Origin of the sequence: Enterococcus sp. AZ149 (assembly GCF_051714285.1) — a bacterium.
GTDB classification, from domain to species: Bacteria; Bacillota; Bacilli; order Lactobacillales; family Enterococcaceae; genus Enterococcus_D; species Enterococcus_D entomosocium.
Map to the genome: position 1 here is coordinate 3190001 of NZ_JBIORO010000001.1, position 115343 is coordinate 3305343.

Annotated in this window: 104 protein-coding genes, 1 tRNA gene, 1 rRNA gene, 1 pseudogene and 1 riboswitch (1 of these 108 cut by a window edge); of the genes and pseudogenes, 31 read left to right on the top strand and 76 right to left on the bottom strand. The window is 43.1% G+C overall.

Annotated elements, in window-relative coordinates:
* The 14 genes and pseudogenes from IGI94_RS14830 to pth form a co-directional block, all read right to left on the bottom strand.
* Positions 1–37: transfer RNA gene (locus IGI94_RS14830), tRNA-Ala, on the bottom strand; it reaches 36 nt to the left of the window's first position.
* 76 nt (positions 38–113) lie between these two features.
* Positions 114–1673: ribosomal RNA gene (locus IGI94_RS14835) — 16S ribosomal RNA — on the bottom strand.
* 662 nt (positions 1674–2335) lie between these two features.
* Positions 2336–3829 (bottom strand): lysine--tRNA ligase, encoded by a 1494-nt coding sequence (gene lysS / locus IGI94_RS14840; RefSeq protein ID WP_005230758.1) that lies wholly within the window; start codon positions 3827–3829, stop codon positions 2336–2338.
* Positions 3830–3925: 96 nt separating this feature from the next.
* A complete protein-coding gene (gene dusB / locus IGI94_RS14845; protein WP_005233357.1) occupies positions 3926–4939 on the bottom strand; it encodes a tRNA dihydrouridine synthase DusB in 1014 nt (337 codons plus the stop codon).
* Positions 4940–5821 (bottom strand): Hsp33 family molecular chaperone HslO, encoded by an 882-nt coding sequence (hslO, locus tag IGI94_RS14850; RefSeq protein WP_438899925.1) that lies wholly within the window; start codon positions 5819–5821, stop codon positions 4940–4942. It lies immediately after the preceding gene.
* A 249-nt stretch (positions 5822–6070) separates the two neighbouring features.
* Positions 6071–8072: pseudogene (gene ftsH, locus IGI94_RS14855) on the bottom strand (ATP-dependent zinc metalloprotease FtsH); the annotation flags it as partial.
* 73 nt (positions 8073–8145) lie between these two features.
* Positions 8146–8691, bottom strand: a complete 546-nt coding sequence (gene hpt, locus IGI94_RS14860; RefSeq protein WP_005230750.1) for a hypoxanthine phosphoribosyltransferase — start codon at positions 8689–8691, stop codon at positions 8146–8148.
* 19 nt (positions 8692–8710) lie between these two features.
* Positions 8711–10111, bottom strand: coding sequence for a tRNA lysidine(34) synthetase TilS (gene tilS / locus IGI94_RS14865; protein WP_034878257.1), 1401 nt, complete (start codon positions 10109–10111; stop codon positions 8711–8713).
* Between the two features lie 100 nt (positions 10112–10211).
* Positions 10212–10655: a S1 domain-containing RNA-binding protein gene (locus tag IGI94_RS14870; protein WP_005233352.1), complete on the bottom strand. Its 444-nt coding sequence runs from the start codon at positions 10653–10655 to the stop codon at positions 10212–10214.
* A 74-nt stretch (positions 10656–10729) separates the two neighbouring features.
* The gene (locus IGI94_RS14875) at positions 10730–11176 is read right to left on the bottom strand and encodes an FtsB family cell division protein (RefSeq protein ID WP_430619168.1); all 447 of its coding nucleotides are present in this window, start codon (positions 11174–11176) and stop codon (positions 10730–10732) included.
* 83 nt (positions 11177–11259) lie between these two features.
* Complete coding sequence (locus tag IGI94_RS14880; protein ID WP_005230745.1) at positions 11260–11526, bottom strand: RNA-binding S4 domain-containing protein; 267 nt, start codon at positions 11524–11526, stop codon at positions 11260–11262.
* Entirely contained in the window at positions 11513–13144 is a 1632-nt protein-coding gene (locus IGI94_RS14885) for a putative polysaccharide biosynthesis protein (RefSeq protein WP_008380151.1), read from the bottom strand. Before IGI94_RS14885 ends, IGI94_RS14880 begins: the two co-directional genes overlap by 14 nt.
* Positions 13145–13159: 15 nt before the next feature.
* Positions 13160–16678, bottom strand: coding sequence for a transcription-repair coupling factor (mfd, locus tag IGI94_RS14890; RefSeq protein ID WP_438899926.1), 3519 nt, complete (start codon positions 16676–16678; stop codon positions 13160–13162).
* Between the two features lie 11 nt (positions 16679–16689).
* Entirely contained in the window at positions 16690–17250 is a 561-nt protein-coding gene (pth, locus tag IGI94_RS14895) for an aminoacyl-tRNA hydrolase (RefSeq protein WP_008380153.1), read from the bottom strand.
* Positions 17251–17605: 355 nt separating this feature from the next.
* Here pth and IGI94_RS14900 point away from each other — a divergent pair, with 355 nt between their 5' ends.
* From IGI94_RS14900 to IGI94_RS14910, 3 genes are all read left to right on the top strand, one after another.
* A complete protein-coding gene (locus IGI94_RS14900; RefSeq protein ID WP_005230720.1) occupies positions 17606–18589 on the top strand; it encodes an L-lactate dehydrogenase in 984 nt (327 codons plus the stop codon).
* 268 nt (positions 18590–18857) lie between these two features.
* The gene (locus IGI94_RS14905; protein WP_196044140.1) at positions 18858–20255 is read left to right on the top strand and encodes a L,D-transpeptidase family protein; all 1398 of its coding nucleotides are present in this window, start codon (positions 18858–18860) and stop codon (positions 20253–20255) included.
* 154 nt (positions 20256–20409) lie between these two features.
* Positions 20410–20709: a hypothetical protein gene (locus IGI94_RS14910; protein ID WP_005233340.1), complete on the top strand. Its 300-nt coding sequence runs from the start codon at positions 20410–20412 to the stop codon at positions 20707–20709.
* A gap of 64 nt (positions 20710–20773) precedes the next feature.
* On the opposite strand, the gene IGI94_RS14915 is transcribed toward IGI94_RS14910, so the two are convergent.
* A complete protein-coding gene (locus IGI94_RS14915; RefSeq protein ID WP_005233339.1) occupies positions 20774–21142 on the bottom strand; it encodes a winged helix-turn-helix transcriptional regulator in 369 nt (122 codons plus the stop codon).
* 97 nt (positions 21143–21239) lie between these two features.
* Here IGI94_RS14915 and IGI94_RS14920 point away from each other — a divergent pair, with 97 nt between their 5' ends.
* From IGI94_RS14920 to IGI94_RS14930, 3 genes are all read left to right on the top strand, one after another.
* Complete coding sequence (locus tag IGI94_RS14920; RefSeq protein ID WP_016611992.1) at positions 21240–22118, top strand: aldo/keto reductase; 879 nt, start codon at positions 21240–21242, stop codon at positions 22116–22118.
* Positions 22119–22157: 39 nt separating this feature from the next.
* Positions 22158–22640 (top strand): VOC family protein, encoded by a 483-nt coding sequence (locus tag IGI94_RS14925; RefSeq protein WP_438899927.1) that lies wholly within the window; start codon positions 22158–22160, stop codon positions 22638–22640.
* A 161-nt stretch (positions 22641–22801) separates the two neighbouring features.
* Complete coding sequence (locus tag IGI94_RS14930) at positions 22802–23131, top strand: SdpI family protein (RefSeq protein WP_144330814.1); 330 nt, start codon at positions 22802–22804, stop codon at positions 23129–23131.
* A 31-nt stretch (positions 23132–23162) separates the two neighbouring features.
* Here the strand turns inward: IGI94_RS14930 and IGI94_RS14935 are convergent, their stop codons facing one another.
* From IGI94_RS14935 to arcA, 8 genes are all read right to left on the bottom strand, one after another.
* Positions 23163–23858 carry a YoaK family protein gene (locus IGI94_RS14935; protein ID WP_005233335.1) on the bottom strand — a complete coding sequence of 232 codons (696 nt, stop codon included), beginning with the start codon at positions 23856–23858 and terminating at the stop codon, positions 23163–23165.
* Between the two features lie 63 nt (positions 23859–23921).
* Positions 23922–24437, bottom strand: coding sequence for a VanZ family protein (locus IGI94_RS14940; RefSeq protein ID WP_008380164.1), 516 nt, complete (start codon positions 24435–24437; stop codon positions 23922–23924).
* A gap of 214 nt (positions 24438–24651) precedes the next feature.
* Positions 24652–25158 carry an arginine repressor gene (locus IGI94_RS14945; protein ID WP_086372409.1) on the bottom strand — a complete coding sequence of 169 codons (507 nt, stop codon included), beginning with the start codon at positions 25156–25158 and terminating at the stop codon, positions 24652–24654.
* 77 nt (positions 25159–25235) lie between these two features.
* Positions 25236–26687: a YfcC family protein gene (locus IGI94_RS14950; protein ID WP_008380167.1), complete on the bottom strand. Its 1452-nt coding sequence runs from the start codon at positions 26685–26687 to the stop codon at positions 25236–25238.
* A 44-nt stretch (positions 26688–26731) separates the two neighbouring features.
* Positions 26732–27421, bottom strand: a complete 690-nt coding sequence (locus tag IGI94_RS14955) for a Crp/Fnr family transcriptional regulator (protein WP_005233329.1) — start codon at positions 27419–27421, stop codon at positions 26732–26734.
* 42 nt (positions 27422–27463) lie between these two features.
* Complete coding sequence (gene arcC / locus IGI94_RS14960) at positions 27464–28399, bottom strand: carbamate kinase (RefSeq protein ID WP_005233327.1); 936 nt, start codon at positions 28397–28399, stop codon at positions 27464–27466.
* A 17-nt stretch (positions 28400–28416) separates the two neighbouring features.
* A complete protein-coding gene (gene argF / locus IGI94_RS14965; protein ID WP_008380172.1) occupies positions 28417–29436 on the bottom strand; it encodes an ornithine carbamoyltransferase in 1020 nt (339 codons plus the stop codon).
* Positions 29437–29455: 19 nt separating this feature from the next.
* On the bottom strand, positions 29456–30679 hold the full coding sequence (arcA, locus tag IGI94_RS14970) for an arginine deiminase (RefSeq protein WP_061053384.1): 1224 nt from the start codon (positions 30677–30679) through the stop codon (positions 29456–29458).
* Between the two features lie 391 nt (positions 30680–31070).
* Between arcA and IGI94_RS14975 the strand changes: the two genes are divergently transcribed.
* On the top strand, positions 31071–32876 hold the full coding sequence (locus IGI94_RS14975) for a M3 family oligoendopeptidase (protein WP_034872886.1): 1806 nt from the start codon (positions 31071–31073) through the stop codon (positions 32874–32876).
* Positions 32877–32922: 46 nt separating this feature from the next.
* Here IGI94_RS14975 and IGI94_RS14980 read toward each other — a convergent pair whose 3' ends face one another.
* The 4 genes from IGI94_RS14980 to IGI94_RS14995 all read right to left on the bottom strand — a co-directional run bounded on the left by IGI94_RS14980 (position 32923) and on the right by IGI94_RS14995 (position 35748).
* Positions 32923–33390, bottom strand: a complete 468-nt coding sequence (locus IGI94_RS14980; RefSeq protein WP_010748985.1) for a TspO/MBR family protein — start codon at positions 33388–33390, stop codon at positions 32923–32925.
* 138 nt (positions 33391–33528) lie between these two features.
* A complete protein-coding gene (locus tag IGI94_RS14985; RefSeq protein ID WP_005233315.1) occupies positions 33529–34362 on the bottom strand; it encodes a glycosyltransferase family 8 protein in 834 nt (277 codons plus the stop codon).
* Between the two features lie 222 nt (positions 34363–34584).
* Entirely contained in the window at positions 34585–35106 is a 522-nt protein-coding gene (locus tag IGI94_RS14990) for an NADPH-dependent FMN reductase (RefSeq protein ID WP_005233313.1), read from the bottom strand.
* 36 nt (positions 35107–35142) lie between these two features.
* Positions 35143–35748 (bottom strand): NADPH-dependent FMN reductase, encoded by a 606-nt coding sequence (locus tag IGI94_RS14995; RefSeq protein ID WP_082741533.1) that lies wholly within the window; start codon positions 35746–35748, stop codon positions 35143–35145.
* A gap of 201 nt (positions 35749–35949) precedes the next feature.
* Here IGI94_RS14995 and IGI94_RS15000 point away from each other — a divergent pair, with 201 nt between their 5' ends.
* Both IGI94_RS15000 and IGI94_RS15005 read left to right on the top strand, forming a co-directional pair.
* On the top strand, positions 35950–36795 hold the full coding sequence (locus tag IGI94_RS15000) for a MarR family transcriptional regulator (protein WP_430607314.1): 846 nt from the start codon (positions 35950–35952) through the stop codon (positions 36793–36795).
* 59 nt (positions 36796–36854) lie between these two features.
* Complete coding sequence (locus IGI94_RS15005; protein ID WP_438899928.1) at positions 36855–38606, top strand: ABC transporter ATP-binding protein; 1752 nt, start codon at positions 36855–36857, stop codon at positions 38604–38606.
* Positions 38607–38647: 41 nt separating this feature from the next.
* Here the strand turns inward: IGI94_RS15005 and IGI94_RS15010 are convergent, their stop codons facing one another.
* Positions 38648–39013, bottom strand: coding sequence for a hypothetical protein (locus tag IGI94_RS15010; protein WP_271813943.1), 366 nt, complete (start codon positions 39011–39013; stop codon positions 38648–38650).
* Between the two features lie 163 nt (positions 39014–39176).
* On the opposite strand from IGI94_RS15010, the gene IGI94_RS15015 reads away from it, so the two are divergent.
* On the top strand, positions 39177–39509 hold the full coding sequence (locus IGI94_RS15015; RefSeq protein ID WP_005230670.1) for a helix-turn-helix domain-containing protein: 333 nt from the start codon (positions 39177–39179) through the stop codon (positions 39507–39509).
* A gap of 5 nt (positions 39510–39514) precedes the next feature.
* Positions 39515–39991, top strand: a complete 477-nt coding sequence (locus tag IGI94_RS15020) for an ImmA/IrrE family metallo-endopeptidase (protein ID WP_034858679.1) — start codon at positions 39515–39517, stop codon at positions 39989–39991.
* 69 nt (positions 39992–40060) lie between these two features.
* On the opposite strand, the gene IGI94_RS15025 is transcribed toward IGI94_RS15020, so the two are convergent.
* The 5 genes from IGI94_RS15025 to IGI94_RS15045 form a co-directional block, all read right to left on the bottom strand.
* Positions 40061–40873 carry a metallophosphoesterase family protein gene (locus IGI94_RS15025; protein WP_438899929.1) on the bottom strand — a complete coding sequence of 271 codons (813 nt, stop codon included), beginning with the start codon at positions 40871–40873 and terminating at the stop codon, positions 40061–40063.
* 4 nt (positions 40874–40877) lie between these two features.
* Positions 40878–41660 carry a phosphonate ABC transporter, permease protein PhnE gene (gene phnE / locus IGI94_RS15030; RefSeq protein ID WP_196044153.1) on the bottom strand — a complete coding sequence of 261 codons (783 nt, stop codon included), beginning with the start codon at positions 41658–41660 and terminating at the stop codon, positions 40878–40880.
* Complete coding sequence (gene phnE, locus IGI94_RS15035) at positions 41657–42436, bottom strand: phosphonate ABC transporter, permease protein PhnE (protein WP_438899930.1); 780 nt, start codon at positions 42434–42436, stop codon at positions 41657–41659. The genes phnE (IGI94_RS15030) and phnE (IGI94_RS15035) overlap by 4 nt, the downstream gene beginning before the upstream one ends.
* Positions 42408–43199, bottom strand: a complete 792-nt coding sequence (gene phnC, locus IGI94_RS15040) for a phosphonate ABC transporter ATP-binding protein (protein WP_005230661.1) — start codon at positions 43197–43199, stop codon at positions 42408–42410. The genes phnE (IGI94_RS15035) and phnC overlap by 29 nt, the downstream gene beginning before the upstream one ends.
* 160 nt (positions 43200–43359) lie before the next feature.
* Positions 43360–44292, bottom strand: coding sequence for a phosphate/phosphite/phosphonate ABC transporter substrate-binding protein (locus tag IGI94_RS15045; protein WP_008380209.1), 933 nt, complete (start codon positions 44290–44292; stop codon positions 43360–43362).
* A 196-nt stretch (positions 44293–44488) separates the two neighbouring features.
* Here IGI94_RS15045 and IGI94_RS15050 point away from each other — a divergent pair, with 196 nt between their 5' ends.
* The gene (locus IGI94_RS15050; RefSeq protein ID WP_008380210.1) at positions 44489–45160 is read left to right on the top strand and encodes a cyclic nucleotide-binding domain-containing protein; all 672 of its coding nucleotides are present in this window, start codon (positions 44489–44491) and stop codon (positions 45158–45160) included.
* Between the two features lie 186 nt (positions 45161–45346).
* Here the strand turns inward: IGI94_RS15050 and IGI94_RS15055 are convergent, their stop codons facing one another.
* The 7 genes from IGI94_RS15055 to IGI94_RS15085 form a co-directional block, all read right to left on the bottom strand.
* Entirely contained in the window at positions 45347–47218 is a 1872-nt protein-coding gene (locus tag IGI94_RS15055; RefSeq protein ID WP_016620311.1) for a beta-glucoside-specific PTS transporter subunit IIABC, read from the bottom strand.
* 137 nt (positions 47219–47355) lie between these two features.
* Positions 47356–48198: a BglG family transcription antiterminator LicT gene (gene licT, locus IGI94_RS15060; protein ID WP_005233287.1), complete on the bottom strand. Its 843-nt coding sequence runs from the start codon at positions 48196–48198 to the stop codon at positions 47356–47358.
* A 278-nt stretch (positions 48199–48476) separates the two neighbouring features.
* Positions 48477–49382: an EamA family transporter RarD gene (gene rarD, locus IGI94_RS15065; RefSeq protein WP_008380213.1), complete on the bottom strand. Its 906-nt coding sequence runs from the start codon at positions 49380–49382 to the stop codon at positions 48477–48479.
* A 156-nt stretch (positions 49383–49538) separates the two neighbouring features.
* Positions 49539–50975: an MDR family MFS transporter gene (locus IGI94_RS15070; protein WP_042890890.1), complete on the bottom strand. Its 1437-nt coding sequence runs from the start codon at positions 50973–50975 to the stop codon at positions 49539–49541.
* Complete coding sequence (locus tag IGI94_RS15075; RefSeq protein WP_086316644.1) at positions 50972–51412, bottom strand: MarR family winged helix-turn-helix transcriptional regulator; 441 nt, start codon at positions 51410–51412, stop codon at positions 50972–50974. The genes IGI94_RS15070 and IGI94_RS15075 overlap by 4 nt, the downstream gene beginning before the upstream one ends.
* Positions 51413–51562: 150 nt before the next feature.
* Positions 51563–52549 carry a tRNA dihydrouridine synthase gene (locus tag IGI94_RS15080; protein ID WP_005230648.1) on the bottom strand — a complete coding sequence of 329 codons (987 nt, stop codon included), beginning with the start codon at positions 52547–52549 and terminating at the stop codon, positions 51563–51565.
* Between the two features lie 146 nt (positions 52550–52695).
* A complete protein-coding gene (locus tag IGI94_RS15085; RefSeq protein ID WP_008380221.1) occupies positions 52696–53256 on the bottom strand; it encodes a TIGR00730 family Rossman fold protein in 561 nt (186 codons plus the stop codon).
* A gap of 86 nt (positions 53257–53342) precedes the next feature.
* On the opposite strand from IGI94_RS15085, the gene IGI94_RS15090 reads away from it, so the two are divergent.
* Positions 53343–53684 (top strand): MazG nucleotide pyrophosphohydrolase domain-containing protein, encoded by a 342-nt coding sequence (locus IGI94_RS15090; RefSeq protein WP_034872892.1) that lies wholly within the window; start codon positions 53343–53345, stop codon positions 53682–53684.
* Positions 53685–53834: 150 nt separating this feature from the next.
* Here IGI94_RS15090 and IGI94_RS15095 read toward each other — a convergent pair whose 3' ends face one another.
* The 9 genes from IGI94_RS15095 to IGI94_RS15135 all read right to left on the bottom strand — a co-directional run bounded on the left by IGI94_RS15095 (position 53835) and on the right by IGI94_RS15135 (position 64579).
* The gene (locus IGI94_RS15095; protein ID WP_005233274.1) at positions 53835–54848 is read right to left on the bottom strand and encodes an ABC transporter substrate-binding protein; all 1014 of its coding nucleotides are present in this window, start codon (positions 54846–54848) and stop codon (positions 53835–53837) included.
* Positions 54841–55623 carry an ABC transporter ATP-binding protein gene (locus IGI94_RS15100; protein ID WP_086298790.1) on the bottom strand — a complete coding sequence of 261 codons (783 nt, stop codon included), beginning with the start codon at positions 55621–55623 and terminating at the stop codon, positions 54841–54843. The genes IGI94_RS15095 and IGI94_RS15100 overlap by 8 nt, the downstream gene beginning before the upstream one ends.
* A gap of 4 nt (positions 55624–55627) precedes the next feature.
* Positions 55628–56701 carry a FecCD family ABC transporter permease gene (locus IGI94_RS15105; RefSeq protein ID WP_086316645.1) on the bottom strand — a complete coding sequence of 358 codons (1074 nt, stop codon included), beginning with the start codon at positions 56699–56701 and terminating at the stop codon, positions 55628–55630.
* Between the two features lie 470 nt (positions 56702–57171).
* On the bottom strand, positions 57172–57645 hold the full coding sequence (gene ribH / locus IGI94_RS15110) for a 6,7-dimethyl-8-ribityllumazine synthase (protein ID WP_005230622.1): 474 nt from the start codon (positions 57643–57645) through the stop codon (positions 57172–57174).
* 21 nt (positions 57646–57666) lie between these two features.
* Complete coding sequence (gene ribB, locus IGI94_RS15115) at positions 57667–58878, bottom strand: 3,4-dihydroxy-2-butanone-4-phosphate synthase (protein ID WP_086316646.1); 1212 nt, start codon at positions 58876–58878, stop codon at positions 57667–57669.
* Complete coding sequence (locus tag IGI94_RS15120) at positions 58856–59443, bottom strand: riboflavin synthase (RefSeq protein WP_005233260.1); 588 nt, start codon at positions 59441–59443, stop codon at positions 58856–58858. The genes ribB and IGI94_RS15120 overlap by 23 nt, the downstream gene beginning before the upstream one ends.
* Positions 59428–60504, bottom strand: a complete 1077-nt coding sequence (gene ribD / locus IGI94_RS15125) for a bifunctional diaminohydroxyphosphoribosylaminopyrimidine deaminase/5-amino-6-(5-phosphoribosylamino)uracil reductase RibD (protein WP_086316647.1) — start codon at positions 60502–60504, stop codon at positions 59428–59430. The genes IGI94_RS15120 and ribD overlap by 16 nt, the downstream gene beginning before the upstream one ends.
* A 112-nt stretch (positions 60505–60616) precedes the next feature.
* A riboswitch (FMN riboswitch) is annotated at positions 60617–60755 on the bottom strand.
* A 194-nt stretch (positions 60756–60949) separates the two neighbouring features.
* On the bottom strand, positions 60950–63598 hold the full coding sequence (locus IGI94_RS15130; RefSeq protein WP_086316648.1) for an HAD-IC family P-type ATPase: 2649 nt from the start codon (positions 63596–63598) through the stop codon (positions 60950–60952).
* A 345-nt stretch (positions 63599–63943) separates the two neighbouring features.
* The gene (locus tag IGI94_RS15135; protein WP_008380239.1) at positions 63944–64579 is read right to left on the bottom strand and encodes an NAD(P)H-binding protein; all 636 of its coding nucleotides are present in this window, start codon (positions 64577–64579) and stop codon (positions 63944–63946) included.
* Between the two features lie 599 nt (positions 64580–65178).
* Here IGI94_RS15135 and IGI94_RS15140 point away from each other — a divergent pair.
* From IGI94_RS15140 to IGI94_RS15150, 3 genes are all read left to right on the top strand, one after another.
* Complete coding sequence (locus IGI94_RS15140) at positions 65179–66180, top strand: bile acid:sodium symporter family protein (RefSeq protein ID WP_005233246.1); 1002 nt, start codon at positions 65179–65181, stop codon at positions 66178–66180.
* Positions 66116–67216, top strand: coding sequence for an iron-containing alcohol dehydrogenase family protein (locus tag IGI94_RS15145; RefSeq protein ID WP_005233244.1), 1101 nt, complete (start codon positions 66116–66118; stop codon positions 67214–67216). Before IGI94_RS15140 ends, IGI94_RS15145 begins: the two co-directional genes overlap by 65 nt.
* A gap of 288 nt (positions 67217–67504) precedes the next feature.
* Entirely contained in the window at positions 67505–68254 is a 750-nt protein-coding gene (locus IGI94_RS15150; protein WP_086298800.1) for a SagB/ThcOx family dehydrogenase, read from the top strand.
* A 141-nt stretch (positions 68255–68395) separates the two neighbouring features.
* On the opposite strand, the gene IGI94_RS15155 is transcribed toward IGI94_RS15150, so the two are convergent.
* On the bottom strand, positions 68396–68833 hold the full coding sequence (locus tag IGI94_RS15155; protein WP_086298802.1) for a MerR family transcriptional regulator: 438 nt from the start codon (positions 68831–68833) through the stop codon (positions 68396–68398).
* Positions 68834–68998: 165 nt separating this feature from the next.
* Between IGI94_RS15155 and IGI94_RS15160 the strand changes: the two genes are divergently transcribed.
* Together IGI94_RS15160 and IGI94_RS15165 are read left to right on the top strand one after the other, a co-directional pair.
* Positions 68999–69739: an SDR family oxidoreductase gene (locus tag IGI94_RS15160; RefSeq protein WP_008380252.1), complete on the top strand. Its 741-nt coding sequence runs from the start codon at positions 68999–69001 to the stop codon at positions 69737–69739.
* Positions 69740–70102: 363 nt separating this feature from the next.
* Positions 70103–70309, top strand: a complete 207-nt coding sequence (locus tag IGI94_RS15165; protein WP_008380254.1) for a hypothetical protein — start codon at positions 70103–70105, stop codon at positions 70307–70309.
* A gap of 70 nt (positions 70310–70379) precedes the next feature.
* Here the strand turns inward: IGI94_RS15165 and IGI94_RS15170 are convergent, their stop codons facing one another.
* From IGI94_RS15170 to IGI94_RS15190, 5 genes are all read right to left on the bottom strand, one after another.
* Positions 70380–71696 (bottom strand): MATE family efflux transporter, encoded by a 1317-nt coding sequence (locus IGI94_RS15170; protein WP_194199879.1) that lies wholly within the window; start codon positions 71694–71696, stop codon positions 70380–70382.
* A gap of 331 nt (positions 71697–72027) precedes the next feature.
* Complete coding sequence (locus IGI94_RS15175) at positions 72028–72288, bottom strand: metal-sensitive transcriptional regulator (protein ID WP_005230585.1); 261 nt, start codon at positions 72286–72288, stop codon at positions 72028–72030.
* Positions 72285–72584 carry a rhodanese-like domain-containing protein gene (locus tag IGI94_RS15180; protein WP_005233232.1) on the bottom strand — a complete coding sequence of 100 codons (300 nt, stop codon included), beginning with the start codon at positions 72582–72584 and terminating at the stop codon, positions 72285–72287. Before IGI94_RS15180 ends, IGI94_RS15175 begins: the two co-directional genes overlap by 4 nt.
* On the bottom strand, positions 72577–74235 hold the full coding sequence (locus IGI94_RS15185; protein ID WP_430599717.1) for an FAD-dependent oxidoreductase: 1659 nt from the start codon (positions 74233–74235) through the stop codon (positions 72577–72579). The genes IGI94_RS15180 and IGI94_RS15185 overlap by 8 nt, the downstream gene beginning before the upstream one ends.
* 2 nt (positions 74236–74237) lie before the next feature.
* On the bottom strand, positions 74238–74552 hold the full coding sequence (locus tag IGI94_RS15190) for a rhodanese-like domain-containing protein (protein ID WP_086316654.1): 315 nt from the start codon (positions 74550–74552) through the stop codon (positions 74238–74240).
* Between the two features lie 425 nt (positions 74553–74977).
* Between IGI94_RS15190 and IGI94_RS15195 the strand changes: the two genes are divergently transcribed.
* Positions 74978–75451 (top strand): DUF3955 domain-containing protein, encoded by a 474-nt coding sequence (locus tag IGI94_RS15195; protein WP_052533231.1) that lies wholly within the window; start codon positions 74978–74980, stop codon positions 75449–75451.
* A gap of 198 nt (positions 75452–75649) precedes the next feature.
* Here IGI94_RS15195 and IGI94_RS15200 read toward each other — a convergent pair whose 3' ends face one another.
* The 6 genes from IGI94_RS15200 to cls all read right to left on the bottom strand — a co-directional run bounded on the left by IGI94_RS15200 (position 75650) and on the right by cls (position 83680).
* Entirely contained in the window at positions 75650–76501 is an 852-nt protein-coding gene (locus tag IGI94_RS15200) for a MurR/RpiR family transcriptional regulator (RefSeq protein WP_042890882.1), read from the bottom strand.
* 72 nt (positions 76502–76573) lie between these two features.
* Positions 76574–77488 carry an ROK family protein gene (locus IGI94_RS15205; protein WP_016620279.1) on the bottom strand — a complete coding sequence of 305 codons (915 nt, stop codon included), beginning with the start codon at positions 77486–77488 and terminating at the stop codon, positions 76574–76576.
* 68 nt (positions 77489–77556) lie between these two features.
* The gene (locus IGI94_RS15210; protein ID WP_438771879.1) at positions 77557–78819 is read right to left on the bottom strand and encodes a prolyl oligopeptidase family serine peptidase; all 1263 of its coding nucleotides are present in this window, start codon (positions 78817–78819) and stop codon (positions 77557–77559) included.
* Between the two features lie 19 nt (positions 78820–78838).
* Complete coding sequence (locus IGI94_RS15215) at positions 78839–80311, bottom strand: glycoside hydrolase family 1 protein (protein WP_438899931.1); 1473 nt, start codon at positions 80309–80311, stop codon at positions 78839–78841.
* A 27-nt stretch (positions 80312–80338) separates the two neighbouring features.
* Positions 80339–81649 (bottom strand): PTS sugar transporter subunit IIC, encoded by a 1311-nt coding sequence (locus IGI94_RS15220; protein WP_086316659.1) that lies wholly within the window; start codon positions 81647–81649, stop codon positions 80339–80341.
* Positions 81650–82150: 501 nt separating this feature from the next.
* Positions 82151–83680, bottom strand: coding sequence for a cardiolipin synthase (cls, locus tag IGI94_RS15225; RefSeq protein ID WP_301389521.1), 1530 nt, complete (start codon positions 83678–83680; stop codon positions 82151–82153).
* 354 nt (positions 83681–84034) lie between these two features.
* Between cls and IGI94_RS15230 the strand changes: the two genes are divergently transcribed.
* Entirely contained in the window at positions 84035–85456 is a 1422-nt protein-coding gene (locus IGI94_RS15230; RefSeq protein WP_194188682.1) for a cryptochrome/photolyase family protein, read from the top strand.
* 421 nt (positions 85457–85877) lie between these two features.
* Positions 85878–86267 (top strand): YxeA family protein, encoded by a 390-nt coding sequence (locus tag IGI94_RS15235; RefSeq protein WP_035006924.1) that lies wholly within the window; start codon positions 85878–85880, stop codon positions 86265–86267.
* Positions 86268–86563: 296 nt separating this feature from the next.
* Here IGI94_RS15235 and IGI94_RS15240 read toward each other — a convergent pair whose 3' ends face one another.
* The 6 genes from IGI94_RS15240 to IGI94_RS15265 form a co-directional block, all read right to left on the bottom strand.
* Positions 86564–88012 carry a helix-turn-helix domain-containing protein gene (locus IGI94_RS15240; protein WP_008380272.1) on the bottom strand — a complete coding sequence of 483 codons (1449 nt, stop codon included), beginning with the start codon at positions 88010–88012 and terminating at the stop codon, positions 86564–86566.
* 536 nt (positions 88013–88548) lie between these two features.
* Positions 88549–89943 carry a glutamate decarboxylase gene (locus IGI94_RS15245; protein ID WP_005233215.1) on the bottom strand — a complete coding sequence of 465 codons (1395 nt, stop codon included), beginning with the start codon at positions 89941–89943 and terminating at the stop codon, positions 88549–88551.
* A 29-nt stretch (positions 89944–89972) separates the two neighbouring features.
* Positions 89973–91382 carry an amino acid permease gene (locus tag IGI94_RS15250; RefSeq protein ID WP_005230559.1) on the bottom strand — a complete coding sequence of 470 codons (1410 nt, stop codon included), beginning with the start codon at positions 91380–91382 and terminating at the stop codon, positions 89973–89975.
* Between the two features lie 25 nt (positions 91383–91407).
* Positions 91408–92049, bottom strand: a complete 642-nt coding sequence (locus IGI94_RS15255) for a hypothetical protein (RefSeq protein WP_005230557.1) — start codon at positions 92047–92049, stop codon at positions 91408–91410.
* Positions 92050–93181: 1132 nt separating this feature from the next.
* Entirely contained in the window at positions 93182–94444 is a 1263-nt protein-coding gene (locus IGI94_RS15260; RefSeq protein ID WP_005233213.1) for a radical SAM/SPASM domain-containing protein, read from the bottom strand.
* A 10-nt stretch (positions 94445–94454) separates the two neighbouring features.
* Positions 94455–95723: a radical SAM protein gene (locus tag IGI94_RS15265; protein ID WP_005230552.1), complete on the bottom strand. Its 1269-nt coding sequence runs from the start codon at positions 95721–95723 to the stop codon at positions 94455–94457.
* A gap of 95 nt (positions 95724–95818) precedes the next feature.
* Between IGI94_RS15265 and IGI94_RS15270 the strand changes: the two genes are divergently transcribed.
* Both IGI94_RS15270 and IGI94_RS15275 read left to right on the top strand, forming a co-directional pair.
* On the top strand, positions 95819–97426 hold the full coding sequence (locus IGI94_RS15270; protein WP_005233211.1) for an ATP-binding cassette domain-containing protein: 1608 nt from the start codon (positions 95819–95821) through the stop codon (positions 97424–97426).
* Positions 97427–97488: 62 nt separating this feature from the next.
* A complete protein-coding gene (locus IGI94_RS15275; RefSeq protein WP_008380281.1) occupies positions 97489–97647 on the top strand; it encodes a hypothetical protein in 159 nt (52 codons plus the stop codon).
* A gap of 130 nt (positions 97648–97777) precedes the next feature.
* Here the strand turns inward: IGI94_RS15275 and IGI94_RS15280 are convergent, their stop codons facing one another.
* Positions 97778–98230 carry a GNAT family N-acetyltransferase gene (locus IGI94_RS15280; RefSeq protein ID WP_005230546.1) on the bottom strand — a complete coding sequence of 151 codons (453 nt, stop codon included), beginning with the start codon at positions 98228–98230 and terminating at the stop codon, positions 97778–97780.
* Between the two features lie 389 nt (positions 98231–98619).
* Between IGI94_RS15280 and IGI94_RS15285 the strand changes: the two genes are divergently transcribed.
* Both IGI94_RS15285 and IGI94_RS15290 read left to right on the top strand, forming a co-directional pair.
* On the top strand, positions 98620–99039 hold the full coding sequence (locus IGI94_RS15285) for a MerR family transcriptional regulator (protein ID WP_005233209.1): 420 nt from the start codon (positions 98620–98622) through the stop codon (positions 99037–99039).
* Positions 99040–99114: 75 nt separating this feature from the next.
* Complete coding sequence (locus IGI94_RS15290) at positions 99115–99981, top strand: aldo/keto reductase (protein WP_008380285.1); 867 nt, start codon at positions 99115–99117, stop codon at positions 99979–99981.
* A 376-nt stretch (positions 99982–100357) separates the two neighbouring features.
* Here IGI94_RS15290 and IGI94_RS15295 read toward each other — a convergent pair whose 3' ends face one another.
* From IGI94_RS15295 to alsS, 3 genes are all read right to left on the bottom strand, one after another.
* The gene (locus IGI94_RS15295) at positions 100358–100972 is read right to left on the bottom strand and encodes a CPBP family intramembrane glutamic endopeptidase (protein WP_008380288.1); all 615 of its coding nucleotides are present in this window, start codon (positions 100970–100972) and stop codon (positions 100358–100360) included.
* A gap of 54 nt (positions 100973–101026) precedes the next feature.
* Positions 101027–101275: a hypothetical protein gene (locus IGI94_RS15300; RefSeq protein ID WP_008380289.1), complete on the bottom strand. Its 249-nt coding sequence runs from the start codon at positions 101273–101275 to the stop codon at positions 101027–101029.
* Positions 101276–101843: 568 nt separating this feature from the next.
* A complete protein-coding gene (alsS, locus tag IGI94_RS15305; protein WP_008380291.1) occupies positions 101844–103520 on the bottom strand; it encodes an acetolactate synthase AlsS in 1677 nt (558 codons plus the stop codon).
* A 240-nt stretch (positions 103521–103760) separates the two neighbouring features.
* Here alsS and IGI94_RS15310 point away from each other — a divergent pair, with 240 nt between their 5' ends.
* The 5 genes from IGI94_RS15310 (at position 103761) to IGI94_RS15330 (ending at position 107677) form a co-directional block, all read left to right on the top strand.
* Positions 103761–104129, top strand: a complete 369-nt coding sequence (locus IGI94_RS15310) for a winged helix-turn-helix transcriptional regulator (RefSeq protein ID WP_008380292.1) — start codon at positions 103761–103763, stop codon at positions 104127–104129.
* Positions 104111–104812 (top strand): endonuclease III domain-containing protein, encoded by a 702-nt coding sequence (locus IGI94_RS15315; protein WP_005233189.1) that lies wholly within the window; start codon positions 104111–104113, stop codon positions 104810–104812. The genes IGI94_RS15310 and IGI94_RS15315 overlap by 19 nt, the downstream gene beginning before the upstream one ends.
* Positions 104813–104903: 91 nt before the next feature.
* Positions 104904–105434 carry a YbhB/YbcL family Raf kinase inhibitor-like protein gene (locus IGI94_RS15320; protein WP_005233187.1) on the top strand — a complete coding sequence of 177 codons (531 nt, stop codon included), beginning with the start codon at positions 104904–104906 and terminating at the stop codon, positions 105432–105434.
* A gap of 26 nt (positions 105435–105460) precedes the next feature.
* Positions 105461–106549, top strand: coding sequence for an L-dopachrome tautomerase-related protein (locus IGI94_RS15325; RefSeq protein WP_005233176.1), 1089 nt, complete (start codon positions 105461–105463; stop codon positions 106547–106549).
* Positions 106550–106624: 75 nt separating this feature from the next.
* The gene (locus tag IGI94_RS15330; protein ID WP_008380297.1) at positions 106625–107677 is read left to right on the top strand and encodes a zinc-binding alcohol dehydrogenase family protein; all 1053 of its coding nucleotides are present in this window, start codon (positions 106625–106627) and stop codon (positions 107675–107677) included.
* Between the two features lie 481 nt (positions 107678–108158).
* On the opposite strand, the gene IGI94_RS15335 is transcribed toward IGI94_RS15330, so the two are convergent.
* The 5 genes from IGI94_RS15335 to IGI94_RS15355 form a co-directional block, all read right to left on the bottom strand.
* The gene (locus IGI94_RS15335; protein WP_077454083.1) at positions 108159–108365 is read right to left on the bottom strand and encodes a hypothetical protein; all 207 of its coding nucleotides are present in this window, start codon (positions 108363–108365) and stop codon (positions 108159–108161) included.
* A gap of 111 nt (positions 108366–108476) precedes the next feature.
* Positions 108477–108968: a helix-turn-helix domain-containing protein gene (locus tag IGI94_RS15340; protein ID WP_139960459.1), complete on the bottom strand. Its 492-nt coding sequence runs from the start codon at positions 108966–108968 to the stop codon at positions 108477–108479.
* Between the two features lie 309 nt (positions 108969–109277).
* A complete protein-coding gene (locus IGI94_RS15345) occupies positions 109278–111839 on the bottom strand; it encodes a cation-translocating P-type ATPase (protein WP_429947875.1) in 2562 nt (853 codons plus the stop codon).
* A gap of 256 nt (positions 111840–112095) precedes the next feature.
* Positions 112096–112794 carry a B3/B4 domain-containing protein gene (locus IGI94_RS15350; RefSeq protein WP_429947927.1) on the bottom strand — a complete coding sequence of 233 codons (699 nt, stop codon included), beginning with the start codon at positions 112792–112794 and terminating at the stop codon, positions 112096–112098.
* Positions 112795–112992: 198 nt separating this feature from the next.
* Positions 112993–113445 carry a MarR family winged helix-turn-helix transcriptional regulator gene (locus IGI94_RS15355; protein ID WP_086332754.1) on the bottom strand — a complete coding sequence of 151 codons (453 nt, stop codon included), beginning with the start codon at positions 113443–113445 and terminating at the stop codon, positions 112993–112995.
* 301 nt (positions 113446–113746) lie between these two features.
* Here IGI94_RS15355 and IGI94_RS15360 point away from each other — a divergent pair, with 301 nt between their 5' ends.
* Positions 113747–115042, top strand: coding sequence for an ISL3-like element ISEfa11 family transposase (locus IGI94_RS15360; RefSeq protein WP_086332755.1), 1296 nt, complete (start codon positions 113747–113749; stop codon positions 115040–115042).
* Positions 115043–115343 lie beyond the last annotated feature (301 nt).

Here is a 115343-nt window from a genome sequence, read left to right on the forward strand (position 1 = left end):
TGCAAAGCAGGCGCTCTCCCAGCTGAGCTAAGGCCCCGGGTTTTTACTTGAGAGTAGACCTCTCAAAACTGAACAAAGGCAAACGATGTGTAGTCTTCCGAAATATTCCTTAGAAAGGAGGTGATCCAGCCGCACCTTCCGATACGGCTACCTTGTTACGACTTCACCCCAATCATCTATCCCACCTTAGGCGGCTGGCTCCAAAAAGGTTACCTCACCGACTTCGGGTGTTACAAACTCTCGTGGTGTGACGGGCGGTGTGTACAAGGCCCGGGAACGTATTCACCGCGGCGTGCTGATCCGCGATTACTAGCGATTCCGGCTTCATGTAGGCGAGTTGCAGCCTACAATCCGAACTGAGAGAAGCTTTAAGAGATTAGCTTAGCCTCGCGACTTCGCAACTCGTTGTACTTCCCATTGTAGCACGTGTGTAGCCCAGGTCATAAGGGGCATGATGATTTGACGTCATCCCCACCTTCCTCCGGTTTGTCACCGGCAGTCTCGCTAGAGTGCCCAACTAAATGATGGCAACTAACAATAAGGGTTGCGCTCGTTGCGGGACTTAACCCAACATCTCACGACACGAGCTGACGACAACCATGCACCACCTGTCACTTTGCCCCCGAAGGGGAAGCTCTATCTCTAGAGTGGTCAAAGGATGTCAAGACCTGGTAAGGTTCTTCGCGTTGCTTCGAATTAAACCACATGCTCCACCGCTTGTGCGGGCCCCCGTCAATTCCTTTGAGTTTCAACCTTGCGGTCGTACTCCCCAGGCGGAGTGCTTAATGCGTTTGCTGCAGCACTGAAGGGCGGAAACCCTCCAACACTTAGCACTCATCGTTTACGGCGTGGACTACCAGGGTATCTAATCCTGTTCGCTCCCCACGCTTTCGAGCCTCAGCGTCAGTTACAGACCAGAGAGCCGCCTTCGCCACTGGTGTTCCTCCATATATCTACGCATTTCACCGCTACACATGGAATTCCACTCTCCTCTTCTGCACTCAAGTCTCCCAGTTTCCAATGACCCTCCCCGGTTGAGCCGGGGGCTTTCACATCAGACTTAAGAAACCGCCTGCGCTCGCTTTACGCCCAATAAATCCGGACAACGCTTGCCACCTACGTATTACCGCGGCTGCTGGCACGTAGTTAGCCGTGGCTTTCTGGTTAGATACCGTCAAGGGATGAACGTTTTACTCTCATCCTTGTTCTTCTCTAACAACAGAGTTTTACGATCCGAAAACCTTCTTCACTCACGCGGCGTTGCTCGGTCAGACTTTCGTCCATTGCCGAAGATTCCCTACTGCTGCCTCCCGTAGGAGTCTGGGCCGTGTCTCAGTCCCAGTGTGGCCGATCACCCTCTCAGGTCGGCTATGCATCGTTGCCTTGGTGAGCCGTTACCTCACCAACTAGCTAATGCACCGCGGGTCCATCCATCAGCGACGCAAAAGCGCCTTTCAACTTTCTTCCATGCGGAAAATAGTGTTATACGGTATTAGCACCTGTTTCCAAGTGTTATCCCCTTCTGATGGGCAGGTTACCCACGTGTTACTCACCCGTTCGCCACTCTTTTTCTTTCGGTGGAGCAAGCTCCGGTGAAAGAAAAAGCGTTCGACTTGCATGTATTAGGCACGCCGCCAGCGTTCGTCCTGAGCCAGGATCAAACTCTCATAATGATTTGTTTGAATGACCATACGGTCATTAAGCTCATAAAAATTAACTTTGCTAGCTATTGCTTGCATGTATTTGTTTCAATAAATTGAAACGTCCTACACATTGGTTCGTTTGCTTGCTTTGTTCAGTTTTCAAAGGTCTACAGTGCTGTGTTAGCAACTTTTATATCATATCAGAGCGACAATTGATTGTCAACTCTTTTTTAAAAGTTTTTTTCGCTCGTTGTTTTTCAACTTCGCAGCGGCTGTCTCAGCGACTTCATTAGAATAACAAATGATTTGTTATTTGTCAACAACTTTTTTCAATTAATTTTGTTGATGTATCAACGTCGATTAACTATTTTAAAATTGCGACTTCGTTATAATATCATCTGTCGAGCTGTGCGTCAACCACTTTTTTCAATTCTTTTTACGAATTCATTTCAGTCATTTGGCACATGTAATAATATACCAACTAAATCCCTTGCGGTCAATCATTTTCTATGGCTTTTTTTAATTTTTACAAACCCGTCTAATCACATTGAATCCAGCTTTTATCGTTCGCATTTAATCCGTTTTCTAGCAATTACCCTGGCTTTTTCCCCTCTAATTCCTCACTGTTTTTCTCCCTGATCCAGCAGACAAGAAAAAAAGCCGCCCATCTCTTGCGAGTGGACGGAGCTTTTTTATCTCATTGTCGGGAATAATAAAACGTCACGAATCGATTGTGCATCGGTCAACAGCATCACTAAGCGGTCGATCCCGATCCCTAATCCACCAGTTGGCGGCATACCGTATTCAAGTGCTTCTAAGAAATCTTCATCCACCCCATGGGCTTCATCATTTCCTGCTTCGCGCTCTTTTTCTTGTCCTTCAAAACGTTCTCTTTGATCGATTGGGTCATTCAATTCCGTGAAGGCATTCGCAAATTCACGACCAACGATAAATAATTCAAAGCGATCCGTAAAGCGTTCATCTTCTGGATTCTTTTTCGCTAATGGCGAAACTTCCACTGGATGACCAAAGACAAAGGTTGGCTGCTGTAACGTTTCTTCAACAAATGTCTCAAAGAATTCATTGATGATATGGCCAACAGTCATGGCATCAGTGATTTCAACATGATGTTCTTTCGCTAAACTACGCGCTTCTTCAACGGACATTGGTTGCCAGAAATCAACACCTGTTTGATTTTTGATTGCATCGACCATATGGATTCGTGCAAAGTCGCTAGCTAAATCGACTTCTTGTCCATCGTATTGGATCGTTGCTGTATGCAAGACTTTTTCAGCAGCATTACGGATAATGCCTTCTGTCAAATCCATCACATCTTTGAAATCTGTATATGCTGTATACGCTTCTAGCATCGTAAACTCGGGATTATGGGTCGTATCGATTCCTTCATTTCGGAAAACGCGGCCGATCTCATAGACTTTTTCCATGCCACCCACGATCAATCGTTTCAAGTGAAGCTCAAGTGCGATCCGTAAATACAGATCCATGTCTAAGGCATTGTGGTGTGTAATGAAGGGACGAGCCGCTGCACCACCTGCTTGATTATGCAATACTGGCGTTTCGACTTCGATATATCCATGTCCGTCAAGGTAACGACGAATTTCGCTAATGATTTGGCTTCGTTTCATGAAACGATCAAAGCTCTCTTTATTACTGATCAAATCCAAGTAACGTTGACGGTAGCGTTGTTCTACGTTCGTCAAGCCATGGTATTTGTCTGGCAATGGACGCAATGCTTTGGATAAGATCACGATTTCTTTGGCTTTGATGGTCACTTCGCCAGTGTCGGTCTTCATGATTTCACCAGATACACCAAAGAAATCACCTAGATCTGCATGCTTGAATACTTCGTAAGGTTCGTCCCCGACTTGGTCTTTACGTACATATATTTGAATACGGCCTTCGCGGTCTTGTAAATGCGCAAAACCAGCCTTCCCTTTTCCACGTTTTGTAACGATTCTTCCTGCAATGCTTGCTGAAAGATTCATTTCGGCTAATTCTTCTTTGGTTCTTTGATCAAATAACTCATGTAACTCGGCAGAATTATGGGTGCGTTCGAATCGCTTGCCAAAAGGATCAATGCCTTCTTCCCGTAGTTTTTCCATCTTTTCACGGCGAACCAACATTTGATCATTCAATTCTTCTTGTGTTTGTCGTTCCTCTGTCACGAGTTTTCCTCCATTCTTAACTTGGGTTTCCTTCTTATAATGCCAATGATGACGCAAAAAATCAAGCCGAACTTTCGAATCGACTTGATTTGTTTCTTATTCCTTAAAAGTTGCTACCGGCTGTTTTTCGGTCTTCTCTACAAATGCATCCAATAAATCAAAAATCGTTTGCTTATCTTCTGCTTGATTGATAGCTGCCTTCACTTTGGCTGCCCGTGAAATACCTTTTAAGTAGTACGCAGCATGTTGGCGGAATTCTCGCGAAGCGATTTTTTCCCCTTTTAGATCAGCCAACCGTTCTAAATGAAGTTTCGCTGTCGAAATTTTTTCTCGTGGTGTTGGTTCCGGCAATAACTCGCCTGTCTCCAAGTATTGCTTGGTGCGGTGGATCATCCACGGATTGCCTAAGGCTGCCCGTCCGATCATCACTGCATCAGCGCCGACTTCTTCCAACATTCGTTTCGCATCTTCAGGGGTTCTGACATCGCCGTTGCCCATAAAAGGAATGGTGATACTTTGCTTCACTTGTTTCAAAACGTCCCAATCAGCCGATCCTTCATACATCTGTACACGGGTTCTGCCATGCATACCGATTGCTGCGGCACCCGCTGCTTCCGCGGCTTGGGCATTCTCAACCGCAAAGACGTGTTGCTCATCCCAACCGATCCGCATTTTGACGGTAACGGGCTTGTCGATCGCACTGGAAACAGCATGGACCATTTCATAAACCTTGTCGGGATCTAAAAGCCACTTCGCACCAGCTTCTGCTTTGATGATTTTGTTTACAGGACACCCCATATTGATATCAATGATATCGGCAGTTGTGTTCTCTGCGACAAATTGCGCTGCTTCTACTAAGGATGCTTTATTCCCACCAAAAATCTGAATACTAAGAGGATGCTCGGTCTCGTCAATAAACAGCATCTCAAGGGTCTTCTTGTTACGCAGTTGAATCCCTCGATCACTGATCATCTCACAGACGACTAAACCCGCGCCAAATTCTTTGACTGTCACACGAAACGCAGAATTGGTGATCCCCGCCATTGGCGCAACGACGACGCGGTTAGGAATCTCAACCGAGCCGATCTGCCATGTCTGTCTATCTTTCACTTACGCTTCCGCCTCTTTCTTCAACGCCGCCAATTCCGTTTCATCAAAATGATACTTGTTGCCACAAAACGAGCAGACTGCCTCTGCCCCATGATCTTCATCGATCATTGCTTGGATCTCCTCAGCCCCTAAGGTGATGATCGCTGTCGCAAATTTTTCTTTCGTACAATCACAGTGGAACTGGACGGGCATTTTTTCTAGTACTTCGATCGTCGTGTCTGGTAACAATGTCGCTAAGACCTCTTCTGGTGATTGGCCTTCATCGATCAAGGTTGACACTCGAGGCAATTCTCCCAAACGTTTTTCGATGGCATCAATGATCTCTTCACTGGCACCAGGCATGATCTGTAGCATAAATCCACCGGCTGCCCGAATCGAATCATCGGTTTCTACTAATACACTCAGACCAACAGCAGAAGGAATCTGTTCTGACACTGCTAAATAATAAGTAAAGTCTTCCCCAAGTTCCCCAGAGACGATCGGTGTTTGTCCAGAGAAAGGTTCTTTTAGCCCTAAGTCTTTGATTACGGTAAAAATTCCTTGGTCTCCCACTGCGCCCCGAACATCCAATTTTCCTTGAGGATTCAATGGCAGACTGATCTGTGGATTTTTTATGTATCCTTTTACGTCCCCACGGCCATTGCTGTCTACGACGATTGCCCCAGCAGGACCATTTCCTTGAATTTTGACGGTCAATTTGTCTTCCCCTTTTAAGGTACTGCCTAATAACAAACTTCCCACCATCGCTCGCCCTAAAGCAGCAGATGCCGTATTCCATGTTTCATGGCGTCGTTGTGCTTCGGCGATCGTCTCTGTTGCCGATACGGCGTATGCTCGGACGAAGCCGTCATATGCGAGTGCTTTTAATAAATAATCCTTCATCTTGATTCTCCTTTTTATTCATTAATGAATCATACTAGGAAGCGCCGCTTTTTTCAACTGAATGTGTTTGAATTTAAGAAAAGTCTTCTTAAATAGAAACAAAAAGGCGCCGAGTTTCCTCGGCGCCTTGATACGTCTTGTTTTAGGCGTTATCATCTTTGTTTTCTTGATCAGTCGGTTGGCTTTCGCTATTGCGGCGAACGTCTTCCAATTGTTGATCAAAATCGTTTGATGATGCATCTTCGCTGTGTTTTTCTGCAGCTTGCTTCTCTGCATCTTTTTCTTCCAGCGCACGTTTCGCTTCTTCAAACGTTTGGGCTTTTTCACTAGGATACTCAGAGCTTTCAGTCCCTGCAGGCATTTTGCCTTCTTCAAACAAGGATTTGATTGCTTTAGCATCCAATGTTTCATGTTCAAGTAGTTTTTCAGCGATCAATTTGTGTTGGGCACGATGTTCTTCAATGATTTCATGGGCTTTTTGATGGGCATCCATTAAAATCTTGCGAACTTCTTGATCAATTTCAAAGGCAACTTGTTCAGAGTATGCTTTTGTTTGACCGTAATCGCGACCGACAAAGACTTGATGGTTTCCTTCATATTGAACTGGACCTAATTTATCGCTCATTCCATATTCTGTCACCATGCTTCTTGCAAGCGCAGTTGCTTGTTCAAAGTCATTGGAAGCCCCCGTTGATTGCACACCGAAGATGATTTCTTCAGCCGTACGTCCACCTAGCAAGCCAACGATTTGTTCAAACATATCTTCTTTAGTCATCAAGAATTGATCTTCTTTCGGCAAGGCGATCATGTACCCACCAGCTCGCCCCCGAGGAATGATGGTTACTTTGTGTACCACACGGGCACGACTCAAGACTAAACCAACAATGGTATGTCCTGCTTCATGGTAAGCAACCATTTCACGTTCGCGTTTGTTGATGACACGGTCTTTCTTCGCAGGACCAGCGATCACGCGGTCTTCTGCTTCATCGATATCTGAAGCATCGATTTTTTTCTTGTTACGACGAGCAGCAACTAAGGCGGCTTCGTTCAAGACGTTTTCCAGATCCGCACCGGCAAAGCCCGGTGTTTGTTGGGCAACGACTTTCAAATCAACATCATCTGATAAAGGTTTGTTCCGAGCATGAACACGGAGGATTGCTTCACGGCCTTTCACGTCTGGACGACCAACTAAAATCTGACGGTCAAAACGACCTGGACGCAGCAACGCTGGATCTAGAACATCCGAACGGTTCGTTGCGGCAATGACGATCACGCCTTCATTCCCATCAAAACCATCCATCTCAACCAATAATTGGTTCAATGTTTGTTCCCGCTCATCATGTCCGCCACCCATACCGGCACCACGTTGGCGACCGACAGCATCGATTTCATCGATAAAGATGATGGCTGGTGCATTTTTCTTCGCTGTTTCAAATAAGTCACGTACCCGGCTTGCACCGACACCGACAAACATTTCAACGAAATCTGAACCAGAGATCGAGTAAAACGGTACGCCAGCTTCACCGGCAACGGCTTTGGCTAGCAACGTTTTCCCGGTTCCCGGAGGTCCCTCAAGTAAGACACCTGCTGGGATACGGGCACCTAATTCAACGAAACGTCGAGGATCTTTCAAGAATTCCACGACTTCGACAAGTTCTTGTTTTTCTTCTTCTGCACCGGCTACGTCTGAAAAACGTACGCGGTTGGCTTTTTTGTCCGCTTCTTTGGCTTTTGATTTGCCAAAGTTCATCACACGGCCGCCACCGCCACCGCCGCCGCCTTGTTGGCTCATCATCATATAGAAGAAGAAAATGATGATCACAAGTGGTAAGAAGCTAACCAAAAGCGATAACCAAATACCACTGTTGGATTCTTCTTCGATGGTAGTTTTGACCCCTTGTGCTGAGGCCAGACTGGTGACTTCGCTCAACGTAGAATCATTTGGTAAAATGATCGTTGAAAAGCGGGTCGAACTCGCCTGTGTATTGCCTAAAACAGACAAGCTGTTGTCATTGCTGACAGTTTGTTCTTCATTGTATTCACCCACGATTCGATAAACACCGTTAGCGGGTTGGACAGTAAATTGTTTGACCTTCCCGTCTTTCAGTTGTTCTGTAAACGTGGAGTACTCGATCGTTGGGGTCTGCTGATTGCCATTTCCAAAAATGAAATAAACGACCATGACCATCGCCAACAAGACAAGTACATAATATAAGGTATTTTTTACCATACCGTTATTTTTCTTATTCATGCGTACCTCCCTGGCTATTTTGTTTTATCAATCCTGACCATTTAATTGTATCACAATTGATTTAGAACAGTCACTAATTTGACTGATAAACACTAGGTTTTAAGACGCCAACGTAAGGTAAGTTTCGATATTGCTCTGCATAGTCCAGTCCATATCCAACAACAAACTCATTTGGCACATCGAAGCCGACGTAATCAGCATCGATCTCAACAACACGGCCTTCCGGCTTATCTAATAACGTCACGATTTTCACTGATTTCGCTTTACGGTATTTGAATAGATCTACCAGATAAGCCAACGTGCGACCGCTGTCAATGATGTCTTCAACGATCAAAAGATCGCGGCCCTCAACATTTGTATCTAAATCTTTAATGATTTTGACTTCTCCAGATGAAATCATGGCATTGCCATAACTTGAGACATCCATGAAGTCTAACTCCAAGTAACAATCCATCTCACGAACGATGTCTGCCATGAAAGGAACGGCACCTTTCAGTACACCTACGACTAGAGGATTTTTATCCGCATAAGCCGCCGTTAATTCTTGACCAAGTTCCACACAACGATTTTTGATTTCGTCACGGGAAATCAAAATTTTCTCAATATCTTTATCTAGCATAAAGTTCTCCTTCCAACTCTTACTTCTGATATTTATAAAGAAGTATGTAGTGTATTTTATCAGTTTCTGGCGTAATACTCAAATAGGAAAATGCATGAGGTAGTAAGGCAATCACCTGTTTATCAAGGTTTGTGACGACCCAACTTTTTTCTCGCTCTTCATTAGGAATTTTTGAATCGATAAAAAAACGACTGATCTTTTTGGTCAGGCCACGTGCCAAGCGGATTCGGTCTCCTGGCTGACGCTTACGTACGATCAGCTCAGAGGAATAGTTTAGCGGTAAATCTTGGGAAAACTCTGACCAATTTGTGATTTTTTTGGGAATATGCTGTTCATTTATCGGAAAATACCCAATCCATTCCTTTTCAGAAAGATAGATCCCTTCTCCTAAAACCAGACGCTGACTGACTTCTGTCAACGGCGCTGCAGGCTTTTGGGGAACAGCAATGGGTTCCAATAGTAATTGGTCATAACTGCGCCGCAGCTGCCACTGTTTGTGCAACGCCAATTGCCATTGCCCTTTCTTTTCGTCTAGCAAACGCAATAGCTGTGGCAGCTGTTTTTGATTGAGTGGCTGCTTTGTAAAAGCTTCTGCTTGTTGCAAAAACCCCGCATAGAAAAAATAGCGCTGCGCCGGCGAAAACGTCGGCAGCTGTTGCAGATCGATCACTAAGCGAGTAGCTTGCTGTTGAACGAACGCAGACAACCATTGCTGCTGCTCTTGCTGGATCAACTGATTGGCGAACTGCATTTCTACAGAAAGCTGTTGAAAATGCGGCAACAGTTGCGGATTTTCCGCTTTTAATGCCGGCACTACTTGCTGGCGTAGTCGGTTTCGCAAATACAGCGGTTCGTGATTGCTTTCGTCTTCAAAGTAGGGAATCTGCTGTACTTGCGCATAGTCGTAAATCGCTGTCTTACTGACACTAAGCAACGGCCGCAACAGGATTCCAGCGTGAAAAGGCTGCTGCTGCTGCATCCCGCCAGCCGATTGCAAGCGGCCTTCTCGCATCATCTTCATCAGCATCGTTTCTACTTGGTCATCACTGTGGTGAGCAGTCAGCAAAACATCATAGCCTTCTCGGGACATGACATCGGCAAAAAACGTATAGCGAAAGTCCCGAGCGCTAGCTTCTATGCCAGTTTCTGGCGGATTTTCCCAGCACCGCTCATAAAAAGGAATGCCGCGTTCTTGGCAGTACTGCCGTAAAAAAGCAGCTTCCTCAGCAGATGCTGGACGCAATTGATGGTTTACATGTGCCACACCAAAGACCTGCTCTTTTTGCATTTCGGGAAACAACTGACAAAAGACCTGCAGCAAGACCATGGAGTCGACTCCCGTCGATACCGCCAGCAAAAAGCGGCGTTTTTTTTCAGGATCGATGGCAGTGAGTTGCCCTCGAACGGTTTGAATGACCATCATTTGCCCTCCTTCTCATTTGGTAGACCCACAAGAAAGAAAGCTGAAACAAAACGAACCAACAGTTTTGTTTCAGCTTTTTCCAACTTGCTATTCATGTTTAGTTACGGCGTCCGCCGCGGCCACCGCGTTTTCCTTCTGTATTTCGACGTAATGATGAAAGACGATCATCACTATCTTTTAGAAAAGAACTCATCAATGAATCGAAGTCTTGTTTATTTACATTCGTAGTTTGATTGCGTGAAAAAGATTTTTTCGGATTTGGTCGATTGAATTCTTTTTTCGGGTATTCACGTTTTTCTTCCGGCTTATCTTCTGCTTTGCGGATCGATAGTCCAATTTTTCCATCGTTGCCGATTGCCGTAACAAGTACTGTCACTTCATCCCCAACAGACAACACGTCGTGAATGTCTTTGACGAATCCGTTTGATACTTCACTGATATGCACCAAACCAGTTTTCCCTTCACCAAGATCAATGAACGCACCAAAATTTGTAATACCAGACACTTTGCCCTTTAGTTTCGCTCCAACTTCGATTGACATATAAAAAATGTTCCTCCTAATTTTTACCCATTTAAAATAATTCAAACTACTGCGCTGAGTAGGTATGACATTGCTTAATCTTGTGACTCTGTGGCTGATGATTCTTGTTCGCTTTGCGCAGAACGCTCATTAGTGTTTTGAGAATCCGTTCCATCTGGCAAGACAGGATAAATTTTTTCGCCATCTTTTGAGTAGAAGAATCGGCTGCGGGCCAATTTTGCCACATACTCATCGTCTTGCAATAAGGCAACATCTCGCTCCAATGAAGCCACTTTTTGTTCAGCTTCTTTTTGTTCGGCGACTGTTTCCGCCTTGTATTCCTTTAGTTTTTGCAGGCGCATTTGGTCGTTAAACATCTGAATCCCCACGACTGCAAATATCGCTAATGCCGCCACGAAAAACGCCACCAGCCGACGTCGGCGAAACACGACTTGCCGCCGCTCTTTTTCAAACTTGGCAAATTGCTCTTTCGCATAATCGGTCTGCAATAGTTCTATTTTTTTATTTGATTCTTTTGCCACCTGAACTCGCTCCCGTCGCTGTCTTTGTTTTTTACATTATACCAACATCCGCAAAGCTTGTCTAACTGAAAATGCCGTAAAAATCAAGCATTTTCTGAGATTCTTTCCTCTGAAACAATCTCATACATTTTTGCAGCGTCTTCTTTTTTCGTCGATTCATGCAATTCATTGACTTTTACTTCCAAGACCTTATTCCCGAACTGAATACGCATAGTATCGCCTACTTTGACGTCACTGCTTGACTTGGCTAATTTGCCGTTGATCTGAATGCGTCCCTTGTCTGCCACTTCTTTGGCCACAGAGCGACGCTTGATGATGCGGGAGATTTTAAGAAATTTATCTAATCTCATGTTTTTCACCTCTTCTTAATAGTTTCTTTCCAAATGGAACTAACAGCCATTCGCGAATCGTTAACAATTTGATTTTGATCGCTGCCCCGATAAAGGCTGCGCCTCCCAAACCGACACCGCCTAGGCAAAAAATCAGCGCCTGTAGTCGATGAGTCAAAGGACCGTTCAATAAGATCGCAACGAAGCTATAATATAAGAATAGCACGCTTGCCATGATCCCTAAACAAAGAAATAATTTTTTTCCATAATTTCCTTCATACCAAAAGCGATTGATGCTACTTTGTGCTCGACGCTGTTCGGAAACCACAAAACAGCATAAGGTCGCGCCTAACCCCAACAGCGTACTGATACTTGCTCCTGCAGTCCCATAAGAAGCGGTCAGCGGCCACATCGATAGACATTTGACTAAAAGACCAATTCCCGCAGCGAGCAAGCCGAAGGTATAGGTATTGCGACTTTGTTGAATGCTTTGATAGGCTTGGATCGTCGCCATCAGAGCGATGGAAAAGACAAACAATACCAGCGCCGCATTGCCAGATCCGTCTTTAAATAAAGCAAAGTTGATATAAGGCAGCAAAATCGCTAACCCTACCGCAGAAGCCGAAGCAATCCCGATCGTTAGGCGCAAATACATTTTTGCCGACTTTTCAAACAGCTGCTGATTTTTTACCGTCAAATACTTGGTCAACGTTGGCAAAAACGTCGAGCTTAACGCCATCGCCACCACAAGACCTAGTTGGACGAGGGGTTGTCCGCGATCATAGATCCCTTTCGAAATCCGGGCTGCTTGTGCCGTCAATCCCCCCGCTTCTAGCGCATTGGTCAATAAAAACGAATCCGCTAACTGGAACAAGATCAAATAGCCGCTATAAATCGTCAACAGACCGCCTTCTAAGAAGAACCGTTTTTTCAACGAGGCGGATAAACCAGCGGTATTTTCTCCTGTACGGGTGACTGGTTTATGCCATAGCGATAGGCGTTTGCCGTTGATTTGTCGGCTATAATAACTTAAAATCCACCACGCCGCAAGGCCCCCGACTAAGGCACCCATCATGGCGACAGTCCCCGTTTGATAAATCGTCCAGCCCAATTGCTGGAAAGCTGCCGCAGCACCTAAAATCACACCAACTCTAAGCAGCTGCTCTACAACTTGAGACACTGCGGTTGGCACCATTTGTAGATTTCCTTGAAACATTCCTCGATAAAAGGTCAAGGGTGGGACAAACAAAAAGGTAAAGGAAACGACTCGAATCAAGCCTGCCAGTTGATGGTCCCCCATCACTTGCGCGATTGGACCGGCAAATAAAAAGGTCACAGCCCATAAGCCAATCGCCGACCAAAGCACATAAGACGTCAACGCTTGCAGCCGCTCCTTGCTTTTCAAAGGATCAGGTTCTTCAGCAACAATGCGGGAGATAAACTGCGGCAAACCTGACAACGCCAAAGTCATTGCCAATCCATAAATCGGATAGACCTGTTGATACACATAAAACCCTTCGTCGCCTACCAGGTTCTGAAAAGGGACCCGATAAACGGCACTTAAGATTTTTGCGATAAAGGAAGCGATCGTTAAAATAAACGCCCCTTCCATCGTACGCTTCAATTGTGATTTCGGCATCCCTCTGGTTCCTTTCTAGCCTTGGCTGGCGTATTTTTGTTCCCGTAACGCTTTGACAAAATCTTGGATTTCTAATAGCCAGGTGCTTTCTTTCATCACTGGCGGAATCTGTAATTTGATGGTCATTTGCTCATGATCGACACCCATCGTGGCTTTTAATTTAGTGGCTTTCAATGCTTCAAACAGCTGCTCCACCGAATAATTTTTCGTGCCTACTTTACTCAAAGTTAACGACACGGTTTGTTGCTGCTTGCGGATAGTTTCTAACAAGGCACGATCGCCGTTCATTTTGATCTCGCCCACCGTTAAGAGGTGCGCCACTTCTACAGGGTATTCTCCGAAACGGTCTAATAAATCATCTTGAAGTTCATCAACTGCTTCTTGTGATTCCAGCTCACGAATTCGTTTATAGATCTCGATTTTTTGCCGTTCGTCTTCAATATACGAAGTCGGTAAGTAGGCATCGATCCCCAGATCGATCTCAACGGTCGTTTTTTCTGTTTGGGTATTTTTCCCTTGTTTACGAGTGACTGCTTCCGACAGCATTTGTGAGTACATGTCAAACCCGACTGCATCGATAAAGCCGTGCTGTTGCGCCCCCAATAGATTTCCTGCCCCACGAATCGAAAGATCTCGCATCGCGATTTTGAATCCTGAACCTAACTCCGTAAAGTCCTTAATGGCTTGCAGACGTTTTTCACTGACTTCGTTCAACACTTTTTGCTGTTCATACATGAAATACGCATAAGCGACTCGATTACTCCGACCGACACGGCCACGCAACTGATACAACGTCGAAAGCCCCATGTAATCGGCATTTTCCACAAACAACGTATTGGCATTGGGAATATCCACACCGGTTTCAATGATCGTCGTCGTCACCAACACATCGTATTGCCCTTCAATAAAGTCAAACAGGGTATTTTCCAATTGGATCTCGGTCATTTGCCCGTGGGCATAAGCGATTCGTGCATCTGGCACTAACGCCTGCAGTTCTTCAACTTTTCGCTCGATCGTATCGACACGATTATAGAGATAAAACACTTGGCCCCCGCGTGCCATCTCCCGTTGGATCGCTTCTCGCACCGCTCCTGGATTCATCTCCATCACATAGGTTTGGATCGGGTAACGATTTTCCGGTGGTGTTTCGATCACAGATAGGTCCCGCACGCCCAGCATCGACATATGCAATGTTCTTGGGATCGGCGTTGCCGTCAACGTCAACACATCGACTTGCGAACGCAGTTGTTTCAAGCGCTCTTTGTGTTTGACCCCAAAACGTTGTTCTTCATCGATCACCAACAAGCCCAAATCAGCAAACTCGACATCTTTTGACAATAATCGGTGGGTCCCCACCAAAATATCGACTTGCCCTTTGCGCACTTGCTCGATCGTTTCATTCTGCTGTTTTTTCGTCCGAAAACGACTCAGCACCCCAACATTGACGGGGAATCCTTCAAAACGATCGACCATCGTTTCATAGTGCTGCTGTGCCAAGATCGTTGTCGGCACTAAGAAAGCCACTTGTTTGCTCTCTTTGATCGCTTTAAAAGCAGCCCGCAGCGCCACTTCTGTTTTCCCAAAACCGACATCTCCAACTAACAAACGGTCCATCGGCTTTTCTTTTTCCATATCCCGCTTGATCTCTGCCGTACTGCGCAGCTGATCATCGGTTTCCGAATAAGGAAAGGCATCTTCAAATTCTTTTTGATAGGCATCGTCTGGTTGAAAGGCATAGCCTTTTTCTGATTCGCGTTTGGCATACAATAAAATCAAATCATCTGCGATGTCTTCAATTTTAGCCGTCACTTTGCGCTTGGTCTTCGCCCACTCACTGCCGCCTAATTTATTGATTTTCGGTGTTTTCGATTCGGAAGCCACATATTTTTGAATCAAATTCAATTGGGTGACTGGAATAAAGAGCTTGTCTTCGTTTTGGTACAAGATCGTCATATAATCTTGATGGACGCCATCGACTTCTAAGGTTTCCATGCCGATGTACTTCCCGATCCCATGATTCGCATGGACGACATAATCGCCGGCTTTTAACTCATTGTAGCTTTTGAGACGTTCCGCATTGGTGACATTTTGCCGGCGGGCTCTTTTTTTGTTCATCTTTTGGAAAATTTCTTTTTCTGTAACCACCACTAGCTTGTCTTGCGGCATTTCAAAGCCGCTTTGCAAACGTTCCACCACGATTTGGGTGCGTCCCGTAAACAGGCGGTCTTGTTGCGTCTGCACGGCATAGATATCATGATCTCGCAGATCTTGCTCTAACTTCTTGGCCCGTTCTTGGTCACTGACCAGAAAAATCACCGTTTGCTGTTGCTTCTCCCAGCGATCGATCTCAACTTTCAAGAGACCCATTTGGCTGAAAAACTGCTGCATCGGCCGGTATTGGAATTGATGGATCGCTTGGAAGCGAATGTTCCCCATTCCTTTTTGGAATAAAGAAAAGAAGCTGGTCACAAAGGTTTCTTTTTGCAGCAGTTGATGGACATCGATCCCGAATTGCTGTTCAGAAAAGACCCGCAGCTCCGCTAATTTTTGGGTATGCCACTCCGCTTCTTCCCGTTCGATCTCACGATTGGTCTCCATGATCCGAGCATAATCATCGATCATCAAAAAGGCGTCTTCAGAAAAATAATCTAAGACACTCGTTTGCTGACGATAAAGCAAATCCGTGTAATAACGGGCACTTTCACCGGGAATCCCCGCTTGCCATTGGGAGGCCAATTGGCCGAAATAGTCTTCTAAAAACGCGCGATCAGTTACTTCTTTGGTGACCGCCAACCGTTTGTTCAATAATTCTTGTAGCTGCTTTTGCCCCGCCGCTAAATCTTCCGCTGAGAAAACCAATTCGGTAGTCGGTAAAATAGCCACTTGCTGCAGCGTTTCCACTGAGCGTTGCGTTTCCACGTTGAAAGAACGCATCGAGTCGATTTCTACATCGAATAACTCGATCCGTACGGGGTATTCGGCATTTAATGGATAAATATCGAGGATGCTCCCACGAATACTGAATTCGCCGGGTTTGCCAATCATTGACTGCCGTTCGTAACCCATCAAGATCAATTGTTGCGGCAAACGCTCTAAATCGATCTCATCGCCGATTTGCCATTGGAATTGGTTGGCTAACCAGGTTTTCTTTTCAGGCAAATACTTTCGCAAAGCCGCCACCGGCAACACATAGATCCCGGTTTTTCCTTGAGAAACAGCATTCAGCGCTGCCACTCGTTCTTCTCGTGCTTCTGGTGAAGAAAAAGCCATTTCGGCTGACAACACTTCGTCCACTGGGAAAACATAGACATCATCCGTCACGTTGCGCAGATCTTCGGCTAGTTGATTCGTATAATACAGATTTGGTGTCACCACGATCACTTGTTTTTGAAATGCCTGATACACACCGGTGATCGCCAATGTTTTTGCCGATCCAGCTAGACCGGTCAGTAATTGCCGGGGGGCCTGTTCACGTAAACCTGCATGCCAAGCCGCCACTGTCGGCACTTTATTTATTAATTCAATTAAATCCATCTCGGCCCTCCTTAGTTAAATCGATTCATTGTGGCAAGAAAGTCGCCGTTGGTCAAGTAATCACTACTTGCCTCGACCGCCTTATCAATACTTTGTAAAACGATGGGCAGATCGTCTTTTGCAAAAGGACTCAGTACATGATTGACCACGGTTTGTCCTGGACGTGGCCGATCGATCCCGATTTTGATGCGGTCAAAGACTGTCGAGTCCAAATGCGCGATCAAACTCTTGATTCCATTGTGCCCCCCCGCACTGCCTTTTTGGCGCAAGCGGATTTTCCCTAATGCTAAATCAAGGTCATCATAGACCACTACTAATTCTTCTTGATAGATGCCAAAATAGGTCATCAACGGACCTACCGAACGACCGGATTCATTCATGAAGGTTTGCGGTTTGACCAAAAGGATTTTTTCACCCTTCAAGAAAAACTCTGCCACTTCTGCTTCAAAAGCCGACTTTTTAAAGGTTGCTTGGTACTTTTGTGCCAAGGCATCCACTACCATAAAGCCAACATTGTGTTTGGTTTTCTCATATTTTTTGCCGGGATTTCCCAAGCCTACAATCATTTTCATTTTTCGATTACGCTCCATTATTTCTAGTTTCAAGCTGATTCTTCATCTATTTTATCGGTTTTCTTATCCAAACACAAAATACTGGGCACACAAATGCGCCCAGTTCTTTTGCTGAAATAATTATAACACGAAATGGACTGTTATGGTGGCGTCCTCTTGCTCAGTTTTTATCTTTCTTAACGAATCTTAATAAAACGTTGATATATCCTCTTTTTGACGTAATAACAAAGAAAGCATTTACAACTGAAACAGCGATATTTTGTGTAATATTGTTGTGCAAATCACATGACAAATATACTTGAAAATGGTAGGATGATAGCGAGTAAAACAATTATGCGGAAGGAATGATACACAGATGACTGCAAAAACGAACAAAAAAGATCACCAAAAGGTAATTCTTGTTGGAGACGGTGCGGTTGGTTCTAGTTACGCGTTTGCGCTGGTGACCCAAAACATTGCGCAAGAAGTCGGAATCATTGATATAAATACAGCAAAAACAGAAGGCGACGCAATTGATTTGTCCCATGCCTTGGCCTTTACTTCCCCTAAAAAAATCTATGCCGCTTCTTATGAAGATGCACATGATGCTGATTTAGTCGTTATTACAGCTGGTGCGCCTCAAAAACCAGGTGAAACCCGTTTAGATTTGGTTCATAAAAACTTGAAAATCAACCGGGAAGTAGTTACCCAAATCGTTGATTCAGGGTTCAACGGAATCTTCTTAGTAGCAGCGAACCCAGTCGATATTTTGACTTACTCGACTTGGAAATTCTCAGGCTTCCCGAAAGAACGCGTCATCGGTTCAGGTACTTCTTTAGACTCTGCACGTTTCCGTCAAGCTTTGGCTGAATTAGTCGATGTTGATGCCCGTAACGTCCATGCCTATATCTTAGGCGAACACGGGGATTCAGAATTCCCTGTTTGGTCTCATGCCAACGTAGCCGGCTTGCAAATCTATGAATGGGTCAAAAATAACCCAGACATCGATGAAGAAGCAATGGTCAACATTTTCTTCAGCGTTCGTGATGCAGCCTACACCATTATCGAGAAAAAAGGTGCAACTTTCTATGGGATCGCGGTAGCCTTAGCACGAATCACTCGCGCGATCTTAGACGATGAAAATGCTGTTTTACCATTGTCTGTGTACATGAACGGCGAATACGGCTTAAACGACTTGTACATCGGTGCGCCTGCAGTTATCAACGCCCAAGGGATCCAAAAAGTGATTGAGATCCCATTGACGGATGGTGAAAAAGACCGGATGGCCGCTTCTGCAAAACAATTAAAAGATATTCTTGATGAAGCTTTTGCGAAACTAGATGCAGAAGACAATCAATAATTTCTTTCACTTCGTTTAGCTAGTCAACTATGCCACTGAACGAACCTTACAGCTCACTCTTTTTCAGAACAATTTGATCAAGATGATTTGCTGCGGTTCGTTCAGTTTTTTTATACAAAGAAATGCTTTTCTACAGCTTAGCTAAAGATAGTTTAAGAATTTTCTATTTTTCATGGAAGTTTCATTTGCCATATTCGCTTTCTTGGGGGAATATGGTATGATTTAAGCGTTATTATCTATTATGCCATTAGAAAAAAGGAGTAGTTGAATGACTCGTTCAAACAAACATACTGACGCCAAGAACAATACCAAGAAAATTGTTCTGATCGTTGTGGCTGCTATATTAGTAGTGATCGCTGGCGGCTATACCTACCGAAGTACATATTATGCAAACCGTTTTTTACCAAAGACTGAAATCGATGGGATCGACATCAGCAACAAAACTGTTGCCGAGGCCAATGCCCTGCTGCATGACCGCTATTCGCAAGAAGATTTCACCATCAAAGAAGGCGATAACGAATGGAAGACAATCAACCTTGCTCAATTTGGGTTACAAACGGATTTCACCAATGAACTGCAATCATTAAAAGATGAACAGAACCAGTGGAGTTGGGGAATGGCTTATGTTTCCGCTGCAGAAGAAAAAACACTGGACAATCTCTCGGTGGATCAAGATACGCTAAACAGCGAAACGGATACGATTCAAAAGGAACTAGAAACTTTAAATGAGGATCGTACCAAGTCAGCCGATGCAACATTGGAAAAAGGCGAAGACGGCTTTTCTATCAAACCAGAAGTTGACGGCGATGCCATTGATGTGGACAAAGCAGTAGCGGACTTACAAGAAGCCATCGTCAGTGGCGAAAAGGAATTAAATCTCGTCGATTACGTCACAAAACCAAGTGTGACCGCTGATGATCCTGATCTAACCAAAGAAATGGATTCGTTGAATAAAATCGCCAAAGTAACCGGCAATTATACGATCAACGGAAACACGTTTCAAATTCCAAGAGAATCGATCATGGATTGGCTCTCTTACAAAGATGGCAACACCACGATCGACGAAGACAAAGTAAGAAGCTATGTCGCTTCGATCGGAGAGCAATACAACACCAGCACCAATTCTTCGACCTTCAAGAGTACCAAACAAGGTGAAGTAACGGTTCCAGCCGGCACCCTCAGCTGGACGATCCAAACCGATGCGGAAACAGAAGCATTGATTGAGGCGTTAAAAGCCGGCGAAGACTTCACGCGCACACCGATCGCTCAAGGAAGCACCGATGCTGGCAGCCCGTTATTTGGCAACACGTATATCGAAGTTGATCTGAAAAACCAACACATGTGGTATTACAAAGATGGCGAGCTGGTGCTAGATACGAAAATTATTTCTGGAAAACCAGCCACACCAACGCCAACTGGTGTCTTCTATGTCTGGAACAAAGAAGAAGATGCAACCTTGACAGGTGAAGATTATGCATCCCCTGTTGATTACTGGATGCCGATCGATTGGACCGGTGTTGGAATCCATGATTCTGATTGGCAAACGGAATACGGTGGTGACCTATGGAAAACCCGCGGCTCTCACGGCTGTATCAATACTCCGCCAGGTGTGATGAAAGAATTGTACAGCAAAGCCGAAGTCGGGACACCCGTGATCGTGATTTAATGGAAAAAAGAGTCAAACCTTTTTATAGATGAACCAAAAGCCGCAAAAAAAATTCTTTTGCGGCTTTTTTGTTGTTTCCCAAATGTTCCTGTTTACAAAGCGCCATTTAATTAATATACTTAATTAAGCATGTTAATTAAAAAGGAGAATCACTTTGGAAAAAGTTGTCTTTATTGATCGTTCTACTTTAGCTGGAAGTCTGATTAAAATTTTCGCCCGCAACATCCAAATGCTGTCCGAGGATCAAATCAGCGTGACTGTTGTGACACCAGAACGTCTGATGAATTATCGTTTTTCGCAAGAAAAAATCGTTTTGGTCGATCCTTTGCTTTCTTTAACAGATCCGATGATCAAGCAGGCCATCCCGCCGCGAATCAAGCGCCTGTCATTTCCCATCAATCATTACAGCGGCATGAATGCTGAAGCCATTCTAGAATTGATCCAACAAGCATAGCCTAAAAAAGGCCGACGGAAACCAATGGTTTCTGCCGGCCTTTTCTCATGCCACTTGCCCTCTGCTAGACAATCGCCTCTTCTTGTTCTAACAAAGTAACTTGTTCTCCTTTGTCTTGTAGCGCAGCGACGTGCATCGTGCCCCACTGGCAAAGGGTATCCAATAAGCCGCCTAACGTTTCTCCATATTCACTCAAGGAATACTCAACTTTGGGTGGTACTTGATTATAGGATTTGCGGGTAACGATATCAGACTCTTCTAGTTCCCGCAATTGCTGCGTCAACATTTTTTGACTGATGCCAGGAATTTTTCGCCGTAAATCACTAGGACGCAATGCCCCATGGCGTAAATTACAAAGAATGATTGGTTTCCATTTCCCGCCGATGACATCCATCGTTGCTTCTACACCGATATTATAAATTTTTTCTTCCATTTTTTTCACCTCATCAAGTCTGTAAACACACAAATGTTACCAAAATGTGTGTATCAAACAAAAAAGTACGTACTATACAACCTTACCTCCTCATTATATGATGATTACAGAAAAAAATAAAGGAGATGTTTTTATGATCGAAAAATTATCGGATACCGTTACACTGAACAACGGCAGCAAAATCCCCGGTTTGGGGTTAGGTGTCTTTCAAATCCCTGAAGCTGAAACAGCAGAGGTCGTGAAACAGGCCATTATCAATGGGTATCGCCTGATTGATACGGCGGCTATTTACGGCAACGAAACAGGAACAGGGGAAGGAATCAAACAAGGCTTACAAGAAACGGGGTTGGCTCGTGAAGAACTCTTTGTCACTTCCAAACTTTGGAACGATCATTTAACTTATGATGAAACGATCCATGCTTTCAATGAAAGTTTGGCCCGCTTAAACCTCGAGTATCTCGACTTGTACTTGATCCATTGGCCGGGAAACCAGGCATTTCAAGAGTCATGGCGCGCCTTGGAAGACTTGTATGCCGCTGGAAAAATCAAAGCAATCGGGGTCAGCAACTTCCAGATTCATCACTTGGAGCAACTATTGGCCGCTGCTAAGGTCGTTCCTGTCGTCAATCAGATCGAACTGCATCCCAAACTTACGCAGCAAGACCTGCGGGACTTTTGTGCTGAAAAGGGGATTGCGATCCAAGCTTGGTCACCTTTGATGCAAGGCAAACTGCTGAAAGAGGAAACCGTCTTGGCGATCGCCGATGCACAGCAAAAATCAGCGGCACAAGTGCTTTTACGCTGGGCTATCCAACAAGGAATCTTAGTCAATGTCAAATCGACACACCCTGAGCGAATGCGCGCCAATGCAGCGATTTTTGATTTCCATTTATCAGAAGATGAAATGGCTCGCTTGAACGCATTAAATGAGGACCTGCGAGTGGGTCCAGATCCAGACACATTCGATTTTCATTAACCAAACGATATACTAAACAAAACCTTAGGAGGAAGTATAATGACAAACACAAACACAGGATTTTCAATGGTGAACCACGTGGGAATCACCGTCAGCAATCTCGAACGTTCCATCCAATTTTATGAAGCATTAACTGGAAAGAAAATCGCTAATCAAGATACGATCGGTGGCAAACGAATGGCGCAAACGCAAGGTTTAGAGGATACATTGATCAAATACGCCAATCTTCATTTAGACAATCTCAACATCGACCTTTTAGAATACGTCGAACCAAAATCCAACAAAGCTAGCTATTCCAATGAGCAAATCAGTGCCATGCATCTTTGTTTTGAAGTCGAAAATATTGATGAAGCCGTTGCTCGTCTAAAAGCCATCGGGGTTGAACTTGACGGTACCCCAATCGTTTTTGAAGAACAAGATGGTTTAAAAAGCGGCTTCGGGACAGGTGTTGCCTACTTTACAGATCCAGATGGCACCAATCTTGAACTGATTGCACCAAAAGGACCATTTCAACGCGGATAATTGAAAAAGGGATGGCGACTTATAGCGCCCTCCCTTTTTATTTACGCAAAACTATCTATTTTTTCAATAGTTCCCCTTCATAGAACCCTTTACAGCGAGTACAATAAATAGATAATCCTTTTTATTCGCTGATTTTCCCAACAAACCTCGCTTGAAAGGAAGTGATCTCGATCGATATTGGTCTTTTGTTGTTGATTTTTACGGGTATTTTTTTCATCGTCTTCCGGTTCTTTTGCCGAGAAGAACCCAATTATATATTCGGCTTTCGCACCAAGCGCAGTACAGCCAGTGTCAGCAATTGGCGTTTTTCCCAGCAGTGGTTCTCCCTGTTGGCGATGCTCTTTCTAGGTGGGGTCATTTTGCTGCAGCGCAACGAGCTGATTGAAGAGAAATTTTACCAGATAGCCGTCCTTGGCAGCTATCTTCTGGCAGCACTGCTGGTAGAAATAGCGCTGTATCTCAAAGATTCACGCTCGAGCACCAAAAAGTAAGACAAAAAGACATTCCGGCGAATGTCTTTTTCTATTCTTTATTTTGACTATGGATCGTGATCCCCAACACCAGGGTTAAAATTCCTGAAACCACCCAGATGGTGCGGTGGAATAAGAAAATCCCCAGCAAGCTGCTTAAAACCGCCCCAAAAAAGAAACCGCCGATGATCAAGGAAATAGAAATGATCTTGGGTGTCACTGATCGGTCCTGCTTAAACCCGCGCAAATACAAGTAATCAGCCAGCGAACGTAAATTGCCAGTGGTCATCGTGGTAGCATAGGGCATCCCTGCCAATCGCCGATAGGCGGCATATTGAATTGCTGCAAAAAAAGATAACCCGGAATCAACCAGGACATTGGGTAAAGAACGCGCAAAAAAGCCCAGAACCAAAATACCGACCGCTTCAAAGATCAATGCAGCATTTTGCCAAACGATCCAACCACCAGTCGGAAAATGATGCTGCAGATAATTCGTCACCACGATCCCCACTAAAAACATACAGATTGGTGGCAGATACCGAAAGGCTTGTTCAAACTGCCCCGTTGAAAGATTGATCCCTAACAAAATAACATTCCCCGACTGCATGCTCGCAAACACTTCACCGTGAAAGAGATAGGTATAGGCATCTAAAAAGCCGCCAGCCATCGCGAGAAGAACCCCCACCGGCAAACTTTCATGCACGACAAACTCGGTTTTGCCTTTGACACTACTCAAACTTTTTTCCATTGGTTTCGCCTCTTGTTTTTTATACTTTCTAACAGCTTAACGCTTAAAAACGCCGACAACTCGTTATGTTTTGCGGCGTTTAGGTGACTTTTTCGATAACTGACAAATCAACCACCCCAAAAGAACGGCGGTCAGTGCTCCAGCTGAATCCAGCATGACATCTTGAAAAAGCGGCGTCCGTCCTCCCGTCAGCATTTGATGGTATTCATCGATCCCAGCATAGCCGGTAGCTGCTAACCAAGCAAAAAAAGCGGCTAGCCAATACGGCGTACGGCGATATACGAGAACGAAGAACAGACTGCCCCCTAAGACAAAATAGGTAAAGAAATGTGCGCCTTTACGAATGAAAAATTCCACAAATGAGAAATAGCCTTTTTCCGCAATACTGATCTCCGAACCAGCATAGGAAAAAGAAATCTTCTCTAGCCACTCTTTCAATGGTTCATTTTTTAAGATTCGTGAAAGCAACCCGATTTGTGATTGCTGCTCATAGGTTTGTGAAGAACTGATAAAGAGGATGACCATAACCGCAAGTGCGATACAAAAGTAAAAATTCGGTTCTTTCAGTAATTTTTTCATAGTTTTCACTCCTCATTTTCCTATCTTACCATTTTCATTTGGTGATGCAACTGTTTTTCCAGCAAACCGTGGTGACATTGCACACACAAAAAGAGTGCTTCCGTGAAGATTAGAAGCACTCTTTCTTTTTAAAAATAGCCATCGGTATGAAAAGCCGTCACCCGTTTGGTTGTGAGATTTTGGGGCTTGTGACGTTCAGCTCCTTCAACGATTCTCAGGGCTGTTTTGCGTTTTTTTCTCCAGTAAACAATGACGAACCCATCACGTAGCCTTCTACATAATGGTTCAACCGATCGACGACCTCTGCTGCCGCTTCTTGTGACGGCGTGATGATCAATAAAATATCAAACCCTGCAATCGTGCCGACAATTTCTGGTAGCTCCATTTCATCAAGATAATTGGCGATCACATCGGCGCCGTTTTCAGCCGTATGAACGACAACTAAAAAGTCAATCTGCGTAATCTTTTTTAGGTACTCATACATCGAAAACGCAATTCTGTCTTCTAGATCCTGCTCTTTGGATTCAAAGATCGAATAATACGGCCGACCGTTTTTAGCATACGTTTTAGCGATGTTCATTTCCCGCATGTCTCTAGAAATCGTGGCTTGGGTAGCTGAAACATTTTCTTTTTTTAATAAATTCATCAATTCTTCTTGAGACTCAATCCGATGTAGGACAAAGAGTTTTTTGATAATTGCTTGTCGCTCTTTTTTTTTCATTTACTTGATCCGCTCCTCTCAAGTCGCCTCGCTTACTGAAATAGTTGATCCGTCTCGTTCACATCTTGAAACGTAGCTTACAAGAACAACATTGAGAAGATTAAAATGGCAAGATTGGAAATTCCAATAACCAGTAACGGTTTGCGCATAAAGCGGGTCCAAGTGGAATAGTTGACCCGAGCCAGCTCCAATCCCCCCATCACGACGCCAGAAGTTGGTGTGATCAAATTCACTAATCCGCAACCAGCAGTAAAGATCATCACCATGACGTTCGGATTGAGTCCGATGCTTTGCGCCAAGGCCCCCATGATCGGGATCGATACATACGCTAGTCCGGAAGTCGATGGAATCAAGAACGATAAGAGCAGATACAAAATGTAGGCGCCAATCACAAACAGGACAGGTGATAGACCTTCTAAAAGATGGGAAGCCCGATCCAAAATAAACAGATCCAAGTACGTCGTTTGCATAATGTAGGAAGCACCCCGTGCCACAACGATGATCAAGACAACGGATAAAATGTCTTTGACCCCATCGATAAAGTTGGTCACGATTTCTTTTTCTGAGAATCCTTGAATCAACGCAATGATGATACTGATGTAGAAGAACCACATGGCCAAATCACCAAAATACCATTCACCGAAGCTATTGCCGGTCAAAAAGGCGGTCCAACCGTCAAACACATGGATATCAAAGTCGCCCCAAGGAATCAAGGAAACCACCATGATCACAAAGGATAAACCAAAAATCGTCAAAATCAGGCGATGTTTTTGCGTAAACACCAAGGCTTCGTTCGTGTCTTTGACAAAATGTTCTTCCATTTCTTTTTGCTCTTGCAGCGATAAGATCGTGGAGCCTTTGTCGGCTTTGACTTTTTTGGCATAAGACATCACCACAAAGATACAGTATGCGGTCGTGACTAACCAAAGCAATGCCCCGACTACTAAGATCGTGCCATTGTTTGGGGCAATATCGATGCTTCGCAAGGCATCCATCGCAACGCCGGTCGCAAAGGGATTGACGGTGGAGCCAATCACGCCGGCACCAGCACCCAGCATAACGGTTCCTGCTGCGACGATCGTATCAAAACCTGATGCCACCATCGTTATTGCTAATAAGGAATAAAAAGGAATCGTTTCTTCCGCCATTCCATAAGTGGAGCCGCCGATCGAAAACAAGATCATTAAAATCGGAATCAAAATCAACTCATTGCCTTTGAGTTTTTTGACCAAATGCTGAATCCCGGCTTCCAAAGCGCCTGTTCGCGTGACGATATTCAAAAAACCACCCAAACAGAGAATAAACACACAGATCTCGATCGCATCACGAAATCCGTTAAAAGGCGCCATAAAGAAATCAGAAAACTTGGCACCCACCACTTGGCTGACCATCTCTTCTTGGCCTGCTGGTAAAGAAGGCGCAAAAGGCTGCCCTGCTAAGAGCCAGGAAGCGACCGTCAAGGCGATAATGATCAGAAATAAGATACTGAATGATGTCAGCGACTTTTTTTCTTTTTGCTTTTTTTTCATCTGTGTTCCCCCTTTTTTGAATCGATCCTATTTGCTGCCAGCCATTACTTGGCAACATGAGAAAAATAATCTTGGTCATAAATAATGAGTTCTTTGTAGCGATAATAAATCTTTCTTTTATGCACGAGCGCCTTGAGCGTTTGACTGACTGTCTCTCGCGTCGTTCCACTGTACTTGGCTATATCATTGATAAAAACTGGAAAAGGGATGCGAATCTGCTCACCTTGTGTCTGCCCATGCTCGATCATCAAAAGACCAATCGTATTAACGACTCTTGTTTGCGCGCTGGAGGTGACACAATACTCGACACGGCGTCTTTGCTTTTCCAACTGCCGGCTCATTTGCTGATTGAGCCACAGCAACTGACTTGTAGACGAAACGACTAGCGGTTCAAACAGTGACATCGCTGCAAACTGCACGACAATGTCTGTTGCAGCGAATGCCGATACATCATAGTTGTCTCTTTCAAACAAGCCAATCAAAGGAAATAACTGATCTGGCCCAACAAAATCTACATAACAATAGGAATCAGTTCCGTCGGTCTTTTCGATCCGCACAAGTCCTTCTATCACAAGGAATATCCGATCTCTTACGTCGCCTTCATAAAAAAGCACTTGACCTTTTTTGTACGTACGGCAGTAAATATGCTCTTTCAAACGCTGCTGATTTTCTTCTTCCAGCCATTGAAAGCTGTTCGCTCTTGTTGATGGATCTTTTATTTGGTGGTCGATCATTTTTCTCACTCCAATGTTTTGGGTCTTGCTTTGCTGCTTCGCTTACTTCCAGGTGATCTGCGTGCCAGCATCATCGATAGCTGCCAGCTTGTCTAAAGAAGTAATCACTGCCCGTTTTTCCGCCCCCATTTTGACAAAGTTCAAAGCGGCTTGTACTTTCGGCAACATACTACCTGGTGAAAAATGGCCTTCATCGACATAGGTTTCCAATTCCGCGGCGGTCACATGATCCAACCACTGCTCACTTTCCTTGCCAAAGTTCAAAGCGATTTTTTCTACGCCCGTTAAAATGATCAGCTGATCCGCATCGACTAATCGAGCCAATTTTTCAGAAGCAAAATCTTTATCGATCACGGCTTCAACACCCAGGCCATTGTCTAGCACGGGAATGCCGCCGCCTCCTGCACAAATGACGATCGTGTTTTGTTCAATCAGCGCTTTGATGCTGGCAACTTCTTGGATCGCTTGTGGTGCAGGACTAGCCACGACTTTCCGCCAGCCACGGCCAGCATCTTCCCGGTAGATGGCATCTGAAGCCGCCATGGCTTCTTTGGCAGCCGTTTCCGTTAAGAACGGCCCGATTGGTTTTGTCGGATGGGCAAATGCTGGATCTTGGGCATCGACTGTAATTTCCGTGACCACAGTCACCACCGGCTTCGCTATTTGTGCTGCTTTCAACTGGATTCTCAGCTCATTTTGCAACCAATAGCCAATACTGCCTTGGGTCATGGCGACACAGGTATCTAAAGGCATTGCTGGGTTTTTGCTAGAATCGCTCGCTTGCTGCTGCAAAACCAGGTTTCCCACTTGGGGACCATTCCCATGAGTAATGATCAAATTGACGTCTTTTCGGATCAAGGGAATCAGATAGTCCACGGTCTGTTTGAGTCGCTCTTTTTGCCCTTTGGCACTGGCATCTTCTGCTAAGATGGCGTTGCCGCCAAGGGCGACAACGATCGTTGGTTTCTTTTCACTCATCTGCTCACTGCTCCTTCTCACACTCTAGGAATAAATAGATCGCCTAATGTTACTGCCATGATCGCTTTGATCGAGTGCATCCGGTTTTCAGCCTCTTCAAATTGACGACCCCAGTGACTACGGAAAATATCGTCTGTGATCTCCATTTCAGAAATGCCAAATTTTTCTTCGATCATTTTTCCATACGTCGTATTCGTATCATGGAACGCTGGCAAGCAGTGCAGCACGATCAAGCCATCGTCTTGTTTTCCGGTGGCCATCACCATTTCGCGGTTGATCTGGTAATCTTTCAACAGCTTCACCCGCTCTTCGAACTGGTCTTCTTCCCCCATTGACACCCAAACATCGGTATACAAGACGTCTGCATCTTTGACGCCTTTTTGGATATCATCTGTTACCATCAACTGACTGCCAGATTCTTTAGCAAATTTGTTGGCATAGTCTGTCACTTCTTGCGCTGGGAAAAGTTCTTTTGGTGCACAGATACGAACGTTGACCCCTAAAATTGCCCCCGTCACTAACAAACTATTCGCCATATTGTTCCGACCATCACCCACATAAACTAGCGTAATGTTTTCCAAGGTACCGAAGTTTTCTTTGATGGTCATAAAGTCAGCGATCATTTGGGTTGGGTGCCATTCATCGGTTAAGCCATTCCAAACAGGAACACCGGAGAATTTGGCTAAATCTTCAACGACTTGTTGACTGAATCCACGAAACTCAATACCGTCAAACATGCTGCCTAAAACTTTTGCTGTATCTTCCACAGATTCTTTTTTGCCTAGCTGGATATCATTCGCGCCTAAAAATTCTGGATGGGCACCAAGATCGATGGCAGCTGTCGTAAAGGCCGCCCGTGTCCGAGTCGATGTTTTTTCAAACAAAAGGGCAATGTTCTTACCTTCTAAATAACGATGAGAAATATTTTGTTTTTTCAATTGTTTTAAATAGATTGAAAAATCAATGAGGTATTCTAACTCGGCTTTCGTAAAATCTTTTTCTGCTAAAAAACTTCTTCCTTTAAATACTTGTTCCATCGATGATTCCTCCTCTGATTTAAATATCTTCTCTAACAAATGGCATGCTCATGCAACGAGGACCGCCACGACCACGAACCAATTCACTGCCGGAGATTTTGTGCAATTTGATACCGGCTTCTGCCAACTTCTGATTGGTGATGGTATTGCGGTCATATACGACGACTTCGCCAGGTGCGATCGTCAAGGTATTGGAACCGTCATTCCATTGTTCCCGAGCTGCTGCAATCAAATCACTGCCGCCGCAACGAATCAATTCAACCGTATTTAGTTCTAGATAGCGACATAAAATATTTTCCAACGTGTCCTTTTCTTCTTTGATCGTCACCCCATCACCTGCTCGTGAGATTGAATAAACCGTCAGCTCTCCTTCGATTTCTGGATGGATCGTAAACTTGTCATGATCGACCATTGTAAATACCGTATCTAAATGCATGAACTTGCGCTCTTGACCAATGTCAAACGCTAGAACATACTCAAAGCTTGGCTCATTTTCGAACACTTTGCGGGCCAGCTGCTCAATCGAAGCGGCATCCGTTCGTTGCGAGATACCAATCGCCAACACATGTTTTGACAGAACTAATTCGTCGCCACCTTCGATGCGGGTTGGTTGAGCGCGATCATAAAGCATATGAGGCGGATTTTGCTGGAACATTGGATGATGAGCAAAAATATATTTGCCGTATAACGTTTCGCGCCGTCTTGTTTCTGAATACATGCGATTCAAGGATACTCCGTTACCAATCGTCGCAAAGGGATCTCGTGTAAAATACAAATTTGGCATTGGATCGATCAGAAATGGGTATTGATCATCCACGGTCCCAGCGAGGCTCTGGGTATTTGGCAGCTCCAGTTCATTTTTGGCTAAACCAGCCATAGTTTTGTCGATCAGTTCCCGATCATTGTCACAAGACATAAAATAATCCGTGACTTCTTTGATGATCTCAGGACTTTGGATTGTAGTTTCCGCTAAATAATCCTTGAGAAATTGCTGTTTGATTTCTGGTGACGTGAGCGATTCAGCAGCTAAATCTTCTAGATACAACACCTCCACATCATTTTGACGTAGGACTTCCGCAAACCGATCATGTTCTGCTCTGGCTTGTTCCAAAAAAGGAATATCATCAAATAGCAGGCGGTTCAAATGATCAGGAACAAGGTTCTCCAATTCCCGACCAGGGCGGTGAAGCATGACTTGCTTCAATCGTCCAATCTCTGAAAAAACATGAATAGCATTTGGCATTTTTCTTCCTCCTTCTTCTGTTTACACCTCTATGCTACCTAATTGTATACGCTTTCGCAGTGGTATATTTCGTGTTCTTTTCGCAAAGGATTTGGCATTATGCATGAAAAAGCGAATATCGCTCATCAGGCGTTTTTTTACTCGCTGTTTTTTTTCATATGTAATATTTATCCATCGATTTTTTTCTAAGAATTTGATGAGGATGTGATAGTTTTTTTATTTCTGACGTTTTTCCGCCCTATCAATAGATCAAGGAGTTATACATTCCATTTTTTGTTTTTGGTACAGTTTTATCAAGAACCCTTATTTCATAAGGATTCTGATGGTTGCGACCAAATTTCGTTATGCTATACTTAATAAGATCGAAGGAAAAGAAAGGGGTTTGATAGGAATGACCTATTCAATCAATTGGAATCTGGAAACAATCTTTCCGGGAGGCAGCGATTCTGTTCAATTAAAAGAACGCATGAGCCAACTGGAAGAACAAATTGCAAATTACCGAACAACAGTCGATGCATGGTCGCCCAACAGCGAAGACGATGCAGCAAAATTAGAAGAGTTACTTGATTTATCCGCAACTATTAGTCAAGGATTTTCACAATGCGGCAGCTTTATCAATGCCTTGCTTTCAGCGAATGTCAATGACAGCAAAGCCAAAATCCTGACGGGTGACCTCTACGCAAAATTGCCAGCACTGCAAGCAGCACAAACCGTTTTCTCGAAAAAATTGACAGAAATTTCTGAGGATGATTGGACAGCACTAGTTAAAGCGGAAAACTTAGCACCTGTCGCTTTTCGTTTAAGCGAGATTCGCCGCGACGGCAAAGAATTATTATCCGAAGCAGAAGAGACCATCATCAACACTTTAAATTTAGATGGCTTGAATGCTTGGAGCCAACATTACGATACGATCGTTGCCTCGATCGAAATTCCTTTCCTTCAAGAAGACGGCACGACGATCAAGTTTTCAGCTGGTCAAGCCTTCAATAAAATGATGGGCGATCCTGATCCGGAAGTTCGTGCGCGTTTATTCGATACTTGGGAAAAGACGTGGGCAGAAAAAGAAGACCTCTTTGCGGATACCTTGAACCACTTAGACGGTTTCCGCCTTTCTACCTTCAAACTTCACGGTGTCACTGATTACTTGAAGGAACCATTAGAATACAATCGTCTGCAAAAAGCGACATTGGATGCTATGTGGGGCACAATCCAAAAGAACAAACAGCCAATCGTTGATTTCTTGACTCGCAAAGCCCAGCTTTTCGGCAAAGAAAAAATGGAATGGCAAGACCAAGATGCGCCAATCATCCTTGGGGACATGGAAGAAAGAACCTACACCTTTGATGAAGCAGCTGACTTCATTTTGACCAACTTCCGTAAGTTCAGTCCGAAAATGGCTGACTTTGCCCAAGTCGCTTTTGAAAAAAGCTGGATCGAAGCAGAAGACCGTCCCGGCAAACGTCCTGGCGGCTATTGCACCAGCTTGCCAGAAACCAAAGAATCACGTATTTTCATGACCTACAGCAATTCAGTCAACGAAGTAGCGACGCTCGCCCATGAGCTAGGTCACGCGTTTCACAGCAGCGTTCTTTGGGAGCTACCGGAATTAAATCGCAACTATGCCATGAACGTTGCCGAAACAGCAAGTACCTTTGCTGAATTGATCGTTGCTGATGCAACCCTTAAAGAAGCAACGACAAAAGAAGAAAAAATCAATCTATTGGATGCCAAAATGCAAAATGCGATCGCGATGTTCATGAACATCCACGCACGCTTTATTTTTGAAAACAGCTTCTATCAAGCTCGTCAAAAGGGCTTGGTTTCAGCGGAACAAATCACGGAAATGATGACTGCGGCGCAAAAAGAAAGCTATGCGGATGGGTTAGCGACTTATCACCCACATTTCTGGGCAGCCAAATTGCACTTCTTTATTGACGATGTGCCGTTCTACAACTTCCCTTACACCTTTGGTTACCTCTTTAGTATGGGGATCTACGCGTATGCCAATGAAAAAGGGTCTAGCTTTGAAGAAGAATACATTGCTTTATTGCAAGATACTGCTTCAATGACCACCGAGGAATTGGCACAAAAACACCTTGGTGTCGATTTAACGAAACCAGACTTCTGGCAAGCAGGGATCGACATGGTTCTAAAAGATGTTGCCAGCTTTATGGAATTGACTGAAGACTATATCTAAAACAAAAACCCTCTTCCAACATGACGCTTGGAAGAGGGTTTTTCTATCAGGCATTCAATAAAGTTAAGCCGATCGTTAAGTAGCCGGCGTATAAACACCAAATCAAATAAGGAATAAACAAGTACATCGCTTTTTTGTCGATGCGAGCAAAGAGGATCATACAAATAATCACTGATAACACTAACAAGACAATAATGACCGTTCCGGCCCAGTAAGCATTCCAGCCAAAGAAAACGATACTCCACAAGAAGTTTAATACTTGCTGGATCGCAAAGAAGATATAGGCATTCTTTTTAAGCGCTGGATTGACTTTGGCTACGATCAACAGATACAACGCTGTTCCCATAAAGGCATACAAAATCGTCCAAACGATCCCAATGATCCCACCAGGAGGGGCTAAAAAGGGTTTTTCCATTTGCGCATACGTTCCGGCAATGTCCCCTGCAAACAAACTCGAGATGATTCCTGTTGCTTCAATGCCGATCACACAGACCAGCCAAATTAAAAATTTCATGTTCTCCACTCCTTTTTTTCATGACTCGCTAGTTTCATCGTACCATCGAATCGAAAAAAAGCAGAATAGAACGCTTAAAAAAAGAAACGGCCGTGTGGACGTTTCTTTCAAGGTAATTTTGATTATATTCAATGACAGCTACTTTGATTGTTCCTCTTCAAACTTCCGCCGTTCATTTTCTACATATTTGTATAACGAACCGTAGCGGCTGCGATAGCCTTTCTTCCATGGTTTCTCTTTGCCGCAAAAATGCAGCAAAACGGTATGTTCGATGACCCAATCCAAACTCCATTCCCCTAGGCTGATCGTCTCATACGTACGGTTTTTCCGTACATCATAGTTATAGAGCTGATCAGGAATCGCCAGCACCCGATCACCATATAACCCATTTAAAATATCTTGATCCGGCAAAAAGAGGTTCAAATGATTTTTCTCAATGAAGGCTGCGATTTCTGTTTCTTTGACCTCTTGCCGTAGCTGGTGCACATTCATCAGCAAGACACCTGAATTATAGTAGCCTTCTGACTCATAATTGCGCAAACGGACTTTATTGATGACCGTCGTCACTTCTGTCAGCTTGGAATGACTGGCAGCGGCATACAGAAAATCCCCTAACGTCAGCTCATACAAGGGGCGCAAATCATTGATGCACAAAATATCCGCATCCAGATACAGGATTTTTTCCACCTGCTGCGGCAAGTAATTTTGCGCCAACAATCGATAGTAGATCGACTCTGGGTAGCGGTCACTAACTGGCGCGGTTTTAAAGATCGAACCAGAACCGATGATGACGGGATGATAGGTCATCGCCAATTTTTGACAAAAGACCTCTAGCTCTGCACCTTGTCTCAATTCTTTTTCTTGTAAGACATAGACATCGAAAGATGCTGCTGTCGTATGGCGTTTGATTGAATATAACGTTGTTTTTAATTGTTCACTGAATCGATCATCAATCGCAAAAAGTAGATTCATGCTCTTGTTCACTCCTCTGTTACTGGATGCACTCGTTGGGCAAAAAATCGAACGCAGTTGCCCGCATCTTCTGTTCTTCTAGTATACCCGATTTTTAGTCATTCTTTCAGTGAAATAGCCTTTCCAGTGAAAACCATTCCTTGGAAACGCAAAAAAATGCTGCTCCATTCAATGAATGAAACAGCAAATGATCGATGATAAATGGTGACCTCCTAAAACAGATCAGCGAATCGTGGCAAAAGCTTTTGACCACAACAACAATTCATCCAGCATGTCATTGACACCTGCAGCCATGTGCGCACCGGGTTTGAAGGTACTGAAATTTTCAAAATCTGTGAAGAGATTGAAGGCTGGGTTAGTCCGCACGGTGGCAACTTTTTGTTCAGCTAAAACGTTACGCAATTGTTCAGCGGCACGAATCCCACCGCCAGAACCATAACTGACGATCCCAGCTGCTTTATCAAACCATTCTTCCCGTGCAGAGTCTACGGCATTTTTCAAGGAAGCCGCAAAACCGTGGTTGTATTCTTGTACGATGAAGATATAGCCATCTAACTCAGCGATTTTTTTGTTCCATGCCATGTTTGGCTCAGCCGTTCCCATAAACGGTAAATCAAATGCCTTTACATCAACGATCTCAAACTGATGCTCTGACCGTTGAGTAGCAATTTCTTGAATATATGCTCCGACTTGCGGACTTACGCGTCCTTCTCTTGTACTGCCTAAAATAATACCAAATTTCATGATTGGTTCCCCCTAAGTTTGTTTTCGTTTGTTTTTTTAACGATTGGCAAATGTGTCGGCCCAGTCCAGTAATTCCGTCAACATGTCGTTCATTCCCACAGTCATATGCTCGCCAGGAGTAAAGGTGGCAAAGTTTTCAAAATCAGTGAACAAGTTGAAGGCCGGATTGGTGCGCACCGTGGCTACTTTTTGTTCCGCCAAAATCAAGCGAACTTGCTCAGCGGCCCGAATACCCCCTGCTGAACCATAGCTGACGATTGCTGCTGCTTTGTTGAACCATTCCTCGCGGGCGCTGTCTAACGCATTTTTCAAGGAAGCCGATAGCCCATGATTGTATTCTTGTACGATGAAGATATAACCGTCTAATTCAGCGATTTTTTCATTCCACGCTTGGTTCGCTTCACCTGTACCCATAAAGGGCAAGTCGTAGTCTTTGATATCAATGATTTCAAATGAGCGGTCGCTATGTGCTCGTGCTGTTTGTAAAACGTAATTGGCTACTTGCGGACTCACGCGGCCTTCTCTCGTGCTGCCAACGATGATTCCGATTTTTTGCGCTTTTTTCTTTTCCGGAGTGCGATACACCTCTTTAATTACTTCTTTTTCAATTATTTGTTCTTTTTTCCCAAATCCAAAGACCATTCTTTTGTACTCCTTTTATTGTGTTTTCTTTAACGATGGACTCAGCATATCAAACTTACTTTTAGTAAGTCAATCGTTTTGCTTACTTTTTGTTAGGTAAAAATCTCAGCAGCTTCCTCTTGACATTCGTTCGGCACCGAACTATAATCAACTCATCGATATCGTTAGGTACCGAACAATAATTCAAAAGGAGTGTTCTCAATGAGTACAATGACCGATCACTTAATGAAACAGCTTCGTTTTATCAGCGAAGCCAGCAATGCTTTTATGAGTCAAAATAACCAACGCCTTTCTGGACAGCAACGCGTCCTAGCCGTTTTAAATTTAGAAGATGGCTTGGTGCAAAATTACCTCGCAGAAGTTTTAGATTTACGGCCAAGTTCCTTGGCAGAACTATTGAAGAAAATGGAAAGCAGTGGGGATATCCAACGCAAAGAAGATGCAGCCGACAAAAGGATCAAACGAATCTTTCTGACAGCAACTGGACGAAAAAAAGCAGAAAAATTACTGGCACAAAAAGAAGCCGCCAGCAGTCAAACGTTTTTTGCTGGGTTAACAGAGGAAGAACAAACCGAATTTGCCCGTCTGCTTGAAAACATCGCCGCTGGGTGGGAAGCTGACTTTCAGCAACAGACGCAACGCTTTATTGACCCGATGGATCGTCTACAAGCTATGCAGGAGATCCGGGAACAGATGATGAAGCAATGGGGTGGAAATTGGCAGGAAATGACGAATGACGATCGCCGAAAAATGAAGCAACAAATGAAAGATACTTGGCAAGATATGGGCGCTGACGAGCGGCGTCAAATGAAAAAGCAGATCAAAGAAGCAATGCGGCAAATGCCATTTCCTGGACACCGCGGCATGTTTGGCAATCGGCCATTTGGGCCATTTGGGCCATTTGATAGTAGCGAGGCGAATGATCCACGGGACACATGGGGAAAAGGCAACTTTTTTGATGCCTACGGGTTTGGACAAGACCGCAAAGCAAGACCTGATTCCGCTTCTAAAGACGAAGCAGCCGAAGATGATTGGCAGGATTTCTAATAGCACCTAATGAAAAAGAAAAAGCTGCAGGCCATCTTGCTTGTAGCGGAGGAAAACGAATGGAAACAACGACACCAACAGTGAACAAAAATAAATTTAAAATGAAAGACTTTATCCACCTGATCGTCAGTGTCAATCCCAAGAAAGGCTTGTTTCTTTTAGGGATGCTCTTTAGCCTGATCACGAGTGCCGCCAGTTTGGTCGTGCCGCAGCTGACGAAAACGCTAGTCGATGCCAGCGGCACCCCCACGTTCAACACCTCCATGCTAGTCGTTTTGATCCTAGCCTTTGTGCTGCAATTAGGCGTAGGCACTTTAGGCGGCTTTCTCTTGCGCTATGTGGGAGAAAGTGCCGTGAAAACATTACGAGAACGTCTTTGGAAACATCTGCTGCATTTGCCAGTCAGCTATTTTGATGACCATAAGTCGGGGGAAAGCAGTTCGCGACTCGTTAATGATACTTCCGTGATCAAAGAACTAGTCACCTCGCAATTTCCCAGCTTTGTCACTGGCTTGATCCAATTGGTTGGTTCGATGATCATCTTGTTTTTGATGGATTGGAAGATGGCTGCGATCATGTTCAGTGCGGTGCCTTTGATCACCTTGATCATGTGGCCGATCGGCAAGATCATGTCGAAACTAGGACGCCAACTACAAGCAGCGACTGCCGATTTCAATGCGGATGCCAGCGAAAAACTCTCAGAGATCCGTTTGATCAAAGCCAGCAACGGAGAAGCTAGTGAACAAGAAAACGGTCGGCGCAACATTGGGGCAATCTTTACCCTCGGTGTCAAGGATGCGAAAGTTAGTGCGATTTTGCAGCCAATTATGACGACGGCAATGCTGGGCTTACTCGTAGGAATCCTTGGTTATGGCGCGATCCGTGTCCAAGCCGGCACCTTGACGAGCGGCGCATTGATCGCTTTTCTACTGTATCTCTTTAATATTATTGCGCCTGTGACGACGTTTGCGATGTTCTTTTCGCAAGTTCAAAAAGCGATGGGTGCTACGGAAAGGATCCAAGAAATTTTGGATACGCCGCTGGAGCCGATTCAGGCAGCACCCAAAGCCGCCATCGATGGCGCTGTCTTACGGGCAGAACAGATCGATTTCAGTTACGATCCCAAACGGCCGATTTTGCAAAACATTTCTTTTGAAGCCAAGCCCAACACCGTGATTGCTTTTGCGGGACCAAGCGGCGGCGGAAAATCCACGATCTTCGCTTTACTGGAACGCTTTTATGAACCCACCAGCGGGCGCTTGCTGATTGGTGAACAGCCGATAGCTGACATTGATCTGCAGGACTGGCGGGCACAGATCGGCTATGTTTCCCAAGACAGTGCGGTCTTTGCCGGTACGATTCGGGAAAACTTGCAATACGGATTAAGCCGAACACTGTCAGAGGAGGAATTGTGGCAAGGACTGGCATTGGCTTATGCCGATCAGTTCGTCCAAGAGTTCCCCGAAAAACTAGAAACACAAATCGGCGAACGCGGCGTCAAACTATCTGGCGGGCAAAAACAACGGATCGCCATCGCACGAGCATTCTTGCGAGACCCCAAGCTGCTGATGCTGGATGAAGCGACTGCCAGCCTAGATTCTCAGTCAGAAGAAAAAGTCCAGCGGGCGTTGGATCATCTAATGGAAGGACGTACGACATTAGTGATCGCTCATCGCTTATCGACCATCGTGGATGCCGACCAAATCTACTTTATAGAAAAAGGCACCATTACCGGTCAAGGTACCCATGCACAATTGATTAACAACCACCCGCTTTATGCTGCCTATGTCAATGAACAAATGATCAACTAATCGAAAAAACTGCTTATTGACGGATAAGCAGTTTTTTTCTATTAGCCAATAGCTGAATGTTGCTTCTCTTCACGCGTCCCAGGCACTTGATTTACTCGCTGTAATTCTTTCAGCACCTGATTTTCTGCCCGCAAAAAATCCCGTTCGCTTTGGGCAGTAGCAAGCTTTCCTTGATAAACTAAGACTTCTTCTTGGTAGGTTTTAGTGGTCTTTTGGACTTCTTCTTCTAACTGATCGATTTTATGGGTCAATTCTTGATTGATCTGTTCATATTTTAGGTAAAGCTTCTGGGCATTTTCGATATTCGTTTGTTCCAAATTCGCTTTGCTGGATACTCGGGTAGCCAAATAAGTAAGTACACCAGTAATGAGTGACGGCAAGACAACTGTTACGATCGATGTATCCATGATCCTCCCCCATTCTTTTCGATACGATTCATATCATCTGTTTCCAGTATAAAAGATACGATTCGTATCGTCAACTGATGTGATATTTTTTATATCAAATAATACAAAAATTGATACAAATTATATCTAACGTGCTATACTACAAAAAAGGAGGCGATCACTCATGCTTGGCGAACGGCTAAGAACACTCAGACTACGTACCAATCAAACCCAACAGCAGATCGCAGATCAGCTGGGAATCACCCGCGCAGCGTATTCTCATTTCGAAAATGATCGTAACGAACCCGATGGCGAGACCATCGTCAAACTCGCGGAGATTTTTCAAGTATCCACCGATTTTTTGTTAGGCAGACAAGTCCCGGCAGGCTTTACGCCGCCCTCTGCAAAAGTTCAAACCGTTGCGGCCCATATTGATGATGACGTCACCGATGAGCAGATGGAAGATATCCTCAGCTATATTGAATTTATAAAACAGCGGCACGCCCAAAAGGAATGATGGAAATGGATAAAGTAGAAGAACTGATGGCCGCCTACCCAGACTTGCACTTTATTTTCGATAAAAATATGCCTGATGGTCAGCAAGGATTGTACATCGATCACCATATTTACTTGAACCCTGACCAATCACAAGAAGACCTCTTGAGCACCATCGGTGAAGAAATCGGTCATTATCTGACCAGTGCTGGCGACATTACCGCCCAAGACACCAACGAAAAACGCAAACAAGAACGCAAAGCCCGTGACATTGGTTCTGCGATCGTGGTCACGCCCTATGATATCATCGCTTGTTTTGAAGAAGGCTGCAAAACGTTGGCGGCATGCGCTGATTTTTTAGGTGTCCCCCCACAAACCTTCAAAGACGCAGTCACCTATTATGCTCGCCGCTTTGACGGTATCAAAACCGAAGAAAACTATACCTTGTTTTTCCATATCGACGGCACGATTGAAGTTGTCAAAACCTTTGGCAATCAAGGTTAAGCCTTTTTTGCACAAAAACAGACGTTCCTTTCCTGCTGCTAAATTCAGCGTTGACGGAACGTCTGTTTTTTATCCTTGCATGTTGACCCGCATCAATACGCGGTTCGGTCGATAGTTTTCTGAGGATTGATGAACCAGCGCGCCTTCCTCAAAACGATACAAATTGTATCCATAGCGTTCTTCAAAACGGACCATCCCCTCGCCTTCATCTTCCCCGACAAACGACATACTTGCCACAGTATAGTAAGGAATCCCTGCGATCGTTCCCGTAAATGCATGATGGGTATGTCCACTGAGAATACAAGAGATCTGATACTGCTGCAATAATGCCACCAAACGATTGGCACCGGCCCATGCCGGCGTGCTTGCTTGATAAGGCAACAAATGATGGTGCGTCACAAAGATGATCTTTTTCTCTTTGAGCTGCGCCAGCGTGGCTTGCAGCCATTCAAACTGTCGCTCATCTACGATACCGTCGGCATAGCCGTAACAGGAATTATCGAAAGTCACGACCGCCAATGTCTCCGTTTCATAGACTTGATTAAAAGGTGTATCACTGGCCGTTTCTACTGACTTGCCTTGCCAGCCTTGGCGAAAATGCCGTTTAATATCATGATTGCCTAGCGTTACTACGATCGGCACTGAGCCAAAGGCTTTTTCTAGATAATGCTTCAAAGAGGCATAATCGTCAGGCGCGCCATCTTCGGTCAAATCACCGCTGATCACCACCAAATCAATCGCCCCTCGCGCCTTGGCATCTTGGATACACTCTTCAAGAGGAATCAAGGGATTTTGCATAGCTGCCAGCATTCCTTGATACCCTTCTTCACAAGGCAGGTAACTTTCTCGAAAATGGATATCTGATATATGCAATATATTCATAGGTTTATCTCAATTTCTTTCTGATGATTCCAGTCAACTGGTCTAATAAGAAGACGGTCACAACGACGCCCAACAAAATAATACTTACCTTGCTCCAGGTTCTGGTTTGAATAGCAAAAATCAATGGTGCACCGATCCCGCCAGCACCGACTAACCCTAACGTTGCCGCACTGCGGACCGCAATTTCAAAATGATTCAATGCAAAGGAACTATAGATGGGTGCTAAGTAAGGGACCCGCACGAAAAACATCGTCTGCCAAAAGTTGGCACCAACTGCTTGCATCTCTTCCGTCAAGCGCTCATCCATGGCTTCCATTTCTTCCGTGAACAGCTTGCCCAGCATACCGATCTGGTGGACACCGATCGCCATAACCCCAGCAAAAGGTCCCGGACCTACCACACGGACAAAAATAATCGCATAAACTAGCTCTGGAAATGCCCGCAAGATATTGCAGATCATTTTGCCGACCTTCGCGACCCACGGCGCAGAAGCCCATAGGTTGGCGGCACTCAGCAAGGTCACCGGTATCGCACAGACTGTTGCGATCATCGTTCCTAAACAAGCGATGCCGATCGTCAGTAACAACAAGCTCCACAGATCTTCCCCACTGCCGTCATAAAAGAAAGACCAGTCTGGCTGACTCAGCCCTTGCAGGACATCTCTTCCCATCGCTAAGGAAAAGGTGCTTAATCCAGAATAATCCAGCGTCGCAGCTGATAAAACTAGTAAAACAGCAAAGAGTCCCCATAAAAGCCAAGTCGTTTTCTTCACTTCTCTGATCATCATAGGAAAGACCTCCTTACCCGCTCACTGAGAAAATCAACGATCGCTACCGTTAGCAAAATCGTCAAGATAATGATTGAGACCCGTTCATAATTCAATAATGCCAATGAGGCGTTCAGGATGACCCCGATCCCGCCGGCACCAACATATCCTAACACCGTTGAAGCTCGAACATTGACTTCAAAGGCATAAAAAGTATAGCTGGCAAACTGGCTGATGACTTGAGGTATGATCGCCCAAACAGTCACTTGAAATTTATTTGCCCCTACCGCCGCCGCTGCTTCGATTGGCGCAAAATCAATGGTTTCGATCGCTTGGAACATCAGCTGTGAAACCATCCCAAAGGTAAAGACCGCGATGGTCGAAACACCAGTGGCTTCACCGATCCCAAAAATCGCTACGAACAATGCCGCCAACAATAAATTGGGGATCGTCCGCACCAGACCTAAGAGAAAACGCATCGGCACAGAGACCCACCGGCTTTCTGTCACGACTGTCGTCGCCAACAGACTCACCGGTATCGCTGCGACTACTCCTAAAACAGTGCCTAAAAAGGACATTTGCAATGTCTTGATCAAGGGCATCATCAGTTGCGGTAAATAACTAAAATCCGGATGCAAAAATCGAGCCATGAAAGCCGTCATCTGGCTTCGATTCGACCACACTTGTGCAAAATCAGCCCCCGTGATCCAGGCACTGCTTTGAAAAAAGAGCAGCAATAAAAGAATCAGCAGCAGGTGTTTGTACCAATTAAAATGAACTGTTTCTTTCAGTTTCATCGATTTCTCCTGCCTTTTCTTCAAAAATTGCTTTCCCATAGATTTGTTCTAAACGCTGATCCGTCAAAGCGGCTGCGTTGCCGTCAAAAACGATTGCACCTGCTTTTAAGGCAATGATCCTTGTTGCATACTGACGAGCCAAGGGAATCGAATGCAGATTGATGACAATCGTTTTGCCCATTTCTTGATTGATCTTCTTCAAATCCTCCATCACTTTCTCTGTGGTGATGGGATCTAGCGATGCCACGGGTTCATCTGCTAAAATCACTGGCGCTTGTTGGACCAAGGCACGGGCGATGGATACCCGCTGCTGTTGCCCACCACTCAACTGGTCGCTTCTCGTTTGCAGTTTGTCTGACAAGCCGACAGTCGCTAGTGCTTCTTTCGTTCTTTCATAGTCTTCTTTCGTAAATAACCCTAAAATACTTTTCCATGTCCCGTAATACCCCAAACGACCAGATAGCACATTCTTTTGGACAGTACTACGTTTGACCAAATTGAAGCTTTGGGAGATCAATCCGATTTGTCGGCGAATCAAGCGCAATTCTTTTTTATTGGCTTTCGTGACTGATTTGCCATCTACCCGGATATCTCCTTCAGTGATTGGCACTAAGCGATTGATCGAGCGCAAAAAGGTACTCTTACCAGCACCGCTCAAACCAATGATTGCCACAAATTCTCCTTGTTCAATCGTTACATCTATGTTCTGTAATCCTTTGACCCCATTCGGGTAGACTTTGGATACATTCTCAAAAGTTATCATCTGTCTTCTCCATTATGTAGGGACCGCGGCAAAGTTTCCCCAATCGGTCACGGTCTATCTCACTAAAAAATGCACTGATACTGCGTATTCCACCTATTCCCCTAGTAAATCGCTGCACATCTCCGTGTCCCGTTATCCTTCTACCGCAATCCCTGATTTTTTACTCTGCTGCTCGTTTAGTATAGTCGCGAATGGTATCGTAAGCAGAATCAGCTGCTTCTTCATACCCTTGGTGTCCCCACAAGCTCATTGCTTCGGCGCCTTCTTCATCGTCTGCCATATTCAAGAACACTTCTTTGATCTGCTCTTTTAGTTCAGCATCCATCGTCGGTTGAACGGCAATGGCGTCATTCGGGATGTCCCCTTCGGTTAAGTAAAGAACTTTTAGATCTTCGAATAAATCGTTATCTGGGAAGCTTGAAGCAAAGACATTCCGTGCCCCTTGAAACACAAAGGCGGCATCCATCTGACCATTCAAGACTGCAGTGATCTCACTTGGAATATCGTTCACCGTCGTTAATGTAGCATCCGTCGTTGGATCAACTCCTGCATCTTTCAACTCGGCAACTGGGTAAATATAGCCGCTGGCAGAGTTCGGACTCAATGTAGCGATTTTTTTCCCTTTTAAGTCCGTCAATTCTGTCATATCGCTATCCGCACGTACCAAGATCTCCCCTTTGAAGGTATTGGTTTTTTCCCCTTCTAATGGCAAGCCGGTCTCTGGATCATAGGCACCTAATTGAGAAGTCAAAATCGCTTCTGCTGCATCCATGTCTTTGGCTTGAACATAAGCGGCTGGCGGCATGATCCCTAAATCAACTTGGCCAGAAGCCATCGCTTCTACGATCGTCGAATAATCCGTTGCTAACGTTACTTCTACTTCACGGTCTAATTTTTTTGATAAATACTCAGCAAACGGTTTTGCTTTGGCTTGCATCGAGCCGTCATTATTGGTCGGTACGAATTGTACCACCAGCTTTTCTTTTTCGGCTGCGGCACTGCTGTCGCTGCTGCTGCTCCCATTCCCACAGCCGGTCAATGCTGCAACTAACGCAATTCCTAACATTCCTTTAACAATTCGTTTCAATGGCATTTTTTCTCCTCCTAATGGTTTGAAGCTTTCTTACATTCAAATCATACCAAGTATCCCTTCAAAATGAAGTGACACATGTCCTATTTTACCTTATTTTTACATACAATTTACATTAGTTTTTATTTATCGTTCGTGTTGAGTCAAAAGGGGAACTAAGCTATACTTAAAGAAAACCATTCAGGAGTGGCTGATTCCCATGAAAAAAATCGATGATACCGCACGCCTCAGGAATTACATTGACACATACGATCTGCAATCTTATATGGACAATGATTTGTTAGCGATGGCCACTTTGCATTCCTTTGAAAAAGAAGAGCACCTGATTCGAACGGGCACGCCTTCTGAATACTTGTATTTTCTCGTAGAAGGAACCGTGATGGTCTATTCCTTCTCTTCGGATACCCAAACGATTTGTATTGATTACGCCAAGCCGGCTGCACCTTTAGGGGAAGCTTCCTCTTTATGGGAACTCTTGCCGAAAAGCAGTGTCAAAGCCGCTTCTGCTTGCGTCTGCGTCTGTATCCCTTTGAATCGCTACCGCAGCACCTTGCAACAAGACGTCCGCTTTTTGCAAACCATCTGTCAGTTGCTCAGTTCCCGCTTGAATTCGGGGATCAACTTAGCGAATTCATTGACGGAACCTGTAGAGACACGGTTGGCCAAATTTATTCTTGCGCATCAAGAAAACCAACACTTTTCCTTTCAGTTAACCACCTGTGCCGCAATCTTGAATGTCAGCTATCGCCACCTGCTGCGAACCTTTACCAGCTTTCGTGAAGACAAGCTGATCGAAAAACAAAAACAGGGCTATGCAATTCTCGATTTCCCCGCTTTAGAGTCGCTTGCCGAAAATTTAAGCCATGTATAAGGAGCAGCCATAAGAATGTTCGGATTTTCCCTGAGTACGCGTTCCTGCTGTTGGTCTTGCCCTTAACTAGCGCTGTGACAAGCATTCTCCACCGAAGAAGGCAAGCGAGACCGGCAACTGCGCCTTATTTTCTTACAAAAAACCCGATCCTTGCTGATATTCAGTCGAGGATCGGGTTTCTTTTGCTTATTTTACGATGGCTAAGAAGTCTTCTCCTTGCAAGACATCGGTTTGATTCATATCCATCACATCTAAATATTGCGGGGTATTCGTCACAACGATTGGTGTAATCGTGGATAAGCCGGCAGCTTTGATCGTATCTAGATCAAACTTCACCAACAAATCACCGCGTTTGACTTGATCGTCTTGTTTAACAAAGACCTCAAAGCCTTTGCCATCTAGTTCCACGGTATCCATACCAATATGCATCAAGACTTCTGCTCCATCCGTAGTGGTCAAACCAACAGCATGGCCGGTAGGAAAGAGCGTCGTGATGGTGCCATCTGCCGGCGCATATAAAGCCCCGACGGTCGGTTCGATGGCGATGCCTTTTCCTAATGCACCAGAAGAAAAGACTTGGTCTTTGACTTCTGCTAAGGGAACCACTTTGCCTTCTAACGGACTACTAAGGATCACTCGTTCTTTAGACGAACTATCTGTGGGTACTGCTGGCTCTTTCGCTGATGTTGCACTGGCATCGGTTGCTGGCTGATCTTCAAAACGTAAGAAGAAGGTCAAGACAAACGCTGCCCCAAAAGCGATAGCCGTTCCGATTGAAGCTGCGATCAGACCACTTAGATCTTTCGTATCTTGTGGGATAAAGGAAGGAAGACTTAGTAAGCTGACTAACCCAAAGGTATAGTTTTCGACTTGGCTGAAGCCGATGAAGGCTCCCCCGATGGCACCACTGATACACGCGGCGATAAATGGTTTTTTCAATGGCAAGGTTACCCCATACACCGTCGGTTCTGTGATCCCAAAAATTGAGGTGATCGTTGAAGAAAGGGCCAAGCCTTTCAATTTCACATTTTTTGTCATAAAGAACACTGCTAGCGCTGCACCACCTTGAGAAAGGACAGCTGGCAACAGCATTGGTACCATGGTATCGACACCGGTTTGACTGAGATTCAACATGATGATCGGCACAAAGCCCCAGTGCATGCCAAACATCACAAAGACTTGCCATAAACCACCCATAACAGCACCAGCGATCAGTGGGCTGAAGTGGTAAATGCTGTCGTAAGCACTACCTAACAAGTTTCCTAAAATCGTTCCTAGTGGACCGACGACAATAAAGGTCAATGGCGCCATGATCAAGAAGACCGCTAAAGGTACACAGATGATCTGTAAGAAGCTAGGAATGACTTTTTTAAAGAAACGCTCCACATAGCTTTGTAAAAAGACCGCTAAAATAATCGGAATGACTGAAGACGTATAAGCACTAGCACCAATAATGACCGGTAGGCCTAAGAAACTCAAGGTTTGTCCAGCCAAAGCGGTAATGTCTGGATGAACCAACGCCATCGCTAAGGAAACCGCTAGAAATTCATTGGTGCGAAACTTTTTCGCTGCAGTAAAAGCCAACATCACTGGTAAATAGGTAAACAACCCATCGGCAATCGCATACAATACGGTGTAGACCCCAGAATCAGCTGCTAACCAATTCAAGGTGACTGCCAGCGTCAAGAATCCTTTTAAGACCCCGGCACCTGCCATTGCGCCTAAAAACGGCGTGAAGATCGACGAAATAATATCCACCAGTTGATTCAACAGGTTGCCTTTGTCGCCTTTGCTGTCTGCTTCACCATCGAAGTTCGCTACTCCATTCAATTCACGGTAAACGTCGCTGACATGACTGCCGATCACCACTTGGTATTGTCCGCCGCTTTGAACGACTTGGATCACGTCGTCGTCTTGATTCAAGCGTGCCGTATCCGCTTTGTTCTCATCTTTTAATTTGAAACGCAAGCGGGTCGCACAATGCACCACGCTATTGACATTTTCTTTGCCGCCCACCGCATCGAGGACGCGAACTGCAATTTCTTTATTTGAACTCATTTTTTCAACACTCCTTTTTTAATAAAAAAACCCAGATTGAAAAAACGACCGTCCAACGAGTCTTTTCCTCGCTGACTGTTGTCTTTTCAATCTGGGTATTGCCTGCCTGACAGTAACAATCCGTTAATGATTGAATGTTAATTGGTTTGATCATTGACGACACGTTCGATATGGATCGTTAAGTAGATCATTTCTGATTCACCGATCGATTTGTCGTAGGTTTTGATCAAATATTCGTTGATCCGTTGAACCGTTTGAAACGCTTTAGGGTACTTCGATTGCACAAGGGCAAATAAAAATTCATCTTTTTCCCCCGAAAGTTCATCGCTTAAATAGCGTTGCGCAAAATACTGTAAATGCGTGGTGATCCGTTGATAGTTCAAGGAATCTGGGTTAAAGACTCGTCCATAAAAACGACTGATGATCGCCAATACGTCACGAACGATCTCTACCGCTTGCATCGTGGTTTCCATCGTACCATTTGCTTGTTCGCTATTGACGATATGAAAGGCGATAAAGCCAATTTCCGATTCCGGCAATGAAATCCCGAAGACTTTTTCAAAATAAGCAACGGCATCTGCTGCAACCGCATACTCTTTCGGATAAAATTTGCGGGTCTCAAACAACAATGGATTCGGCAGCTCAATGCCTTCACGTGCCCGAACTAGCGCATAATGGATATGATCGGTCAGTGTCAAATAAATATTTGGCGACAGCTCGATCCCCAATGACGCTTCTGCATCATCCACCACTTGCTTGACGGCTTCGACTTCTTCCACAGGAATGTCTGAAAACAATTGCTGAAACTGATTTGCGGTAAACGTATCCTTTAACACAAATTCTTTTTCGACAAAGGCTTCATCCACTGGATCGCCGACCTTCTTCTTAAACGCAATGCCACGACCCATATAGATCACTTCCTGACCGGCATCATTGGTCGAGATGACGACATTATTATTTAATATTTTCCCAATAACCATCGTTTTCCCTCACTCCAAAATAAAAAAACCTAGAATCTCCCCATTAGCGCGCTACGGTCAATTCTGGTTTTGCCTGCCGAACAGTAACAATCCTTGTAACTGAAAGAATAATAACACACCCCTGTGGCAGATGCAACCCTTTTCAATCAGAATTTCTGCAACGTGCTTTTCCTTTGTTATACCATTGAACAATTCTCCTTGCAACATCCTTCACTATCTAAACTGAGTTGTTTTTTAATAAAAAAAGGAACGGCTCAGCTGCAGCCATTCCTGATGTATCAGAGTTGCTTTCTTTGCTGTCCCATGCGCCGCTCTTTCATAGCCGTGCCTAACGTACCATAGGTGAAGACCGCGATCCCTAGCCAAATAAACGCAAAGGCGGAAAATTGGGCCAGTGAATAGGTTTCGTGAAACAAAAAGATGGCCAACAAAAGCATGATCGTCGGGTTGACGTATTGAATAAACCCAAGCGTAATGTAAGAAACATTTTTCGCGGCTTCCGCAAACAGCAACAGCGGAATAGCCGTCACGATCCCGGCACCCATCAATAAGAGATTGGTTTGCAAGGGATAATTCATAAAGCCGACGGTTGAAAATCCTAAAATATACACGAGCGCAAAGGGGAAAATCACCATCGTTTCGATCGTTAACCCAGTAACCGAACTAATGGGGATCCTTTTTTTGATCAAGCCATACGTACTAAAGGAAAAGGCCATGATCAGTGAGGCATAAGGAATCGTTCCTGTTTGGATCGATAATAAGATCACCCCGATACTTGCCAGCAGACACGCCAGCATGCCAGTACGACTAAGACGTTCTTTCAAAAAAACGGTTGCTAACAAGACATTGACTAGCGGATTGATATAATAGCCTAAGCTGGCTTGCATCACATGGCCCGCACTCACCGCAAAGATAAAGGTGAACCAGTTGATGGAGATCAGCACAGAAGCTAAAACGATCAGTCCAGCAAACACTTTGTTCTTCCACAGCAGACGCGCTTCTTGTAAAAATTGCTTTTTCTTCCCGGAAAGCAAAATAAACAGCACCATAAAAACAAAGGACCACACGATTCGGTAGCACATCGTTGCTAATGGCGAAACCCCAACGATTATTTTCCAATATAGTGTGACCAAGCCCCACAAGACATAGGCAGACAACCCAAAATAAACGCCTTTATTCTTCATTTTCTCCCTGATTTTTTTCCATGAAAACAAGTCTTTCCTGAAAAAAAATACTCCTCCTAAACCATAAGTTATCTTATTATATCGAATTTTTTGGTTTTTCATAGAGTTTCATGAAATAAATCAAGAAAAGCACCCTTCAAAGAAAGGTGCCCCTCTTTATTCCAGCGGTTCCTCCGCACCTTCCAGCCACACGGCTTCTGGTTTCTGATCACGAATCAAAAATAGCCCCGTTGCAAACAGCAGACCAGAAGCGATCGTCATCAATAAGAAAGAAACATTCATCCCGTGAAGCAGTGCACTCGTCCCCGTTAAGGTCGTGCTGTTTTGCGCCACACTATTCATGATCCCGACAAATAATGCTGTCCCGATAGCGCCTGACACCGTCCGCAAAGAAGTCAATAATGCTGTTCCATGCGCCGTCAACTGCGGCGGAATATTTTTATTTCCCCACGTCACGAAGGGCATCAACAAACAGCCTGTGGCGGCACAGCGCAACATGTTCAAGACCACTGCTACCCAAATACCCGTGTGTATATGGATGAAATACATGCCGATGTTGCTCAAGACCAGTGAGCCGCCGCCGAAAATCGTCAACAGACGGATGCCGACTTTGTCATAGATTCGTCCAGCCACCGGACTTAAAAAAGCCGAGACTAGGGAACCTGGCAAAACGACTAATCCTGAGATCGTCGCTGATTTGCCTAAAATCGACTGCACATAAAGCGGCATCAGCATCGCCGAACCCATCAAGACCAAGTAAAGCATGATACTGCCAAAGACACTGATGGCATACTCTTTTGTTTTTAAGACCCGCAGATCCAAAAATGGGGTTTCTGCTCTTAACTGACGGAAGACAAAGAAGATCCCTGCTATTAAACCGATCGCTAAGGTTCCTAAAACCGGCAAGCTGAAAAAGCCATAGCTGCCGATGTTTCCAAAGCCTAAAGTGATCCCACCAAAGGCGAAGGCACTCAAAACAAAAGAGGTCTGATCAAATTTGCTGTTGCTTACTGGCAACACATCATCAAAAACCTTTATGGCCCAAATCAATGAGATCAAAACAATCACGGCAACGATATAAAAAATCGCATGCCAGTTCAAGCGGTCCACGATCAGCCCAGCGATCGTCGGTGCGATCACAGGTGCCGCGGTGATTGAGAGTCCATACCAGCCCATCACGACACCGATGCGATTGATCGGATAAATCGATAAGAGGATCACTTGTGCCATCGCGGTCAAGATTCCATTGCCTACGGCCTGCAAAATACGAGCAAGCATCATGACTAGAAAATTGGGCGCTGTGGCACAAAGCAGCAAACCCACCAGAGCGATTCCTAATGCAGCGAGATAGAGCTTTTTGGTTGGCACACGATTCATAAGATATGCCGTCAAGGGCATAACGATCGCCATTGCCAAAGAATACCCGCTAGTCAGCCATTGGCCCGTAGTGACGGAAATCTGCAAGTCATTGACGATGGCGGGTAAAGCCGTCGTCAATGCGGTCGCCAACATGGATACGGCAATACATGTAATCATTAAATTAATAAAAATCAGCGTCCGCTGACGTTCCGTTCGTTGGACTGTTTCACTCAATCAACGTCCGCCTCCTTCTCAAGATAAAACTGTTCGATTTTTGCTAAGGCTTGACCAAAGGCTTGTTTTTCTTCTGCCGTCAAATAGGTCAGCATTTCTTGGTGCGCCTTGCTACGTTTTTCTTTCATTCGCTGTGCCTCTTCCTTGCCTGCTTCCGTCAGCGAAATCAGATGGATGCGTTTATCTTTCGGATCGACTTCTTTTTGGATCAGCCCTTTTTCAGCCAGTTTTTTTAGTAGTTCGCCAGTGGATGTCGAGCGAATCGCTAAATACGCGGCGAGATCTTTTTGGGTCAACGTCCCTTTTTCGTCCAATACCAGTAGGCAATTGAACTGTCCCCGACCTGGCATAAAACGCCCATATTTTTGTTCCGCATACCGCCGATTTAATTTATACACTTCAAACAATCGTTCCACGATTTCTTGTTCGGAAACCATCGACCTTCAGCTCCTTTCGCCTCTTCACTATTTAGATAGGTACCTAGTTAAAAGTCCGCTCTCCATTTTACATAGGTACCTATCTATTGTCAAGAAAGGATTGACATTGAGAGCGGATGCAGCAACCAAAAACGAAAAAAGCATTGAAACTTACGCTTCAATACTTTCCTCGTGGTTCTTTTTCTCCGCAAACTCTGCCAGCAGTTGCCGAACTTCATCCGTTGATTTGGTATTCATCAATTTTGCTCGCAAATCACTGGCTCCTGGGAAGCCTTTGACATAGATTTTAAAGAAACGATGCAATCCTGCGATCGAGCGTGGCACCATTTTGGCGTAATGATCCTGCAAGTCTAATTGCAGCTGTAGCAAGCCTAATAGCTCTTCTGAGGTATGCTCTTTCGGTTCTTTTTCAAAGGCATAGGGATTCTTGAAAATACCCCGACCGATCATGATTCCGTCTACGCCATATTTTTCTGCTAGCTCTAAACCTTTGGTACGATCAGGGATATCGCCGTTGATCGTCAGCTTCGTTTGTGGGGCGATTCGGTCCCGCAAGGCCACCACTTCAGGAATCAATTCCCAATGGGCATCGACCTTGCTCATTTCTTTGCGGGTTCGTAAATGGATCGAAAGGTTAGCGATATCTTGTTGCAGGACATGGGTCAACCAGGCTTCCATTTCCCCTAGTTCGGTATAGCCCAAACGCGTCTTGACGCTGACCGGCAAGCCGCCAGCTTTGGCTGCTTGGATCAGCTCAGCAGCAACTTCTGGTCGCAAGATTAAGCCGCTGCCTTTGCCTCGTCCGGCAACGTTTGGCACTGGACAGCCCATATTTAAGTCAATCCCTTTAAAGCCCATCTCGGCTAATCCGATACTCATTTCACGGAAATACTCTGGCTTGTCTCCCCAAATGTGGGCTACCATCGGTTGCTCATCTTCGGTGAAGACTAAACGTCCCCGCACACTGTCGCGTCCTTCTGGATGACAGTAACTATCGGAGTTGGTAAATTCCGTAAAGAAAACATCTGGTGCGCCGGCAGCTTGAACGACATGCCGAAAAACGACATCGGTGACATCTTCCATTGGTGCTAGAATAAAAAAAGGCTTCGGCAATTCAGCCCAAAAATTTGTTGTCATGATTTACGCTCCATTTCTTTGTCCAAGGATCTTATTTTATGACCCTACTTGCAAAACAAACCCCATTATACTAAGAATGAGTCAAAGAAGCAAAAGAGCAAGACGACACCCGTCGGTGCTTCGCCTTGCTCTTTTGCAACAGACGCTTAATACTGCCGAATAACTGGTGGTTCGTAAGCTTGAATAAAGACTTCCAGCTCCTGGGTTGTTTGCGCAAAGCCGATTTTTTCGCGATCGGCCTGCGTCAAGAACTCATTTTCCACCATGTTATCATACAAGGCTCTCGTTGCGCGGTAAAAGTTGTTCACATCATAAAAAGCACAAGGATTCGGGTTTTGACCGATTCTTGACCACGAGATCATCTCCGTGATTTCTTCCAGCGTCCCGGGACCACCTGGCAGTGCGACAAACGCCTGCGACAATTCGAACATTTTTCGTTTTCTTTCTGACATCGTCTCGACGACATGGAGTTCGGTCAATCCAGGATGTGCTAGTTCCCGATCTTTTAAAAAGGTTGGGATCACCCCGATCACCTGACCGCCATTTTCTAAGACAGCATCTGCCAGCACGCCCATCAAGCCCGCTTTTCCGCCGCCATAGACCAGCGTATTTTGCCGTGAAGCGATCCACTGCCCCAATTCTTGGGCGGCTGTTGCAAAACTAGGTTCATTACCGACACTGGCACCACAATAGACTGCAATTTTCATAAAACTCTCCATCATCCTTCTCAATCATTTTGAAATAGTATATCATGATTCTGATAAAGGTTCTGGGAAAGGATGGAAAAAAAATTATGAACATTGAGGAATATCAACGATTTATCAGTGACTTCTACAAAGCCCGCAACTGGTATCAATATGATCCGTTTATTCGGGCGAATTTTTTAGCAGAAGAAGTCGGGGAAGTGAGCCGTGCCATTCGGACATTGGAGATTGGCCGTGACCGTCCCGATGAACAAGAAGGCTTGCCGGAAGAAAAACTGGCAAATCTGACGGAAGAATTGGGCGATGTACTGGATAACTTATTTATTCTCGCCGATAAATACGATATTTCTCTGGAAACAATCATGCAAAAACACAAAGAAAAGCTTTTGTCTCGCTATCAAATGAACCAAGAGACAGAAAAAAACAGCTAACGGGCGACTTGTTGCATAACGGGCAGCGGCAAAGGTTGCTTTTCCCAAATACAAAAAACCAACGTTTCTGTGGTCAATCGGCCAGTGAAACGTTGATTTTCTTCTATTATATAAAAAGTTGGTTCTCCTTTTTATGGGAATAGGAGGTGTTTATTGTGCCATTTGCTCTACCAGTTCTTCCAAACCAGTCAAGGCTTGGTAGCCGTAGCCAAAGAGATAATTGTAGTCCATGCTGTAGACTTGTTTGTTTTTGATGGCTTTCATGCTAGAGAGTTTGTCGTTTTTATATAAGCCTTCAATGATTTCTTGACCGGAAACACTGCCTTCGATCGTTGACCAGTCGCCGACGATCAAGACATCGGGATCCGTTTCGATCAAAGTTTCGACACTGACTTCCCCTGAATAGTCTTGAAACACATTGTTCAGTTTGATCATATCAAAGTTGCTATTGAAAAAAGACTCGTCCTGAGCGGCATAGACACTGACAACACTAGGATCAGACATAAAGAGATGGGCAAAGGTTTGCTCTTCTTTGTCTGCTACTTTTTCTTCCAAGGCACTCTGACGATCCTTTAATTCTTTTTCAAAAGCAGCGGCTGCCTCAGGGACATTGAAGAGCTTACCAAGGTTTTCAATGTCTTGATAAACAGAATCAAACGTCGCCCCAGTGACAGAGGTTTCTTGGACATAAGTCGGAATGCCCATCTCATTCAAGGAATCAACGGTGCCGACGCCCCAATCTTGGTTATCGAAAAGTCCCCCGCGGCCAAAAATCAAATCTGGATCCACACTTAAGGCTGTTTCTTTACTGATATAGTCGCTGCCCAGGTCGTTGAGTTCTGCGTAATCGGCAGCAACTTCCTCATCAGCGGCACCAAAGGTTGCACCGACACCCGCAATCTGATCCTTGAGGCCGAGATGCAGCAGCAATTCCGCTGCTGGTCGTGTGTTGGCAACGACTTTTTTTGGTGCCTCATTAAAGGTTTGATCCTTGGCGGTCCATTGCGTGCCGCCTTCTGCTTTGGTGTAGTTGCTGATGGTTAAGGGATACGTACTTTCTGCCTGTGAGGAAGAAGCCGAAGTTCCTTCATCCTTCGTATTGCCGCAAGCGCTTAATGTAAAGACTGCCAATCCTACCCCAATCATTTTTCCCCATTTATTCATCTGTTTGCTCCTTTTCAAAATAATAATGAAACCCTAATCCGCCTGTGATCGGATGATGGTAAATACTGCATTTCACGCCATAGATTTCTTCGATCAGTTCTTCTGTCAGCAGCGTTTCTGGTTCGCCATACCCTACGACCCGACCATCTTTTAAGGCATAGATGATGTCGCAATAGTTGGCTGCTTGTTCCAAATTATGCAGCGCCGCCAACAAGCCAATCTTCAGATGCTTGACGGTCTCTAAGATTTCCAGCTGGTAACGGATATCCAAATGATTGGTCGGCTCATCGAGAATCATAAATTTCGGTTCTTGGGTGATGGCACGAGCAAGGACGACCCGCTGTTTTTCGCCTCCTGATAATGAGAGGTAGCTGCGTTTTCTGTAGGCACTTAACCCTGTTTTGGCTAAGGCTTCGGTGACCAGCTCATGATCGGCTTTGGTGTCTTGTTCCAACAACCCCTTGTGGGGCGTGCGGCCTAAAAGCACCATCTGTTCTACTGTTAAATCAAAGCTCAACTCATTGAACTGACTGACGACGCTGACTTGCTGGGCGACTTTTTTTTCGGAACTTTTCAAAATATTCATCTCACCCAAATAAATTTCGCCGCTGTCAGGTTTCAACGTTTTGTAGATGGCTTTTAACAACGTGGACTTCCCACTGCCATTAGACCCAATCAAACCGACAAATTGCCCTTGTGCGGTTTGGACGGAGATGTCTTTTAGAATCTGCTGATCCCCGATCGTCAGATTGAGCTTTTCAACTGCCAATTTCATCTCGTCACCCCCCAAAGTTGTATTGTCGTTTGACAATGATATAGATAAAGATCGGTGCGCCAATCAGCGCTGTAATGATCCCGATCGGCAGTTCGACTCCTTGCAGGGTCGAGCGGGCGATCACATCCGCCCAAATCAAAAACAACGCGCCTGTCAAAGCGGTCAAAGGCATCAACAGGCGATGATCCGAGCCGCTGACTCCACGTACGATATGAGGAATGATCAAGCCGACAAAGCCGATCATCCCAGAATTCGCAACGATGATACTAGTTAATAGCGCTGCTAGCAGCATGTAAAAACGCCGATAGAAGGTCAGCTTGACCCCTAAGGTGGAAGCAACTTCATCCCCCAGCAAAAGCGTATTCAAAACACGGTATTGCGTCAGGAAGAACAGCGTGATCAAAGAAACCAGAACCACGATAAAGCCCAATTTATTCCAAGAAGCCGAGGCTAGGCTGCCCATCGACCAAAACGCTACGGTCTTCATCCCTTCTGCATTGCTAGCCAGATAGATGATCAAGTTTGAAACAGAGCTGCATAAGGCACTGACGATCGTCCCCGACAGCACAAGTTTTGTGGAAGTCATTTTCCCACCGATACTGGCAAGCAGCAGCACCAAAATAGTCGCAATCCCCGCTCCTGCAAAGGCGCCAAACGATAAGCCCAGCTGCAAGATTAGCGCCGAGCCGCCAAAACCGACTAAGATGGCAAAGGTCGCCCCTAAGGATGCGCCGGAAGAGATCCCTAGGATATATGGATCTGCCAGCGGATTTTGGACCACTGCCTGCATCACTGCCCCGCTGATCGCTAACCCCATCCCCACAAAAATAGAAAGCAAGACCCGCGGTGCCCGAACAAACCAGACGATATTGATGTTTGCGTCTGAAATGCCTGAAAGATCACCAACCAACCCGTGGCTGATTTTATAGAAGAGAATTTGGTAAACTTCGCCAAGGGTGATATTGGCTTGGCCGTTTGCCAAAGCAACTCCTGCAGATAAGAGAATGGCGACAACTAAAACACAGCAAATGATTGTCGACACCATCCAACGATTTGATTTAATCAACCCTACCGACATGTGATTCTCCTTTATTCAGCACGAACTCCTCTGATTTCACAGCAAAAACAACCTGAGTGTTGCTCGCCGCCATCATAAAAGAAGCATCTGTGCGTTTTTTCGCTTATAAAAGTTCTTCTCATGAAAAGCGCCAAAGCCATGTGCTGCTTTGACATCTATTTGCAAATGAGAATCACTCTCAATGAATAGAGTCATTATAAGGAACCTTTTGTGAAATGTAAATAATTTTCTGAAAATTTCCTTAAATAAGAGTTATTCTAATGTTCTTGATTGATTGGGCGTTTTCCTCTTCATTGACCTATCGAAAACACGGTACCCGTGAAGAAGCGAATCCTTTGGCATAATAATCCAGTGTTTTTTTAATGATGAAAAAAAGACAGACTTCATTTTGTACGAAGTCTGTCTCCAGTCTGATGCCTATGCTCAGGCAGGCTTGTTCTTGCTAGCTTCCCTTTGTTCGAACGTGAAACCTATGCGTTGCCAAGGATTTGTTGATTCAACGAAATCATCTCCAAAAGACCTTGAGCGGCTTCGCTGCCTTTGTTGCCAGCTTTGGTTCCCGCCCGTTCAATGGCTTGTTCGATCGTTTCAGTCGTCAACACACCAAACATGATCGGAATGTCGGCATTCAGACCAATTTGGGCTACGCCTTTCGCCACTTCATTTGAGATCAATTCATAGTGGGTCGTTGCTCCGCGAATCAAGGCACCTAATGTCACGATCCCATCGTATTGCTTGTGGTCAACGATTTTTTTGGTAATATACGGAATCTCATAAGCACCTGGAACCCAATACACATCGATGTTTTCTGCTTTGACTCCATGACGCAACAAATTGTCTTTGGCGCCTTCCACTAACTTGGAAGTGATAAACTCGTTGAATCGTGAGACCACGATCCCTACTTTGACTGCCTCTCCCTGAAACGTTCCTTCAAATACTGTCATCGCTCATTCTCCTTTGGTTGATTAAATAGATAGGTAATGGTGAAACTTTTCTTTCTTCGTTTTCAAATAGCTGCTGTTTTCTTTATGCGCAGGCATCTCCAGCGGTACCCGTTCTGCTACCTTAATCCCTAAGCTTTCTAATTCCTTCACTTTGTCAGGGTTGTTGGTCATCAATTGAATCTCCTGCACTTCTAAGGAACGTAAAACATCAGCGGCAAACGTGTAATGACGGGCATCTGCTGCAAACCCTAATGCAATATTTGCTTCATAAGTATCCATGCCTTGTTCCTGCAGCTGATAGGCACGAAGCTTGTTCCGCAAGCCAATACCGCGGCCTTCTTGGCGTAGATACAAAATCGCACCGCGGCCTTTTGCTTCGATCTGCCGCATCGCTTCTTGCAGCTGTTCGCCGCAATCACAGCGATGAGAGCCGAAGACGTCGCCTGTTAAACACTCTGAATGGATCCGTAGTAACAGCGGCTCGGTAGTATGTTGAATCTCGCCTTTGGCTAGTAAAAGGTGTTCATTGCCGAATTCATCTTCAAATAAGGTCAATTGGAACGCCCCATAAGCCGTTGGCAGATCCACCGTGATAGGTGCAGTTCCTCGTAGATATTCCGCCAACTCATCAATGGTCAAAAACGGCAGCTGCCATTTTTCTGCTAATTTTTTCAATTCTGGGACCCGAGCCATTGTGCCATCTTCATTTAAAATCTCACAAATGTAGGCTGCTTCCACGCTGCCAGCAAGCTTTGCTAAATCCACAGCCGCTTCTGTATGTCCTCTGCGTTCCAACACGCCGCCAGGTTGAGCGGTCAATGGGAAGATATGGCCAGGGCGATAAAAATCCGCAGCCTGTGACGCAGGATCAGCCAACTTTTCAATCGTCACTGCCCGGTCTTTCGCAGAAATTCCTGTACTCGTCGTCACGTGATCGACACTGATGGTAAACGCGGTGCCAAAGGCATCCGTATTATTGGCGGTCATCTCAGGCAATGCCAGCTTTTCAGCGATCGCTTGTGAGATGGGTGCACAGATCAAGCCGCGGCCATAAGTCGCCATAAAATTGACAGATTCTGGCGTTGCGTATTCAGCGATCCCAATCAAATCTCCTTCTGATTCCCGATTTTCATCATCGGCGACAATCACTAAGCCGCCCTTTTTTAACCATTCCACTGCTTGTTCTACTTTATGCATCGTCTGCCTTCTTTCATTTTCGTTGGTATTTGACATATTTCCCGATCATATCCGTCTCGATATTGACCCACTCCCCTTGTTTCAACTGCCCCAGCGTCGTCTGGTCTTTGGAATGGGGGATCAAGCTAACGGAAAATGCCTGTGCCGTCGTCTGGGTAACCGTCAAACTGACGCCATTGATCGCAATCGACCCTTGCGGAATGATTTCCCCTTGCACACTGACAGGATAAGCAAACGTCAAGATCAAGGCATTTTCCAACTGCTTTTTCTGGATCAAACGGGTCGTTACATCAATGTGGCCTGCGACAAAGTGGCCTTCAAAACGCTGCGTCGCTGCCATCGCTCGCTCCAAATTGACTTCGGCACCCACCGAGAGTTGTTTAAAGGTCGTTCGTTGAAAGGTTTCCGGCATGATATCCACCGTAAACGTCATCGCTTGTTTGGCGATCGCCGTCAAACACGTCCCGTTGATCGCCATGCTGTCTCCGATCTGGTAATCCGCCAGCAAGCCTTCCGACGCACTGCAGGTTAGCTGGATCGTGCGGCTTTGCTTGCGGATCTCTTTGATGCGGCCTTTTTCCTGAATCAATCCTGTGAACATTCCTCTTGTCTCCTTCCTCGGATGCAAACATCTTCCCCAACTGCTGTCACCGTCACCTCTGTTAGCTGCTGCAGCTGTTTCGGGGTACGTTCACTAGTAAAACTTGCGAGACTATTGCCCCCAAGAAACTTTGGCGCCACATAGGTAATGCTTTCTTGCCACAGTCCGCTGGCTAAAAAGGCATCATGGATCGCAGCGCCTCCCTCCACGTAAAGCGATTGGACCTGTCGTGTGGCAAGCTCCTTCAACAATGCAGCGATCGTCAACTCTTCCAGCTGGATCACTGAGACATGCGCTGGCAAATCACTGACAGCTGCCTGCTGCGTAAAAATCCACACAGGTGCCGAATCGTCGGCAAACAGTGCCAATTGGGGTTGCGACAGCGTTCGTCCCCGACGGTCTACCACGATGCGAATCGGCGGAAAGCTGGTTTCAATCGTGGTCAATAAGGTGGGATCATCCGTCAACACCGTCTGACTGCCCACTAAGATCCCTTGGTAGTCCCCACGTTCTTGATGAACGTTTTGCCAAACCGCTGAACCAGTGATCGCATTGCGGGTCTGCGCATCATGAGCGATCCGACCATCTAAAGTGATCGCTTGCTTCAATGCCACGTAAGGTAGCTGATGCTGATGGTAAAAATTATAGTGTGGATTCAAACGGCGCACTTCTGTTTCTTCGATACCCACCAACACTTCGATGCCCTGATTTTCTAAAAAGCGCTTGCCTTGTCCAGCCACGATCGGGTTAGGGTCTAACTGGCCGACGACTACTTTTTTGATGCCGCTGTCGATGATCAGCTGGGTGCAAGGCGGCTGTTTTCCTTGATGGTTGCAAGGTTCTAACGTCACGTATAAAGTCGAATTGATTAGGTCTTCGGAGGAATGGCATTGTTCGATGGCGTTTCGTTCCGCATGGGGCTGCCCATAGACTAAGTGAGCCCCTTTGGCAATGACCCGTTGCTCTTTGACGATCACAGCGCCCACTAGCGGATTGGTAAAGGTTTGGTAACGCCCTTTTTTGGCTTCTGCGATCGCCAAACGCATGTATTCGTTATGCATCTTCCTTCCTCCTTTCAATAAAAAAATGCCTCGTGAGAATCTCACGAGGCATAGACAAACAAGACCGGCAAAAAATCAATTTTAGACGCACTGCGCCCCTTGAAATTTTGTGGTTTTTCTTCTCCCATCCAGACTTTCACTGTCGGTGCCAGATTCACACTGGCTCCACCGCATAGCTATGCGGGTCACGGACTTCAAGCATTGTACTTGTCACCGTCGGTCGGGAATTACACCCTGCCCCGAAGAATACTATTCAATTCATGTGCATTTTAGCCCGACCATTTTTGTTTGTCAATAGGCCTGATTACAAGCCAATAGGAATTCCTCTTGGCTTTTTCTTTTGGCAATCCCAAAGAAGCGACAGCAGAAATCCCTTGTCGTTCCGCCATTTTCCTAAGCTGCAGCAAGGCGATTTTGCCTGTAAAAAAATACGAGAAAACCTAGGTTAAATATTTTTTCTCGAACGAAGCCATTTATCGAACTCCGTCACGAGTAAGACGACCATCCCAGAAGCTGCTGAGATGACCCAGCCGATCAAGGACATGTCCTCCGTATGAAAGGCGCTTTGCATAAATGGAACATAGGTCAATAACAGTTGCAGAACCAGCATTACACCAATGATCACGAACGCTTTTGGATTGGTGAAGGAAGCTTTAGAAAACGCTGGTGCACTGGTACGGATGTTGAACAAATAGAAAATCTTACTCAAGACCACGATATTGACCATCATGGTACTGGCAACGGCTTCGCTGACGCCTTGCAGCAAGAGCCAGTCATGAGCGATCAAACTGATGACTGCCATCAAGATCGACACATACGCCATCTGCCAAATATCGTGACGATTCAACAATTTATTGCCTGTCTTTCGCGGCTTGCGGCTCATGATCCCAGACTCTGCTGGTTCAAAGATAAACGCAAACTGGATCGTAATAGCAGAAACCATGTTGATCCACAGCAGTTGTGTCGCCTGCAGCGGCAATTCTTTTTGCATCATGATCGTAAAGGCAATGATCAGCCCTTCGGCAAAAGATGTCGGCAACAGAAACAGAATGCTCTTTTTGATGTTGTCATAGATCCTGCGTCCTTCGCGAATCGCTAAGGACATGGTACCGAAATTGTCATCGGTCAAGATCATATCAGCAGAATCTTTGGCTACATCCGTGCCGCTGATCCCCATCGCTACACCGATATCCGCCCGCTTCAACGCCGGGGCATCGTTAACGCCGTCCCCTGTCATCGCCGTGACTTTGCCTTTGGCTTGTAGCGCTTTGATAATGTCCAATTTATTTTTCGGCGTGGTTCGTGCAAAGACTTGATTCGTCAAGGCAGCATCTTGAAATTCAGCTTCACTCATCTGATCCAACTCGGCACCTGTCACGACGTGAATCTCATCCGCTAAGCCAAGCTTTTCCCCAATCGCTTTGGCGGTCAGAGGGTGATCCCCAGTAATCATTTTCACTTGAACACCGGCTTGGTTCATTTCCTTCAGGGAGGCAATCACTTCTTCTCGCGGCGGATCGATGATCCCGGCGATCCCTAGTAATTGTAGCCCTTGCTCAAAAATCGTTTCATCAATGTGATCAATCGAAACTTTCTGATAGCCCACCGCTACCACTCGTTTGCCTTCTGCCGACAAGCGGCGAACATGACCTGTCCAATAGGCTTCATTAGAAGGTGCCGCTTGTTTTTGCACCATTTCAAACAATTTATCTGGGGAGCCTTTAACAAATAGCAAGCGTTCCCCCGCAGGGTTTGCCACTAGTTTCGCCATGTAGCGGTTGTCCGAATCAAAGGGCAGCATATCCAGCTCTTGGTAAGCAGGTGCTTGCGGATAGGCAAATTGCTTATGATACAGCGTCAAAAAGGAGCCGTCTGTTGGTTCCCCATTGATCGTCCAGTGATTTCCTTCTGGCACCAATACCGTATCGTTGGCTTCGTAGCCAGCTTCCAAAAACAACTGCAAGATGTCTTGCGTGCGAACGTCCTCCTGCTTTGGACGAATCACGCCCACCGGCGCATAGCCGTCACCCGTCACTTCATATTCCTGCTCAGCCAATACGATGTCTTTGACCGTCATTTCATTTTTGGTCAGGGTACCGGTCTTATCCGTCGCGATCACATCCACTGAGCCTAGCGTTTCAACCGCCGGCAGTGTTTTGATGATGGTGTGCTTGTTTTTTGCCATGTCGCTGACACCCATCGCCAAAACCACCGATGTCGTTGCTGGCAATCCTTCTGGGATCGAGCCGACGATCATGGTGACGACGGCTAAGGACAAGACAGAGATCGCGTAGGTTTGCTGGAACAAACTGACGATAAACAGCAAGACCGCCACGCCCATGATCACATAGGTGATGCCTTTCCCCAGCCCATCGATTTCTTTCATCAACGGCGTTTTTCGTTCTTCCGTTTGATTGACTTCTGTGGAGATTTTCCCGATCTCAGTCGTGGCGCCGGTAGCGATCACGATTCCTTTCCCGCTTCCTGACGTCACGGAAGTCGAAGCAAACGCCAAATTCCGTTGTTCTGCTAATGGGGTTGCTTCATCCACTAAGGCATCTGTTATTTTTTCCACCGAATCGGCTTCACCAGTCAAGGCGGATTCTTGGATACGCAAGTTGTCGGCTTCGATGATCCGCAGATCCGCAGGCACATTGTCACCGGCTTCTAAGAATACAACATCCCCCGGAACGACTTCGGCAGCTGGAATGTCTTGCCGAATCCCATTCCGATAGACCGTGGCTTCTGCTGATAGCATCTCTTTGATCCGCTCTAACGCATCGGAAGCATTTGCTTCTTGGTAATAACCGATCAACGCATTGACCAGTACGACGATGCCAATGATCACGGCATCAGAGAAATGCCCCATCAGCAGCGTTAAGATGGCGGAGAAAATCAAAATGTAGATGATCGTGTTATGGAATTGCCGCAGCAGCAACCGCCACTTGGCGGTTTTTTTAATCGCTAATTGGTTCAATCCGTAGGTTTCTAACCGCTCGGTTACTTGCGCCTCAGTCAATCCCTGATCGATAGAGGGCACCTGATACTGTTCGATTGTTTCTGACACTGATAATTGAAACTCTTTTTTATTCATTTATTCTTCTTCCTTTTCTTTTTTCATTGATGGATAACGCAAATAAGCCCCTTATTTAGAAACTACTCCTAAATAACGCGCTGTTGTTGGTCTCCTATTCAATTAAAAAGTAAGGCAAGTCAAAATAGTGTTTCTGCTCACCGTCACTCGAGTCGCTTGACATTCGTTTACCACCCCCTCTAAAGTTAGCAATAAGCGTAACAAACTATTTTTCCAAAGTCAAGAGTCATCGCTTTCATAGCAATGAAGGGGCATCTCAAAGTTTTACGAAAAAAAAGCCGCACGACAACGATTCGCTGCCGTGCAGTTCCTTCAGTACATTCTCTTCAAGCCCAAAGGCACGCCTTAAAGCTGATCCAGTGCCTCGCTGATCGGTGTTTCTCCTGCTTGGACTTTGATGACTTTTTGATAAGTTGCTGGACGTTCCAGCATTTCACCTAACAAGACGGCGACATCCTCGATCGGGATCGCACCAGAGGTCGTTTCACTGATCTCGATCAAACTAGATCCTGGTGTTTCTTTCAACGCACCCGGCTGCAAAATCGTATAGTCTAGTGCGGTATTGTCGATCAGCCAGCGATCAGAGAAAAATTTGGCGATCGTGTAATCCATCAATGACGCCATGCCTTCCCTTTGCCACTGTTCAGGTTCTAAGGCATAGGCTGAGCTAAGGTGGATGTAGCGCTTGATTCCTTTTGATTCAGCGGCTTGCATCACTTTGACCGCACCATACAGATCAGATTGCAGCAAGTCTTTGCCTCGGGAACCCGCCACGAAGTATACCGCTTCCGCATCTGCGAATTTGGCCGCCATCTCTTCCGGTTCCGTGTGTAAATCAAAGAACACGGGCTTGATATTCTCCGTTTCTGTGATTTTCTCACTGCTGCGCGCACCAGCATAAACGATGTGTCCTTGTTTTTCTAGAAAGGCGATCAATTTTTGGCCCACCCGTCCGGTAGCACCAACGACAAAAATCTTCATTTTCTTTACTCCTCTCGACTCTTTTTCCAACTCTTGCTAGTATCATCGTAGGACAAAAACCTAGATCCAACAACTATTCTGTTTCTAAACGAAGGAGAAAAAGGCACAGCACAAACCAATTCTTGCTATTTTTCCCCATAGAAACCCATGTTTTTAAAAAAACACCCAAAAAAATGAAAAAAATTTTCTCAAACGATTGACAAAGCCTTGACTCTTTTGTAGACTAGGTAGAAATAATTTAAATATTTAGAAAATTCCAAATAAAGAAAAGGACGGTGGCGTATATGACCCGCACCAATGTTAGCAAACGAATTATTTTATTATTATAGCCGGGACTGTTTGATTTATACATTCAAAGAGTCCCTATTCACATTGCATCCAAAAAGAAGATCAACTTCTTGAGATGGAGTGTTTTTTTATACCCATTTTCAAGGAAGCGGCCTTTTGCAGGCTGACACATTGATGTCAGATAGATCCGAAAACGCTCGTTGAACAACTGCTGCCGATTCCCCACGGTTATGCACTGCACTTATTCTAAAGACCCCTTCTGTTTGAACACTTGATTGGTCATGCAGAAAAAGGAAGGATGATTTTTTCTTATGAAAACCGTCAACACGATCGCTGCTTTTGTAAACAAGTATTTGATCTATATCATGATTTTATTGATGATCGTCTCTTATTTTTTCCCGCAACCCTTCTTATGGATTCCGCCTCGTACAACGATTCTTCTGAGCATCATCATGTTTTGTATGGGGATGACTTTAAACGTTGCTGCTTTTAAAATGGTCGTCTTACAGCCTAAAGCATTCATCTTAGGAGTGCTTTTCCAGTTCACCATCAGTCCTTTGGTTGCTTACGGCTTAGCGCAGCTGTTTGGTCTTTCTTCCGGTTTGATCATCGGGTTTGTCCTACTAGGTTGCGTTTCTGGTGGAACCGCCAGCAATGTCATGACCTTTATCGGCAAAGGCGATGTCGCCCTCACCGTTTCCATGACCACGGTATCGACCTTGTTAGCGACCGTCGTTACCCCCTTTTTGGTTTACATCTTGGCTGGTCAGTATACTGAGATCTCCTTCTGGGAAATGCTCTTGTCTGTATTGCAGATGGTGCTTTTGCCGATCATTTTAGGGGTGATCGTCCACAAACTCATTGCCAAGCACATCGAGCGATTTCTGCAATCATTTGTGTTGATTTCTTCCGTTAGTATCTTATTGATCGTTGCCGGAACTGTCGCTCGCAACGGTGCCGTCATCGTCCAATCTGGCTTGATCGTGATTTTCTTAGTCTTGCTCCATAACTTGATCGGCTACGGTGCAGGCTATGGTCTGAGCCGTGTGATGGGCGTCAGTGCCACCCAAGCCAAATCCATCATGTTTCAATTAGGAATGAAAAATACCGGCCTAGCGATCTCGTTAGCCAATGCCCACTTTGCCGCCATTGCTGCAGCCGTTACCCCTGCCGCAGTCGGCATGGTGATCCATCAAATTACCGGACCAATTTTAGCCAATCTCGTGGCCAAGAAAGAAGGAAAACAGTATGAGTCAAAGTATCTTTTTGCCAAACTACACAATCGGGGCGGACGCCTACGAAAAAGTAAATGAGATCGTAAAACCATACGGCACCAATGCCGTGATCATCGGCGGAAAAACCGCCCTTGAAAAAGCCGAAGACAAGATCAAAGCCGGTTTAACGTCAGCAGTCAAAGTGACGGATACCTTGTGGTACGGCGGCAACTCGACCTATGAAAACGTCGATCAGCTGTTAGCCAATCCAAGCGTCCAAGCCGCCGATGTTCTATTCGCCGTTGGCGGCGGCCGCGTTTGCGATACCGTCAAAGTGGTTGGAGAAAAAGCAGGCAAACCAGTCTTCACCTTTCCAACGATCGGCTCCAACTGCTCACCAGTCACCGCGGTCTGTGTCATCTATAAAGAAAACGGCGAGATGCAAGGGCTGTTTTTCCCTTCGCAACCACCGACCCATGCCTTTATCGACAGTGAGATCATCGCCCAGGCCCCCGACAAGTACTTATGGGCAGGAATCGGCGATGCCCTCTCCAAAGAGATCGAATCGACGTTTTCAGCGCGGGGCGATGAGTTAGACTACACCGATGGGTTAGGCATCCAAATCGGCAAAATGTGCACGGAACGCTTATTGCAATACGGCACACAAGCCTTGAAAGACAGTGCCGCCAATCAGCCATCTTATGCCATTGAGCAAGTCGTCTTGGATATCATCGTGACTACCGGCTTAGTTTCCGTCTTAGTCATCAATGATTACAACTCCGCCCTTGCCCATTCCTTTTACTACGGAACGACCGTTTTGGAAAAAATGGAAGACTATTTGCATGGTGCTTCCGTTAGTTACGGTGTTTTGGCCTTGTTGCAGCTCGATCAGCAAGAGGCCCTCTTCCAGCGCATCTACGCCTTTATGAAGGAAAACAAACTGCCGGTTTGCTTAGCAGATATGGGTCTTAACGCCACCAGCGACCTTGAGGCAATCTTAGATAAAGCAATGACCACCAATGATATCGTCCACGTGCCTTATGAGATCACGCGAGAAATGTTCAAACAAGCAATCTTAGACGTAGAAGCCTACCATGCCAAACAAAACCAAGCGTCATTGGCAGCTGCGAATTAAATGAAGCCCTCCAGCAATTCGTTGCTGGAGGGTTTTTGTATGGCCTTTTTTTCTCTTACGTTTGATTGCAGTCGGTTTGGATTTCATAAAAAATATTCATAGCAAGTTAATACGATACTACTCATTATCTAGGTCTTTAGAAAATATTAAAAAGCACAATCAGCCTATGATACGACTGAGAGACTGCTTACCTCCCTAATTATCTACTTGTGAATAAAAGCGCATGAAAAAGCAATCCTTGTTATACTTATAAATAACACGAAGTCCTTAGGAAAAGGAGGAACCCTCATGACCCGTTACCAACGATTTCGCTTTGCTCATTTAGGCGCTCTTTGGATGCTGGGCTTACTCCTCACTGGCTGCAGTGCGGATACAGCACCGATTGAAGAACAACCGACTACCAACACCGCCACTTCTTCTGAACCTGCGGTTTCCTATGAAACCTTTCCACTGCCGCAACCGATCTTAGACGGGGAAACCAGTGTGGCGGAAGCTCTCTTCGAGCGGCGCTCGCAACGAGATTTTCAAGACACTGAGCTAACACAAGAACAGCTGGCACAGCTTTTATGGGCCGCTGCCGGTGTCACTACAGAAGATGGTCGCCGGACAGCGCCTTCGGCTGGTGCCTTGTATCCCTTAGACCTCTATGTCGTGGTCACACAGGTAACGGGGCTTGAGCCAGGGCTTTATCTGTATCAACCTGAGCAACATGCCTTAGAAAAAATCCTTGCTGGTGATTTTCGGACCGCATTGGCGGAAGGTTCGTTGGATCAGCAAGCGATCCAACGGGCACCTGCCACATTGCTTTATACAGTGGTTTATGAACGACTGATTGAGCGCTATGGGGACCGAGGAATCGAACGCTATGCCTATATCGAAGTCGGTCATTCCGCCCAAAACGTCCTTTTACAAGCCCAAGCGTTAGGCTTAGGCGCTGTGCCGATCGGCGCCTTCACGGATCATGAACTCAAAGAATTATTACAACTGCCGACGGAAAATGAACCCCGCTATTTGATTCCAGTGGGGGTTATTGAGTAGCGCTACTGAATAACAGAGCCTATTTTCGTAGGATTGTCAGTCTTTCATTAGAAAACGGCAACTGGCAAGGTTGATTTTCCCAGCAAAACCAGTAGAATCGAAAAACCACCTGCAAAAACAGCAGGTGGTTTTTCGATGGACTTACAGTTTGTATGATCGGACTTCTTCTGGTATTTCTTCTAGCGGCAACTCTTTTACTACCGCCTCGGTACCTGCTGCCATCGCTGTATCGTAGTACCAGCATTTGTATTTGATCGTATTCATCGTTTCTTGCAAGGCTGCCATTTGCTTGGTGACTTCTTCCAAACGTTCATGAAACAGCTGCTGTCGTTTCTGCAAAGACGCATCGCCTTCTTCGCCCCAATCCAAGAAATTCTTGATGTCTTTGATGGGCATGCCGGTATTCTTCAAACAATCGATCACTTTGATCGTCGCTACTTCTTTTTCTGAAAACACCCGAATGCCGCCATTGCTACGGGCCATATTCGGAAACATTCCTTCTCGATCGTAGTAACGTAGTGTCGAGATGGGGATGTTAGTCGTTTTTGATACTTCACCAATCGAGTAACTCACTTGCATCGCTCCTAAAAAAAATTTTGTTTCTCCCTTGACCTAAACCTAACTTCAGGTTCTACAATAAAAATACACCGCAAGCACTGTACTGTCAATCACCCGTCATCTCGCAGGTTTGGGTTTGGCAGCAGCAGGATTCGATGAAAAAATCATTCACTGGAGGAAATACAAATGACAGAAATCAAAGAAAAAGTTATCGTAATTATGGGAGCCTCTTCGGGAATTGGGGAAGCAACCGCCGTTAAGCTAGCCGAACAAGGGGCAAAAGTAGTAATCGCAGCCCGCCGCGAAGAGCGCATTAAAGCCCTGGCTGAAAAACTAGGAGAAAATGTTTTGTATCAAACAGCCGATGTCACGAATCGCGAACAAGTCCAACAAGTCATTGATTTAGCCATGACCTCCTTTGGTCGTATTGATGTCCTTTTCAATAATGCTGGTATCATGCCTCAAGGAAACTTGGCAGAGTTGAACTATGACAGCTGGCAAAAAATGCTGGATATCAATATCATGGGGGTATTGAACGGGATCGGCGCTGTGCTGCCCATCATGCAAAAACAACAAGATGGCTTGATCATCGCCACTGACTCAGTTGCTGGACATGTCATTTACCCGGGATCTGCCGTGTACAACGGGACAAAGTTTGCAGTTCGTGCAATCATGGAAGGCTTGCGCCAAGAAGAACGTGAACATGGCATTCGCTCCACCATCGTCTCTCCGGGAATGGTCTCCACGGAATTGTTTGAAACCGTAGGTAATGCTCAACTAGAAGCAGCCTTGAAAGAAACCTCTCGCGTAGAAGGCAACAGCCTAACGCCAGAAGATGTAGCAAATGCAGTGGTTTATGCCATTCAACAGCCCAAACATGTGGCGATCAGCGAAGTCTTGCTGCGCCCAGCAAAACAAACCGTTTAAGCTATTTCTACTAGCCCGTGAAACCTGCTATCCGCCTGAGGCGATCGCAGGTTTTTTTGTCGTCAAATCCCGCCGTTCCCCTAGGAAAAATTACTTGTTTTTCTTGTAACACCCGCTTGTCCGAGTAATGTAAACCAATCGTTGCTTTATGTAAACGACTAGGTTCTGTTGCTACGGGGGAAATTTTTTTATACTTAGTACAAAGCTTCCGTATAAAACGACCAATCAGAAACGAACCTACCGTATTTCTCTTATTTATGAATAGCCGAGCATGATTGATATCCCGCCTTCAACGTTGACTTGCAAGTATTATTAGCTGTCCTCTTTTAGTACTTGCTTTTTATAAAAGAATGGAGTGAGTGTATGAATGTGAAACAGCTGCTCGTCATTGCCGAGCAACGAAGAAACATCACGAATCAGAAATTGACCTATGCAGAAAACTTCTTGGCGGCCGGCTACTCTGCTGCCGAATTGCTGGCAGACGAAACCTTTCTCGAATTAGAGCGAAGGGAAACCCAACTGATTGCAGAACGCAATGCTATCTTTTACGAAGAAGTCAGCCACAATTAATCTCCCCTGTCCAATTGTAGGCGACGAAAAAGCGAAGGATCAGCAGCACCTTCGCTTTTTTCTATCCCCCTCAAAGGCGTCCTTTGCCTTGAGGATAACGCTGCTTGATCGTCCAATAAAACAGCCCTGCAAAGAAACTGCCGAGAATCAGGAAATTCAAACCGTATAGACAGTAGAGGAAGAAAAAGTTCAGCTGCCCACTGCTCCAAAAGCCTGTGATTCCCATTAAAACCAGACTGTTGACGCATCCTGTCAACAGACAAACCATGCGACTGCACTCCAAACTTTGTAATAAGTATTTTGTGATTTCATATAACGGACTGACGAGCATTATCCCCAGCATGATTGGCAAAATAGCTGGCAACAAGTCTAAAACAGCTACATCTGTAGTAAACAACTGGAAAAAAGCAGAACGAAAGCCCCAGATCAGACTGGCGATTCCAACATAAGCCACGAAAGAAGAAGCGAAGGCACTTTTTCCCACTGCTAAAATCTTCTGACGATTTTTCTGACCATTCGCCTCACTCGCAAAGACGGTCACTGCGTTGCCATACATCAAAGCAGGCAACCGTGCGATCATCAATCCTTGGCTGCCGATCGCATAGGCGGCCAGCGTACTAACACCCAACCGTGAGACGAAAGCTTCAAAAGCAATAATAAAGACTAAGCCTTCAAAGCATTCCTGAATCATTAAGGGGATCGATTTTTTCAATAAAAAGGCGCGTTTTCGTGGTCTTTGTTTTAGCCCTCTTGCTAGACTTTCTCTTAAAAGAACCCCATAAATCCCCAGCAAGCACAAAGTCGCAAGCATATTTGCGATGCCACTGCCTAAGACCCCCATGGCGGGAAAACCGAGATTGCCGTTGATCAATAAATAGCTAAGCAACACCTGTACCAACGCACTAATGATCGAAACACCGAGGATGTAGTTCGTTTTCTTTTCAATTTTTAAAAGGCTAGTAAAAACAAACGTGACTAACGTAAGTAAAATATAGGGGGACATGATTGCAAGATACAACGTCGCAGTTCCTAGCAGCTCCCCGCTAAATCCGTAAACAAGCTGTAAAATGTCTCGTCCAAAAAGCAGGAAAATCAGCAAAAAGCTCACACCGATCGCGACTACTAAAAAAAGAACCGACGACAGATAATCATTTAACTGCGTCTCTTCTCTTTGCCCGACTGCCTTTGCGCCATAAATATTAAAAGCCAGCCCAATCGCACCTAAGATACCCGCAAAAGCATAGAGAAACCCGTCGATCAGTGCGATCGCCGCCAGCGCTTCCGTGGATCTTCTTGAAATAATCGCTAAGGAAACTTGTGCAATAATGATTTGAAACAAATTGGAAGCAATCAAAGGCAATGTAAAAGACTGTATTTTTTTGTTCAAGAAGCTCTCCTCTCTCCTTCGCAATAACTGAACAACGCCCACCCACTAATTGTGATTCACATCACAATACAAGCGATCGTTAATAGTCGCAAATACTCAACGACCCATCAGGCGTTTTGACGTTTCTCTCTCCATTTAACCATACAGCCTTCTCGGTGTATATTCCTTCGTAATTAAAAAACAAAACATCCCGACAAGCTCCGCTTATTTCCTCCATTGGTGTCGACAAGCAATCACTGATGAAGAATAAAAAGGTTCAGAAGAACATACTGCTCTTCTGAACCTTTTCTATGGGATGATAAAAAACGCGACAAACCTTTCAAAAATCCCGCTATTTCTTCACGATCAGCTGAACGGCTTGATCGATTTTCTGCTTTTGGGTTTCCGTGTCGCTGTCTGGATTTTCCAAACAATTTTTCAAATTCTCAGCGACAATGATTCCCATAATACGGTTGACGCTGGAACTGACGGCGGACAATTGCGTGATGACATCGACGCATTCTTTCTCGTCTTCGATCATTTTTTGAATCCCCCGCAACTGGCCTTCGGTTCGTTTTAACCGATTCAAAATATCTTTGTTGCATGCGGTCATCGTTTGATTTCTCCTCTCCATGCTGACATGCCGCCGAGGACATTGGTCACTTGAAACCCTTGCTGGCTCAAAAACTCAGACGCCATTTGCGAACGAGTCCCTGAGTGACAGATGACATAGTAATTTTTATCCTTCTCTAAGTCGCTGATCTGTTCCGTCAGCTCGCTCAACGGTAGGTTTTGTGCTGTTTTGATGTGTCCTTGTGCAAACTCATCAACTTCTCTGACATCAAGGATCTCAAGCGCCTCACGTTTTTCTTTTTGGGTAAATTCCTCCATAGATATTGCTTTAATCATGAATAATCATCTCCGGCTTAATAGTATTATACAACGAAAAGGCACCATCGAGGTTTTGACAATTGATGCCCGCTTGTTTTAAGATGCGTTCGGCAATGTAGCTTCTCAATCCGCTATGACACGTAACAACATACGAAACACTTGGATCCAATTCAGACAACCGATTTCTCAATTCATCTAACGGAATGTGGAGCGCCTCTTGAAAACGCCCATTATTGGCTAATTCCATCTCTGAACGAACATCCAACAACTGCTTACCGTTTTCTAAGGCCTCCGTCAATTCGTGCCATTGGATATTCTCACTGATTCCTTCTGCCAGATTGATCGCTGCATAGCCAATCATATTCACTGGATCTTTCGCTGAGCCAAAAGGCGGCGCGTAGGTGAATTCCAGTTCAGGCAAGTCAAAGATCGTTAAGCCACCTTTGATCGCTGTTGCTAAAATATCGATCCGTTTATCGACCCCTTTGGCACCGATGCCTTGCGCACCGTAGATGTTTCCAGTATCAGCATCAAAAATCAATTTCAAATAAATATCCGTCGCATCAGGATAATACCCAGCATGGTCTTTGCCTGAAAGATGAACCACCTGAGGATTTAGCCCCGCCAGTTTGGCACTGCGCTCACTCAACCCAGTGGACGCTGCGGCAAGATCGAATACGCGCACGATCGCCGTCCCAATACTGCCTTTGTTTTTGCGAGTCAGTCCTCCCAATACATCAGCCACTTGCCGACCTTGGCGATTGGCTGGTGACGCCAAGGAGATCAGCGTGTCTTCGTTAGTGATTTGTTGTTTCACAACGATGGCATCTCCCACCGCGTAAATGTCTTTCTTGCTGGTTTGGTATTGCTCATCTACCAGGATACCCCCCCGGTGTCCTAATTGGATACCGGCACGTTTTGCCAAATCCGTTTCTGGTTGGACACCCACCGAAAGAATCGTGATATCTGAAGCCAGAACCGTTCCATCCTCCAGAACGATTTCTTGCCCTGCTTTTTCAAAAGCGGTCGCTGACTGCGAGGTCAAAACATTGACCCCTTGCTTGATCAATTCATTTTTGACATACGCCGCCATTTCTTCATCCAAAGGTGGCAATACGTGTGGTGCTTTTTCCACGATCGTTACTTGTAGGCCTTTTTTATGTAAATTTTCAGCGACTTCTAACCCAATAAACCCAGCGCCAATGATCGTCGCTTTTTGAGGCTTTTTGTCTTCAAGATGTGCCATGATTTGGTCTAAGTCAGGAACATTGCGCAAAGAAAAGGCGTTGGTTGCTTCTTCTAGCCCTTTGATCGCTGGTACTAGCGGTTTTGCCCCCGGCGATAAAATCAACGCATCATAAGATTCCGTGAAGACCTGTTCGCCATGTTTGACCGTGACCGTTTTCTCCTGCGGATCGATCGCCAGTACCTCATGAAAAGGCCGTACATCTAGGTTAAACCGTTTTTTTAATGCCTCAGGTGTTTGGACCAATAAGGCGTCTCGCTCTTCGATCTCACCAGAAATGGCATACGGCAGTCCACAATTCGCAAAAGAGACAAAAGGACCTTTTTCAAAAATAATGATCTCCGCTACTTCTTTAAGCCGACGTAAGCGCGTTGCTGCAGACATTCCTCCTGCTACCCCACCGACAATAACTATTTTTTCCATCGTTACTTTCCTCCTTTGGTTGTTCCCCGCCATTGATTCATGCCACCGCGAACATTGACCACATCAAACCCCTTTTTATTTAGGATTTTGGCTGCTTGTTTGCTTCGCATCCCTGATTGGCAAATGACTGCCAGTTTCTTGTCACCTTTTTTAGTGAAGCCCGCAATCTTGTTTAACGGTACATTTTTGGCGTAGGCAATGTGCCCGCTACGGTACTCCGCCGGCGTGCGAACATCCAGAACCGTCCATTCTTTGGCTCCTTCTTTTTGTAAATCTGCTGTTGACATACTTGGTATGCGTTTAAATAATGAAAACATTTCTTGCTCCTTTCTTATACCCTCCCGGGGTATATTAAACAAGATGTTTCCCTATTTGTCAACTAAGTGATTTTCTTTAAGAAAAGAAACTTGCTGTTGCGTTGCTCCCCACTCGATAAACTGTCATGTATCGGACATGTACCAATCAAGCAAGAGGAAAAAAAGCCACATATTTCCTTCCCCTCAGCCTCAGTGCTATAATAAACAAAAAGATATGCAGTAAAAAATAACACACTACAAGGTCACTTCGTCAAAGACGTTTTTCACGACCTCAGAATAAAAACGATGCTCCTCTCAAAAAAACAGCAGATAAAAAACGACGCAAGCACCACTTTCCCTTGATTTATCAAGAAGCAAGCCCTGCTTTCTTGGAATCAGCGTGGGTTTCGACTATGCTTAAGTCACATCAGCGAAAGGAAAAAAAGATGGAATTTGGCGAAAAAATCAAAGAAGTACGCACAAGAAATAACTTGACCCAAGAACAATTTGCCACTCAATTACACGTGACGAGACAAGCCGTTTCGAACTGGGAAAACAATCGCAATCTACCAGATTTAGAAATGCTGATTGCCATCGCCACGATTTTTCAACTCTCGCTTGATGAATTGATTTTAGGAGGAACTCAAGTGAACAAGATCACTGAAAAACTAATCAAAGACGGCAGCGAGACTCGACGCGCCAAACTCAATTTGATCACGACCTTGATCGGAACATTTTTACTACTATTCGGCTTTGCCTGCTTCTTCATCAAAGCAAGCTCCGTGGAATACATCGATCAATCCGGCATTTTACATGAAAATTTCTATCTAATCCCCGTAGGATTTTTGTTCCTATTGGCTAGTTTCGTAGTATTTGCGGGAACCGGGATCAATTATTTTCGAGCTGCTAGAAGAAAATAACGCAAAAAAACTCGATTCCAGATGATGGAATCGAGTTTTTAACTTTTGTTTAATAAAGAATAGTCCCTTCAATGAACACTATCGCTTAGCCAAGCAGCATTTCCAGACTCTAACGGATAATCCACCCCTAAACGAAAATAGTCCCACAGTTAGCTATTCACCGCTTAAAAACCCAATTTCCAAGCACAAGATCCTCTTTCAGATATTCCGATATTTCAAGTAAGAGGCACGTAAGTTTTCAATGTTTTCTTCATAATGCTCTTTAAAGAAAACAGAGTAGATGGAATCAAACAAAAATTGAAAAATGATCGTGATCGCAAAATCAGCGATCTTGTCTTTTTCATGATCGATCGGGCCTACTACGAGGTTGCGATCGCCATGATGATTGAGTAAGTGGTCATCAGATGAGCTGATGACGACCATTTTCACTTGATTGCCTTTTAAAATCTTTGCTAGCTCCAAGTGACGCTTTTGAACAGGATGATAGGAAGCATATATCGCAATGTCTTGGGTGCCTGCCGATTGTGCAAGTGAAATTTTTTGATAGAGATTTGCAGGAACTGTGACTCTGGCACCACAGCTTTCCATTCGATCTTTAAAAATTTTTGCTACATGCAGCTGTTCATCATCGACAAACACAATAATATTGACAGCATGGATCAAGTCCACGGCAATCTGTTGCAGATCCTTGACACTGATAAAAGTCGTTGCCAAAAATAACGAGCGCTCGTACAAATCTCTTAAATTTGAGATGACGGTAAACGCAGAATCTGTTTTTCCAAATGGAATATTCAAATCTACTTTTTTATCTGCATGCTGTAATTGATCGGCATAAGAGGCAGTGACCATTAATTTCAATTCATTCAACCCGGAATACCCCAACTTTTTGCAAAAACGATAGATGGTAGCTTTAGAAACAAATGCCAATGAACTGATCTCACGAATGGTCATCTGTGTAAAAGCAACTGGGTCCTTATTAATCAAATCAATAATGTTGTGTTCTGTATCAGACAAATATTTAACACAATTCAGTTTTGCAAATAAATTCATGACTATATCTCCCAAACGATTTTGCACCGAACGATTTCTGGTCTTTTTCTAAACGCAGAGTGTCTCCCATGCTCATATAAGGTTGTGTTTTACTTTTTTCACTTTATTTAAATGATGATTCATCAAGGCGCCGATCAAATTCGCGTCATTTCGAAACTTGCACGGAACGATCTTCGGCACTGCAAGATGATATGTGTGTTTCTCTTTCAACCGATCAATGCTTTTTTCGATTTCTTGGATAAATCGTTTTTGCTCACTGATTCCGCCCCCGATAGCAAATGTCTCGGGATCAAAAATATACTGCAGGTTGAACAAATGAAGAGCGATCGTATCACAATACTTTTCTAGAACGCCTTGCAGTTCTTTGTCGCCTTCTTCAATCAGTTGAAACAGCAACTCACCACTGAGCGTGCCTTTTTCCATCCCTTTGACTCGTTCTCCTTCACTAACCAGCGACAGAACACTGCCAGAAGCACCGAAATAAGCGGCTGGTTGATGGTACGCATCGGTTTGCTGGACAAAACTAAACTCGCCAGCGATCCCGCTGCTGCCGCGATGTAGGCGATTATTGATGATCAGTCCACCGCCGACACCAGTGCCAAAGACCAAGACGATGCCATGATCTGTATGCGCCAGCGCTCCGACCCACGATTCTGCCAATGCCGCGCATTTGCCGTCATTTTCTACCGAGATCGGCAAATCAGTGAATGTATGAAAGAGATCAACGATGTTTGTCTGTTCTAAAAAGGTCAGCACACCAGCGGTATGGGCATAACCGTTGAAAACATCAATTTTCCCCGGCATACTGATGGCGATACCATCGACTTGCCCTTCGAATTGCCGAAAAATTTCTTCGACAGCGACTAAAAAGCAGGCTTTCTCTTCAAGAGGTGTTTTTACTTTCCCTTTGAAGAAAATCTCACGATCCCCCGTCATTAAACAGTATTTGATGTAACTGCCTCCTATATCATAAACAAGATAATTCATTGTTTACCCAACTTTCTCAAAAAATATTTCACCTCGGAATATATGGTATCTTCCGAGGTGATAACCCATTATCGTTTTTGCTTTGCTAACCAGTGAAACAACGACTGGGTTTCATTCGCAATCTCACCATTATAAACTGGAATCCATGCCCAATGATCATTGTAGTGATATGGTTCGCCCGTATCGTCCTGATAGTAGCCTGTTTCGTCTGTTATCGCATCCAGAGCAGTCAAGTGAAGCTCAGGATGGTTCATCGCTTTTAGCATTTCATATAATGACTGACTATGCTCGTTAAAGGAAACGACTTGATCGTGAATGCCATGAGTCAACCAAAGTGGGACCTCCTTGAGGCCTTCAAGTTGTCTTTGATCGAGCCATTCTGTCTTATAGGCCTGACAAATAGGAAAAGCTGCCGCGAAAAAATTGGGCTTTCTTAAAAGCAGATTGATGGTCATAAAGCCGCCATTGGAGCCGCCGCCTAAATAGATCCGCGTTGGATCGATCGTTTCAAAGGTCTGAACTGCTTCATCAATCAAACGGCTGACAGCTCGGGTATACTTGCTGGTGCCATCTTGAGTGTAACCGCCGCTTCCATCGTTCATCCACATATCTGGCACTTGAGGAACCAGAACATAGGCGCCACCAAACATCGCTTGTACTTCGGGATCAGCCCAAGCAACCACTTTATTGCCCAAAAGCGCAATTTCAGGATCGGTTCCGCCTTCGCCCGCGCCGTGCAAAAGAATGATTAGGGGATGCTTCCCTTTTTCCTTCGGTTCAAAAAGTGCATGGTGTAAAGTGATCTCACCAAACTCAGCATCTTCATAAAAAAATTCTTTTTGCAGAAATTGCTCGGTCCCTTCATAAACGGTTTCTTCAAACTGTTGGTTCGTCAAAACGAGCTCGTTCAAAGAAGAACCATTAATACACAGAGGCTTCTTTAGCGTGATCGTATACATCGTCTGTCGCTTTTGATTCAAAAACAACTGTGGATTAAAGACAAAGGGTGATGTCAACGGGGCATCGGGATGAACCTGCAACGCCAATGTAACGCACGTCGTCGGCAGATCGACGGGTTGCTTTTGTCCTGTCGAATCAGATAAATAAGCCTCTTTGAGTTCGATCTTGCCTTTTATCTGCTTTGGTATTTTCGTCGACCAATCAAAGCCTTCTTTTTCTCCTAGTACTTCAAAAAACGAGGCATCTACTTGCTCATCGATCACTTGTCCAAAATCAATCACAATTTTATGGTTTGCCGGTCCCCAATCGTATCTTTGGCAATGGACGGAATACGTAATCTGGGTAGGTGTATCAGTCTCTGTCTTTGTCATAAAAAACCTCCAGGTTGAATCAAGACTTTGCTTGGATCGAGGTGCCATTAGACTCAATCACTTTTTTGTACCAGTAAAAAGATTTTTTCTTTTTGCGGGCAAAAGTCCCTTTTCCAGCATCATCCAAGTCTACATAAATGAACCCATAACGTTTTTTCATTTCCCCTGTTCCTGCAGATATGATATCAATACAGCCCCACGGTGTATAGCCCAGTAGTTTCACGCCATCATGTACAACCGCTTTGATCATCTGCTCAATATGGGCGCTGAGGTAAGCGATACGCGCATCATCGATGATCTCGTTTTGTTCGTTAAAAGTGTCAAGTGCGCCTAAGCAGTTTTCTACAATAAACAACGGCAGCTGGTAGCGATCATACAATTGGTTCAATACGATCCGCAAACCTGTCGGATCAATCGGCCACCCCCACTCCGATTCCTCTAAGTAGGGATTCTTTACCGCTTCCATCATATTGCCGCGGCTCGTTTTTTCTTGTTCTTTTGTGGAGATGACCGCTGAATTGTAGTAACTAAAAGAAAGAAAATCGACCGTCCCTACGCGTAAAAGATCAAGATCATCTGATTCCATGACCAGCTGCCAGCCGTTTCGTTCATACTCCTTCAAGGCATATTCAGGGTAATACCCACGGCATTGGACATCACTATACAGATATTTGAACATTCTAGAAACTTCGATTTCCCGCATACTGTCGTTTGGATTACAGGTTTCTGGGTACATACCAGCACTGGCAAGCATCATTCCAATTTGAAAATCGGGATTGATTTTTTTGCCTTCCATCACGCAGCGGGCACTAGCAAGAAAGACATGATGCAATGCTTGCGCCCTTTTTCCTAAGTCTTTTCCTTTGATCCCTAAAAAAACATAGCCATTCAAAAAATTGATTTCATTGAAGGTGATCCAGTACTTCACTTGCTCTTTAAAACGATCGAACAGCAAAACCGCATAGTCCAGAAAATCTTCAATCGTACGCCGATCCAGCCATCCTTCACGACTTTCAGCTAAAGCCAGCGGCATATCAAAATGATTTAAGGTAACGATTGGTTCAATGCCGTATTTGAGCAGTTCATTGAAGATCCTTTCATAGAAGAGAATTCCTTCTTCATTAAGCGATTCTTTCGTTCCATCAGGAAAAATCCGTGTCCAGCTGATCGACATCCGATAAGCCTTGTAGCCTTGTTCAGCAAATAAAGCAATGTCTTCTTGCCAATGATGGTAAAAATCTGTGGCGCGATGGCTAGGATAATACTGATTTTCGTCTAAGTATCCTTGGCAATCCGCTGGCATTCCTTCATACATAGAAATGTTGCGGATTTTGCCTTGCGCATCTTTCACAGTAAGTTGACGGGGCTGTTCCTGACTGCCGCTGGTAACAATATCCAATGTAGATAGTCCTCTGCCTCCTTGATCAAAGCCCCCCTCATATTGATTGGCGGCGGTAGCGCCGCCCCATAAAAATCCTTCTGGTAAACTCATGTTATTGACTGATCCTCCTGTCTTTCTTTAGACCGCCTCTGTGACTTTCTCTGCCATAACCTCATCTTCAAGCGCTTGCTCTTCCGCCAATGCCAGCTTGTCGGCTTTTAAGAAAAACGGCAAGTAGATCAACCCATTGATACAAATCGCAATGACTACCGCAATCACACCTTTGATCCCGATGGTCAAGATCGGTCCAATGAAGGCTGGCATGATCCAAGGCAGTGAGATCGAAGGATTCAGTGTGTCATACACCCCAAGATTGTAGCCGATGATCCCTATAATCCCATTCACCAAAGAAGTACTGACCATCGGAATAAAGAAGATCGGATTCAACATCAGTGGCAAACCAAACACTAATGGCTCATTGATGTTAAAGATCGCTGGTGCCAAGCTGAGTTTCCCAAGAGTTTTATAGCGCTGTGATTTCGAAATAAAGGGAATCAGCAACGAGATTCCTAAGGTATTGCCCGCACCTCCAAGTGCATAAAAAGCCATCACCGCTGAAAATGCCAAATGCGGCATCGGTTCTCCCTCCATAAACGCCGTTAAATTGGCAACCCCTGTAGCCATTAAAACCGGCAAGTAAATACTGAGGATCGTATTGGGATGGATCCCAAAAAACCAGAAGATCGAAATAGTGATCATAAAAATAATCGCCGAAATCGGTGTTGCCCCCAAGTTCATAATCGGTGCTCCGACCACGCCATTGATAAAATCAAAATAATCGCCCCACGCAGTTAGACTAAAGCCGATGCGAGCTAAGCAAACAAGTACAAATATAATAATGGCAATAAAGGTCGGCGAAAGCGACTGGGCAACCATTGGCGGCACCGAGTTTGGCAGTTTAACGACCAAGCCTTTTTTGTCCAATACACAATATAGACTAGACACCAATAGCGCTACGATCATCCCGCCGAAAATACCATTACTGCCGATATAGTCAAAATTTAGTCCGGCTACTTCGCCCCCATCATAGGGAATCACTTGCGGCATCAAAACGAAAAACGAGGCCAAAGATAATATCCCACCGGTCACAGGACTTGAATTTCTTTCATTGGCATTATGATAACCAATCATAAACGTCATATACAACGCAGTAATTTCCATTGTCACCTTGATAGTGGCACGCATATGTTCATCGATCCCAGTTTGCGCTAACCAAGCCAACCAAGGCTCAACGGGCAGATTGACTAAAATAGCTATCAGACTGACCCCCAATGTCAATGGCATGGTAGACATCGCCCCATATTGAATCGCTCGAATCGCTTTTATCTGACTAATTTTCCCCATTACAGGCATTATTCGATCATTGATGATAGATTTTGATTCACTCATAGTTTTCCTCCCTGAAAAAAATTGGCTTTTAATCACATCAAGTTTCTCCGGATAAAACCCTTGTAACCGATTTCAATATCTCGTAAATTATTGCTTATTTCAATAGGCAGCCTTGAAACTGAAACGTTTGTTTCACGATTCGTCATGAAATAGCGTGGAACATGAAAAAGAGGTCTCATTGTTCCCCGCTTCTTCAAAAACGATCTTCTGAAGACACGAGCAGCTCCTAGCATTCCCTCCTCACATAAAAACGGGGCATTACACACAAAAATCGAATGATCGTGGACAGATTCAGGTGAACGCACCGTCTCACTCACCCCCATCGCTTAATCACTACAAATCCTAGCAATTCGCTAGACTCTCCATCCATGCAGCCAATAGATTAGCACAAACAAAAAATAATCCCTAGCTGAGAAGATGCTATCCGCTAGGAATCATAGGGCAATCATATATGAGACTGATGGATCAGAAATAATTCATTCTTTTGTTCACTATCTTCCTTCAAAGAATCGGAACAAACAAGCCACTGATTTTTTCTTTTGTTTTCGTCAAAAGGCTTCTGGCTTGCCATTCTTCTTTTTCTACTAATTTTGCACGAGCTAAGTCTTCCATAAATTGCTGATTTAACTCTGTGATTATGTTAGACGGTCCATAGATGAACATAGATAACTCATGGTTAAGGTAAAAACTACGAATATCAAAATTTGTTGACCCGATCGTTGCAGCAAACTCATCGACGATCATATATTTACAGTGAATAAAAGCAGTCTCATCATAGGTGTAGACTTCGACGCCGGCAGATAATAAATCATCAATAAACGAATTCGTGCCATGAAAAGAAATTCCTCGATCCCCTTTTCCCGGCACAATCAATTGCACGTTGATCCCACACCGTGCTGCTCTTCTAAGCGCACCTAAACTTTCTTCATCAGGAATAAAGTAAGGCATGGCGATCTTAATCGAATCCGTTGCCTTTCCAATGAGATCATTAAAGGAATCCTTAATGATTCGCTCGCTATCATAGGGTCCGCCGTAGATTACCTGAACGATTTCCGAACCGCTTTGAACGTCGGTCTTCAACGGAAAATACGTAGCTGTCTGTGTCAAAAAATGAGTGACCGTTTCTTCCGTCTCATCAAGAAAGAGCCAATCATAAATAAAACACTCTTGAACTTCTAGAACAGCAGGTCCTTCTATCCGGATGTTTGTGTCTCGCCAATAAGAAAACTTACTGCCTCGCCCACTATATTCATTTCCAATATTCATGCCTCCTGTATGTGCAATCTCCCCATCAATAACGACCATTTTACGGTGATTGCGCCAGTTCGCTTTATTACTTAGCCAAGGCGAGTTCAACAAATCATACGTGCGCACCTCTACTCCATTCTTTCGCATCAATAATAACAATTGATTAGGAAAGGCGATCGACCCCACGCTATCATACATAAACCGAACTTCCACCCCTTGTTTGGCCTTTTCGACCAGAACATTTGTCAGCTCCTCCCCTGTTTCATCCCCTTTAACGATATAAAAAAACACATGCACATGATGCTTGGCTTTCTTGATATCTTCCAGCAAAGAAGCGAATGCCTCAGCGCCTTCGTTTAATACAGTCAGATGATTATTAGTTGTGGGATACTTGCCCGAAAGATGAAAAATCTCAGTGGAGAGATCATGTTTCCCATGAATGACCTCTGAATGTTCTTGCAAAATAGCCGAAACCGTTCGCTGCACTTCCCGTTCATTTTGTATCTGCTGTTTGGGCAACTTCCTTAATCGAGGTTCACGACCAATTAAATAATACAACATGACTCCTACAATCGGTAAAAACAATAAAGCTAAGATCCAAGCAATCTTCGAAGTTCCATCCCTTTGATCAAAAACCACTAAGTAGCCACAAAGAAGAATCGCCAAAATTTCAATGGCCTGCCAAGCATAAATCATCTGATTTAAAAAGAGAATTAATCCAACCGTCACAAGTATCAGTAAAAGCGTTAAAATTTTGTATTGCTGTAATTTGTTTTTGATCATCCTTCACTCCATCCAAATATGCGCTTATTAATAAACGCTAAAGTAAAAAGCCTCACTATATACTATGATTATATACGTTCTCGTTACGCAAATGTAACTCATTTCATCCCCTACTACTCATTTTTTACCTATTATTTATTAAGAAGAGACGATTTGCAGAAACGAAACGGTAAATGACAAGCGCCTATTCAAATCGGTGCACCAATTAAAACAAACCCTGTAAGCATCCCTCGACTTGTTGCAACAGCAATTTTCCTTACGCAATCGCCAAATTTGAATAAATCCCATCTTTCCTTTACTATGAACGAAATCCGATCGTTTTTTTAGCACGGTTATACTATCAAGGAGGTTGTTATGGCAATTCATGTGATGTGGTTTAGAAAGGATCTGCGCTTAGAGGACAATACGGCGCTTACTGAGGCGCTTTTGTCTCTTCAAGCAAACGACCAATTGTTGTGTGTGTTTCATCTCAATGAAAAGCAGTTTCTCCCCGATGCACCAAGCCATGATTACTTTTTTAGCGCGGTTGCTCACTTTATCGAGGCTGCCAAAAAGCAAAATCTGACGATCCACCTCTTGACGGGAACGTTGACAGAAGCCTTTGATCAGTTGTTCGCTCACTATCCAGAATGGAGCCAACTGTACTTCAACTTTGATAACCGTGGATTTGGTCGTAAACGCGACCTCTATATAAAAGAATTGGTCGAGAAAAAAGGCGTCACTGTCCATTTCTTTGAAGAACATCATCTGCACCAACCAACGGAAGTCACCAAAGAGGACGGGACGTATTACAAAAAATTTACGCCCTATTATAAGAAATGGATCCAGCTGCCCAAACCGGTGTATCAAAAGCAGGCCCTTGATTTTGAAAAAGCCGTTGATTTTGATGATGCATCTCACTTTAAAGCGGGGACAGCGTTGCTTGCTAAGCTACTAAAAAATAGAAAGATCGATTTTTCAACGATCGTTGGGGAAGACTATGCGCATAAACAATTGCAGGCCTTTGTGCAAAAGCGTTTGGCCGCCTATGAAAAAGACCGTGATCTCCCTTCGATCAAAGGAACCAGCCGCCTGTCCCCTTTCTTGTCTTTTGGACAACTCTCTATTCGGAAGGTTTGGGCCGCTTGCCAAGGAATGCCACCCAGCACTGGCAAAGCGACCTTTTTAAAAGAACTGGCTTGGCGAGATTTTTATCATATGATCTACTTCACTCATCCGGAGCAAAAAAACTATGAACTCATTGAGAAATATCGAAACATGGATTGGCAAAAGGATGAAGAGGCGTTTAACAAATGGCAAGCAGGACAAACCGGCTATCCGATTATTGATGCCGCGATGCGGCAGCTGAATCAAACCGGTTGGATGCATAACCGTCTACGGATGATCGTCGCTTCCTTTCTAACCAAAGATTTATTGATCGACTGGCGGCAAGGAGAAGCCTATTTTGCTCGACAATTGATCGACTACGACGCTGCCAGCAATATCGGCGGCTGGCAGTGGGCAGCTTCGACTGGCACCGATGCGGTTCCTTACTTTCGAATTTTCAACCCCATCACTCAGGGGAAAAAATTCGACAAAGAGGGGACGTTTATCAAACAATTTGTTCCCGAACTCGCCCAGTTGCCGCTAAAATTCATCCACGAACCTTACCTGATGACTGACGAAGAACAAGCCGACCTAAAGGTAGTTTTAGGCACCGACTATCCGTTGCCTATAGTCGACCATAACGAAGCCAGGAAAAGAGCCCTCGATTTGTATAGTAAAATCGAGCCGTAAGCAGCTGTCATGGCCTGCGCTCAAACATTTTCAGTAGAAAAAAACCAGCAAAGACGCTCCGTAAGAGCTCGTCTTTGCTGGTTTTTTATTAAACTGATGCGCCGTTTTTCATCTTTCTATAGTGAAAAAAACAACGACACGTCTTATCAAATAGTCTGCTGGTGAGCATACAAAAAAGAAACATTTTCCATGCTGTGTTTTTTTATTAAGGTCTTTTCGCCTGATTCCGCACTTATTTCTAGTCACTCTAAGCAACAATCCCCTGACGATTTATAGATAGAACCCTTTATTAGCGGCGTTCCCCACTTTTCCACGACTGGCTAGTAACATTTCTCCTTGCAAAACTGTTCGTCTGTTGAAAGGTCATCTATAGAACCATTCTGTTATAATATATCCATATTTGAGGATAAGGATGGTTTATATGAAAAAAATAATCGGATTCGTCTTAGTCGTACTTTTAGGGTTTGCCGGATACAAAGGCTATGAATATTATCAATCCACCTACTCAGGACAAACAGCTTACGCGTATGTCCCATCTGAGATTCTCCCTAAGGTAGAACATGAAAGTAAAAGCGGCATCGGCGACCAGTCGCCTTGGTATTCTTACGATTACACGTTAAACTTTGTAAAAGAAGATGGTAGCACACAAACACTCGAGGTTTCATTATCAGAAGATAACGCAAAACCCTTAACCCCAAATTCTTATGTAAAAGCGGTGATCAGTGAAAAGCGCACAATAAAAGGCCCGAATAGCGTTGAAAAAGATGCAATTCCCAAAAAGGTTCTAGAAAAATTAGAAAATCAGAACTAACGATTGCAGACTCACATCATTATGTGGGTCTTTTTTTTACATCCTTCCAAAACCAGCATTTTGAATCCCTTCTGTTATTTTCACGCTTGATGTCTTCTGCTCTGTTGCGATAAGTTATACAAGGATACTGGACACATTATCTAGCAGAAAGCTGCTTGACTGATCCCTGTTTTCATTCCGTCATCAATGATAAGAGCAATTCAAGCGCCTTTTCCTTTCCCTACTTCGCAGATAATTGAAAAAGCAGCGAATCACCTATCCGTTGACTCGCTGCTTTTTAACTAACAAGTGATGGCTCACACCACAAAAGAATGATACTTAGAATAAGCAATTTGATCGACGATCGCAGAAACCTGATTGACGTCTAAATCGGCACCAATGGCGGTCACTTGATAAAATTGGTCATAATTGTTCCCTAATTGGGGGAGATTGGCATTGGAAATCAACAAGTCAAACGTCTCGTCCGGAGTATAGGGTAAAACAACAACATTTTGCTTGCCTTTTAGTTCATTTTTTAACAAGTAAATCGAAGCATCCGCCAAAAGACTAGAGCACATATTTAAGACCCCGATCCGTACCCGATATTCTTCTTTAGGCGATAACATATAAATTAAAAAGACTAGGCGTTTCTTGAGATAGTTGAGTTTCGTGGGCGTAAACAAGTTGGTCGGTGCAATAATGTGTTCCAGAATGTCTGAGATCACTTGATCCCGCAAGGAATTGTGAAACATTTTGTGGTAATAATTTAGCGTGACTCGATCGATGGAATAATTCACTCCATGAAAGTAATAAACTTGTGCGATTAAGGAAAAGACATTGGCTTTGATATCGATCGTCGTATGCGAGGCATCAAGACGATAAATGGACTGGATTGCTGCCATGACTTCATCGGTGATCTCAAAGACGGGATTTTTATTGGTGTACAATCCTAAGCGAAGTTCCTCGTAAGGAATCCCGCCCACCGTAATGAGGAAGAGACAGATAAAGAATGGCACGATCTTCGCTTCATCTACTGAGCAGATACATTTTTTAGAAGCATAGATCTGTCGAATAAAGTGACAGAGGGGCATCTCTTGGCAGCGCTCGATTTTGGTTTGTTCTTCTGGACTTAAACTTCCCAAGGTCGTGTGAGACGTGACTTTTTTCATAATCACATACAACCAGATCTTCAGCTGCTTTTGTTGGGCAATCGATAAGGTTATTTTTTTCGCTAACTCCGCAACCAGGTCATCGATCAAAACAGAATCGATCGTTGTCGCACCCATTTTGAAAAAATTATAGTAAAAATAAATGCGTTGTGTCATCGTTCCAACTAGTTTTTTGTTTCTGATCTTTAATTCAAAATGCTGCAACAACTGATTGCACTCAGCAATCAATCGATTGAGGGTCCCCACACTTATGTTTAATTCATCAGCCAAGACGAAGGCATCATAGCCTGCATGTTGAAACAAATAATGGATGATTTGATATTTAGCAGATTTTTTCAATAGCGTGTCGGTCAAATCATCCAGTGAGACACTATCGGTTACTTGCAGTTCCAACGTATAACGATTGATGATAAATGAGACCTTCTCATTTTTTAGTTGCCGTTGAAGGCTCTCTGATAATTTCGTCAAGGTCGGCATCGTAATATCTAATTCCCGACACGCATCACTTTTTTTGATATGACCGGTCGATAAATACAAAAATTTGAGCAAGATATACTCTAATTTTAAGTCCTTATCCAGTAAGTCTTCTTTATACATGACTGTTTTTCCTCCAGTGTAAATCTATATTCATTCAGAATAGTTACAACCAATTTACAGAAAAAGATAGCAGTACGTTACTTATGAAACAAACAAGCGCAGTAAAAACAGGCCCTTTCTACACATATTTTTCCTTCACTTACTCCCCAACAAACCATGACTGACAAACAAAAACCCTCGATGCAAGACGAATTTCCCTAAGAATTCCCTCACGACAACGTTCTAAGGTTTCCTTTTCGTTTATGTAAAACGTTCTTCTCTAAAAAAATATATTTAGACCATAATAATTAATACTATCACAAGTCAGAAATGTCAATAAATGAAATTATCAAGCACTGTTTTTTTACTTTCTCTTAAAAAACGACACTATCAAGTGCTTACCCGTTCTTACAAACAAAAAAATCAAAGGCAGTCGATGCAACCGCCTTTGATTTTTCTATAAACCAAGGTTCATTCAGTCTTGCAAAAAACGTTTCATAAAGGGACTTTTTATTCATTGAAAAAAGCAATGAAAGGGTTTCTAGCGATACCGTTTCTTAATGTGAAAAGCCATAGGTTTGATCGGATGAAACATGACGGCTTGGTCGCTTGTTCAAGCGCTCGATTCCTTCTTTCATGTCTTGCACCAGATCCATTGCCATTTGCATACTTAAATCTGCCCGGCAGACAAAGCGTTGGATATTGATATGTGATAGATTATCAGGTAATGGATAGGTAGGGACTTGCCAGCCTTTCATCGCAAATTCATCCGTCAAATCATACAGATTCCAAGAAATATCGGCATCTTCTTTTAATTTGTAGCAGACGATCGGCAACCGTGAACCATCATTATAAATATCGAAGTAACCCATGTTTTCAATCTCTTTTGCTAAATATTGGGCAACATCGCTGGTCTTTTTGTGGATCAAGCGGTAGCCTTCAAACCCATTGCGGATAAAGGTGTAATATTGTCCGATGATTTGGCTGGCGCTTCTTGAAAAGTTGATGGCCATCGTTGGCATTTCACCGCCAAGATAACTTACTTTAAAGACCAACTCTTCTGGTAAGAAATCTTTTTCTTTCCAAAGCACCCAACCGATACCAGGGTAGACTAACCCATATTTATGTCCAGACGTACTGATGGAACGAACGTTTTTCAAACGGAAATCCCATTCAAGTTCTGGTTCCATAAATGGCGTGTACAATCCCCCACTAGCCGCATCCACGTGGATGTAGACTTTGTAGTCGGTGTGTTTGTTGTATTCCTCTAATTTCTTGTCTAGTGCTTTGATATCATCGTATCGTCCAGTGTAAGTGATTCCTAAAATACCAACGACCCCGATCGTATATTCATCTAAATAGTCCGTGACCTTTTCAACATTAATGCTGCCATGTTCTTCATCGATAGGGATCGTTCGCATTTCAATGTCCCAGTAGACACAGAATTTTTCCCAAACGACTTGATAGGCAGAAGAAATCACTAAGTTTGGTTTTTGTTTATTGATATCTAAGCCAAGTTTTTTTGCCCGATTGCGCCAAGCAAATTTTAAGGCCAATCCACCTAACATACACGCTTCACTTGAGCCTACCGTTGATGTACCGATAAAATCGGACGCTTCTGGGGCATGCCATAAATCAGCGATCATATTGACACAGCGGTTTTCAATTTCTGCTGTCCGTGGGTACTCGGTTTTATCGATGGCGTTTTTATCAAGGGTTTCACTCATAATTTTGACTGCTTCTGGTTCCATGTAGGTTTGACAGAACGTCGCCAAATTTTGTCTTGAGACCCCTTCATCGATCAATTGATCTTTGACTAATTCATAGGCATCCCGCGGTACCAAGGACTCTTTTGGTAATTTGTACATAGGGATCGCTTGATCCATTGCCTCATTCCCATAGATAGGCTCCAAATATTGGGCTTCTTTTCGATTTTTTTTACTAAATAACATGCAGCTCTCCTCCTCATAGGTTGTGCTTTTTATTTTTTATCGCTTGCTTTTTCACCTACATATTTATAGATGACAAACGGTATCACGACAATAATCAGCCAACTGATGATCAAGATGGCTAAATAGGTTCCGCCCTTTCCGGTGCCGATATCGCTCGGTGGAAAGAAGGAAATAAAGAAAGAAAAAATAGAAACAAGCAAACCAACCATCGCAACACCAATTTTCACATTTTTCCCACCAGGAATATGATACGTTCTTGTTAAGTCGTCTTTTTCTTTGACTAATTTAATATAGGAAAGAAACAAGAGGACATAAGCCACCAGATAGATGCAGACCGTCAACGCCATCGCAACGAAGAAGGATAGATTGGCGCCTCCACCGCCTAATGTCAAGACAACCGCCCAAATGGAAACAATGATGCCTTGTACCAAAACGATATTGATTGGGACATTGTGTTGATTGACTTTGGCCATTTGTTTTGGCAGCAAGCCATTTTCAGCTGCTTCAAGCATCGCAGTCGATGGGCCGACCACCCAAGCAGCAATTTCTGCAATGACACCTAAACAGATGACCACGGCAATCAAACGAACCAGCCATTCTCCGCCGCCAAAATGATGGATCAAATAAGAATAGGCTTGAATCACGCCAGTATCAAGAGACAATTGATTTTGGGGAATCGTGGCAGCCACCGTTGCCCCACCTAACGTATCCAAAAGAATCGTTGCTACAACTAAAATCAAAATAGCTTTCGGGTAATTCTTTCCAGGATTGTCCATATCTTTTACGTGACTGGCAGAAGATTCAACCCCTGCATAGGCTAAAATAAAGGAAACAAAAACGACCAGCGTATTGATTTTCGTGAAATCAGGAATCCAAGCGCCTGATCCAAAAGAAACTTTGACGGGATTCCCTTGAGCAATGTAGACAATTCCTAAGATAAAAAGAATGATCCCTGTTGCGACGATCCCCACAAAGAACCCTACTTTGGCAATCTTCGCAGTATTTTTTGTTCCGCCAAATTGCGAGATCGTGATCAGCCAAAAGATCACTAAAGTGGCAATCAGCTTCAGCCAAACATTCGTATTAAGAGCCGGCCAATTTAGGGCATAGGAAAGCGCCCCGACAATAAAGTAAATCATCGTAATAAAGCCTACCGTGATTTGGAACCATTGGAAGAAAATGGCAGCAAAGCCCCATTTTCTCCCTAATGTTTTTGAGACCCAGGTATAGAGTCCCCCTTTTTCCCATCCCTTTACAGTAGCCATCTCCGCAGAGCAAAGGGCTACAGGGATAAACCAGAGGAAACCGCCGACGAGTAAATAAAAAACTAAATTCATCTTCGATGTCGCAAAGGTTGGATACTCATATACCGTCATCACCATTGAAGCAGTTATTGCAAAAAAACTCAACAATGATAGTTTTTTCTTGCTAGTATCCATTTTTTTTACCTCCTATCGTTAGATACTATTTTTCAGCAGCGGAAGATAGATCAATATGGTACGTATGTGTCAAATCTCCATCTGCTTTAAATTCGATTTCGACCGCTTTGATCGCTGGCAAACTTTGTTCTTGCGCCACTTTAAAATGAATAAAGCCATCTTTATGTTTGTCATGGGTCAAAATCTCATCATCTAAGTAGTCCACAAACACTTCCGCTTCTACTTTTTTGCCATCATTCAACACCAAATAGGCTTTGTCAGGTTTGATTTTTTTGTCTTTCGAATCTTCATTAAACAATTGATATTTCAGTGAGAGCAATGTTTTGTATTCTTTGTCTTTGTCTTTGAATTCTTCTACATTCACGATTTTTACATGATTCACTAAAAAGCGAATGTGATCCCAACCAGCATTTTCATAATTCGTTTCATACCAAACGACGTCTTTGATTTTCGGATCGATTCCCTTAGTTACGATTTCTTCAAAATACCCGTCATCACTCAATTTTTCACTTCCCACAACTACTTCATCTGACGAATCGCTGATCAACGTTTCCGTTCCAGACCCAGAGACCACTTCCCCTGATTCTTCCACTGTTGAGCATGCACCTAGAGTAAACAAAACGCCTACACCTAAAACGAAACCTGCAACTAATGATGTTTTCTTCATTGTAAATCCTGTCCTTTCTTTTATTATTTTTATTCCATCTCAGGTATACCATTTAACCCAAAAAAGCGAATACCTAATTTTTTATTTTAAAAACAAAAAAACGCGAAAAATAATTCGCGTTTCGGTGCTATCATGAAGTGCAGATAAGAACAATGACCATTGAAAAGAAAGGACTGAGTTTTTTTGAGAGCGCTTGTGGTCGTCCTAACTGCCGTTTTGTTAAGTATCAGCCCTCTTTCAGCTGACTTTTATCTGGAAAAGACGGACAGACATACTTCTAACGCAATGTTTTCTCGGATAGAAGTTGCCCAAAATGAGTGGGCGACTACTGGATCAAAAAGATTTGTTGGAACGCTGATGCTTCCTGATGCAAAAGGCAGCCTGTTGACAGCTGACGGGCATTTTATGAGAAGACCTTCCAAGCTTGCGACGAATAGACGCGTAGCAATAGCAGCTTGTAGGGTTCAAAAAACACCCAAAATCGCACGGGGCAGTCATCTGTCTCAGCGCTGTAGCTCTTTAGCCCCTACGACTTTGCGGTTAGAAAAAGCGTGTCAGGCACGGCAATCAAACGTCCTTAGCTCTCATCCGAGTATCTGGTGTCGTACATGACGCCTTCATCCACAGGGTTTCCGCAGTGATGGCACATAGGTAAGTCAAAAACAAATGATCCTCAAAACGTTTATCCTCCGGCGTATCCTAGACAAATCTACTTCCCCATCCTGAACAAAAAAATAGCCACTACCTACTTTCCACTTACTTGTGCCATCCTCTGCTTGATAAAATGATCAAAATTTTTTGATTGAAAAGAAAAAATTGCCTATTCTGTTTTGATCATTTTTTTAGTGATCGATCATTACTTAGCTAGCTAAGCCCCCCAAACCTCAAGCAGCCCCCGAAAACAGTTTCGGAGGCTGCTTGGGGTGAGCTTTGCTCACTATTTAGTTTTCTTATAAAAATTTTAATATGAGAAATCATTTATTACAATATGAATGAGAAAATTGAGTTACGCTTTCTATTTTCATAAGTAAGTATAGATTCTATTCACAATGTAACATAGTAACCTTATTTAACTAAGCTATTTTTTTAAGAAGACCTTATCAATCTTCTGAAGCAAAAATATTCCACCAGATTATATTAGTCTTGCCGAAGCCATTTTTATATGCTCTTCAATATTGTACTTATAGCTAACGCACTTCGACTCACCTGTATTCATTCGAATTAACGGACAGCCTCCTAAACACAAAGGTTGAACTTTACAACTTGAACATTTCGCTTTCGAAAAAAATTTGTACTCTGTAAATGTTTTATGCACACTGTTCAATTGTATTCCTGTATAGATATCTCCAACTCGTCCAATCGTTTTACCAATATGAACCCAGCATTTATATAAAAATCCATTAGGGTCGATTACATAGTCATCTCGATTGATAGCTTCGCAGAACCCAATCGTTGTCCGTGGTATGGCAACAATATTTATCCCTCTTTCCAAAAGACTTTTATAAACCATTATTTCTTCTTTCGAAAACTCTTGGGATGTATAACATGTGGGTGTTTTGTAGGTATCAAAATCCTCTACCGGCGCAAGATAAAAGCCAACTTTCTTAAGTAAATTAAAATTATCCAGCGAGTTCATCAAACGAATAACATCTTCATGATTATTCTCCCTATCTATATTTACTCTTACAGTTACTGGAATATATTTTAGAGTTTTAACTATATTCTGTAATATTCTTGCAAATGTCCCTTTCCCATTTGTTAAACATCTTCTAGAATCATGATTTATCTGATCCCCATCCAGAGTAATTTGAGCATAATTAACGTGATAACTTTTTAAAAGTTGTGCAACTTTTTCTGTTAGCAAATAACCATTGGATACAATTTCTGCGTTGAAATTTTTATATTTTTTTTCGTTTTTCATTATTATTTCACTTATAACTTTAATAGAGTTCAATCCCATCAAAGGCTCTCCTCCATACCAAATTACTTTCAATGACTGATGGGGTAATACATTTTTAAGAATAAACTCAGCTGTTTTCTTAGCAGTTTCAGTAGTCATAGTATGTTGTCTAAACCCTTGCTCGTAACAATAAAAACAGGAAAAATTACAGTTCATCGTAGGGGCAATTGTGAAAGTTACTTGACTAGGATTATATCGTTTTTCATTTGCCACAGACACTAATCTTGCTTCTTCATCAATCTCATCGGAAACAATGATATTTTGATTTTCTAAATAAGAGAATAATTCTGTTTTCTCAAAGTTATCGTTATTAATAAAAGTCTGTAGATCATGGAACTCGCTTTGAGTTAGTAAAACGATAGCAGAGTATACCGAATTGTACAAAAGTATTTCATTATCCACTTCTTCAACAATCGTATATTGCGATAATTTCATAAAATCACTCCTAATTAAATTGGGTAAAAAATTTTCTGTTACCTAGATTTGTATGCTTTACAAAAGAACGTATGAATGTTTCTCTATCAATTGAATAGTTGGGGTTACATGAAGTATCACACTGTACCTTTCCTCGACACACTGCAATTAATTCACATGAATTACACTGATTGTTGCTTTTCGGAAGAACACTCTTTTGGTCATAAAGGCTATATTGAACATCTTCTGCAAAAGAAGATGATTCTGTAAAACTTTTTATTATTCTACGTTCATAAAAATTTGTTGCATTACATAACCCTATAGATCCATCAGAGAAAAACTTTACAGACCAAGGATTATACGCATCGCACTCAAAGCGATACGAAGAAAATGGAGAGACATTCACCAGGAAACCGTTTTCAATTAGGTGATCAATTGCAGTTGAAGATACCCACTTTAGATATTTTTCATAGGATAATGCATTGAAATAATTTTCATTAAACTCATAGTTATTAATGTAATAGCAATTGATATGGGCTTTGATATCACTTTGGCGGATCGTAACGAGAAAAGACTGAAACTCTTCTGTATTTTTATCAGATGTATTATAACCAATATGGATTTTAACACGTCCGCTCTTAGATGCTACCGCTAGATTTTCAAAAATCTTATCATACGTTCCGCTTCCACTCTTAAGAGATCTATTTCTATCATGATCTTTTCTAGATGTTAGTGTAGTATCGACAATTAAAGAATCAAAATGATTTATAAAATCTGGAGTGAGTAGATAGGCGTTTGTTCCTAAACCATAAGAAATTGAGAGTGATTTCTCTGACGCAATTTGATCAATCTTACTTTTAATTGCGAGAATTCTTTTTTTATAAAGAAGTGGCTCGCCCCCGAAAAAATAGATATATAGTCTCCGAACGCCTAGCTGAGCAATGTCTAAAATGTATTGCATTATATTATTTATCGTCTGATCAGTAATAACATTTTTAGAAAGGAAATCATTCTGGTAACAATAAGTACACGAAAAGTTGCAATCTTCTGTGATATTTATAGTGATAGTAACTAAGTCTCTCTTTAAATTGATTGTTTTCTGTTTATAACTTTCCAAATCACCGTGTATAAATCCATTTTCAAATAAATATTTTCGTTCACCTTCACTTATTTCGCTCGAAATCTCCGTTTTACTTTTCATTTTTTTTGAATCAATAGTAACTATTTCTTGCGTTAATGTATTGCAAAGAATAGTCTCGTTACCGTTCTCAATGATATCGACATACCGTGAAAAACGCATCACCTAACCCCCTTTTTCAATAATTATACATTTCACAAAATAATATTTCAATTTTTTTTTAATTTGTGATATAGTTTTTACATAGGAGGGAGAGAATGAAAAAAATATTAAAAAGAAACCAACCACTTTTCTTTTTGCATGTGATTTTATGCGCAATGGCAGCGCTCATTCAAGTTGGGGTTGCTTTGGTGTATAGACAAATCACCGAGGTTGCTATGTCAGGAGATGTAAAAAGACTTTTATTTATTGGTATATTCGCCTTCTTTTACATCTTATTGAACACGATGAGCGATTTTATTCCAAGAAGAAGTAAATCCGTCTTAGTTCAATCAATAATGAATCAACTGAGAGAGAGTCTCTCGCAGAAAATCGTTCGAATGAATCCGGTACTATTTCTTAAAAATGAGAAAAACGAGTATCTCTCAAAGTTGGCAAATGAAATGAAAGTCGTTGAATTAGAATTTTTAAAGCCCGGATTTGGACTGATTTTAAGCATTTTTACCTTTCTATTCTCTCTTTTATTCACACTAAAATTAAACACTTCTTTTTCATTGATTATGCTGCTCTTAGCTTTTAGTCCTTTGCTAGCCCCTTATTTCGCTAAGCGAATCCTTAGTGATCGTCGCAAGTCCGTTGTTCTGGAGCAAGATCGTACACTTAGTTTATTTGACCAACTTCTCTCAGGATACCTGACCTTACGTGTCGGCAAAGGTTTTCCAACATATACGAAAATTTTTACTAACAGTAGTGAACGATTAAAAAAGGAAAGTATCACTTTTGAAACCTTACAAGGACTGACTTATGCAATTTCTTTTGGACTTGGGGATCTTGCCTATTCAGGGACATGGATCGTTGGTGGTTTCTTTGTTGCTGCCAAAATAATCACCATTCCCGATCTTATTGCGATGACTACACTAATGAGTACGATTGCCGGTCCGTTAGAGTATTTCAGTACTTCAGTTACAGATATTTTAGCGAGCAAGAAGGTCGCGGACGATCTTATAGCTTTCATTGATGGTACCGATGATGATGAGCCCAATCGCTCACTTGAACTTGCAGAACCAATAAATACTTTATCGATTGAAAATCTGCATTTCCATCATGGAAATCGTTTGATTTTTAATGGTTTTACTCAAACATTTGAGCGTGGAAAAAAATATGCTATCACTGGCGCAAGCGGTAGCGGGAAGTCGACACTATTGAATATTTTAGCGGGAATTTACCCTATCGACGATCATCAAGTATTGGTTGACCAGCAAGAGATGAATCAGCTATCTAGAGACTCCCTTTATGAGAAAGTTGCACTTGTCCAACAAAAAACTGCTATCTTCCAGACGAGTATTGCTTACAACGTTTCTATTTTTAGTGAATACGAACTTGAAAAAATCGTTGATGTTTTAAAACGAAGTGGATTAGATGATCGCTTTGATAACAATGATTTAACCGATACGCAAGATAATACATGGATAAACTTTCTTTCTGGCGGCGAGCTTAGACGGCTTGAGATTGCTCGGGCAATCTTTAAAGATTCCGATGTTATTCTTTTTGACGAACCAACATCTGGTCTAGACAGTATAAACGAGATGATTATCAGTGACTTAATCTGCTCACTTACAGATAAAATAATCATTGTCGTTACTCACTCAACAAATCAGGAATTTCTAGGTTCATTTGATGAGCTAATTCAGTTAAATAAATCATGAATTTAGATGATATAGGCCTACCTTATGTCATCTGGAAATATAAAAGAAAGGAGAGGTATACAATGAAAGTAATCTCTGAAGCTTCAAAAGAACAAATCATCACCATGTGTGGAAGTAATCAGCATTCCCATCATCCACCAATCATCTTACCTGAAGAGACTGATACACCATTTTCAAATCAGAAAAAAGAAGAGATAAAAAAAGAAGAGAAAGCTAGTTAAGAGAAAATCATTTGATCCTTACTTTACTTATTAATAAGGATAATAGCAATCAAAGAAGGGGTCGTGACTAGCTATATATGTCTCGACTCCTTCTTACATATTTCCCGCAAACGCAAATAATTTTTAACAGCTACTTGTTATCAACTTTCTTCATATAAAGAATTGGATAAGGGTTTCCTTGTTCGTCTAACTCGCTTCTTTTGTATACCTCAAATCCCATATGCTCATAAAATCCTTTCGCCTGAGGATTCTGTTCATTTACTCCCAGTTCATTTACAGAATAGTTTTCCATCCCGTATGCCAAGAGTTTTCTTCCTAGTCCCTTGCCTCTTTGTTCATTTGCTATAAAAAGCATTTCAAGATTTCGATCCGAGATCCCCATGAAGCCAGCTGGCTCTCCATTTTCACTTTCTACGATAATCAAATGTGGCACATGATGCAATGCCTCTGGAATGTATTGCTTAATGGCTTGGATTTCGGTCTCTGACAAAAAGGTGTGCGTCGCCTTAACAGAACTCTCCCATACTTCAATTAATTGTTGCTCTAACTTTTGATTCATACTACTTACTTCTTTTATATTCATGGATAGTCACACTCTCATCAGCTTATTTTCGTTTTTCATAACAAGAATCGCTGTTTCATTGATCCAAGTTAAGAATTTTCAACATCATCATAACATGAGATGGATTTATTTAAAATCTATGGATAAAAACTGCCTCGCTCAAATAGATAACGAAACAATCAATTCTAAGAGAGTATGACTTGCTTTGAAACACACTAAGAAAGGAGCTTTCAATACTGATGATTTCTCAAATCATTCTGTTGAAATAAAAATGCTTGTAGCTTTTTCTTCCCGAATAGTCGCCATAACGAACAAAATATATTCTTTTCAATAAACGATTTTAAACCACTTGCCCTAGAGTCCACTTCAGGGTTTATGATTACTTATAGAAAAGATAAGGAGAACCAACGATGAATATAAAAAAAGCAGCGGAAATGTTTGATTTGAGCGTAGACACATTGCGCTATTATGAACGAGTCGGTGTGATTCCACCTGTCCAACGCAATGAGAGTGGCTATCGGGTGTACACAACAAATGATCTAAACTGGATCTATTTAGCAAAACATTTACGAAATGCAGGATTGTCGATCGAATCGCTAATTGAATTTGCTCAATTGGCACAAGTACGTGAAAGTCAAAACGTCGAAACAGCTCAGAAACAGATTTTAGCCGATCAACTCGAAGAATTAGAGAAAAAGTTAGCAGCAATGCAGGAAGTAAGAGACCTACTTATTTATAAGATAGAAACGTATGATGAGCATATCGCAAAATTTAAAGCAGGAAATATGACCCCTGATAAAGTGGAAAAATTATGGGAACGAAAAAAGTAACATCTTTCACTTGCTATGGACTTAACTCCAAGGTTTAGGATAGAACATGCAATGAAAATTAGAGGAGGAAACATTATGCAAACAATCACACTCAATAATGGTGTCACCATGCCGCAACTAGGATTTGGCGTTTATCAAATACCTTTGGAAGAAACAGCAGAAGCTGTTTACCAAGCAATCAAAGCTGGGTATCGACTGATCGACACTGCTTCTATTTATGGAAATGAAACAGAAACAGGCGAGGGAATCAAGCGCGCCATCACTGAAGGTCTAGTCACTCGAGAAGAACTTTTTGTTACCTCTAAATTATTTATTCTCCAAGCTTCCGAAGATAAAGCGAAAGAAACGATTGAACATTCGCTTGAAACAATGGGATTAACTTATCTTGATCTCTACCTTATTCACCAACCATATGGAGATATTTATGGTGCTTGGCGCTCAATGGTTGCTGCTCAAAAAACAGGAAAATTACGTGCAATTGGCGTTTCAAATTTCAAATCAGCTAAGATGATCGAGTTTGTCGGCTTGAATGAGGCGAAACCTCAAATCAATCAAATCGAAGTGAACCCTTGGAATCAACGAGCGGAAGATCAGGAATGGCATGAAAAATATGACGTCCAAGTTGAAGCTTGGGCTCCCTTTGCAGAAGGACGCCATGACCTATTTACCAATCCGACATTAGCAGAAATTGGCAAGCAATATGGCAAAACGGTTGGTCAAGTTGTTCTTCGCTGGTTGATGCAAAGAGGGATTGTCGCTTTAGCAAAAACAGTTCGTCCAGAACGGATGGCTGAAAACATTGCTATTTTTGACTTTGAGCTTTCCCAAGAAGACATTGAAAAAATAGCCGCTTTAGATAAAAAAGAGTCCGCATTCTTTGACCACGATGCCCCCCAACAAGTGGAATGGTTTATGGAGCGGATGTTAGATACTGAAAGTTAATAGGTTTTTATTGAAGAGAACCAATACAAGTCCGCTCACATTGCAAAAGGAAGCGGACTTGTATTAGTTCTTACTGAATTGTATGTCGTCACTTTTCTTTGTCAGTATGACAATGTTCTTGGAAATAGGGCCAGTGAGTCATCTTTGAACAAGGAGTTGCTTTTCATATTTAGCAGTGGAACCTAAATGATGATCTAAAAAATGACGAAGGACAGACATTCGTAGATAAGAACTGTACAAAACAACATGCCTAAGACGCTTCTCTGACCTCTCAAATGTACTTTCACCAAATATGTTTTAGAGATTCTATACGTACATAATAGATAAATTGCCCCCAATTCTTCTACTATTAAGAGGAAACATTAAGAAGAAATCTTTAGATCAAGATAGCTGCTGCCATCACAACGAAATTATAGAAGCTATGTGCAAAAATGGATTCCCAAATATTTCCCCTACGTAAATAGGTGATCGTCAAATAAAACCCTATGACAAAGTAGGGAAAAAGAGCAAAAAGATTCCCGTTCACATTTACGATATGACTTTCAGTAAAAAGCAAGAGGCTTCCGACAGCAGTGATGATTCTCAACCATCGTTTTTCTCCAACATAAATCAGTGTATAGCGATAAAGCATTTCCTCGAAAACAGGTGCTAGCAAAAGTACATCGAATACAAATGGAAGGGTTCTTTGATCGGAGAGATAAACAAAAATCAACGCATTGAGATCACGAAATAAAAGAATATTAATTAAACCGATAGTGAGGATAATACTAGTAGGTACGATGAGACCGATTTTTATTAGCGCAATTTTATTTATCTTTTTATAACTCTCTACTAAATAGTTACGGAAAAGAAGGATACCAAGTAAAACGAACAATAGTTTTACTCCGAAATGATTATAACTCATCAAATATCTTGCATAAAAAGAAGGAATGCCACGTATTGCTAGCCCCTTCCATAGGACATAAAACAATAAAAATAACCCTCTTTTCAACTTATCCCTCCTAATGAACGAAAGCTTTATACTCCAGATAGTTTTACTCTTCTTTCAGTTCTTCCTATCTCTAAAATAACAATAAACCAAATAACCACTCGAGCATACTAACAAAGGAAGTCCGACATAGAGCATACCAGTTCCTAATGGATAATTAATAGCAAGATCAAGTTGGATATTCTTAAGCTCTTCTTGGCTTATTGTGTCAAAATCTTGAATAGGAATCAAAATCGTTTGTAAAAAAAAGCCAACGACCGTGATAAAAAGACTGAAACAAAAAACGCCGAGTGCAAATTTTTTCATAAGAGACCTCTTTTCAGCATACACTTTATTGCTTTACCATCTTATTATACATATCAATCATTAAAAAAAGAAACTTAAAATATTTTTACACATTATACTTACAACAATTAACAAGGAAACCATCCTATAGAAGTCATTCCTTAGCTGGAAAAAGGAGTCTCCTCACTAATAATTCTTCCATCAAACAACATAGGAAGTGCTTAATTTCCTTCATTCGACTTACTTGAAATCTGCCTCTATGAAGACTAGAAACACGTATCCAAATCACCGCTATCCACCGTATTTAGAGTATCGATGTGCTTTTTTAAGACAGTGCCGAATTGGCAGACCTTTTCTCCGAAAAAATCAGAGGAGATGCTAACAAAAATACCGCTAGCAGCAAACGAATCATCGTCCTTACCAACGGCATTTTATTAAAGACTTCTGTCCTGGATTCTCTAAAAATTCCACTTCATATTTTTAGTCAGGCACTGTTTTTATTGTAAAAAGAACTTTCTTTTCTTTAACGTAGTAAAGGTGCATTGCCATTCTTTTCTAACACATGTTTTGTGGCCCATAGTAGAAAGACTCAGTACTTTTTAAACGGTTCTTTATCTCGTAAATGAATATTCTCATGATTGTCTTCGATCATTTCAATCACTCTTGGTTCACTCGTAGCGTACGCTTCCTTCAGCGCAGCATCTAAAGCTTCTTTGGAACGTACACGAACTGCTTTAATACCGTAGCTTTCAGCCATTTCTTTATACCCAATATAATCGATATCGACCCCTTCTTTTTGTCCGTTATAGTCTAGTTCTTGTTGGAATTCAACCATGTTGTATTCTTTATCCACCCAGATTACTTGCACAATATTCAAATTGTAATGGGCTACTGTAGCTAATTCTTGTGAGGAAAACATAAAGCTGCCATCCCCACCTGAAGACAAAATCTTTTCCTCTGGACGTAACAGTGCTGCTGAAATCGCCCAAGGAAGACCGACGCCTAAGGTTTGTTCCCCATCAGACATTAAGAAATGTTTTGGCCGATACACATTTAGGTACGAACCCAGCCACACTTCATGACTTCCTCCATCCATAACAACGGTCGTATTTGGATGAGCCTCGATTATTTTTTGCAAAGAGTCAACAATTTCCAATGGATGTAGTGCATCCTCAGGTGTTTGGCTGGGTACTTTTTTCTTCGCTGTCAATTTTTCTTGCAAGTCATGAACCACCATTTTCCACTCATCCGTAATGGCTTGTTCCGTTATGCTATTGGTAATATTTTTTAGATTTTTTGCGATATTGCCTAAGAGGATGGTGTCAGGGAGATAAGTTTCATCTAAATGATCCACTACAGTATCAATATCAATAATGCGCTTGTTATCGGTATTCCAAACAGAAGCCCAGTATTCAACCAAATTTAATCCCAATGTAATCACTAAATCACTGTTAAAAACCAGTTCATCCCCAGGCAGGTTATTAAACAGCCCCACTCGACCCACATAGTTTTGGGAAAACTCATGCGTCAATAGACCTGTAGCTTCGAACGTCTCCACGACCGGAATTCCCGTTTTTTTAACGAACCCTTGAATGGCAGCCGCCGCATTATCATCGGCTGCCCGAGCACCAACGATAATAACTGGGCGTTTTGCCGCTTTGATTTTCTCAACTGCACTAAGAATGGCAGCTTCGTCACTAATCGTATTGTCCAATTGATTCACTAAGGTCGAAAAAGCCAAACCAGATTTAGTGGTCTCAGCTAACAGAATATTACCTGGAATATCCATAAAAACGGCCCCGGGATTGCCATTGATACTTGAGACATACGCATTCGCTACTTCATCCGCAAGGGCATCGGTATGCTGAATTTCCTTGGCATATTTAGTAATCGTTGAATCATTCATTACGCCAGAAATATTAGGATTTTGAGGATACGGTGTTACTAACTTCGCTTGTGGAACTTGTCCGGCAATAGCCAATACCGGGTCACCATCAGAAGTCGCCGTAGCTAAGGGCGTGACCAAATTCAAAGCCCCCGGTCCTGACGTAGTCATCACTACACCAGGTTTACCAGTCATGCGCCCAATTCCTTGTGCCATGAAACCAGCATTTTGTTCATGTCTTACCGTAACAACTTTAATCTCTTCACGTTTTTTCAAAGCCATTAATAACGGACCCAACTTGCCGCCTGGCAATTGAAAGACATATTCCACACCATTTTTAATCAATGTATCTACAATCAAGTCTGCACCGTTCTTATTCATAATAAATCTCTCCTAAATGTTTTTTGCAAGTTGTTTATTAGGATTACTTGAGATAACTGTAAAGGTAATAAATTTGCTTACTCGTGTACTATAGATTCAAAAGAAAGAGTTGTACATTAGGGAATTTTTTTATACGTCTATTTCTTATTGCCTTCTTACGATTAGGAGATGAATTGTTTTACAAATAGTAAGTAAATCCTTATGATACTCTCAGACATACGGAAAAGGAGACAACGGAAGATGACAAGAAAAATATACAATTGCGAACATGGCTGCGCGGTCGAATCGACTTTACAAATGATTTCAGGTCGTTGGAAAAGCGTTATCTTATATCATTTGATGTTTGATGGGTCACTTCGCTATAACGAACTACAAAAGCTGATTCCTGGCATCACTAGAAGAATGGTCTCTTTGCAGTTGAAAGATTTAGAAAAGGATGGATTGATCTATCGTAAGGTCGTTCAGGAAAAACCATTACAGGTTGTGTATGGAATGACCGATTATGGCTACTCTTTAAAAGAGATCATTGAATTATTGTATCGCTGGGGCGAAGATTTTAATCACAAAAACGCGGGATTACTTGAAGAAGAATGTTTAACTTGCAATTGATCGCGACTGCTAGTAAAAATGAGGTTTTTAACGTGAAAAAGATTGAAAATATTGAAGAATTATATGAAGCATTAAGCACATCAATGGAACATTCAACGTGGTGGGATACAGAAAATCCATGGGAAATCGTTGTCGGATCAATTTTGGTTCAAAATACCAATTGGAAAAATGTGGCCTATTCCTTAGCAAACATCAGAAGAGAGATTGGATTTTCTCCGAAAAGATTGGCAGAAATTGATCAGTTCCTTCTTCAGGATCTGATTCGGCCCAGTGGTTTCTACAAAAATAAATCCCGCGCGATAAAAGAAATCTTTTCTTGGTTTCAGCGCTACAACTATGATATCGGTATTCTACAGAAAAAAGAACAGGCTGAGTTACGAAAAGAGTTGCTAGCTATCTATGGTGTTGGCTATGAAACGGCAGATGTACTAATGGTTTTTGTGTTTAATAAGGTCGTGTTTATCGCTGATAAATACGCACAACGAATTTTTAGTCGCTTAGGCCTAAATGAGCCGCTTACTTACCTCACCCTTCAAAATATGATCGAATTACCAGATACATTTACCAATGAACAAGCTCAAAACTTTCATGGTTGGCTAGTTGATTACGGTCAAGTCCATTTGAAATCGGATAAAGACTGGCAAGCAGGCTTCTTAAGTCAGTTTACACTCGTTCACCTCTAATTGTGGTATAAAAAAATTCCCTAATTTACATTTCATTGACCGAGGATTACGCTATCCTTGTTACAAAAACACGTTTCAAGGAGGAGATAGTATGAACGATCCATTTTTAGGATTACAAGACGTGCCAGCGTTTCACGTGACCAGTAAGGACATTGTTGACGGGAAACTTATGGATAAAAAATTTATGTCTGGTGATTTTGGGATTGAGGATGGACAAGATATTTCACCAGAGCTTCACTGGACCGGTGCACCAAGCAATACGAAAAGCTATGCGGTTACCTTATACGACCCTGATGCACCAACTGGATCAGGATTTTGGCATTGGGCAGTCATGAATATCCCCGCTTCTGTAGAGGAATTATCACAAGGAGCCGGCAGTAGCGATAACGCAAAGCTGCCACCGGGAGCCGTTCAATTACCAAATGATGCCCGCATGAAAAAATATATTGGTGCTGCGCCGCCCAAAGGTCATGGTGTTCATCACTACTTCTTAACGGTTTGGGCATTGGCTATTGAGAAAGTTGAAATTCCTGAGGATTCTACCCCAGCTTTTTTCATTTTTAATACCTTTGGACATGTCCTAGCTCGTGGTGTTGTGAACTTTGAAGTCGAAGTGAAATAGGGAAAGCTCAGAGAGGAAGATACGTAATGAATGCTGCAAAAGAAAACTATTTTGGCAAACTAGAACAAGTCCATGAATTTTATGATGCGATGCCTACCGGCGTTAGCTTATCGGAAACCGGGAGAATCTTTATTAATTTTCCTGAATGGGGAGACCAAGTAACCGCGACAGTCGTTGAACGAGTAGACGGCAAATTAATTCCTTATCCTAGCCAAGAAGCGAATACATTTGATCCTCAAAAACCGGAAAACGGATTTCTAAGTGTACAAAGTATCGTTGCTGATGGTGCTGGTACTTTGTGGGTATTGGATACCGCTGCACCCAAATTCACCGTTCCTGTTAAGGGTGGGGCAAAACTGGTTGCTGTGGATTTAAGTACTAATCAAATTCGCAAAGTCTATACTTTTTCACCGGATGTCGTCCTAGACTCTACGTATTTGAATGATGTTCGAATTGATTTACGCCGCGGTTCTGAAGGGGTAGCCTATATAACCGATTCTTCTATTACCGGTCCTGGTGCGTTGATCGTACTCGATTTAGGTACTGGCGATGCATTCCGTATTTTAGATGGCACGCCCTCCACCGCGGTTGATCCAGCCTTTATTCCTAAAGTTGAAGGCGAGATTTTGTTAAATCGCTCGGCTGATGGAACAACTTCGCATTGGCAAGTGGCAGCTGACGGCCTAGCGATTTCTCCCGACGGAAAAACCTTGTTTTTTAGTCCTTTATCCAGTCGACATTTATACTCAATTGAAACCGATAAAATTTTCAACAAAGAAATTGATGATCACGCATTAGAAGCACATGTTAAAGATTGGGGCGAAAAAGGCGCCTCTGATGGCATGATTACGGCAGAAGATGGAACGATCTATGCTGGCGACTATGAAAACAACAGCATTCGTGTGATTCACACGGATGGTACTATGGAGACTTTGGCTCACGATCCGCGTATTTTATGGCCAGATACTTTATCTATTGGACCAGATCAATACTTATATTTTAACGCCAACCAGCTGCAACGGCAGGCTAGTTTTCACAAAGGAGAAGACCTGAGAGAGAAGCCTTACAGTCTGTTCCGCATTTTTATCGGAAAAAATCCTGCGAAAGCAAACTAACCGGTCTTGATCCAAAGGGAGGGCAATACGTAAAAGAACTAATGCGATTTTCTATCCAGAAAAGGAGGAATGAAGATGTCAGAACAGAAAACGATGAATGTAATAGGCTTTTTCGAAGGCCTGCCAATTGAATCTACGCATAGTTTTATTGACCAAAAAGAAGGAATCCCTGTTCCAGGCCCTCGTGATTTATTAGTAAAAATCAAAGCCGTTTCGGTCAATCCAGTCGACACCAAATTACGGCAAACGACTCGCAAGCGAAATGCCCTGCGTATCTTAGGTTTTGATGCGGTCGGAGAAGTGGTCGCTGTCGGAAAAGATGTCATGAAATTTACTGTTGGTGATCGGGTCTTTTATGCAGGAACCACCACTCGATCAGGAAGCAATCAAGAATATCAAGCAGTCGATGAACGGATCGTTGCCCTAGCCCCTAAAAATTTAACAGATGAAGAGGCTGCTGCATTCCCATTGACTGCATTAACCGCTTATGAATTGCTGTTTGAAAAATTCGGCTTGATTCCTAAAGAAAACGCCAATCAAGGGAAAAGTATTCTCGTCATCAATGGTGCGGGTGGCGTCGGATCGATACTGAATCAGTTGGCTCATTGGGCAGGTCTAGAAGTGTATGCTACCGCTAGTTCAAAAAATTTTGACTGGCTTCAAAAAACCGGGGTTGACCACCCTTTAGACTACCATCACGACCTAAGGGACAGCTTTCGAGAATTAGGCGTTCCGAATGTTGACTATATCGCTGTCTTGTTTGACATCACCCAATACTTTGATCAAATCAGCCATTTGGTAAAACCTTATGGTCATGTGGGCACGATCGTTGGCCTTCACGAGCCCCTTGATTTAAGTGTATGGAAAAACCTTTCTGTTAGCTTTGATTGGGAGTATATGTTCGCTAAAACAGACCACGACTATCAAATCGAGACACAAGGACAAGCGCTAAAAGTGATTGCTGATTTAGCAAATGAAGGGACACTAAAAACAACCTTAAGCAAAGTCTATTCGGATGGAATCAACGCGGCAAATTTGAAGCGCGCAACGAGAGATGTCGAAAGTGGCCATATGTTGGGAAAAGTCGTTGTAAGTGGTCCTTTTAATGGAAACCCTACAGGGAATTAATCGCCCGAGCCATTTAATGAACGCACCCTTCAACAGAATTCATCATATATTCTAATACACTATCACTGATTTTTCGTAACAGCCGGATTCTCAAAGAATGATTTGTAGATGAAAAAAGCATTCAGAAAACAATGGGTCTCTGAATGCTTCATTCATCAATATAATAATCTAATGGATAACATAGTTAAAACTGAAATCAAGGTAAATCCATATTCGTTTTTCATAAAATCATCATCCATTCATAACTTAAAAAATAGTCATTCTTAGTAAGTGTTTATTTTCAAGAAAATTCATTCTCTTTACTTAGTAAGATAGAAAAAGACAACAACCATTATGACAACAAGTACCCAAAAATACCATTTTTCAGAGTTTTTTTTCTTCATATCTATTCTCCCTTTCTATTCATCTCAATTTTGAAAGAAACATAATAAGCAAAATATCGCCTTCTTGAAGGGCAATCGCTATCTGACTCCCTATCCGATTAATTCTCGGTTAACTCATCCCTAAATTTCAGGAATAGGTCTTTCGCTTGTCCTGTACTCATGTTTGTCAGGACTTTAATTTTCTTGACCATGCCAATATCATTTTCGTTTTTTGAAAGCATTTGTCGTGCCATTTCTTCTTTGATCTCTGCTTCTTCTTCCTTCGTTAAATTTCTGACTTCTTTCTTTTTACCAAATAACCCCATCCTGTTCTCCCCTTCTTATAAAATTTATGCGCTTTTCACACTAGCCAGACTGAGCATTCTTTTTATCTAAAATGCGTTTTTCTGTCCATGACTTGATTCCTATACTCTAATCTACCATTTCTGTCGAAACCGAGGAAATGGTTCGTTCTCTTTTTTATTTTTAGGGAAGATATAAAAATAAAACACGGAGCCAATGATGATCGCTGGCGGCACCGAGATGCTCAATAATTTTAAAGCAGTGTTTAAAAGCACACCAAATTTTTCTTGAATAGAAAGATTCATAATCGTGCTGAAGTCTTGATTGAACGAAGTAACGATCATCGTGACAAAAAAGAGCAAGCAAAAACTAATCACCCCATACTTGATACTTACTTTTAAATTCTCATTGTCTTTCTTAGTTTCTTCCAAAAGTAATGTTTCTAATGAGATATCCAATTCTTCGGCTATTTTGATCATATTTTTTTTGCTAGGGTAGGTAGCACCTAACTCCCATTTTGAGATTGTCTTGTCACTTACTTCTAATAATTCTGCTAGCATACTTTGCGTTAGCTTGTTTTTTTCTCTATATTCTTTCAGCTTCATTGCTAATATCGTTTCTTTCATATTGACCACTCCTCATCGATTTCTACCTTTCATTTTGACATAAAACCTACCATTTAACAGGAATTCTTGAAAAAGAGAGTAGAATAGAGGGGATTTTTAGCTACTTCTGGTGATTTACCTGAAATATACTACCGAATCTTTCCTTACAACAATAGTTGTTGTGCATTCTGATATCTTCTAAATACTATCAAACCAGAAATCATAAGCATCTGTGAATAATTAAAGGAGACGCAAAAACTTCCCAGTTTTTGCCCTCCCTCATTTCTCAAGAAAATATGTTAATAGAAGATTCTCTTCCTATCATTCACATTAAAACAAGCCAAAGTATTTTTTCACTTCAATATACACTAAAGGAAAAATGGATAAGCCGATTACCCATAGCCAGTCAACTGCACGAAGAGAGACAAAGCCAAAAATGGTTTGCGTGAATGGAATCGTTACTAACAAGATAATGATCAATGCACCTATGAAGGTTGTCATTACTAACAACGGATTGCTCAAAAAACGCAGCTTCAGGATAGATTCTTTACTTCTACAATTAAACATATGCACAATAGTTGATAATCCCAATACAATAAATGTCATTGTCTGCGAAACCTCTATCGATTCTAGACGTCCAATTAGAATCGCGCCTAATGTGACGCCTGTAAAAACAATTGAAATTTCTACAATTTTTACCAATAATCCTTGCGCAAAAATGCTCGTGTATTTAGTGATAGGGGCTTCCTCCATTGCTTTTTTATCGACTGGTTCAATACTAAGACTCATTCCTGGGATTCCATCTGCAACTACTTTTATGATTAACAATTGAACCGCTGTAACAGGTGCTCCCCACCCAACGAGCAAGGAAATTAAAACGATCGTCAGTGCAGAAATATTGCAACCAAGCATCGCGTATAATGATTTTCTGATATTGCTGTATACCCGTCGTCCTTCTTCAACCGCCTGCACAATCGTCGCAAAATTATCGTCTACTAAAACCATATCAGAGGCTTCCTTTGCTACTTCTGTGCCTCCTCCCATTGCGATCCCTACATCAGCTGCTTTTAATGCAGGTGCATCATTGACACCATCGCCAGTCATGGCGACAATCTCATCATTTTTTTGGAATGCTTTTACGATTCGAATTTTATCTTCTGGGGAAGTACGGGCAAAGACTCGATAGTCATCAATCACACGGGCTAGTTTTTCATCGCTCATTTCATGTAAATCCGCTCCGGTCATTGCTTTCTTTCCATCGGTGAGAATTCCTACATCCTCTGCGATTTTTTTTGCTGTCAGTAAGTGGTCCCCTGTGATCATTACGGTTTGAATCCCTGCTTGTTTTGCAATAGAAACAGCCGGATAGCTTTCGGGCCGAGCTGGGTCGATAATCCCAACAAATCCTGCAAATTCTAACTGACTTTCAAGAATTTCTTCAGTAAGACGTGTAGGTCTTTCATCGTATCTTTTATAAGCAACGCCCAAAACACGATAGGCTTGATTGGCCAACTCATCATGCTTGCTCACGTAGGTGGGGTTGTTCGCATCAATGAGATCCAAGCGATCAAAAGCCCCTTTTGTGACAGAAACATATTGGTTGTTTACTTTATATAAGACAGTCATTCTTTTTCGTTTTGAATCAAAAGGAACTTCATGAATCTGTTCAAAGGTTGAAGCGACTTTACCTAGTTCCTCTTTAGTGAAGAGCGATGCCAGTTTTTTTCTGATCGCCAACTCTGTTGGATTACTAGTTACTATTGTATTTTCTTCCATCGAACTAGCAAGATAGAAGAGAAATAAGAGATTTTTATCCTTCTCTTCTGTTATTTCTAAGCAGGAAGTCAGTCTATCCTTCATGATAATAACTTCTTTCACGATCATCTTATTTTCCGTAATCGTTCCAGTTTTATCTGAGCAGATGATTGAAACACCTCCAACGGTTTCTACTGTTGAAGGAGTCCTAACGATGGTTTTCTTCAGTGCCATATTTCTCATCCCAACAGCTAGAGAGATTGTTACTACGACTGGCAAAACCTCTGGAATAGCAGCAACAGCCATGGATATTGCGGTCATGATACTGGTCTCTAAAGACAATCCTTTGCTGATTCCTATAGCAATCGCTAGAAAGCCAGAGAGAATAGCGATTAGTCCTAGAACTTTCCCAAGTTTTTGCATTTTTATTTGTAGAGGTGCTATGGTTGTTTCTTCCTTGCTTAATAAGCTCGATATTTTACCAATTTCCGTATTCATTCCTGTCTTTTCAACTCGAACGTTTGCTTTTCCTGTGACTACTAATGAGCCAGAAAAAACCAAGTCTTTTCTGTCCCCTAAAGAATCTTCTTTAGAAGAAATATAGGTGGGATCTTTTTCACTTGGTTCACTTTCACCAGTTAGAAATGATTCATCAACAAAGAAATTACTACTCGTTAAAAGTTTAGCATCTGCTGGAATACGGTCCCCTAATGCCAACTGAACAATATCACCAGGAACAATGTTCAAACTTTCAATCTCTTTTAACGCCCCATCTCTGAATACTTTACTTACGGGAACACTTATCTTATTTAATTCACTCATTGATTTTTCCGCATGTTTTTGCTGTCGAATCGACAAATATAGATTAAGAATGACAATTGAAAAGATGACTATCGGTTCCGTAAAATCATCAGGATGGTTTTGAAAAGCAACATAACAAGATAAGAGCGTTGCAACGATTAAAATCAAGATGGTAATATCCTTCATCGACTCTTTCAAATAGTCATAAAAGTGCTTCTCATCTTTGCTTTCTATGGAATTAAACCCATATTTTTCTAGCTTCATTTCTGCTTCTTTACTGGAAAGTCCCGACTGGTTAGGGCTCTTTCCTTTTTCTTTCAATTGTTCTTTTAACATCTGCCTATACCTCCTAAAACAAAAAAGAAGTCAGACAAACTAACCATAAAAGCCTAAGGTTAGTTTTTCTGACTTCAATAAGATTTATTCCGGCGAACAAATCTAATGTCATTATTTAAATTCCACCTAATTATTGCACATCCGAATATTTGGGTCAAGATTTTCACGATGACCGATCAATCAAAATGAGAGAATGGTATGCAAAATCGAGAAAAAGTACGTGTACATCCTTATCCTATAGACAAGAAGCTCGCCCTTACAAAATGATTTCAGGACTTTCTTTACTTAGCACATAATCATTACCTGCTACTTTAAAATACTCTTGAACCAACTGACTTAACTCTTTGATTGCTTCATTCGCCCGAGCCCGTTGCGTTTCATTGATCGATTCAATGAATAAAACAGCATTGGTGGTCTCTTCTGCTAGCATCGTACGTTGGGCTTCCCGCCAATTTAAGCATCGACAGATTGCACCTTTCTCATCATAGTAAATGACTTCCTTTTCCAAGGCTGGGGAATCAGTATCTGCACCTAAGGGAAAGAAAGATTCGCCACCTTTTGCAACGCCTAAATGAAGGTCGCCGACGATTGTATCGAGGTCTTCTCCGCCTAAAGGGACACCATATTTCAAGGAAATACTATTATAAATATCTACTAAAGGATTGATGGGAGAAAATTCTCTGTCTTGATTCACCCGTTTCAACAGTGCTTCGATGGAAGAGCGTACCCCTTTTTTCGTTTTAAATTGCTGAAAAGCACTTCGCCATTCTTGGATCACCAGGTTTTCACTGAAGGTGTTGGTCGTTAAGTAGCGCTTTGCTTGTTCTTTACTACTTTTTAGCAAGTCAGTAAAAAACGTTTCGTGTGCAGCATCGGCAACATTGTTTATATTTTTTACAACAAGGCAGTTGATTTGTGCTTCTGGAAATAGTGCCCAAAATTCTTGATCGATCATTATTTTCTTCACTTTCTCTACACTCCTGTTTAGTTTATTTGAACAAATTCATGTCCTTTATTTTTCAGGCTCTCTGTTTTTTCAGCAGCCAGCCGAGCTATATCCTTTTTAACAAAATATCAGCTACCTGCGCTTCCTACCCTAGGTAGCATGAATGTACATTCAATCAGATCCAATCTCCCCAGCGGCGTTATTCGTTTAATAGTCTCTTTTGATCCCATTCTTGACGTTGACCCAATCAACTTCTACCGAAGATTTTATTTTTTTCAGCATTTCCGCAAGATTTTTTCTTTCTAAAGCAGATAACTGTTGAATCGCTACTTTATTTGAATAGTTATTTTCTCTTATGATTAATTGAACCGCTTGTTTCCCTTTGGCGGTTGTGTATAAGTGTTTGATTTTTTTATTTTCTTTGTCTGACTCTTTTAGAATAAACCCATTTTCCTCTAACTTTTTTACCGCCCGGGACAAAGTCGTGCGATCAACTTTGATCCGTTCGGCTAATCGTTCAGGAATAATTCCTTCATTTTCAAATATACGAACTAAGTAAATGTATTGCCCTTTACTGAGTTGAACCTCTTTAAATTCAATATTAGCAATTGATTCCAACATTCTACTGATTGATCCTATCTCACGAAGGATATCCTCCACGAACTATCCCCTCCCTATCTAGCACTAGAATAGCCCATTATTGTTGCATATACAACAATAATGGGCTTGATTTACTTTTTTACTCACTCTTAGAAAATGGGTGCATGGCATAAGCTTGTTGTTTCTGTTCTCAAAAAAAGCAGGAGAATACAGAGAAAAAATTCTGGCTCTATAATTTATGGGACTGATGAATCAGAATTGATTCTTCAGCCCCATTTTCATTTTAGGTATTAAAAAACATATCGTTCTCTAGTATGATTAAATCACCACAAAATAAACAACTGAGAGGACGATATGCTATATGAATGATTCTATCAAAAAAATGTTGAGAATAACAGAGAAAGATTTGATGATTACAGAGATCTCTTACGAGACCCTTCAGAAGAAAAAGACGTTGGTCGTCGATGCTGTTCTCTCGCCTACTCCTCGTGCTTGTAGAAGTTGTGGTTCTACTGTGGTAGATGGAAACGGGAAAACAATTATAGTGAAAAATGGGAAGAAGGAAACGATTGTCCGTTTTGAACAATACAATCATATGCCTTTGGTTATGCGCCTAAAAAAGCAGCGCTATACCTGTAAAAACTGCCGAACCCATTGGACTGCTCAAAGTTATTTTGTCCAACCCAGACATTCAATCGCAAATCATGTTAGATATAAAATTGCTTCTTTACTGACTGAAAAAGTATCTTTATCTTTTATTGCGAAAAGCTGTCAGGTATCTTTGACCACCGTTATTCGTACATTGAAAGAGTTTAAAAGCTATTTACCAAAGCAATCTAAGAAGATTCTCCCCAGAGTATTGATGGTTGATGAATTTCGTTCGCATGCTTCCATAGAAGATAAAATGAGCTTTATTTGCGCAGATGGCGAAACAGGAAAATTAATAGATGTTTTGCCTACGCGTAAATTACCTCGATTAACAAGCTATTTCTTAGGTTGTACCAATCCAGAAGAAGTAGAATTCTTGGTGACAGACATGAACGCCGCCTACTTCCAGCTCACCAAACGTGTTCTGCCAAATGCGAAAGTAGTGATTGATCGGTTTCATATTGTCAAACACATGAATCAAGCGTTCAATGAGTTGCGTATCCGTGAAATGAATGAACTTCGTAAAGCCGGACAGAAAAGCCAGGCAGAAAAACTGAAAAAGAACTGGCGCTTTTTGCTAAAAAATCGTGCAAACATCAACCATTATGAATACAAAACATGGAAAAGTTTCCGAGCACCAAAATACCCATTTCTTACTGAAGCAATGATGATTGATCGATTGCTTGAGTTTTCTACGCCCCTGAAGGAGGCGTATCCCTTTTTTCATGAATTAGTTGAAGCCTTTCGAGACAAAGACCCTGACTTATTTTTCTCCTTATTGACAGAACTTCCCGAAACGTTAGATGACAGCTTTCGGGAGAAGCTTCAAAACCTTCTGACCTATGAAGAAGGCATCACCAACGCAATGATCTATCCTTATTCCAATGGAAAAATAGAAGCGAAGAATACCCACATAAAGACAATGAAACGAGTATCCTACAGATTTAAATCATTCGAGAACATGAGAATTAGAATCTTTTTGATCAGTCAATTAATCAAAGTGAGATAACAAAAAATCTGAGCCAGAATGAGGTTCATTCTGACCCAGATTTGATTTTGCACAACTCATCAGTCCTTATTGACAAATAGCCATTTTTTCCCTTTAGGCCTCCTTCCACGTAAGTAATCTATTCATTTGTTAGGAGAATAGTTTTTTAAACAAAAAATGAGAACACTTAATAATCCACGTTATTAAGTGTTTTATTTATACAAAAATTAATATATGTCTAAATTTTTTTTTTCGTTTAGCTTATTTCTTTGGTTTTTCCTTCTCAAGAATTATAAGTTATTTTTTAGCGAGGCATTACCTT

Coding starts and splice junctions, on each gene's coding strand:
- IGI94_RS15045 (WP_008380209.1), bottom strand. CDS start 44,292: ATGCCATTGAAACGAATTGTTAAAGGAATGTTAGGAATTGCGTTAGTT.
- IGI94_RS14915 (WP_005233339.1), bottom strand. CDS start 21,142: ATGGAAGAAAAAATTTATAATATCGGTGTAGAAGCAACGATGGATGTC.
- IGI94_RS15020 (WP_034858679.1), top strand. CDS start 39,515: ATGGATAAAGTAGAAGAACTGATGGCCGCCTACCCAGACTTGCACTTT.
- IGI94_RS15145 (WP_005233244.1), top strand. CDS start 66,116: ATGAGTCAAAGTATCTTTTTGCCAAACTACACAATCGGGGCGGACGCC.
- IGI94_RS15360 (WP_086332755.1), top strand. CDS start 113,747: ATGAATGATTCTATCAAAAAAATGTTGAGAATAACAGAGAAAGATTTG.
- rarD (WP_008380213.1), bottom strand. CDS start 49,382: ATGAAGAATAAAGGCGTTTATTTTGGGTTGTCTGCCTATGTCTTGTGG.
- IGI94_RS15025 (WP_438899929.1), bottom strand. CDS start 40,873: ATGAATATATTGCATATATCAGATATCCATTTTCGAGAAAGTTACCTG.
- phnC (WP_005230661.1), bottom strand. CDS start 43,199: ATGATAACTTTTGAGAATGTATCCAAAGTCTACCCGAATGGGGTCAAA.
- IGI94_RS15330 (WP_008380297.1), top strand. CDS start 106,625: ATGTCAGAACAGAAAACGATGAATGTAATAGGCTTTTTCGAAGGCCTG.
- IGI94_RS14940 (WP_008380164.1), bottom strand. CDS start 24,437: ATGAAAAAATTACTGAAAGAACCGAATTTTTACTTTTGTATCGCACTT.
- IGI94_RS15180 (WP_005233232.1), bottom strand. CDS start 72,584: ATGATTAAAGCAATATCTATGGAGGAATTTACCCAAAAAGAAAAACGT.
- IGI94_RS15200 (WP_042890882.1), bottom strand. CDS start 76,501: ATGAATTTATTTGCAAAACTGAATTGTGTTAAATATTTGTCTGATACA.
- IGI94_RS15315 (WP_005233189.1), top strand. CDS start 104,111: ATGTTTAACTTGCAATTGATCGCGACTGCTAGTAAAAATGAGGTTTTT.
- IGI94_RS15280 (WP_005230546.1), bottom strand. CDS start 98,230: ATGAATATAAAAGAAGTAAGTAGTATGAATCAAAAGTTAGAGCAACAA.
- IGI94_RS14905 (WP_196044140.1), top strand. CDS start 18,858: ATGACTCGTTCAAACAAACATACTGACGCCAAGAACAATACCAAGAAA.
- IGI94_RS15185 (WP_430599717.1), bottom strand. CDS start 74,235: ATGGAAAAAATAGTTATTGTCGGTGGGGTAGCAGGAGGAATGTCTGCA.
- IGI94_RS14885 (WP_008380151.1), bottom strand. CDS start 13,144: ATGCCGAAATCACAATTGAAGCGTACGATGGAAGGGGCGTTTATTTTA.
- arcC (WP_005233327.1), bottom strand. CDS start 28,399: ATGAGTGAAAAGAAACCAACGATCGTTGTCGCCCTTGGCGGCAACGCC.
- IGI94_RS15005 (WP_438899928.1), top strand. CDS start 36,855: ATGGAAACAACGACACCAACAGTGAACAAAAATAAATTTAAAATGAAA.
- IGI94_RS14920 (WP_016611992.1), top strand. CDS start 21,240: ATGATGATTACAGAAAAAAATAAAGGAGATGTTTTTATGATCGAAAAA.
- IGI94_RS14870 (WP_005233352.1), bottom strand. CDS start 10,655: ATGTCAATCGAAGTTGGAGCGAAACTAAAGGGCAAAGTGTCTGGTATT.
- cls (WP_301389521.1), bottom strand. CDS start 83,680: ATGATCAAAAACAAATTACAGCAATACAAAATTTTAACGCTTTTACTG.
- IGI94_RS15165 (WP_008380254.1), top strand. CDS start 70,103: ATGAATGTGAAACAGCTGCTCGTCATTGCCGAGCAACGAAGAAACATC.
- IGI94_RS15275 (WP_008380281.1), top strand. CDS start 97,489: ATGAAAGTAATCTCTGAAGCTTCAAAAGAACAAATCATCACCATGTGT.
- IGI94_RS15135 (WP_008380239.1), bottom strand. CDS start 64,579: ATGAAGATTTTTGTCGTTGGTGCTACCGGACGGGTGGGCCAAAAATTG.
- IGI94_RS15140 (WP_005233246.1), top strand. CDS start 65,179: ATGAAAACCGTCAACACGATCGCTGCTTTTGTAAACAAGTATTTGATC.
- pth (WP_008380153.1), bottom strand. CDS start 17,250: ATGAAAATGATTGTAGGCTTGGGAAATCCCGGCAAAAAATATGAGAAA.
- IGI94_RS15250 (WP_005230559.1), bottom strand. CDS start 91,382: ATGGATACTAGCAAGAAAAAACTATCATTGTTGAGTTTTTTTGCAATA.
- IGI94_RS15345 (WP_429947875.1), bottom strand. CDS start 111,839: ATGTTAAAAGAACAATTGAAAGAAAAAGGAAAGAGCCCTAACCAGTCG.
- IGI94_RS14935 (WP_005233335.1), bottom strand. CDS start 23,858: ATGGAAAAAAGTTTGAGTAGTGTCAAAGGCAAAACCGAGTTTGTCGTG.
- IGI94_RS15245 (WP_005233215.1), bottom strand. CDS start 89,943: ATGTTATTTAGTAAAAAAAATCGAAAAGAAGCCCAATATTTGGAGCCT.
- IGI94_RS15265 (WP_005230552.1), bottom strand. CDS start 95,723: ATGCGTTTTTCACGGTATGTCGATATCATTGAGAACGGTAACGAGACT.
- phnE (WP_196044153.1), bottom strand. CDS start 41,660: ATGATGATCAGAGAAGTGAAGAAAACGACTTGGCTTTTATGGGGACTC.
- IGI94_RS15320 (WP_005233187.1), top strand. CDS start 104,904: ATGAACGATCCATTTTTAGGATTACAAGACGTGCCAGCGTTTCACGTG.
- IGI94_RS14955 (WP_005233329.1), bottom strand. CDS start 27,421: ATGATCGACCACCAAATAAAAGATCCATCAACAAGAGCGAACAGCTTT.
- IGI94_RS15310 (WP_008380292.1), top strand. CDS start 103,761: ATGACAAGAAAAATATACAATTGCGAACATGGCTGCGCGGTCGAATCG.
- IGI94_RS15325 (WP_005233176.1), top strand. CDS start 105,461: ATGAATGCTGCAAAAGAAAACTATTTTGGCAAACTAGAACAAGTCCAT.
- IGI94_RS15335 (WP_077454083.1), bottom strand. CDS start 108,365: ATGGGGTTATTTGGTAAAAAGAAAGAAGTCAGAAATTTAACGAAGGAA.
- licT (WP_005233287.1), bottom strand. CDS start 48,198: ATGGTTATTGGGAAAATATTAAATAATAATGTCGTCATCTCGACCAAT.
- hpt (WP_005230750.1), bottom strand. CDS start 8,691: ATGCTAGATAAAGATATTGAGAAAATTTTGATTTCCCGTGACGAAATC.
- IGI94_RS15015 (WP_005230670.1), top strand. CDS start 39,177: ATGCTTGGCGAACGGCTAAGAACACTCAGACTACGTACCAATCAAACC.
- IGI94_RS14990 (WP_005233313.1), bottom strand. CDS start 35,106: ATGAAATTTGGTATTATTTTAGGCAGTACAAGAGAAGGACGCGTAAGT.
- argF (WP_008380172.1), bottom strand. CDS start 29,436: ATGGAACAAGTATTTAAAGGAAGAAGTTTTTTAGCAGAAAAAGATTTT.
- ribH (WP_005230622.1), bottom strand. CDS start 57,645: ATGACAGTATTTGAAGGAACGTTTCAGGGAGAGGCAGTCAAAGTAGGG.
- phnE (WP_438899930.1), bottom strand. CDS start 42,436: ATGAAACTGAAAGAAACAGTTCATTTTAATTGGTACAAACACCTGCTG.
- IGI94_RS15055 (WP_016620311.1), bottom strand. CDS start 47,218: ATGAGTTCAAATAAAGAAATTGCAGTTCGCGTCCTCGATGCGGTGGGC.
- alsS (WP_008380291.1), bottom strand. CDS start 103,520: ATGAATAAGAACGGTGCAGACTTGATTGTAGATACATTGATTAAAAAT.
- IGI94_RS15285 (WP_005233209.1), top strand. CDS start 98,620: ATGAATATAAAAAAAGCAGCGGAAATGTTTGATTTGAGCGTAGACACA.
- IGI94_RS15195 (WP_052533231.1), top strand. CDS start 74,978: ATGGAATTTGGCGAAAAAATCAAAGAAGTACGCACAAGAAATAACTTG.
- tilS (WP_034878257.1), bottom strand. CDS start 10,111: ATGGTCATTCAAACCGTTCGAGGGCAACTCACTGCCATCGATCCTGAA.
- IGI94_RS15075 (WP_086316644.1), bottom strand. CDS start 51,412: ATGGTTTCCGAACAAGAAATCGTGGAACGATTGTTTGAAGTGTATAAA.
- ribD (WP_086316647.1), bottom strand. CDS start 60,504: ATGCATAACGAATACATGCGTTTGGCGATCGCAGAAGCCAAAAAAGGG.
- IGI94_RS15270 (WP_005233211.1), top strand. CDS start 95,819: ATGAAAAAAATATTAAAAAGAAACCAACCACTTTTCTTTTTGCATGTG.
- hslO (WP_438899925.1), bottom strand. CDS start 5,821: ATGAAGGATTATTTATTAAAAGCACTCGCATATGACGGCTTCGTCCGA.
- IGI94_RS15210 (WP_438771879.1), bottom strand. CDS start 78,819: ATGACAAAGACAGAGACTGATACACCTACCCAGATTACGTATTCCGTC.
- IGI94_RS15290 (WP_008380285.1), top strand. CDS start 99,115: ATGCAAACAATCACACTCAATAATGGTGTCACCATGCCGCAACTAGGA.
- IGI94_RS15160 (WP_008380252.1), top strand. CDS start 68,999: ATGACAGAAATCAAAGAAAAAGTTATCGTAATTATGGGAGCCTCTTCG.
- IGI94_RS15240 (WP_008380272.1), bottom strand. CDS start 88,012: ATGTATAAAGAAGACTTACTGGATAAGGACTTAAAATTAGAGTATATC.
- IGI94_RS15260 (WP_005233213.1), bottom strand. CDS start 94,444: ATGAAATTATCGCAATATACGATTGTTGAAGAAGTGGATAATGAAATA.
- IGI94_RS14995 (WP_082741533.1), bottom strand. CDS start 35,748: ATGGTCTTTGGATTTGGGAAAAAAGAACAAATAATTGAAAAAGAAGTA.
- ribB (WP_086316646.1), bottom strand. CDS start 58,878: ATGTCAAATACCAACGAAAATGAAAGAAGGCAGACGATGCATAAAGTA.
- IGI94_RS14880 (WP_005230745.1), bottom strand. CDS start 11,526: ATGAGATTAGATAAATTTCTTAAAATCTCCCGCATCATCAAGCGTCGC.
- arcA (WP_061053384.1), bottom strand. CDS start 30,679: ATGCCAAATGCTATTCATGTTTTTTCAGAGATTGGACGATTGAAGCAA.
- IGI94_RS15190 (WP_086316654.1), bottom strand. CDS start 74,552: ATGTTTTCATTATTTAAACGCATACCAAGTATGTCAACAGCAGATTTA.
- IGI94_RS15155 (WP_086298802.1), bottom strand. CDS start 68,833: ATGCAAGTGAGTTACTCGATTGGTGAAGTATCAAAAACGACTAACATC.
- IGI94_RS14975 (WP_034872886.1), top strand. CDS start 31,071: ATGACCTATTCAATCAATTGGAATCTGGAAACAATCTTTCCGGGAGGC.
- IGI94_RS15220 (WP_086316659.1), bottom strand. CDS start 81,649: ATGAGTGAATCAAAATCTATCATCAATGATCGAATAATGCCTGTAATG.
- IGI94_RS15215 (WP_438899931.1), bottom strand. CDS start 80,311: ATGAGTTTACCAGAAGGATTTTTATGGGGCGGCGCTACCGCCGCCAAT.
- IGI94_RS15255 (WP_005230557.1), bottom strand. CDS start 92,049: ATGAAGAAAACATCATTAGTTGCAGGTTTCGTTTTAGGTGTAGGCGTT.
- IGI94_RS14900 (WP_005230720.1), top strand. CDS start 17,606: ATGACTGCAAAAACGAACAAAAAAGATCACCAAAAGGTAATTCTTGTT.
- IGI94_RS15175 (WP_005230585.1), bottom strand. CDS start 72,288: ATGACCGCATGCAACAAAGATATTTTGAATCGGTTAAAACGAACCGAA.
- IGI94_RS15090 (WP_034872892.1), top strand. CDS start 53,343: ATGAACATTGAGGAATATCAACGATTTATCAGTGACTTCTACAAAGCC.
- IGI94_RS15300 (WP_008380289.1), bottom strand. CDS start 101,275: ATGAAAAAATTTGCACTCGGCGTTTTTTGTTTCAGTCTTTTTATCACG.
- mfd (WP_438899926.1), bottom strand. CDS start 16,678: ATGGATTTAATTGAATTAATAAATAAAGTGCCGACAGTGGCGGCTTGG.
- IGI94_RS15235 (WP_035006924.1), top strand. CDS start 85,878: ATGAAAAAAATAATCGGATTCGTCTTAGTCGTACTTTTAGGGTTTGCC.
- IGI94_RS15205 (WP_016620279.1), bottom strand. CDS start 77,488: ATGAATTATCTTGTTTATGATATAGGAGGCAGTTACATCAAATACTGT.
- IGI94_RS15010 (WP_271813943.1), bottom strand. CDS start 39,013: ATGGATACATCGATCGTAACAGTTGTCTTGCCGTCACTCATTACTGGT.
- IGI94_RS14985 (WP_005233315.1), bottom strand. CDS start 34,362: ATGAATCTACTTTTTGCGATTGATGATCGATTCAGTGAACAATTAAAA.
- IGI94_RS15340 (WP_139960459.1), bottom strand. CDS start 108,968: ATGAAAGAAACGATATTAGCAATGAAGCTGAAAGAATATAGAGAAAAA.
- IGI94_RS15350 (WP_429947927.1), bottom strand. CDS start 112,794: ATGATCGATCAAGAATTTTGGGCACTATTTCCAGAAGCACAAATCAAC.
- IGI94_RS15105 (WP_086316645.1), bottom strand. CDS start 56,701: ATGTCGGTAGGGTTGATTAAATCAAATCGTTGGATGGTGTCGACAATC.
- IGI94_RS15130 (WP_086316648.1), bottom strand. CDS start 63,598: ATGAATAAAAAAGAGTTTCAATTATCAGTGTCAGAAACAATCGAACAG.
- IGI94_RS15095 (WP_005233274.1), bottom strand. CDS start 54,848: ATGAATAAATGGGGAAAAATGATTGGGGTAGGATTGGCAGTCTTTACA.
- IGI94_RS15230 (WP_194188682.1), top strand. CDS start 84,035: ATGGCAATTCATGTGATGTGGTTTAGAAAGGATCTGCGCTTAGAGGAC.
- IGI94_RS14950 (WP_008380167.1), bottom strand. CDS start 26,687: ATGAAAAAAAAGCAAAAAGAAAAAAAGTCGCTGACATCATTCAGTATC.
- IGI94_RS15080 (WP_005230648.1), bottom strand. CDS start 52,549: ATGACAACAAATTTTTGGGCTGAATTGCCGAAGCCTTTTTTTATTCTA.
- IGI94_RS15100 (WP_086298790.1), bottom strand. CDS start 55,623: ATGAAATTGGCAGTTGAAAAGCTCAATCTGACGATCGGGGATCAGCAG.
- IGI94_RS15000 (WP_430607314.1), top strand. CDS start 35,950: ATGAGTACAATGACCGATCACTTAATGAAACAGCTTCGTTTTATCAGC.
- IGI94_RS14980 (WP_010748985.1), bottom strand. CDS start 33,390: ATGAAATTTTTAATTTGGCTGGTCTGTGTGATCGGCATTGAAGCAACA.
- IGI94_RS15150 (WP_086298800.1), top strand. CDS start 67,505: ATGACCCGTTACCAACGATTTCGCTTTGCTCATTTAGGCGCTCTTTGG.
- IGI94_RS14925 (WP_438899927.1), top strand. CDS start 22,158: ATGACAAACACAAACACAGGATTTTCAATGGTGAACCACGTGGGAATC.
- IGI94_RS15120 (WP_005233260.1), bottom strand. CDS start 59,443: ATGTTCACAGGATTGATTCAGGAAAAAGGCCGCATCAAAGAGATCCGC.
- IGI94_RS15085 (WP_008380221.1), bottom strand. CDS start 53,256: ATGAAAATTGCAGTCTATTGTGGTGCCAGTGTCGGTAATGAACCTAGT.
- IGI94_RS14945 (WP_086372409.1), bottom strand. CDS start 25,158: ATGAAAAAAAAAGAGCGACAAGCAATTATCAAAAAACTCTTTGTCCTA.
- IGI94_RS15050 (WP_008380210.1), top strand. CDS start 44,489: ATGAAAAAAATCGATGATACCGCACGCCTCAGGAATTACATTGACACA.